The 108,718-nt window shown below is 69.2% G+C and carries 110 protein-coding genes and 3 pseudogenes (1 of these 113 cut by a window edge); 69 read left to right on the top strand and 44 right to left on the bottom strand.

Annotation, left to right across the window (positions count from 1 at the left end):
• Positions 1-290 precede the first annotated feature (290 nt).
• Positions 291-959: a TetR/AcrR family transcriptional regulator C-terminal domain-containing protein gene (locus HMPREF9336_RS16985; protein ID WP_007469031.1), complete on the top strand. Its 669-nt coding sequence runs from the start codon at positions 291-293 to the stop codon at positions 957-959.
• On the opposite strand, the gene HMPREF9336_RS16980 is transcribed toward HMPREF9336_RS16985, so the two are convergent.
• From HMPREF9336_RS16980 to HMPREF9336_RS16970, 3 genes are all read right to left on the bottom strand, one after another.
• Positions 945-1,655, bottom strand: a complete 711-nt coding sequence (locus HMPREF9336_RS16980) for a YoaK family protein (RefSeq protein ID WP_021030923.1) — start codon at positions 1,653-1,655, stop codon at positions 945-947. The two genes, HMPREF9336_RS16985 and HMPREF9336_RS16980, sit on opposite strands and share 15 nt — an antisense overlap.
• A gap of 130 nt (positions 1,656-1,785) precedes the next feature.
• The gene (locus HMPREF9336_RS16975) at positions 1,786-2,628 is read right to left on the bottom strand and encodes an LLM class F420-dependent oxidoreductase (protein WP_007469029.1); all 843 of its coding nucleotides are present in this window, start codon (positions 2,626-2,628) and stop codon (positions 1,786-1,788) included.
• Positions 2,629-2,661: 33 nt separating this feature from the next.
• The gene (locus HMPREF9336_RS16970; RefSeq protein WP_007469028.1) at positions 2,662-3,129 is read right to left on the bottom strand and encodes a carboxymuconolactone decarboxylase family protein; all 468 of its coding nucleotides are present in this window, start codon (positions 3,127-3,129) and stop codon (positions 2,662-2,664) included.
• Positions 3,130-3,206: 77 nt separating this feature from the next.
• Here HMPREF9336_RS16970 and HMPREF9336_RS17710 point away from each other — a divergent pair, with 77 nt between their 5' ends.
• Together HMPREF9336_RS17710 and HMPREF9336_RS16960 are read left to right on the top strand one after the other, a co-directional pair.
• Positions 3,207-4,316 (top strand): hypothetical protein, encoded by a 1,110-nt coding sequence (locus HMPREF9336_RS17710; protein ID WP_021030922.1) that lies wholly within the window; start codon positions 3,207-3,209, stop codon positions 4,314-4,316.
• Positions 4,317-4,370: 54 nt separating this feature from the next.
• Positions 4,371-5,711 carry an aspartate aminotransferase family protein gene (locus tag HMPREF9336_RS16960; protein WP_007469026.1) on the top strand — a complete coding sequence of 447 codons (1,341 nt, stop codon included), beginning with the start codon at positions 4,371-4,373 and terminating at the stop codon, positions 5,709-5,711.
• On the opposite strand, the gene HMPREF9336_RS16955 is transcribed toward HMPREF9336_RS16960, so the two are convergent.
• Both HMPREF9336_RS16955 and HMPREF9336_RS16950 read right to left on the bottom strand, forming a co-directional pair.
• Entirely contained in the window at positions 5,689-6,093 is a 405-nt protein-coding gene (locus tag HMPREF9336_RS16955; protein WP_007469025.1) for a DUF5313 family protein, read from the bottom strand. The genes HMPREF9336_RS16960 and HMPREF9336_RS16955 overlap by 23 nt on opposite strands.
• Entirely contained in the window at positions 6,090-6,551 is a 462-nt protein-coding gene (locus tag HMPREF9336_RS16950; protein ID WP_007469024.1) for a MarR family winged helix-turn-helix transcriptional regulator, read from the bottom strand. Before HMPREF9336_RS16950 ends, HMPREF9336_RS16955 begins: the two co-directional genes overlap by 4 nt.
• Positions 6,552-6,721: 170 nt before the next feature.
• Here HMPREF9336_RS16950 and HMPREF9336_RS16945 point away from each other — a divergent pair, with 170 nt between their 5' ends.
• Together HMPREF9336_RS16945 and HMPREF9336_RS16940 are read left to right on the top strand one after the other, a co-directional pair.
• Positions 6,722-7,750: an aldo/keto reductase gene (locus tag HMPREF9336_RS16945; RefSeq protein ID WP_051357398.1), complete on the top strand. Its 1,029-nt coding sequence runs from the start codon at positions 6,722-6,724 to the stop codon at positions 7,748-7,750.
• 51 nt (positions 7,751-7,801) lie between these two features.
• Complete coding sequence (locus HMPREF9336_RS16940) at positions 7,802-8,686, top strand: MBL fold metallo-hydrolase (RefSeq protein ID WP_007469022.1); 885 nt, start codon at positions 7,802-7,804, stop codon at positions 8,684-8,686.
• Between the two features lie 43 nt (positions 8,687-8,729).
• Here HMPREF9336_RS16940 and dapD read toward each other — a convergent pair whose 3' ends face one another.
• Positions 8,730-9,707 (bottom strand): 2,3,4,5-tetrahydropyridine-2,6-dicarboxylate N-succinyltransferase, encoded by a 978-nt coding sequence (gene dapD, locus HMPREF9336_RS16935; protein WP_007469021.1) that lies wholly within the window; start codon positions 9,705-9,707, stop codon positions 8,730-8,732.
• Between the two features lie 102 nt (positions 9,708-9,809).
• Here dapD and dapE point away from each other — a divergent pair, with 102 nt between their 5' ends.
• The 5 genes from dapE to HMPREF9336_RS18140 are packed head-to-tail and all read left to right on the top strand — an operon-like array spanning position 9,810 to position 13,064.
• Entirely contained in the window at positions 9,810-10,904 is a 1,095-nt protein-coding gene (gene dapE, locus HMPREF9336_RS16930; protein ID WP_021030921.1) for a succinyl-diaminopimelate desuccinylase, read from the top strand.
• A 37-nt stretch (positions 10,905-10,941) separates the two neighbouring features.
• Positions 10,942-11,865, top strand: coding sequence for a glucosyl-3-phosphoglycerate synthase (locus tag HMPREF9336_RS16925; RefSeq protein WP_007469019.1), 924 nt, complete (start codon positions 10,942-10,944; stop codon positions 11,863-11,865).
• A gap of 60 nt (positions 11,866-11,925) precedes the next feature.
• A complete protein-coding gene (locus HMPREF9336_RS16920) occupies positions 11,926-12,225 on the top strand; it encodes a DivIVA domain-containing protein (RefSeq protein WP_007469018.1) in 300 nt (99 codons plus the stop codon).
• Positions 12,218-12,853 (top strand): DNA-3-methyladenine glycosylase I, encoded by a 636-nt coding sequence (locus HMPREF9336_RS16915; RefSeq protein ID WP_007469017.1) that lies wholly within the window; start codon positions 12,218-12,220, stop codon positions 12,851-12,853. Before HMPREF9336_RS16920 ends, HMPREF9336_RS16915 begins: the two co-directional genes overlap by 8 nt.
• Positions 12,854-12,881: 28 nt before the next feature.
• Complete coding sequence (locus HMPREF9336_RS18140) at positions 12,882-13,064, top strand: DUF3117 domain-containing protein (RefSeq protein WP_007469016.1); 183 nt, start codon at positions 12,882-12,884, stop codon at positions 13,062-13,064.
• A gap of 30 nt (positions 13,065-13,094) precedes the next feature.
• Here HMPREF9336_RS18140 and glgA read toward each other — a convergent pair whose 3' ends face one another.
• A complete protein-coding gene (gene glgA / locus HMPREF9336_RS16910) occupies positions 13,095-14,252 on the bottom strand; it encodes a glycogen synthase (RefSeq protein ID WP_007469015.1) in 1,158 nt (385 codons plus the stop codon).
• A gap of 359 nt (positions 14,253-14,611) precedes the next feature.
• On the opposite strand from glgA, the gene glgC reads away from it, so the two are divergent.
• Complete coding sequence (gene glgC / locus HMPREF9336_RS16905; protein ID WP_007469014.1) at positions 14,612-15,826, top strand: glucose-1-phosphate adenylyltransferase; 1,215 nt, start codon at positions 14,612-14,614, stop codon at positions 15,824-15,826.
• 280 nt (positions 15,827-16,106) lie between these two features.
• Positions 16,107-17,161, top strand: a pseudogene (locus HMPREF9336_RS16900) (zinc-binding metallopeptidase family protein).
• A 10-nt stretch (positions 17,162-17,171) separates the two neighbouring features.
• Here HMPREF9336_RS16900 and HMPREF9336_RS16895 read toward each other — a convergent pair.
• Positions 17,172-17,603: a hypothetical protein gene (locus tag HMPREF9336_RS16895; protein ID WP_007469012.1), complete on the bottom strand. Its 432-nt coding sequence runs from the start codon at positions 17,601-17,603 to the stop codon at positions 17,172-17,174.
• 221 nt (positions 17,604-17,824) lie between these two features.
• Here HMPREF9336_RS16895 and HMPREF9336_RS18830 point away from each other — a divergent pair, with 221 nt between their 5' ends.
• Positions 17,825-18,589, top strand: a complete 765-nt coding sequence (locus HMPREF9336_RS18830) for a hypothetical protein (RefSeq protein WP_211235470.1) — start codon at positions 17,825-17,827, stop codon at positions 18,587-18,589.
• Positions 18,590-18,614: 25 nt separating this feature from the next.
• Positions 18,615-20,111: a depupylase/deamidase Dop gene (gene dop, locus HMPREF9336_RS16885; protein WP_007469010.1), complete on the top strand. Its 1,497-nt coding sequence runs from the start codon at positions 18,615-18,617 to the stop codon at positions 20,109-20,111.
• 75 nt (positions 20,112-20,186) lie between these two features.
• Here the strand turns inward: dop and HMPREF9336_RS18595 are convergent, their stop codons facing one another.
• Entirely contained in the window at positions 20,187-20,840 is a 654-nt protein-coding gene (locus HMPREF9336_RS18595) for a hypothetical protein (RefSeq protein WP_021030916.1), read from the bottom strand.
• Between the two features lie 164 nt (positions 20,841-21,004).
• On the opposite strand from HMPREF9336_RS18595, the gene HMPREF9336_RS16875 reads away from it, so the two are divergent.
• The 5 genes from HMPREF9336_RS16875 to HMPREF9336_RS16855 all read left to right on the top strand — a co-directional run bounded on the left by HMPREF9336_RS16875 (position 21,005) and on the right by HMPREF9336_RS16855 (position 25,352).
• Positions 21,005-21,202 carry a ubiquitin-like protein Pup gene (locus HMPREF9336_RS16875; RefSeq protein ID WP_007469008.1) on the top strand — a complete coding sequence of 66 codons (198 nt, stop codon included), beginning with the start codon at positions 21,005-21,007 and terminating at the stop codon, positions 21,200-21,202.
• Positions 21,199-22,038: a proteasome subunit beta gene (prcB, locus tag HMPREF9336_RS16870; RefSeq protein ID WP_007469007.1), complete on the top strand. Its 840-nt coding sequence runs from the start codon at positions 21,199-21,201 to the stop codon at positions 22,036-22,038. The genes HMPREF9336_RS16875 and prcB overlap by 4 nt, the downstream gene beginning before the upstream one ends.
• Positions 22,039-22,194: 156 nt before the next feature.
• Positions 22,195-22,959: a proteasome subunit alpha gene (gene prcA, locus HMPREF9336_RS16865; RefSeq protein WP_007469006.1), complete on the top strand. Its 765-nt coding sequence runs from the start codon at positions 22,195-22,197 to the stop codon at positions 22,957-22,959.
• A gap of 45 nt (positions 22,960-23,004) precedes the next feature.
• Positions 23,005-24,378, top strand: a complete 1,374-nt coding sequence (pafA, locus tag HMPREF9336_RS16860; protein ID WP_007469005.1) for a Pup--protein ligase — start codon at positions 23,005-23,007, stop codon at positions 24,376-24,378.
• Between the two features lie 116 nt (positions 24,379-24,494).
• On the top strand, positions 24,495-25,352 hold the full coding sequence (locus tag HMPREF9336_RS16855) for a hypothetical protein (RefSeq protein WP_040585717.1): 858 nt from the start codon (positions 24,495-24,497) through the stop codon (positions 25,350-25,352).
• An 18-nt stretch (positions 25,353-25,370) separates the two neighbouring features.
• Here the strand turns inward: HMPREF9336_RS16855 and HMPREF9336_RS16850 are convergent, their stop codons facing one another.
• The 3 genes from HMPREF9336_RS16850 to HMPREF9336_RS16840 form a co-directional block, all read right to left on the bottom strand.
• Positions 25,371-25,820: a MarR family winged helix-turn-helix transcriptional regulator gene (locus tag HMPREF9336_RS16850; RefSeq protein WP_007469003.1), complete on the bottom strand. Its 450-nt coding sequence runs from the start codon at positions 25,818-25,820 to the stop codon at positions 25,371-25,373.
• A 230-nt stretch (positions 25,821-26,050) separates the two neighbouring features.
• Positions 26,051-26,554, bottom strand: a complete 504-nt coding sequence (locus HMPREF9336_RS16845; RefSeq protein WP_007469002.1) for a hypothetical protein — start codon at positions 26,552-26,554, stop codon at positions 26,051-26,053.
• A gap of 704 nt (positions 26,555-27,258) precedes the next feature.
• Positions 27,259-28,383, bottom strand: a complete 1,125-nt coding sequence (locus tag HMPREF9336_RS16840) for an FAD-binding oxidoreductase (protein ID WP_007469001.1) — start codon at positions 28,381-28,383, stop codon at positions 27,259-27,261.
• 172 nt (positions 28,384-28,555) lie between these two features.
• Between HMPREF9336_RS16840 and clpB the strand changes: the two genes are divergently transcribed.
• The 5 genes from clpB to HMPREF9336_RS16815 all read left to right on the top strand — a co-directional run bounded on the left by clpB (position 28,556) and on the right by HMPREF9336_RS16815 (position 34,400).
• The gene (gene clpB / locus HMPREF9336_RS16835; RefSeq protein ID WP_007469000.1) at positions 28,556-31,105 is read left to right on the top strand and encodes an ATP-dependent chaperone ClpB; all 2,550 of its coding nucleotides are present in this window, start codon (positions 28,556-28,558) and stop codon (positions 31,103-31,105) included.
• Between the two features lie 137 nt (positions 31,106-31,242).
• Positions 31,243-32,442, top strand: a complete 1,200-nt coding sequence (locus HMPREF9336_RS16830; RefSeq protein WP_021030914.1) for a type III secretion system chaperone family protein — start codon at positions 31,243-31,245, stop codon at positions 32,440-32,442.
• On the top strand, positions 32,439-33,209 hold the full coding sequence (locus HMPREF9336_RS16825) for an SDR family NAD(P)-dependent oxidoreductase (protein WP_007468998.1): 771 nt from the start codon (positions 32,439-32,441) through the stop codon (positions 33,207-33,209). The genes HMPREF9336_RS16830 and HMPREF9336_RS16825 overlap by 4 nt, the downstream gene beginning before the upstream one ends.
• On the top strand, positions 33,196-33,741 hold the full coding sequence (pyrE, locus tag HMPREF9336_RS16820) for an orotate phosphoribosyltransferase (protein WP_007468997.1): 546 nt from the start codon (positions 33,196-33,198) through the stop codon (positions 33,739-33,741). The genes HMPREF9336_RS16825 and pyrE overlap by 14 nt, the downstream gene beginning before the upstream one ends.
• On the top strand, positions 33,738-34,400 hold the full coding sequence (locus tag HMPREF9336_RS16815) for a TrmH family RNA methyltransferase (protein ID WP_007468996.1): 663 nt from the start codon (positions 33,738-33,740) through the stop codon (positions 34,398-34,400). Before pyrE ends, HMPREF9336_RS16815 begins: the two co-directional genes overlap by 4 nt.
• Before the next feature lies 1 nt (position 34,401).
• Here the strand turns inward: HMPREF9336_RS16815 and HMPREF9336_RS16810 are convergent, their stop codons facing one another.
• Together HMPREF9336_RS16810 and HMPREF9336_RS16805 are read right to left on the bottom strand one after the other, a co-directional pair.
• Positions 34,402-36,339, bottom strand: coding sequence for an ArnT family glycosyltransferase (locus HMPREF9336_RS16810; protein ID WP_007468995.1), 1,938 nt, complete (start codon positions 36,337-36,339; stop codon positions 34,402-34,404).
• 88 nt (positions 36,340-36,427) lie between these two features.
• Complete coding sequence (locus HMPREF9336_RS16805) at positions 36,428-37,183, bottom strand: DedA family protein (protein WP_007468994.1); 756 nt, start codon at positions 37,181-37,183, stop codon at positions 36,428-36,430.
• A 144-nt stretch (positions 37,184-37,327) separates the two neighbouring features.
• On the opposite strand from HMPREF9336_RS16805, the gene fbaA reads away from it, so the two are divergent.
• Positions 37,328-38,365, top strand: coding sequence for a class II fructose-bisphosphate aldolase (gene fbaA, locus HMPREF9336_RS16800; protein ID WP_007468993.1), 1,038 nt, complete (start codon positions 37,328-37,330; stop codon positions 38,363-38,365).
• Between the two features lie 23 nt (positions 38,366-38,388).
• On the opposite strand, the gene HMPREF9336_RS16795 is transcribed toward fbaA, so the two are convergent.
• On the bottom strand, positions 38,389-38,892 hold the full coding sequence (locus tag HMPREF9336_RS16795) for an Rv0361 family membrane protein (protein WP_007468992.1): 504 nt from the start codon (positions 38,890-38,892) through the stop codon (positions 38,389-38,391).
• A gap of 19 nt (positions 38,893-38,911) precedes the next feature.
• Here HMPREF9336_RS16795 and HMPREF9336_RS16790 point away from each other — a divergent pair, with 19 nt between their 5' ends.
• Positions 38,912-39,328 carry a DUF3151 domain-containing protein gene (locus HMPREF9336_RS16790; RefSeq protein WP_021030913.1) on the top strand — a complete coding sequence of 139 codons (417 nt, stop codon included), beginning with the start codon at positions 38,912-38,914 and terminating at the stop codon, positions 39,326-39,328.
• 7 nt (positions 39,329-39,335) lie between these two features.
• Here HMPREF9336_RS16790 and HMPREF9336_RS16785 read toward each other — a convergent pair whose 3' ends face one another.
• The 4 genes from HMPREF9336_RS16785 to HMPREF9336_RS16770 form a co-directional block, all read right to left on the bottom strand.
• Complete coding sequence (locus HMPREF9336_RS16785; protein ID WP_007468990.1) at positions 39,336-39,926, bottom strand: hypothetical protein; 591 nt, start codon at positions 39,924-39,926, stop codon at positions 39,336-39,338.
• Positions 39,927-39,964: 38 nt separating this feature from the next.
• A complete protein-coding gene (locus HMPREF9336_RS16780; RefSeq protein WP_007468989.1) occupies positions 39,965-40,558 on the bottom strand; it encodes a hypothetical protein in 594 nt (197 codons plus the stop codon).
• A 139-nt stretch (positions 40,559-40,697) separates the two neighbouring features.
• The gene (locus HMPREF9336_RS16775; RefSeq protein WP_007468988.1) at positions 40,698-41,306 is read right to left on the bottom strand and encodes a hypothetical protein; all 609 of its coding nucleotides are present in this window, start codon (positions 41,304-41,306) and stop codon (positions 40,698-40,700) included.
• Between the two features lie 129 nt (positions 41,307-41,435).
• A complete protein-coding gene (locus HMPREF9336_RS16770) occupies positions 41,436-42,125 on the bottom strand; it encodes a hypothetical protein (protein ID WP_021030912.1) in 690 nt (229 codons plus the stop codon).
• Between the two features lie 87 nt (positions 42,126-42,212).
• Between HMPREF9336_RS16770 and HMPREF9336_RS16765 the strand changes: the two genes are divergently transcribed.
• The 12 genes and pseudogenes from HMPREF9336_RS16765 (at position 42,213) to HMPREF9336_RS19375 (ending at position 53,811) form a co-directional block, all read left to right on the top strand.
• Positions 42,213-43,502 (top strand): adenylosuccinate synthase, encoded by a 1,290-nt coding sequence (locus tag HMPREF9336_RS16765; RefSeq protein ID WP_007468986.1) that lies wholly within the window; start codon positions 42,213-42,215, stop codon positions 43,500-43,502.
• Complete coding sequence (locus HMPREF9336_RS16760; protein ID WP_007468985.1) at positions 43,486-44,565, top strand: ADP-ribosylglycohydrolase family protein; 1,080 nt, start codon at positions 43,486-43,488, stop codon at positions 44,563-44,565. Before HMPREF9336_RS16765 ends, HMPREF9336_RS16760 begins: the two co-directional genes overlap by 17 nt.
• A 91-nt stretch (positions 44,566-44,656) precedes the next feature.
• Positions 44,657-45,130, top strand: coding sequence for a VOC family protein (locus HMPREF9336_RS16755; RefSeq protein WP_007468984.1), 474 nt, complete (start codon positions 44,657-44,659; stop codon positions 45,128-45,130).
• 25 nt (positions 45,131-45,155) lie between these two features.
• Complete coding sequence (locus HMPREF9336_RS16750; RefSeq protein WP_021030911.1) at positions 45,156-45,992, top strand: ABC transporter substrate-binding protein; 837 nt, start codon at positions 45,156-45,158, stop codon at positions 45,990-45,992.
• On the top strand, positions 45,989-46,864 hold the full coding sequence (locus HMPREF9336_RS16745) for an amino acid ABC transporter permease (RefSeq protein WP_007468982.1): 876 nt from the start codon (positions 45,989-45,991) through the stop codon (positions 46,862-46,864). The genes HMPREF9336_RS16750 and HMPREF9336_RS16745 overlap by 4 nt, the downstream gene beginning before the upstream one ends.
• Positions 46,861-47,598, top strand: a complete 738-nt coding sequence (locus tag HMPREF9336_RS16740; protein WP_007468981.1) for an amino acid ABC transporter ATP-binding protein — start codon at positions 46,861-46,863, stop codon at positions 47,596-47,598. Before HMPREF9336_RS16745 ends, HMPREF9336_RS16740 begins: the two co-directional genes overlap by 4 nt.
• Positions 47,599-47,605: 7 nt before the next feature.
• Positions 47,606-48,310, top strand: coding sequence for a sensor domain-containing protein (locus HMPREF9336_RS16735; protein WP_021030910.1), 705 nt, complete (start codon positions 47,606-47,608; stop codon positions 48,308-48,310).
• 127 nt (positions 48,311-48,437) lie between these two features.
• The gene (locus HMPREF9336_RS16730; RefSeq protein ID WP_021030909.1) at positions 48,438-49,493 is read left to right on the top strand and encodes an ABC transporter substrate-binding protein; all 1,056 of its coding nucleotides are present in this window, start codon (positions 48,438-48,440) and stop codon (positions 49,491-49,493) included.
• Entirely contained in the window at positions 49,490-50,290 is an 801-nt protein-coding gene (locus HMPREF9336_RS16725) for an ABC transporter ATP-binding protein (RefSeq protein ID WP_007468978.1), read from the top strand. Before HMPREF9336_RS16730 ends, HMPREF9336_RS16725 begins: the two co-directional genes overlap by 4 nt.
• Before the next feature lie 25 nt (positions 50,291-50,315).
• Complete coding sequence (locus HMPREF9336_RS16720) at positions 50,316-51,149, top strand: ABC transporter permease (RefSeq protein WP_156920444.1); 834 nt, start codon at positions 50,316-50,318, stop codon at positions 51,147-51,149.
• A gap of 70 nt (positions 51,150-51,219) precedes the next feature.
• Positions 51,220-52,173, top strand: coding sequence for a TauD/TfdA dioxygenase family protein (locus HMPREF9336_RS16715; RefSeq protein ID WP_007468976.1), 954 nt, complete (start codon positions 51,220-51,222; stop codon positions 52,171-52,173).
• A gap of 205 nt (positions 52,174-52,378) precedes the next feature.
• Positions 52,379-53,811 (top strand): annotated as a pseudogene (locus HMPREF9336_RS19375) (sulfatase family protein).
• Positions 53,812-54,179: 368 nt separating this feature from the next.
• On the opposite strand, the gene HMPREF9336_RS16705 reads toward HMPREF9336_RS19375, so the two are convergent.
• Together HMPREF9336_RS16705 and HMPREF9336_RS16700 are read right to left on the bottom strand one after the other, a co-directional pair.
• Complete coding sequence (locus tag HMPREF9336_RS16705) at positions 54,180-55,562, bottom strand: FAD-dependent oxidoreductase (RefSeq protein WP_007468974.1); 1,383 nt, start codon at positions 55,560-55,562, stop codon at positions 54,180-54,182.
• Positions 55,563-55,611: 49 nt separating this feature from the next.
• Positions 55,612-57,048, bottom strand: coding sequence for an aminotransferase-like domain-containing protein (locus HMPREF9336_RS16700; RefSeq protein WP_021030906.1), 1,437 nt, complete (start codon positions 57,046-57,048; stop codon positions 55,612-55,614).
• A 124-nt stretch (positions 57,049-57,172) separates the two neighbouring features.
• Between HMPREF9336_RS16700 and HMPREF9336_RS16695 the strand changes: the two genes are divergently transcribed.
• The 4 genes from HMPREF9336_RS16695 (at position 57,173) to HMPREF9336_RS16680 (ending at position 60,983) form a co-directional block, all read left to right on the top strand.
• The gene (locus tag HMPREF9336_RS16695) at positions 57,173-58,063 is read left to right on the top strand and encodes a DMT family transporter (protein ID WP_007468971.1); all 891 of its coding nucleotides are present in this window, start codon (positions 57,173-57,175) and stop codon (positions 58,061-58,063) included.
• A gap of 55 nt (positions 58,064-58,118) precedes the next feature.
• A complete protein-coding gene (locus HMPREF9336_RS16690) occupies positions 58,119-58,532 on the top strand; it encodes a rhodanese-like domain-containing protein (protein WP_021030905.1) in 414 nt (137 codons plus the stop codon).
• Between the two features lie 24 nt (positions 58,533-58,556).
• Positions 58,557-59,771, top strand: a complete 1,215-nt coding sequence (locus HMPREF9336_RS16685; protein ID WP_007468969.1) for an O-succinylhomoserine sulfhydrylase — start codon at positions 58,557-58,559, stop codon at positions 59,769-59,771.
• A 72-nt stretch (positions 59,772-59,843) separates the two neighbouring features.
• Positions 59,844-60,983 (top strand): LLM class flavin-dependent oxidoreductase, encoded by a 1,140-nt coding sequence (locus tag HMPREF9336_RS16680; RefSeq protein WP_007468968.1) that lies wholly within the window; start codon positions 59,844-59,846, stop codon positions 60,981-60,983.
• Between the two features lie 27 nt (positions 60,984-61,010).
• Here the strand turns inward: HMPREF9336_RS16680 and HMPREF9336_RS16675 are convergent, their stop codons facing one another.
• Complete coding sequence (locus HMPREF9336_RS16675; RefSeq protein ID WP_007468967.1) at positions 61,011-61,961, bottom strand: mechanosensitive ion channel family protein; 951 nt, start codon at positions 61,959-61,961, stop codon at positions 61,011-61,013.
• Positions 61,962-62,125: 164 nt separating this feature from the next.
• On the opposite strand from HMPREF9336_RS16675, the gene HMPREF9336_RS16670 reads away from it, so the two are divergent.
• From HMPREF9336_RS16670 to HMPREF9336_RS18130, 8 genes and pseudogenes are all read left to right on the top strand, one after another.
• On the top strand, positions 62,126-63,337 hold the full coding sequence (locus HMPREF9336_RS16670; RefSeq protein ID WP_007468966.1) for a sensor histidine kinase: 1,212 nt from the start codon (positions 62,126-62,128) through the stop codon (positions 63,335-63,337).
• 15 nt (positions 63,338-63,352) lie between these two features.
• Entirely contained in the window at positions 63,353-64,039 is a 687-nt protein-coding gene (locus HMPREF9336_RS16665) for a response regulator transcription factor (protein WP_007468965.1), read from the top strand.
• Between the two features lie 191 nt (positions 64,040-64,230).
• Positions 64,231-65,204, top strand: a pseudogene (locus tag HMPREF9336_RS16660) (Ppx/GppA family phosphatase).
• 124 nt (positions 65,205-65,328) lie between these two features.
• Positions 65,329-66,471: an ICP22 family protein gene (locus HMPREF9336_RS16655; protein ID WP_007468963.1), complete on the top strand. Its 1,143-nt coding sequence runs from the start codon at positions 65,329-65,331 to the stop codon at positions 66,469-66,471.
• Positions 66,472-66,487: 16 nt separating this feature from the next.
• Positions 66,488-67,387, top strand: coding sequence for a sugar phosphate isomerase/epimerase family protein (locus HMPREF9336_RS16650; RefSeq protein ID WP_007468962.1), 900 nt, complete (start codon positions 66,488-66,490; stop codon positions 67,385-67,387).
• Positions 67,384-68,205, top strand: a complete 822-nt coding sequence (gene proC / locus HMPREF9336_RS16645) for a pyrroline-5-carboxylate reductase (RefSeq protein WP_007468961.1) — start codon at positions 67,384-67,386, stop codon at positions 68,203-68,205. Before HMPREF9336_RS16650 ends, proC begins: the two co-directional genes overlap by 4 nt.
• Before the next feature lie 130 nt (positions 68,206-68,335).
• The gene (locus HMPREF9336_RS16640; protein WP_007468960.1) at positions 68,336-68,590 is read left to right on the top strand and encodes a helix-turn-helix domain-containing protein; all 255 of its coding nucleotides are present in this window, start codon (positions 68,336-68,338) and stop codon (positions 68,588-68,590) included.
• Between the two features lie 275 nt (positions 68,591-68,865).
• Positions 68,866-68,967, top strand: a complete 102-nt coding sequence (locus HMPREF9336_RS18130) for a 30S ribosomal protein bS22 (protein WP_013138554.1) — start codon at positions 68,866-68,868, stop codon at positions 68,965-68,967.
• A gap of 150 nt (positions 68,968-69,117) precedes the next feature.
• On the opposite strand, the gene HMPREF9336_RS16635 is transcribed toward HMPREF9336_RS18130, so the two are convergent.
• Positions 69,118-70,083: an HAD family hydrolase gene (locus HMPREF9336_RS16635; RefSeq protein ID WP_007468959.1), complete on the bottom strand. Its 966-nt coding sequence runs from the start codon at positions 70,081-70,083 to the stop codon at positions 69,118-69,120.
• 253 nt (positions 70,084-70,336) lie between these two features.
• On the opposite strand from HMPREF9336_RS16635, the gene HMPREF9336_RS16630 reads away from it, so the two are divergent.
• From HMPREF9336_RS16630 to hemB, 4 genes are read left to right on the top strand one after another with little or no spacing between them, the layout of a single operon-like run.
• Positions 70,337-71,692 (top strand): glutamyl-tRNA reductase, encoded by a 1,356-nt coding sequence (locus tag HMPREF9336_RS16630; RefSeq protein WP_007468958.1) that lies wholly within the window; start codon positions 70,337-70,339, stop codon positions 71,690-71,692.
• Positions 71,689-72,618, top strand: a complete 930-nt coding sequence (gene hemC / locus HMPREF9336_RS16625; RefSeq protein WP_007468957.1) for a hydroxymethylbilane synthase — start codon at positions 71,689-71,691, stop codon at positions 72,616-72,618. Before HMPREF9336_RS16630 ends, hemC begins: the two co-directional genes overlap by 4 nt.
• Positions 72,619-72,632: 14 nt before the next feature.
• Positions 72,633-74,213 carry a bifunctional uroporphyrinogen-III C-methyltransferase/uroporphyrinogen-III synthase gene (locus HMPREF9336_RS16620; RefSeq protein ID WP_021030901.1) on the top strand — a complete coding sequence of 527 codons (1,581 nt, stop codon included), beginning with the start codon at positions 72,633-72,635 and terminating at the stop codon, positions 74,211-74,213.
• Positions 74,210-75,208 (top strand): porphobilinogen synthase, encoded by a 999-nt coding sequence (hemB, locus tag HMPREF9336_RS16615; RefSeq protein ID WP_021030900.1) that lies wholly within the window; start codon positions 74,210-74,212, stop codon positions 75,206-75,208. The genes HMPREF9336_RS16620 and hemB overlap by 4 nt, the downstream gene beginning before the upstream one ends.
• Here hemB and HMPREF9336_RS16610 read toward each other — a convergent pair.
• Positions 75,168-75,632, bottom strand: coding sequence for a VOC family protein (locus tag HMPREF9336_RS16610; protein ID WP_007468953.1), 465 nt, complete (start codon positions 75,630-75,632; stop codon positions 75,168-75,170). The genes hemB and HMPREF9336_RS16610 overlap by 41 nt on opposite strands.
• Between HMPREF9336_RS16610 and HMPREF9336_RS16605 the strand changes: the two genes are divergently transcribed.
• Together HMPREF9336_RS16605 and HMPREF9336_RS16600 are read left to right on the top strand one after the other, a co-directional pair.
• Complete coding sequence (locus HMPREF9336_RS16605) at positions 75,631-75,849, top strand: hypothetical protein (RefSeq protein WP_007468952.1); 219 nt, start codon at positions 75,631-75,633, stop codon at positions 75,847-75,849. The genes HMPREF9336_RS16610 and HMPREF9336_RS16605 overlap by 2 nt on opposite strands.
• Before the next feature lie 9 nt (positions 75,850-75,858).
• Positions 75,859-76,689 carry a shikimate dehydrogenase gene (locus tag HMPREF9336_RS16600; RefSeq protein ID WP_021030899.1) on the top strand — a complete coding sequence of 277 codons (831 nt, stop codon included), beginning with the start codon at positions 75,859-75,861 and terminating at the stop codon, positions 76,687-76,689.
• Between the two features lies 1 nt (position 76,690).
• Here the strand turns inward: HMPREF9336_RS16600 and HMPREF9336_RS17695 are convergent, their stop codons facing one another.
• From HMPREF9336_RS17695 to HMPREF9336_RS16575, 5 genes are all read right to left on the bottom strand, one after another.
• Positions 76,691-77,263: a hypothetical protein gene (locus tag HMPREF9336_RS17695; protein WP_007468950.1), complete on the bottom strand. Its 573-nt coding sequence runs from the start codon at positions 77,261-77,263 to the stop codon at positions 76,691-76,693.
• Positions 77,264-77,322: 59 nt separating this feature from the next.
• Positions 77,323-77,805 (bottom strand): peptide-methionine (R)-S-oxide reductase MsrB, encoded by a 483-nt coding sequence (msrB, locus tag HMPREF9336_RS16590; RefSeq protein WP_007468949.1) that lies wholly within the window; start codon positions 77,803-77,805, stop codon positions 77,323-77,325.
• Positions 77,806-77,857: 52 nt separating this feature from the next.
• Complete coding sequence (locus HMPREF9336_RS16585; RefSeq protein WP_040586193.1) at positions 77,858-78,256, bottom strand: PaaI family thioesterase; 399 nt, start codon at positions 78,254-78,256, stop codon at positions 77,858-77,860.
• Positions 78,257-78,384: 128 nt separating this feature from the next.
• A complete protein-coding gene (locus HMPREF9336_RS16580) occupies positions 78,385-79,689 on the bottom strand; it encodes a glycosyltransferase family 87 protein (protein ID WP_007468947.1) in 1,305 nt (434 codons plus the stop codon).
• A 48-nt stretch (positions 79,690-79,737) separates the two neighbouring features.
• Positions 79,738-81,285, bottom strand: coding sequence for an alpha/beta fold hydrolase (locus HMPREF9336_RS16575; RefSeq protein ID WP_007468946.1), 1,548 nt, complete (start codon positions 81,283-81,285; stop codon positions 79,738-79,740).
• Positions 81,286-81,383: 98 nt separating this feature from the next.
• Here HMPREF9336_RS16575 and zapE point away from each other — a divergent pair, with 98 nt between their 5' ends.
• Positions 81,384-82,412 carry a cell division protein ZapE gene (gene zapE / locus HMPREF9336_RS16570; protein ID WP_425277275.1) on the top strand — a complete coding sequence of 343 codons (1,029 nt, stop codon included), beginning with the start codon at positions 81,384-81,386 and terminating at the stop codon, positions 82,410-82,412.
• A gap of 10 nt (positions 82,413-82,422) precedes the next feature.
• Here the strand turns inward: zapE and HMPREF9336_RS16565 are convergent, their stop codons facing one another.
• Positions 82,423-82,860: a hypothetical protein gene (locus HMPREF9336_RS16565; RefSeq protein ID WP_007468944.1), complete on the bottom strand. Its 438-nt coding sequence runs from the start codon at positions 82,858-82,860 to the stop codon at positions 82,423-82,425.
• A gap of 207 nt (positions 82,861-83,067) precedes the next feature.
• A complete protein-coding gene (locus HMPREF9336_RS16560; RefSeq protein WP_007468943.1) occupies positions 83,068-84,627 on the bottom strand; it encodes a family 20 glycosylhydrolase in 1,560 nt (519 codons plus the stop codon).
• 90 nt (positions 84,628-84,717) lie between these two features.
• Here HMPREF9336_RS16560 and HMPREF9336_RS16555 point away from each other — a divergent pair, with 90 nt between their 5' ends.
• The 5 genes from HMPREF9336_RS16555 (at position 84,718) to HMPREF9336_RS16535 (ending at position 88,516) form a co-directional block, all read left to right on the top strand.
• Positions 84,718-85,176, top strand: a complete 459-nt coding sequence (locus HMPREF9336_RS16555) for an META domain-containing protein (protein ID WP_021030896.1) — start codon at positions 84,718-84,720, stop codon at positions 85,174-85,176.
• Positions 85,169-85,708, top strand: coding sequence for an META domain-containing protein (locus tag HMPREF9336_RS16550; RefSeq protein ID WP_007468941.1), 540 nt, complete (start codon positions 85,169-85,171; stop codon positions 85,706-85,708). The genes HMPREF9336_RS16555 and HMPREF9336_RS16550 overlap by 8 nt, the downstream gene beginning before the upstream one ends.
• A 7-nt stretch (positions 85,709-85,715) precedes the next feature.
• Positions 85,716-86,927 (top strand): threonine ammonia-lyase, encoded by a 1,212-nt coding sequence (ilvA, locus tag HMPREF9336_RS16545; RefSeq protein WP_021030895.1) that lies wholly within the window; start codon positions 85,716-85,718, stop codon positions 86,925-86,927.
• A gap of 234 nt (positions 86,928-87,161) precedes the next feature.
• Positions 87,162-87,527: a hypothetical protein gene (locus tag HMPREF9336_RS16540; RefSeq protein ID WP_007468937.1), complete on the top strand. Its 366-nt coding sequence runs from the start codon at positions 87,162-87,164 to the stop codon at positions 87,525-87,527.
• Positions 87,528-87,556: 29 nt separating this feature from the next.
• Positions 87,557-88,516 carry an alpha/beta hydrolase gene (locus HMPREF9336_RS16535; protein ID WP_007468936.1) on the top strand — a complete coding sequence of 320 codons (960 nt, stop codon included), beginning with the start codon at positions 87,557-87,559 and terminating at the stop codon, positions 88,514-88,516.
• Here the strand turns inward: HMPREF9336_RS16535 and HMPREF9336_RS16530 are convergent.
• The 5 genes from HMPREF9336_RS16530 to HMPREF9336_RS16510 all read right to left on the bottom strand — a co-directional run bounded on the left by HMPREF9336_RS16530 (position 88,513) and on the right by HMPREF9336_RS16510 (position 92,610).
• A complete protein-coding gene (locus HMPREF9336_RS16530) occupies positions 88,513-89,115 on the bottom strand; it encodes a methylated-DNA--[protein]-cysteine S-methyltransferase (protein ID WP_007468935.1) in 603 nt (200 codons plus the stop codon). The two genes, HMPREF9336_RS16535 and HMPREF9336_RS16530, sit on opposite strands and share 4 nt — an antisense overlap.
• Positions 89,112-89,624, bottom strand: a complete 513-nt coding sequence (locus HMPREF9336_RS16525; protein WP_021030894.1) for an RNA polymerase sigma factor — start codon at positions 89,622-89,624, stop codon at positions 89,112-89,114. Before HMPREF9336_RS16525 ends, HMPREF9336_RS16530 begins: the two co-directional genes overlap by 4 nt.
• Complete coding sequence (locus HMPREF9336_RS16520; protein ID WP_341871972.1) at positions 89,618-90,199, bottom strand: methylated-DNA--[protein]-cysteine S-methyltransferase; 582 nt, start codon at positions 90,197-90,199, stop codon at positions 89,618-89,620. The genes HMPREF9336_RS16525 and HMPREF9336_RS16520 overlap by 7 nt, the downstream gene beginning before the upstream one ends.
• A gap of 71 nt (positions 90,200-90,270) precedes the next feature.
• Positions 90,271-91,191 (bottom strand): LysR family transcriptional regulator, encoded by a 921-nt coding sequence (locus tag HMPREF9336_RS16515; protein ID WP_007468933.1) that lies wholly within the window; start codon positions 91,189-91,191, stop codon positions 90,271-90,273.
• Positions 91,192-91,287: 96 nt separating this feature from the next.
• Positions 91,288-92,610, bottom strand: coding sequence for an MFS transporter (locus HMPREF9336_RS16510; protein WP_007468932.1), 1,323 nt, complete (start codon positions 92,608-92,610; stop codon positions 91,288-91,290).
• 74 nt (positions 92,611-92,684) lie between these two features.
• On the opposite strand from HMPREF9336_RS16510, the gene HMPREF9336_RS16505 reads away from it, so the two are divergent.
• Together HMPREF9336_RS16505 and HMPREF9336_RS16500 are read left to right on the top strand one after the other, a co-directional pair.
• Complete coding sequence (locus tag HMPREF9336_RS16505) at positions 92,685-93,143, top strand: VOC family protein (protein ID WP_007468931.1); 459 nt, start codon at positions 92,685-92,687, stop codon at positions 93,141-93,143.
• A gap of 49 nt (positions 93,144-93,192) precedes the next feature.
• Positions 93,193-94,014: a DUF3097 domain-containing protein gene (locus HMPREF9336_RS16500; protein WP_007468930.1), complete on the top strand. Its 822-nt coding sequence runs from the start codon at positions 93,193-93,195 to the stop codon at positions 94,012-94,014.
• On the opposite strand, the gene HMPREF9336_RS16495 is transcribed toward HMPREF9336_RS16500, so the two are convergent.
• Positions 94,004-94,384 (bottom strand): DoxX family protein, encoded by a 381-nt coding sequence (locus HMPREF9336_RS16495; protein WP_007468929.1) that lies wholly within the window; start codon positions 94,382-94,384, stop codon positions 94,004-94,006. The genes HMPREF9336_RS16500 and HMPREF9336_RS16495 overlap by 11 nt on opposite strands.
• Before the next feature lie 153 nt (positions 94,385-94,537).
• Between HMPREF9336_RS16495 and poxB the strand changes: the two genes are divergently transcribed.
• Positions 94,538-96,274 (top strand): ubiquinone-dependent pyruvate dehydrogenase, encoded by a 1,737-nt coding sequence (poxB, locus tag HMPREF9336_RS16490; protein WP_007468928.1) that lies wholly within the window; start codon positions 94,538-94,540, stop codon positions 96,272-96,274.
• Here the strand turns inward: poxB and HMPREF9336_RS16485 are convergent.
• The 4 genes from HMPREF9336_RS16485 to HMPREF9336_RS16470 form a co-directional block, all read right to left on the bottom strand.
• Positions 96,271-97,374 carry a M48 family metallopeptidase gene (locus HMPREF9336_RS16485; RefSeq protein WP_007468927.1) on the bottom strand — a complete coding sequence of 368 codons (1,104 nt, stop codon included), beginning with the start codon at positions 97,372-97,374 and terminating at the stop codon, positions 96,271-96,273. The genes poxB and HMPREF9336_RS16485 overlap by 4 nt on opposite strands.
• Positions 97,375-97,400: 26 nt before the next feature.
• Entirely contained in the window at positions 97,401-99,350 is a 1,950-nt protein-coding gene (locus tag HMPREF9336_RS16480; RefSeq protein WP_021030891.1) for a potassium transporter Kup, read from the bottom strand.
• Between the two features lie 148 nt (positions 99,351-99,498).
• Positions 99,499-100,404, bottom strand: coding sequence for an SGNH/GDSL hydrolase family protein (locus tag HMPREF9336_RS16475; RefSeq protein ID WP_007468925.1), 906 nt, complete (start codon positions 100,402-100,404; stop codon positions 99,499-99,501).
• A 167-nt stretch (positions 100,405-100,571) separates the two neighbouring features.
• A complete protein-coding gene (locus HMPREF9336_RS16470) occupies positions 100,572-101,216 on the bottom strand; it encodes a pyridoxine/pyridoxamine 5'-phosphate oxidase (protein ID WP_021030890.1) in 645 nt (214 codons plus the stop codon).
• A gap of 638 nt (positions 101,217-101,854) precedes the next feature.
• On the opposite strand from HMPREF9336_RS16470, the gene HMPREF9336_RS16465 reads away from it, so the two are divergent.
• From HMPREF9336_RS16465 to HMPREF9336_RS16450, 4 genes are read left to right on the top strand one after another with little or no spacing between them, the layout of a single operon-like run.
• Entirely contained in the window at positions 101,855-102,610 is a 756-nt protein-coding gene (locus HMPREF9336_RS16465; RefSeq protein WP_021030889.1) for a TnsA-like heteromeric transposase endonuclease subunit, read from the top strand.
• Positions 102,607-104,685, top strand: coding sequence for a Mu transposase C-terminal domain-containing protein (locus HMPREF9336_RS16460; protein ID WP_007468922.1), 2,079 nt, complete (start codon positions 102,607-102,609; stop codon positions 104,683-104,685). Before HMPREF9336_RS16465 ends, HMPREF9336_RS16460 begins: the two co-directional genes overlap by 4 nt.
• A 7-nt stretch (positions 104,686-104,692) precedes the next feature.
• Positions 104,693-105,721 (top strand): TniB family NTP-binding protein, encoded by a 1,029-nt coding sequence (locus HMPREF9336_RS16455; protein WP_007468921.1) that lies wholly within the window; start codon positions 104,693-104,695, stop codon positions 105,719-105,721.
• On the top strand, positions 105,718-106,686 hold the full coding sequence (locus HMPREF9336_RS16450; RefSeq protein ID WP_007468920.1) for a hypothetical protein: 969 nt from the start codon (positions 105,718-105,720) through the stop codon (positions 106,684-106,686). The genes HMPREF9336_RS16455 and HMPREF9336_RS16450 overlap by 4 nt, the downstream gene beginning before the upstream one ends.
• 786 nt (positions 106,687-107,472) lie before the next feature.
• Here the strand turns inward: HMPREF9336_RS16450 and HMPREF9336_RS16445 are convergent.
• The 3 genes from HMPREF9336_RS16445 to HMPREF9336_RS16435 form a co-directional block, all read right to left on the bottom strand.
• On the bottom strand, positions 107,473-108,048 hold the full coding sequence (locus tag HMPREF9336_RS16445; RefSeq protein ID WP_244431687.1) for an HXXEE domain-containing protein: 576 nt from the start codon (positions 108,046-108,048) through the stop codon (positions 107,473-107,475).
• Between the two features lie 162 nt (positions 108,049-108,210).
• Entirely contained in the window at positions 108,211-108,636 is a 426-nt protein-coding gene (locus HMPREF9336_RS16440) for a hypothetical protein (RefSeq protein ID WP_007468918.1), read from the bottom strand.
• Positions 108,637-108,650: 14 nt separating this feature from the next.
• A protein-coding gene (locus tag HMPREF9336_RS16435; protein WP_040586184.1) for a TetR/AcrR family transcriptional regulator crosses the window boundary here: on the bottom strand, positions 108,651-108,718 show its final stretch. It continues 718 nt past the right edge of the window; only the last 68 of its 786 coding nucleotides appear in the window; its start codon lies beyond the right edge, outside the window; its stop codon occupies positions 108,651-108,653.

Here is a 108,718-nt window from a genome sequence, read left to right as displayed (position 1 = left end):
CCACTGCGTCGACTCCGGGGACCAGCGGATAGATGCCTTCGCTGCTGTAATGCTTCCCCTCGGCCCTTGCCAGCACGAGCTGGTGGACCCCCGCCGCGACGAGCTCGACGATCCGCTGGCCGGGGGCCGGGGCCGGATCGGGGAAGTCGGTGTACTCGGGCGAGCTGTCCGGGGTGCGGACGACCGCTGCTTTCATGCCTGCCTCCTTCGTCCGCGCCCCGCTCTCGCCGCGCGCGGCTAACCTAACATGTGTAGTTTGGACACTAATCTACGCATGTTAGATTGTCAAGATGGCACGGGACCTCAGCATGGAGAAAATCGTCAAGGCCGGCTTCGAAGTGTTGGACGAGGTCGGCCTCGACGGTTTGACCGTGCGAGCGGTCGCGGCCAAGCTGGGGGTCAAGGCTCCCTCGTTGTACTGGCACGTGCGCGACAAACAGCAGCTGCTCGACGAGATGGCGACACAGATGTGGCGGCTGCTCTGGGCGCAGCTCGGCGGGCTCGAAACCGACACGCTGGTGCGGGACGGCTTCCGGATCTACGCGAACGCTCTGCGCCGGACGATGCTCGCGCACCGGGACGGCGCACGGGTCTTCGCGGGCACCTACCTCACCGACGCCGAGGTGCTGCGCGCGCAGCAGGCCCCGCTGGCGAGCTTCGCGGACCGGGGCTACGAGGTCGCCGTGGTCGCCCGCGCGTTATGGCTGGTCTACTGCTTCACCGTGGGATTCTGCGTGGAGGAGCAGGCCGTCAGTCAGGCTCCCGACGACCGCTACTCGCTCAAAGCGCGGGACGAGCGCATCGGCGAGGGGGCCGAGCTGGTCAGGCGGACGGGCCCGGAGATCCTCGGCACAGGAGCCCCCGGAGATTCGGACCGGCGTTTCGCGGAGCTGATCGACGCGCTGGCGGACACCGCCGACCGCATGCTCGGGCGGGCGGGCCGGTCAGCTGGCCGCTGACGGCTCGGGCGGGTTGTTGCGCTCGTGCACGAACGTGTAGACGCTCGTGGCCAGGCACACCCCCGCCGCGATCATGAGCATGCTCCACCCCGTCTCGACCAGGCTGAGTAGCCCGCCGATCAGCGCCCCCGACGCGAAGGAGACCAGCACGAGGAAATAGCCGAGCCAATCGGCGTAGTCCCCGCCGCTGATGTGGCGCTCGATGCCTTGCCCCATCTTCACCCAGGTGCCGGTGACGTAGCTCAGCGGCACGGACACCTCGCCGTTCTTGGTGAACGACGTGTTCAGCGAGCCGATGCCGAAGGCGACGAAGAGCACCGTGAGCAAGTCGATGTCGTCCCCGCCCCAGTCGACGACCGCGTCGAAGGCCGCAGCGAGTATGAGGGCGACGGTGGTGAGCATCGTCGGGCCGTGCGGATGCCCGGACCAGAAATGCCTGCGGCACAGCGAGGCGACGATCACGCCGGACAGGAACGAGAGGATGATCAGCCCCGCCGCGACACCGAACATGGTCTGGCCCCGGAACGAGCTCAGCACCGCGCGCTCGGTGTTCCCGGTCATGAAGGTGACGAAATAGCCTTCGGTGTGGATGAACGCCGACGCGCCGAGCAGCCCGGCCAATGACGCGAGCACCCAGGAGAGACGGGCCTCGATGCCGAACAACGCCGCTCGTCGCTCGTCGCTGGGTCGTTTCACGCGCGCAGTCCTCCTTGGCCGGGTCGGACGGTCCTCCTCATCACTCACACAGCATAACCAGGAACCGTGAGGAAGAGGGTGTGATCGTCACCCTATGCGGCGGCGTTCATCCGCGCATCCGCGCGGACGTTCAGCGGTTGATCTGCGCCAACGCCGCCGCGAGCGGTTCGAGCACGGCGGGGGTGTGCGGCGTCGGGAGGTAAATGATGGCCAAATCGAGCCCCGCCGCCTTGAACTCCTCGGCCTCCGCCGCCGTCTTCGCGTAATCGTGGTCCTCGCCGAGCCGGATGTGCGTGGACGTGGTGATCTCGGACGGGTCGCGCCCGATCGCGGCGCAGTGCTCGCGCAGGATGCCCAGCTTGCGGGTGAAGTCCTCGGTGGTCCCGCCCGGCACATTCCAATGCTGGGCGTACTGGGCGACGAAGCGCAGGGTCTTCTTCTCGCCCCCGCCGCCGATGAGGATCGGCGGATGCGGGCGCTGCACGCCCTTCGGCTCGTTCCGCGCCTCTTTGAGCTGGTAGTACTTGCCCTCGAACGTGGTGCTCTCCTGGGTGAGGAGGCTGATCAAGATCTGGGTGGCCTCCTCGAAGCGCTCGAAGCGCTCTTTGACCGTGCCAAGCTCGATGCCGTACGCCTCGGACTCCTCCTCGTTCCAGCCCGCGCCGATGCCGAGCTCCAAACGCCCGTCCGAAATGATGTCGAGGGCGGCGGCCATGTTCGCGAGCACCGCGGGGTGCCGGTAGTGGATCCCGGTCACCAAGACCCCGACCCGCAGCCGTTTGGTCGCCTGCGCGAGGGCGGCGAGGGTGGTCCAGCCCTCCAGGCAGGGCCCGGTGGGATCGGAGAAGATGGGGTAGAAGTGGTCGAAGTTCCACGCGGACTCGAAAAGCTCGATGTCGTCGGCGGCCTGCCAGACGGCGAGCATGTCCGACCACGTGGTGTTCTGCGGGGAGGTTTTGATGGCGAAGCGCATGAGCCCACTCTAGGACCTAGAGCGCTCTCCAGGTCAAGAGTTCCGCGACGTTTTTGTCACTGACTCGGGGACGGCGCGGAAACTGATGGCCAGCCGGTTCCACGCGTTGATCAAACCGACGGCGATGGTGAGGTCGGCGATCTCCTTCTCCGTGAAATGCTCGGAGACCGCCGCGAACGCCGCGTCGGGCACGTGGGTCTCGGCGACATTGGTCACCGTCTCCGCCCAGGCGAGCGCCGCTTGTTCGCGCGCGGAGAAGAGCGAGCCCGCTTCCTCCCAGACCGAGACGAGGGTGATCTTCTCCTCGGCGGCCCCGAGCTTGCGCAGCTCAGAGGTGTGCATGTCGAGGCAATACGCGCAGCCGTTGATGAGCGAGACGCGCAGGTTCACGAGTTCGACGAGTTCGGCGGGCAGCCCGGACTGCGCGATGTAGGCGTGCACGCCCATGAGGGTTTTCACGCCGCCGGGAGCGGACCGGTAGTAGTCGAGTCGTGCGGGCATGGCGGGCTCCGTTCATCGTTGTGCTGATGGCTCTGAGCGCTTCGAGGGCGGCGAGGCGTGCTTGCGATACTAACCACATGAGGTTTTCGGCAAAGGTCGCGGCGGTGTGCTGCGCTGTCTCGTTGCTCGGCGCGTGCGCCCGCCCGCCCGTCCCCGGCGAGGACGGGGCGGAGAAACAGGCTCCCGCTGTTTCTCCGGGTCTCCCCGCTGCGGCCAAGCCGTACGCCGCGCCCGCGCGGCCGCCGCTGGAGGAGGCCCCGCTCGTCGTCCAGGCGAGCGCCGACGCCGAGGACCGGTTGGGGAAGGCGGCGCGGGGCGCGCTGGTCGACTCCGGCGGCTACCACGGCTACAAGATGGCGCGCGAAGCGCCCGATTGGTCGGAAGACGGCGTGTTCGTCGACTTCATGAGCCCGGACGGGTCGCTCGCCTGCACCGGCGGCGTCCATGGCGTGATGTGCCAGTCCGCGAGCCCTGCTTTCCCCAAGCCGCCCCGCCCGACGAACAGCCCGGCTCCCGTCGCGTGGCAGCCGTTGATCTCCTTGACCACGAAGGATCTCTCCTTCGGCGTGTTCGGCGGCGGCGTCAACGTGTTCCCCTTCAGCAAGCCGCTGCCGGCCGGCTCGACCATCCGGCTCGGGGAGATCGAATGCGCAGGGGAGACGGACGGGATCACGTGCGTCAACTACCGCAACAGCACCGGCTTCGAAGCGACGAGGGACGCGCTCACGCCGCTGCGGTCCCCGGACCCGCTCCCCGCCGACTCGCGGGCCGAGCCGCGCACGCCGGGGAGCAAATACTGCGGCGCGCTGGTCACCGAGCGCGCGGTCGAGCAGGCCGCGGAGCAAAGCTGGCCGACCACGGGGAAGCTCGGCCATTGGCGACTGGATGTCGCGAACCCGTACACCTGCGCCGATGTGCAGCCGGCGATGGCGCGGCGCGAGCAGTACCAGGGCCAGACGCTGTGGAGCGTCGGCGTGCTGATCTTCGACAAGGGCAGGTTCGTCGGCCCGGCGACCGACCGGCCTTACGACAACCTGTCCGCGGAGCCCGACCCGGACGACCCGACGCTGGTCCGCCTGCGCTTCGCGCTCAAGCAGGGCGGGTCGGGGAGCGCGCGGGCGCAATGCCGGGACGGCAAGGTCGTGCTGCTCGACTCCATCCCGGACGGAGCGCAGCAGGCGCCCTGACGCGGGGCGCATAGAATCGACGCGAGACCCCACCAATTCGAGAAGCAGGATCCGATGACGCAAACCCAAGCCTCCCTCGCCGAAGCCGAAACCGGGGCGCGTGTCCGCGCCGACGACCGCGCGCACGTCTTCCACTCCTGGAGCGCGCAGGCGAAGATCAGCCCGTTGCCGATCGCGGGCGGCGAGGGCTCGTGGTTCTGGGACTTCGACGGGAACCGGTACTTGGACTACAGCTCCCAGCTGATCAACCTGAACATCGGCCACAAGCACCCCAAGGTGGTCGAGGCGATCGTGGCGCAGGCCAACAAGCTGCCGACGATCCAGCCCGCTTTCGCCAACGAGGCCACGGCCACGCTCGCCCGGCTGATCGCCGAGCGCTCCCCGGACCCCGCGAGCAAGGTCTTCTTCACCACCGGCGGCCAGGAGGCCAACGAGCACGCGATCCGCATCGCGCGCCGGTTCACCGGGCGGGACAAGATCCTCGCAGCGTACCGCTCGTACCACGGCGCGGGCGGGCAGACCATCGGCCTGACCGGCGAGGCGCGGCGGTGGGCGAACGAGCCGACCGGCGTCAACGTCTCCCGGTTCTTCGGCCCGTACCTGTACCGCTCCGTTTTCGGCGCGACGACCGAGGCGGAGGAGTCCGAGCGGGCTTTGGCGCACCTTCGGCAGGTGATCGAGCTCGAAGGGCCGCAGACCATCGCCGCGGTGCTCCTCGAGCCGGTGACGGGCTCGCCAGGCGTGCTCGTCCCGCCGCCCGGCTACCTCGCCGGGGTCGCCGAGCTGTGCCGCAAGCACGGGATCGTCTTCATCGCCGACGAGGTCATGGTGGGCTTCGGCAGGGTCGGGGAGTGGTTCGCCTCCCACGGGGCCTTCGGGGCCGAGCCGGACCTGATCACCTTCGCGAAGGGCGTGAACTCCGGGTACGTCCCGCTCGGCGGCGTCGTCATCTCGGACCGGGTCGCCTCGCACTTCGACGAGACCCCCTACCCCGGCGGGCTCACGTACGCGGGGCACCCTCTCGCGTGCGCGGCGGGCGTCGCCTCCATCGGGGTCTTCGAGGAGGAGCAGCTGCTGCCCAAGGCCCGCGATCTCGGCGAGAACGTCCTCGGCGCGGGCCTGCGCGCCCTTGCCGAGAAGCACCCGCTCATCGGCGAGGTGCGCGGGCGCGGCTTCTTCTGGGCGGTGGAGTTCGTCGCGGACCGAGCCACCCGCGAGCCGCTCGGGGCCGACAAGGTCGGCGGGATCGTCGCGGGCCTCAAGGCGCGCGGCGTGTGGGCGTTCGCCCCGGCCAACCGGATCCACATCGCCCCGCCGCTCACCGCGACCGTCGAGGAGCTCCAGCTCGGCCTGACGGCCCTGGACGAGGCGCTCAGCGAGACTGCTCGGGGTTGACCCCGTAGATCTCCAGGTAGCGCGCGCGGGACTCCTCGCGCGCGCGGACCTTCTTCGGGTTCTCCAGGTCGGCGGGCAGGCCGTGCTTGATGAGCCGGGACACCTTGTTCTGCTTCATGTACGCGCCGGAGAAGATCAGCGCCAGGATGACCATGAGCAGCACCATCGCGCCGCGCAGCCACAGCTGCCCCGGCACGAGCACGAGGATCAGGGCGAAGATGGGCAAAAACGGCACCATGCTGCGCCACAGGTGCCTCGGGCCGGCCCAATCGCCGGTCAGGTCGTTCTTGACCCACTCCTGCATCGAGTCGGGCAGCTTGCGCCCGTGGGCGTAGGCCATCCACTGGAAGAAGTTGGGCTTGGTCCTTGCCGGCTTCGTCATATCTGCAGCGCTCCTGCCTTGATCGCCTTCTGATTGATTTTCGTCAGGATCTGGTGGAGCTCGCCGAGCTCTTCCCAGTCCGAGTCCAGTTGCTCCACCACTCGCCCTGGGACGCCGAGCGCCCGCTCGCGCAGCGCCACGCCCTCCGGGGTGAGCCCGATGTCGAGCTGGCGCTCGTCGTTCGCGTTGCGGGCCCTGGTGATGAGCCCCGCCGTCTCCAGCCGCTTGAGCAGCGGGGAGATCGTCGCGGAGTCGAGCTGCAACGCCTCGCCGAGGTTCTTCACCGACTGCGGCGACTGGCCCCAGAGGGCGAGCATGACGAGGTATTGGGGATGGGTCAGGCCGAGCGGGGCGAGGATCGGCCGGTACACCGAGAGGATCGCGCGGTTCGCGACCGCGAGCGCGAAGCAGACCTGTCGCTCAAGGGCCAGGGGGTCGTCGACGGCTGTGTTCTTCATGGAATAGATCGTACCATAATAGTTAATGCAATAAATGATTGCTCATTAACTAAATGTGGCGCGGTCGCCGCACCCGCTCTCACGAGGCGGAGGGACTGCATTCCTCCTGCGGCCCATCCGCTTCCGTTGGCGACGTGCCGGGGAGCGGATTGTCCATTACGCTTCATCTTATGGATGAGACGTCCCCTACAACTGTTTGCGGCCAAGTCCGACTGGGGAGCACCGGGCCTGTTGTGAGCAGGGTCGGCCTCGGCACGATGCGGATCTCCTCAGCCCTTCCAGCGCGCACGAGCGCGGAACGGGAGGAAGAGGGCCTGCGGACGATCCGGGCTGCGACGGACTCAGGGATCACTCTTATCGACACAGGCGATTTCTACAGCGGCGGGCACAACGAGCTCCTCGTGGGCAGAGCGCTCAAAGAGCTCGACCGGGACAGCATGGTGCTCAGCGTGAAATTCGGGATGCTGCAGCTGCCGGGCGGGGGCATGCCAGGAGTGGACGGCAGGCCGGAGTCGGTGAAGAACTTCCTCACGTACTCGCTGACCCGGCTCGGGGTGGACCATATCGACATCTACCGGCTCGCGCGGATCGACCAAACCGTGCCGGTCGAAGACACGGTCGGCGCGCTCGCCGAGCTGGTCGAGCAAGGGTACATCCGGTACATCGGCTTGTCCGAGATCGGGGCCACGGCGTTGCGCAGAGCCGCCGCCGTGCATCCGATCTCGGACCTGCAGATCGAGTACTCGCTCATCGAACGCGAGAGGGAGAAAGAAGTCATCCCCGCCGCGCGAGAGCTGGGGATCGGGATCACCGCGTACGGGATCCTCTCGCACGGCCTTCTATCGGAGGCGTTCCTCAGCGGCAGGACCGCGCACGAGCCGGGGCAGTTCATGCACCCCCGGTTCCAAGGCGAGGCGGGGGCGCGCAACCTCGTCATCGCGCAAGCTCTCGCCAGAGTCGCCGAACAGCACGGCGCGACCCTCGCGCAGGCGGCAACGGCATGGGTCCTCGCCCAAGGCGAGGACATCGTGCCGATTGTCGGATCGACGCGTGTGGCGAGCCTGCGCGAGAGCTTGAAGGCGCTCGACCTCGTTTTCACAAAAGCGGACCTCGCGGCCATCGAGAGCGCGGTGCCGCCCGAGGGGCTGGCGGGGGACCGGCACATCCCGCAGCAAATGCAGTTCTTCGACCGGGGCTAGCGCGCCGTGCCCCGGCGTTCGGCGCGAAGGGCTGTGCGATACATTCGCACGATGGCATTCGTCCTCGGCTCCGCGACCGTCACGCAGCTCACCGAACTCGACCCCTGGTTCGTGGACCCGAGGGAGTGGTTCCCCGCGATCACCGACGAGCAGCTCGTCGCCGCCCACGCCAAATACCCGTTCTCCTTGCGGCGCGGCGGCCAGTGGGAGATGGTCACCGTCGTGCACAACTACGTGGTGTCGCTGGGCGACAAGCTCATCGTCCTCGACACCTGCATCGGCAACCACAAGCCCCGGCCGGGCCTTCCCGACATGCACATGCTGAACACCGACTACCTCGAGCGGTTCGTCGCGGCGGGGTTCGACCCGGACCGGGTCGACGTGGTGGCCAGCACGCATCTGCACCCCGACCACTGCGGGTGGAACACGAGGCTCGTGGACGGGGCGTGGCGGCCGACCTTCCCCAACGCGCTGCACCTCTTTCATTCGGTGGAGTTCGATTACTTGCGCGGTCTCGCGGCGGATTCGGAGCTGTACGCGCAGTTGTACGCGGACAGCGTCGAGCCGATCCTCGAATCGGGCAAGTGGGAGCTGATCGAGGCGGGCCAGATCGTCGCCGAGGCCGGGGGGACGAGAATTATGGCGGTCGCGGCGCCGGGGCACACGCCTGGCCACCTCGTTTTTGAGATCGCCGACGGAAACGAAAGCCTTCTGGTGATCGGCGACGCCTTCCACCATCCGTTCCAGATCGAATACCGCGACCTGCCCATGTTCTCCGACGCGGATTCGCCTCAGGCGATGCGGACCCGGTCGGAGCTGCTGGAACGGTGCGCGAACGAGGGGGCCCGGCTGCTCACCGCGCATTTCCCGGCCAAGTCCCCGGTCGGGGTGCGGCGGGACGCGGCGGGCGAGTTCCAGTGGACGGGCTTGTCCTAGCGGTCCGCCTCGGACGGCTGGCGGCAGACCGGCGCTCGAGGGGCTACGGGTTGTTCGAGTGCAGCACCGAGTTCAGGGTGACGCCGCTGCCCGCGCGGGGCAGCACTTCGACGGCTCCGGTGAGCGAGTTTCGCCGCCAGAGCAGGTTCGCGACGCCGGAGAGCGCGCGGGCCGCGACGACTTCGCCCTCTGGCGTGGTGACTTTCGTGCCCGCCGTGATGTACAGGCCCGCCTCGACGACCGAGTCGTCCCCGAGGCTGATCCCGATCCCGGCGTTCGCGCCGATGAGGCTGCGCTTGCCGACCGAGACCACCTCTTTGCCGCCGCCGGAGAGCGTGCCCATGATCGAGGCCCCGCCGCCGACGTCGGAGCCGTCGCCGATCACCACGCCCGCCGAGATCCGGCCCTCCACCATGGAAGCCCCGAGCGTGCCCGCGTTGAAGTTCACGAAGCCCTCGTGCATGACGGTGGTGCCGTCGGCGAGGTGCGCGCCGAGCCGCACGCGGTCGGCGTCGGCGATCCGGACCCCGGTCGGCACGACGTAGTCGACCATCCTCGGGAACTTGTCCACGCCGAGCACCTGCACCGGGCCCCGTGCGCGCAGCCGCAGCCGCGTCGCCTCGAAACCGGCGGGGGAGCAGGGGCCGTGGTTGGTCCACACCACGTTCGAGAGCAGGCCGAAGACTCCGGCGAGGTTCGCCTCGTGCGGCCGGACGAGGCGGTGGCTGAGCAGATGCAGGCGCAGATAGACGTCGTAGGCGTCGGCAGGCGGCTCCGCGAGGCTCGCGATCCGCGTGCGGACCACGGACAACACGACATCGCGCTCGGGATCGGGGCCAGCGAGCGCGAGCAGCTCGTCGGAGGCGGGCGGGCCTTCGATGGCGAAAGTCCCGGTCTCCTGGAACTCCCCGAGCAGCGGCTCGGGGAACCAGACGTCGAGCACTGCGCCCGAGGGGGTCAGCGTGGCAAGGCCCACGCCGCTCGCGCCGGTCTGACGGTAAGTGCTTGCGGTGTCGCTCATGGACGGCAGTTTACCCGGACGGGTCCGGGCAAGGACACATCGGCGAGGGCACGCCTCGGCGGTCGGATCGCGGGGGCCCGAACCGGCGGTTAGTCTGTGACGATGACGTTGCGGCTGAACTCGGATCCGGTGGAACTCACGCAGGCGTTGGTCGACGTGCCGAGCGAGTCGGGGCAAGAGGCCGCGCTGGCCGACGCTGTGGAGGAGGCGCTGCGCGAGCAGACGAGCGGCTTCGCGATCGAGCGCCGGGGCAACTGCGTGCTGGCGCGGACGAACGCCGGGCGCTCCCGCCGGGTGCTGCTCGCGGGCCACCTGGACACCGTCCCCTCGGCGGGGAACCTCCCGGCCAGACGTTTCGTCGACCCGGAGCACGGCCCGGCGCTCGCGGGGCTCGGCACCGTGGACATGAAATCCGGCTGCGCGGTCTTCCTGCACGTCGCGGCGACGATCGCCGACCTCGGGCCAGACCTCACGCTGATTTTCTACGACAACGAGGAGGTCGCCGCCGACCGCAACGGGCTCGGCCATCTCGCGAGGGACGTGCCGCAGTGGCTCGAAGCGGACGTCGCGATCCTCGGCGAGCCCACGGCCGGCCTGATCGAAGCAGGCTGCCAGGGCACGCTGCGGGCGCGGGTGGCCACGTCCGGCAGACGGGCGCATTCGGCGCGCTCCTGGCTCGGGGACGACGCGATCCACCGGCTCGCGCCGGTGCTCGCGATCCTCTCCGAGCACCAGGCGCGCGAGGTCGACATCGACGGCTGCGTCTACCGGGAGGGCCTCTCCGCGACCCGGATCGGCGGCGGGGTTGCGGGCAACGTCATCCCGGACGAGGCCTGGGTGGAGGTGAACTTCCGCTTCGCCCCCGACCGGGACGTCGACCAGGCCGTCGCCTACGTGCGCGGGCTCTTCGACCAGCTGCCGCAGACGCGGTTCGAGGTGGTGGACGCCGCGCCTGGCGCGCTCCCCGGCCTGGCCCATCCGGCCGCCGCAGAACTCGTCGAAGCCGCCTCGGGCAAGTTCCGGGCCAAATACGGATGGACGGACGTCTCACGGTTCGCGGCGCTGGGGATCCCCTCGGTGAACTTCGGGCCGGGCGATCCGAACCTCGCCCACACCAAAGAGGAATGGGCTCCGGAGAGCCAGATCCACGAGGTGGCCGACGTGCTGTCCCGGTATTTGGCCGCGCCTGGCGTGTGACCGGGCGCGATTGTTCGAGAGAAGGGAAGGCGCCAGCATGACGAGCGCGACAGGGCCGCAGGAATCCGTGCCGACGTACGCCGACCCTGGGTGGAGCCTCGACGAGCTGGTCGCGGCGAAGGCCGGGCGCAAGGTGGCCGCCGTGCTGCCCGCGCTCAACGAGGAGCGGACCATCGCCCACGTGATCGCGAGCCTCGACTGGCTGCGCCAGCCGCTCTCGGGCTCCGCGCTGCTGGACGACGTGCTCGTGGTGGACGGCGGCTCCACGGACAACACGGTCGCGATCGCCAAGGAGTCCGGGGCCAGGGTCACCACCACCGAAGCGGCGTTGCCCGGCGTGCCCTTGTCGGGCGGGAAAGGGGAGGCGCTGTGGCGTTCGCTCGGCATGGTGGACAGCGACTTCGTGGTGTTCATCGACACCGACCTCATCGACCCCGACCCGACCTTCGCCTCGAAGCTCCTCGGGCCGCTCTTGACCGATCGCTCCACGCATTTGGTCAAGGGCTACTACCGCAGGCCGCTCGGCAGCGCCGACCCTTCCGGCGGAGGGCGGGTGACCGAGCTGGTGGCCCGGCCGATGCTCGCGGCCCTGCGCCCCGGCCTTCGGACGCTGCTGCAACCGCTGGCTGGGGAGTACGCGGCGCGCACCGCGACACTGCGCTCGTTGGAGTTCGCCCCTGGGTACGGGGTGGAGATCGGCATGGTCATGGACGTGTACGACCGGTTCGGGGCGAAGGGCCTCGCGCAGGTGAACCTGGGCTCGCGCGCGCATCGCAACCAGCCGCTGACCGAGTTGGCGGCGATGAGCAGGCAGATCATCCACACCATGTTGACGCGCAGCGGCGTGGCAGACTCCAAGGAGCCGCTTCTGGTCGCCAAAGCGGGGCCCGAGGGAGTGGAGCTGGTGCCGCGCCAACTGCGCCTGGAGGGCCATCCGCCCATGGACGAGATGCGGCCCTGACCTTCCGGCGGCGCGGCGGATCGCCGCCTGGGCTTCGGCGGGCAATGGCATGATGAGAGCGTGGTGCTAGTCCTCGAATACATACTGGTCGCTGTCCTGGTGGGAGCCGGGCTGTTCGGGCTTTCGATCTTCGTCTTCGGACGGGGCGAGGAGCTCGGGCCGCTCCCGAGGCAGGCGAGCCCGACCAAGCTGCCCGAAACCGGCGTGCTCGGCGACGACGTCCGCAAGCTCAAATTCCAGGTGCGCCTGCGCGGGTACGATATGCGGGAGGTGGACTGGGCGCTCGCCAGGCTGGCCGAGGAGCTAGAGGAGCTGCGGGCGCAGTCCGCCGGGCACGAGCTGGAGACGGCGGATGAATGAGGCGGCGGAGCCGGTCGTCAGATGCGCGTGGGCGGAGTCGCCCAAAGACCCGGCCGTCCGCGAGCTTTACACCCGGTACCACGACGAGGAGTGGGGCAAGCCGATCACCAACGGGAACGCGCTGTACGAGCGGTTTTGCTTGGAGGCTTTCCAAGCCGGGCTCTCGTGGATCACGATCCTGCGCAAGCGCGAGGCGTTCCGCGCCGCGTTCGCGGGTTTCGACCCCGCAGTCGTCGCCGCGTTCGGCGAGCCGGACGTGGCGCGGCTGATGGCGGACGCGGGGATCGTCCGCAGCCGCCCCAAGATCCTCGCCGCGATCAATGCGGCGCGTTTGGTGCAGGAGATCGGCGAAGCCGAGTTCGCGGAGCTGCTTTGGTCCTTCGCCCCGGAGCCGAGGCCGCGCCCCGAACTGCTCGAAGCGGTCCCCGCCCAGACCCCGGAGTCGGCGGCGATGGCGAAAGAGCTGCGCAAACGCGGTTTCAGCTTCTGCGGTCCGACGACGTGCTACGCGATGATGCAGGCCACTGGGATGGTGGACGACCACCTGGCGTCCTGCTGGGTGGCTGAGCTATGGGACAATAGAACCCACATTTGTTCACGAGTTAATAGCCTTGTCGACCAGCGCTAGGCGGCCTTGGCGTGATTTGGAGGAACCGATGGCGGCACTCAAGCCACGTACCGGTGATGGCCCGCTCGAAGTAGCGAAAGAAGGGCGAGGGATCATTTTGCGGATGCCGGTGGACGGTGGCGGTCGTCTGGTGGTCGAGTTGTCGGTGCAGGAAGCGACAGCGCTTTCCGAGGCTTTGGCGGGCGTTCCCTTGGGGACTGCGAAGAAATAACGCGGGAGGACCGCCCTTCGGGGGCCGGGGTCAGCGGGCCACGTGCTCGTAGATTTTCAACGTGTCCGCCGCGACTTTGGTCCACGAGAACTCGCGCACCACCTTGGCCCGCCCGGCCCGCCCCATCCTGATCGCGAGGTCGGTGTCGTTGACCAGCGCGTTCACCGCGTCGGCGAGCCCATGCTCGAACCCTTGGGGGTCGCTCGGCTCGTACGAGACCAGCAGGCCCGTCTCGCCGTGGTCCACGACCTCGGGGATTCCGCCCACCGAGGAGCCGACCACGGCGGTCGCCGTCGCCATCGCCTCAAGGTTGACGATGCCGAGCGGCTCGTAGATGGAGGGGCAGACGAAGACCGTGGCCGCCGAGACGAGTTCGCGGATTTTCGCCGAGGAGAGCATCTCCTGTGCCCAGACCACGCCGTCGCGCGCCTCTTGGAGTTCGGCCACCGCAGCGCGGGTCTGCGCGGCGATCTCGGGGGTGTCCGGAGCGCCCGCGCAGAGGAGGAGCTGCGCCTCGGGCACGAAGCGGTGCGCGGCGGCGATGAGGTGGTTCAGCCCCTTCTGGTGGGTGATCCTGCCGACGAACGCGACAATCGGCCTCGCCGGGTCGAGGCCGAGCTCGCGGACGGCGGCTTCGGCGTTCGGGTCCGGGTACCAGGCGCTCACGTCGATCCCGTTGCGGACCACGTGCACGCGGGCAGGGTCGATGAGCGGGTACGTCGCGAGCACGTCGGTGGCCATGGCCTGGCTCACCGCGATGACGGCGGCCGCGGCGGGCAGCGAGGCGGCCTCCGCCCAGCTGGAGATCCGGTAGCCGCCGCCGAGCTGTTCCGCTTTCCACGGGCGCAACGGCTCAAGGGAGTGCGAGGTCACCACATGGGGGATTCCGTGCAAGAGGCTCGCCATGTGCCCGGCCAGGTTGGCGTACCACGTGTGCGAGTGGACCACGTCGACTCCGGTCGCCGCAGCGGCGATCCGCAAGTCCGCCGAGAGCGTGCGCAGCGCGGCGTTCGCGCCGAGCAGCGCGGGGTCGGGCTGATGCGCGACGGCTCCGGGGCGGGGTTCGCCGATGCAGTGCACGTCGACTTCGCAGAGTTCGCGCAGATTGGCCACGAGCTCTGTGACGTGCACACCGGCGCCCCCGTATACCTCAGGAGGGTACTCACGCGTCAGCATCGCGACATGCATACCGGCCACGTTAGCATCGCGGTTGCGGGGGGTTTTGCCGAGCGGGGGATGCTGACGCGGAGCACCCTGGGGGACTGTGCTGGTCTGGTCGCTTCGGCCTCGTGCCTCGGCCTGCGCTCCGGGCACGCGTCAGCGCCGCGACATGCATGCCGGTCAGGTGAGCATCGCGGTTGCGGGGGGTTTTGCCGAGCGGGGGATGCTGACGCGGAGCACCCTGGGGGACTGTGCTGGTCTGGTCGCTTCGGCCTCGTGCCTCGGCCTGCGCTCCGGGCACGCGTCAGCGCCGCGGCGCTCGGACGCGGCGATGAATCTGCCGACACTGTCGCACCAAAACCAAACGGAGAGGGTAGGTTGAACCTGTGAGGAGTCAACCCCATGTGCTCGGCATCGTGCTCGCAGGCGGCGAAGGCAAACGCCTCTATCCGCTCACAGCTGATCGGGCGAAGCCCGCAGTGCCGTTCGGCGGCGCGTACCGGCTGATCGACTTCGTGCTGTCGAATCTCGTCAACGCGGGCTTCTTGAAGATTTGCGTGCTCACGCAGTACAAATCGCATTCGCTCGACCGGCACATCTCCCAGAACTGGCGGCTCTCGGGCATTTCCGGCGAGTACATCACGCCGGTGCCCGCGCAGCAGCGAGTCGGCAAGCGCTGGTACACCGGCAGCGCCGACGCGATCTTCCAGTCGTTGAACCTCGTCTACGACGAGGACCCGGACTACATCGTCGTGTTCGGGGCGGACCACGTGTACCGGATGGACCCGGAGCAGATGGTCGCACGGCACATCGAGTCCAAAGCAGGGGTCACCGTGGCGGGGATCCGGGTGCCGCGCCTGGACGCGAAGGCGTTCGGCGTGATCGACGCGGACGCCGACGGCAAGATCACGAGTTTTCTGGAGAAGCCCGCAGACCCGCCGGGCATCCCCGGTGCCCCCGAGTACGCCTACGCGTCCATGGGCAACTACGTCTTCACGACCAAGACGCTCGTCGAGGCGTTGCGGGCGGACGCCGAGGACCAGGGCTCCGACCACGACATGGGCGGGAACATCATCCCCGCGCTGGTGGACCAGGGCGAGGCGCGGGTGTACGACTTCACCGAGAACCACGTGCCCGGAGCCTCCGAGCGCGACCACGGGTACTGGCGGGACGTCGGGACGCTCGACTCCTATTACCAGGCGCACATGGACCTGGTGTCGGTGCATCCGGTTTTCAACCTCTACAACCGGCGCTGGCCGATCAACGGCGGCAACGACGCGATGCCGCCCGCGAAGTTCGTCAACGGCGGCATGGCGGTGGAGTCGATGGTCGGCGCGGGCAGCATCATCTCCTCTGCCGTCGTGAGCTCCTCGGTGGTGAGCAGCAACGTCATCGTCAGCGACGGAGCCTCGGTCGAGGGCAGCGTGCTGATGCCGGGGGTGCGCATCGGGGAGGGCGCCGTGGTGCGCAACGCGATCTTGGACAAGAACGTCGTGGTCGGCCCCGGCGAGCAGATCGGGGTCGATTTGGAGCGCGAGCGCGAGCGGTTCACCGTGAGCGCCGAGGGGATCGTGGCCGTCGGCAAGGGCTTCTGGATCTGATCTCGGCCCCGCCCGAGGTCATCGGTCTGAGGAGGCTCGGGGCCGCAGGGACACGATCTCGCGTCGGCCGCGAACAGGGCGTAGCCGCCGATCTGCTCGACCTGTGCTCGCCTTGATGAAGCGGTGGGTCGCGGCGAACGGTCGGTCTGCGAACGCTTCGATGGTGGTGAGAGGGGCCCGCATGCCCCTGTTGTAGCGTTTGCGCCGGGCCTGTTCCAGAACCAGTCCGCCGGGACTGGTGTTTTGTCTCGGCTCCACCTCCGTGGGCTAGTGTTGTCTGGTGCGCGACTTTGCCTGTGCTCGCTGCGGCCAACGGCTTTCCTTCGAGAACTCGCTCTGCCTGGGGTGCGACAGCCAGCTCGGCTTCCTCTTCGCCCGACGCGATCTCGTCGTGCTCGTCCACGGCGAGGACCACGACGGCTTCACGGTCGACGCGCGCGACTACAAGCTCTGCGACAACCTGCATCTCGCCCGGTGCAACTGGTCGTGGCGGTGGACGACGAAGACGGGCTGTGCGAGTCCTGCGCCCTCACCCGCACCCGGCCGAGCGACGACGACCTCGAGGCGCTGGAGGCGTTCGCCGAGGCGGAGGACGCGAAGCGCAGGCTGATCCTGGAGCTCTCCGTGCTGGGCCTGCCGATCGTGGGCAGAAAAGCGGACCCGGAGGGCGGCCTCGCCTTCGACCTGTTGTCGAGCCGTTCGCAGCAGATCCTCACCGGGCACGCGAACGGCGTGATCACACTCGACCTCGCGGAGGGCGACGACGTGCACCGCGAGCAGATGCGCGTCGAGCTGGCCGAGCCGTACCGGACCCTCCTCGGCCACTTCCGCCACGAGATCGGGCACTACTACTTCCCGGTCCTGGTCGGCACGGGGGAGCACCGCCGGGAATTCGAGGAGTTCTTCGGCGATCCGGACCTGGACTACCAGGAGGCGCTGGACCGGCACTACAGCGAAGGAGCCCCGGCGGGCTGGGAGGACGAGTTCGTCTCCTCGTACGCGACGATGCACCCGGCGGAGGACTGGGCCGAGACGTTCGCGCACTATCTGCACATCCGCGACACGTTGGACACGGCGGCCTCGTTCGGATTCGCCCCCGCCGGGGTCACGCTCGACAAGGCGAGGCCGGGCCGGATCGGGTTCAATGCGATTGTCGACGAGTGGCTGCCCTTGGTCTGGTCGCTCAATATGATCAACCGTTCGATGGGGCATCCGGACCTGTACCCGTTCGTCCTCGCCCCGAAAGTGCTCGACAAGCTGGCTTTCGTCCATCAGCTGGTGACGGCGCAGCAGCAGGCCGAGATGAGCGGGAATGGGAGCGGCGCGGCGGGCTGATCGTGCCCGGTCAGCCGCCGATGCCGAGGCCGCACGCTCCGTTCGCGGTGTGCACCGCCGCGTTGTAGGCGTCGACGGTCGAGGTCAAATCGGGGAAGGCGGCTTTGCGGGAGATTTTCTGGCCGAGATCGATGGCAGTGGAACTGTAGTGGCGCAGCGCGTTTTGCGCGGGCCCCGGCTCGGTGTCGGCGAGTTTCGCGTCCACGTCCCGCCCCGCCTGGGCGAGCCCGGCGGAGGCTTTCTGGATCGCCTCGGCCATGCCGGGGTCGTTATAGCTCCAGCCTTCTTTGCGGGCGAAGCCGAGGAAAGGGGTGAGGTCCGTGTTGACCAAGGCGGTGGCTTGGGAGAACGCGGCGCACGCCGCCTCCGTGTCCGCGGCGGCGGCAGGGGCCGCGCAAAAGGCGAGGGAGAGGGCGAGGAAGAGCCTCCATTGCCTGCGCATGCCGTTCCGTCTCTCTTCCCTTGCCGAGTGCCTTGATGTCCTCCTCAGACATTGATTAAGAATACGGACTCGCCGGGGTGTCCGTCATCGAAATGCAGGGTTTTGGACGATACTCACAGCAACTCCCCAGTTGTGTGAGCGAACGGAGAAACGCGGTGGCTGAACACGGTGCCCTGTCGAGAGTTTTCGATAGAAGGCGCGATGTCCCATGGCGGCCCGCGTTGAGCGCGGCTGTCGTCTTCGCGCTCGCTTTCGCAGTCCCTGCCGCCGCGGAGCCTGCCCCGGAAGATCCCCCCGCGCCGTCGGCCCCTGCTGCGCCAGCCGAGCCCGCTCCGGCTCCGGCTCCGGCTGAACCTCCGGCGGCTCCCGCTCCGGCAGAGCCGCCAGCCCCCGCCCCTGCGGAACCAGCACTGCCCGCCCCGCCGCCAGTCTCGGCGGAATCGACCGCTCCCGCCGAGCCCGCGCCGGCAGAGCCAGCGGTTCCCGTCGCTCCGGCTCCGGCTGCGCCAGCCGAGCCCGCGCCGGCTCCGGCTGAACCTCCGGCGGCTCCCGCTCCGGCAGAACCCGCCCCGCCAGCGGCTCCGACTGCTTCTGCCGAGCCGCCTCCGCCGCCTGCCGAGCCGTGGGCCGAGTCGTGCAGTCTGTTCCAGGAGGCGGTCACGACGGTCGACGGGGCGCTCGGCCCGTTGCGGGAGCTGCCGCACGACGCGTCGTGGAACTACGACGGCGGCGCGGTCTCGCGCGCGGTGAACCAGGCGAACAGCGGTCTTTCCTCCGCGAAGGAGAAAGCAGCCTCGGCGGCTGGGGCCTCGGGCCTGCCGCCCCAGCTGCACACGTTGCTCGACAATTACGGGTACAGCGTCGACTATCTGCTGCGGGCGCTCGCCGGGCGTAAAGACTCCGCTGTCGTCCAGGTCTATCTCGGCGGATACGACAAGGCCGTCCGGGAAGCCTCGGCCTTTTGCGCGCCGCCCCCGCCCGCCTGACGGCGAGGAGGTAGAGTGGGTTTCCGTGCGTCGCATCATGGGAACCGAGATCGAATACGGGATTTCGGCGCCGAACGATCCCAACACCAACCCCATCGCAACTTCCACGCAGGCGGTGCTCGCCTACGCGGCCGCTGAGGGGCTGCCGTCCCGCCGCCCTCGGTGGGATTACGAGGTCGAGTCCCCGCTGCGGGACGCCAGGGGTTTCGACCTCGGCAGGCCGAGCGCGGTCCTGCCGATCTTCGACGAGGAAGAGGTCGGGGCGGCGAACATGATCCTCACCAACGGGGCGCGGCTGTACGTCGACCACGCGCACCCCGAGTACTCCACGCCCGAGGTGACCGACCCGCTCGACATCGTGCTGTGGGACAAGGCGGGGGAGCGGGTCATGGAGACCGCCGCCCGGCACGTCGCGAGCGTGCCAGGGGCGCCGGTGCTGCGGCTGTACAAGAACAACGTCGACGGCAAAGGCGCCTCGTACGGCAGCCACGAGAACTACCTCATGAACCGCAGCACGCCGTTCGTCGCGATCGTGGACGGGCTGACCCCGTTCTTCGTCTCCCGGCAAGTGATCTGCGGGCTGGGGCGCGTCGGGCTCGGCCAGAACGGGGACGAGGCTGGCTTCCAGCTCGCCCAGCGCTCGGACTACATCGAGGTCGAAGTCGGCCTGGAGACCACGCTCAAGCGCGGGATCATCAACACCCGCGACGAACCGCACGCCGACGCGGACAAATACCGCCGCCTGCACGTCATCATCGGCGACGCGAACCTCGCCGAGACCGCCACCTACCTCAAGGTCGGCACGACCGCGCTGGTCTTGGACCTGATCGAAGCGGGCGTGGACTTCTCCGACCTCAAGCTGCACCGCCCGGTGCAGGCGGTGCGGACGATCAGCCGGGACCCGTCGCTGCGCGCCGTGGTGGCCTTGGCGGACGGGCGCGAGCTCACCGGCCTCGCGCTGCAGCGGGAGTACCTCGACCGGGTTGTCGCCTTCCGCGAGCAGCGCGCGGAGCCGGACGAGCGGGCCGACGACGTGATCCGAGTCTGGGCCGAAGTCCTCGACCTCCTCGAGCGCGACCCCATGCTGTGCGCCGACCGGCTGGACTGGCCCGCGAAGCTGCGGCTGCTCGAAGGCTTCAAGGAGCGCGAGGGCCTCGCCTGGGCCTCGCCCCGGCTCCAGCTCGTCGATCTGCAGTACTCGGACGTGCGTCTGGACAAGGGCCTGTACAACCGGCTCGTCTCGCGCGGCTCGATGCGCCGCCTTGTGGCCGAGGCGGACGTGCTCGCCGCGATGCGCACCCCGCCGGCCAACACGCGGGCCTACTTCCGGGGCGAATGCCTGCGCAAGTTCGGCCCCCAGGTCGCCGCCGCGAGCTGGGACTCGGTGATCTTCGACATCGGCGCGGAGTCTTTGGTGCGCATTCCGACCTTGGAGCCGCTGCGTGGCAGCAAAGCCCACGTGGGCGCGCTGTTGGACTCGGTCGAGTCGGCCGCGGAGCTGGTCGACAAGCTCACCAGCTAACGGGGGAGCTGAGGCGATTTTCCCACGGATGCGAGACACAGTGGCGGAGTCGTGTCCTCGGTTTCGGGAGCTATGTCATGTTTTGGCGCAGAAAACCTGTTCCGCCTGTTCGGAGGTCATACCGAGTTCGGTGAGATCAGGTTCGCCGAGGAGTTCGCAGCGGCCGTCCCCAACTTGCTCTTTCGTGTTGACGAGTAATGCCAGCACGGGTTTGAAATCTGGTTCTTCCACTTTGTAAAAGGCTATGGCCACGTGAACATAGGACACAATGCTTTCGAGGACAACGTAGCCGTCCGGATCATGCCACAGGAGAATTCCGTCCATTTCGGGTTGGCGGCGAAACACTGCGGCTTCGCCAGTAGCGCGCCAGAGCGCCCACCGGAATCTCGATCCATGAGGAACGCCTTGGATCGGCACGAGGATCTCGTCACGTCCGTCTTCGTCCACATCCACAAGCGTCGGCCAACCTCCGGCATCTTTTTCGAGCGGCTCGACAATGGTTTGGGCATGCGCCCCTGCTCGGTCGAAAACCTCGATAGTGACATTGGCAGGCTGGTCGCGTCCTGCGGTCGAGGCAGGCGCGTAGCGCACATCGAAGCGCAGTCCCAACTGGTCGTTTGATCGCATCGTGCAGTCGAAATGGCGGATCGGCGGATTTTCCGCTGCCGCTGGCGGGCAGTCGGGCAGCGGGTCCGCGCGGGCGTTGTCGGCGTTCAGCCCGCCTGCCATGAGCGCAACTGCGGTCGCCCCGATTGCGCACTGCGCTCCCCGCCCTCGCATGCGCCCATTCTACCAGGGGGCCGTTCTGTCCTCGTCCGGCGAGGCCGACAAGCGCCTCGCAGGAACCTTCGCTAGGGTTGAGTGCAGCACAACACAAAACTAAGGAGGCGGCAATGGCCCAAGAGCAGGTGACTCGCACCGGTGGCGGCGACGAGGACGACGAGCTCGCGCAGTCAGGCTCGGGCGGCGGCCAAGAGCGCCTTGAGAAGGCGATCGAGGACACCGACGACCTCCTCGACGACATCGACGGCGTGCTTGAGGAGAATGCCGAGGACTTCGTCCGCGCGTACGTGCAAAAGGGCGGGCAGTGAGCAGGCGACTTCCTGAGACTGAAGCGTTCTCGGTCTTCTCCCAGCCCCAGCTCTCCTCCTCGTTCACCGAGCATCTGCGGGCGAACGCCCCGCATTTGCTCCCGTTCCGGGAGGACAGGGCTGTGGAATTCCCCGTGGCCGGCGCGGGCAGTTTGCCGCATGGGACGACCATCGTCGCGCTCACCTACGCGGGCGGCGTGCTCATCGCGGGAGACCGCAGGGCCACGTCGGGCAATTTGATCTCCCACGACGAGATGCAGAAGGTGTACCTCACCGACGAGTACAGCGCGGCGGGCATCGCGGGCACCGTGGCCATCGCGTTCGAGCTGGTGCGGCTGTTCGCGGTCGAGCTGGAGCATTACGAGAAGGTCGAGGGCGTCGCGCTCACGTTCTCGGGCAAGGCGAACCGGCTGGCCGCGATGGTGCGCGGCAACTTGGAGGCTGCGATGCAGGGCCTGGCGGCGGTGCCGCTGCTGGTGGGCCTCGACCCCGACGACGCGGAGCCGAAAGGCCGGATCGTGTCCTACGACGCGGCGGGCGGGCGCTTCGAGGAGCAGTCCGGCTATCACTCCATCGGCTCCGGCGGGCTCTTCGCCCGTTCCACGCTCAAACGTCTGCACGATCCCCAGGCGGACCGCACGGCCGCGCTGCGCGCCGCCGTCGAGGCGCTGGCGGACGCGGGCGAGGAGGACTCGGCGACGGCGGGGCCGAACTTCGTGAAGCGGGTGTGGCCGACCGCGATCAGGATCGAGGCCTCCGGCGGCGAAGAGGTGCCCGAGGCGGAGATCGGCGAGGTCGCCGAAGCGGTGCTCGAAGCAAGGAGGCGCCAGTCATGACGTTCCCGTTTTACGCCCCCGCGCCCGTCGGCACGGAGACACAGCGCAGCTTTCGGAACTGCGGGAGGATTGAGAAGTGACGTTCCCGTTTTACGCCCCCGCGCCCGTCGGCACGGAGACACAGCGCAGCTTTCGGAACTGCGGGAGGATTGAGAAGTGACGTTCCCGTTTTATGCCCCCGCAGAGCAGATCATGCGGGACCGCGCAGAGCTTGCCCGCAAAGGCATCGGCAGGGGCCGGTCGGTCATCGTGCTCACGTACGCGGGCGGCGTCCTGCTCGTGGCGGAGAACCCTTCCTCCACGCTGCGCAAGATCTCCGAGCTCTACGACCGGATCGGCTTCGCCGCGGTCGGCAAGTACAGCGAGTTCGAGCAGCTGCGCCGCGCGGGCATCCGTCTCGCGGACACCCAGGGCTACCAGTACGACCGCCGCGACGTGACGGGCCGCTCCCTCGCGAACGCCTACGCCCAGGCGCTCGCGGGCGCCTTCACCGAGCAGCCCAAGCCGTTCGAAGTGGAGCTGGCCGTGGCCGAGGTCGGGCTGCCCGACTCCGCCGGACGCTCCCAGCTCTACCGGATCAGCTACGACGGCTCGATCACCGACGAGCGCGAGTTCATCGTGATGGGCGGCACCGCGGACGCGATCTCCACCGCGATGAAGGAGAGCTACGCGCCCGAGGCCGGTCTGCGCGAGGCGCTGGGCTTCGCGGTGGACGCGCTGCGCCAGCCCGCGCCGACCGGGAACGGCAAAGCTCCTGAGCCGCGCGAGCTCGAAGCATCGGACCTCGAGGTCGCCGTCCTCGAACGGGCCCGGCCCAGGCGCGCGTTCCGCAGGCTGGGCCAAGCGGCGTTGGCCGAGCTGCTGCCGCGTCCTGCCGACCCGCAACCGGCGGAGCCGGAGCAACCGGACGCGGAGCAATAGGGGAGAGCCCGGCTCTCGGACAAAGAATGTAGGTAAACTAAGACAATGCGCCGCCGGATCATGGGCATCGAAACCGAGTACGGGGTCACCTGCATGTTCAAGGGCCACCGACGCCTCAGCCCGGACGAGGTGGCCCGCTACCTGTTCCGCAAAGTGGTGTGCTGGGGCCGCAGCTCGAACGTGTTCCTGCCCAACGGCTCCCGGCTGTATCTCGACGTGGGCTCGCACCCCGAGTACGCGACCGCCGAATGCGACAGCCTGCGCCAGCTCGTCGCGCACGACCGGTCGGGAGAGCGGATCCTCGAGGGGCTTTTGCTCGAAGCGGAGGCCTCGCTCGCGGAGGAGGGCATCGGCGGGGACGTGTACCTGTTCAAGAACAACACCGACTCCACCGGCAACTCGTACGGCTGCCACGAGAACTACCTCGTCGTGCGCGCCGGGGAGTTCTCCCGAGTTTCCGACGTGCTGTTGCCGTTCCTGGTGACCAGGCAGCTCATCTGCGGCGCGGGCAAGGTGCTCTCCACCCCGAAGGAGGCGCGCTACTGCCTCTCGCAGCGCGCCGAGCACATCTGGGAGGGCGTGTCTTCCGCGACCACCCGGTCGCGCCCGATCATCAACACCCGCGACGAGCCGCACGCCGACGCGGAGCTGTATCGGCGCCTGCACGTCATCGTCGGCGACTCGAACATGGCCGAGCCGACGACCCTGCTCAAAGTCGGCTCCACCGCTCTCATCCTGGAGATGATCGAGGCGGGCGTCGCGTTCCGCGACTACGCGCTCGACAACCCGATCCGGGCGATCCGCGAAGTCAGCCACGACACCACGGGGATGCGGCAGGTGCGTCTGGTCGGCGGCAGGCACGCGTCCGCGCTGGAGATCCAACGCGAATACCACAACAAGGCCGTGGAGTACTTGAACTCGACCGAGTCGTCCAGCGAGCTCTCCTCCGTCGTCGACCTGTGGGGCCGAGTGCTCGACGCGGTGGAGTCGCAGGACTTCGCCAAGGTGGACACCGAGATTGATTGGATCATCAAGCGCAAGCTTTTCCAGCGCTACGAGGAGAAGCACGGCTTCGACCTCACCCATCCGAAGATCGCCCAGCTCGACCTCGCCTATCACGACATCAAGCGCGGGCGAGGCGTGTTCGACATCTTGCGCAAACGCGGGCTGGTGTCGACGGTCGTGGACGACGACGAGGTCGAGACGGCGAAAGAGGTCGCCCCGCAGACCACGCGCGCGCGGCTGCGGGGCGAGTTCATCACCGCCGCGACCGAGGCGGGCCGGGACTTCACCGTGGACTGGGTGCATCTCAAGCTCAACGACCAGGCGCAGCGCACCGTGCTGTGCAAGGATCCGTTCAAGGCCGTTGACGAGCGGGTGGACCGGCTGATCGCCTCGTTGGGCAACGGCTCGAAGTAATTCCGCAGGAGGGGAAGCGTGTTCGCGAGAGCGTTGCTGTCCGTCGGCTGCTCGCCTCGTTGCTTTCGCCCGGACAAGACGACGTGTCGGCCCAGCGGTGTGAGCAAGCGCGCGGGGTGTTGGCGGAGGTGTCGGAGATCGGCGAGCCGGTCGCGGAGCTTGTGCCGAAGGCGGTGCGGAACTTGCAGGAGGCGGAATCGATGACGGAACCATGGGCGCAGATCCGGGCGGAGCTTTCGGGACTGGGCGAGAGCCTCGCCGGGTCGGCCAGTCGCGCCGATACGGCGAGCGTCCTGGTCGAGACGTGGAGCGAGGAGAAGGGTTTCCACAAAGCGCCGATGCGCACGAGCCCGTTCTTGCCCGTGGAAAAGGATCTTCCAGGATGTTGGATCGATGCGGAGCCGCCGGTGTGCGCGTCTGCGCGCTACGCGGGCGACAGCCCCGCTGCGGTCGCCTACGGCCTTGAGTTCAACCTCACCGAGCGATGGTGTCCGACCGGTCTGCCTGACCATAGTCTTTTCTTGGGCGAGGCGTGGTTCCAGAGGAGCCATCCGCGCCCGTGCGACGGATCGTTCGTCGCGGAGAACGCGGTAGCGGTGCTCTACCAGGAGCTGCCCGGCGAGGACGTGGTGGCCGAGCGTGCCTGGCAGGTGCGCTCCGCGCTCGCCGCGCACTTGGAGGACCCTGGCGTGCGGGTGCGCGAGATCCCCTTGCGCGGCACGGGGCCGTGCCCCTCGCTCGGCTACACCCGCACAAAGTCGGCCCGGTTCCTCGATTCGCGCACTTCGCAGTGGCAGAGCGTCCGCGACCGCTCCTTCGAGTCCTACACCAGGGTCGGCGGCCTGCTCCTCGTCGTGTCGGTGACCAGCCACGAGCGCAACCAACCGGCCGGGGCGATGTCCAATAAAGACATGAACTGCCTGATGGAATGCCTGACCGCGATCACTGTGGCGCGGATCGAGGGCAGGTACTGACGGCCGCGCCGGTTTTGTCTATTCCGCTGGCGAGACGCAGGGCGAGTCGGCCGGGTCGATGGCGATGGAGAGCAGCCGTTTGAGCTCGTGGCGCTCTTCTTGGGTGAGCGCGGCGAGCACCTCGTCCTCCGCCGCCCAGACCTGCGGCAGCGCTTCGTCGAGGAGCGCTTCCCCTCGCTCGGTGAGCCGGGCGGGCAGGATCCGCCCGGAGACAGCCGTCGCCGGACGGGCGACCAATTCCGCTTTCTCAAGATCGTGCAGCACGGCGTTCATCGCCTGTCGGGTCACGAACGACTCCCGCGCGAGCTGGGCGTTGGACATGCCAGGGTTGTGGCGCAAAATTTGCATGCAGATGTACTGCGGCATGGTGAGCCCGAGCGGGCGGAGTTTGGCTCCGGTCCGGGCGCGCGTCGTCAGCATCGCCCGAGTCAGGAAGTAGCCGAACGGAAGCTCCGAGGGTTGGGTCATCCCTTTATCATGCGGGAAGTCAACTGTTTTGACAACAACCCGGCTGCCGCAGGCTCCGCGTCCGGGCCTGTGCTCGTGCAGTCGGGAAACACGGTGGCGGCTGGCCGCCGCATGCCCGAGACCGCCCTGTTCGGTCCGGAGTGACCCCACCGCGAAAGGCCAGATTTCGAGCAGTTTGACAGAAAGCCACGCCGCACGGGAAACATTTGTGGAGATTGGCAAACGAAGCGTTACACTCGCCGCGCCTGGCGGTAGACCGCCTGGAAAGCGGCGAAACGAGCGGGGAAGTCGGCGCGCTTGGCGACGACCTCCGCATAGCGTTGCTCCCTCTCTAGCCGTTCCGCATTGAGCGCCCGCGACCGAGCCGCCCGCTCGTCCGCCGCGCGCGCGTTGCGCTCCTCGTCACGTTGGATCTCGTCTTCCATTTGCACTGCGAGGACGTCCGCGCGCAACGACAGGGGCAGGGCTTCGACCATCTGTATCGCCTTCTGCTCCGCGAGCAGGGCGACCGCGAAACGGCTCGTGTGCTCTTCGCCCGAGGCGAAGCTGAGGTCGAGCATGCTTTGGAAGTCCCACGGGAGAGGCGGGACTCGGTCGTGGGGCAGCTTGGAGATGACCGCGTGGGTCGCGACGTCGAGAATCGCCCGCATCGCGTTGCGCGCGACTTCGCGCCTGCGATCACCGTCGAGACCTTCTGGAATGAGGTCCGCCCGTTCGGAAGGATGTTCCTGCATAGAAAAATATTACGCGTCTGAGCGCATGAAGTTAGCCCTCCGCCCCGTTCCCCGTCTCCTTGTATCGCCCGTCCAAGTCTGCGCGGTTGTTGGTCTATGCGGCGGCGGTGCTGGGTGCCCGTCGCCCGGTGTTCGGGCGGTGACAGTGCTGGTCGGTCCACCGCCCGGAGCCACTGGAATTCGCCCAGAGGCCGCCCGGTGTTCGGGCGGTGACAGTGCTGGTCGGTCCACCGCCCGGAGCTGCTGGAACTCGCCCAGAGGCCGCCCGGTGTTCGGGCGGTGGACATGGCATCGGCAGCAGGAGCGAGACGTTAGCTCGTCCGTCGGCCGGGCTGCGTGTCCACCGCCCGTAGCGTGAAGCGGCCAGTGACCAAGCGTGCTTCGTGTCGGCCATGGGGTTAGGCCTCGGCGGTTGGCTCGTGCCGATCTGACTTTCCCGGGGCGTCCCTCCGGGTCGCCGTCCGCCCCTAACCCAGGGGCTTCCGGCTGTCCTATCCTCGAGTTCCGCAGGCCCACGGCGCTTTTGCCCTTGTCGCGGCGTGCTCCGCGTGGGTGCTGGCTCTTCACGCAGGACGCTCGTTCCGGGGGTCGGCTCCTTCTCTTCCGGATCCGGCTTTGCCTTTCGAGCTCCTGCATCTGTTGTAATACATGATCTAGATCACAGCAAGTGTTCCGAAATGCTCGTTACCGATATGTGATTCACCTCACGCAATGGGGTCGTGCCGGACCTTGTCGAGGGGCACGCCCGAGGATCGGAACGCGTCGAGGCTCGTTGCGATCATTGTCGGCGGGCCGCTGAGCAGGATGAGCTCGGAGCGCGCGGCGTATTCGGCGGCGGTCCGGGCGAGCGCCGCCCATGGCCAGGGGTCGAGCACCGGCACCACGTTGAACCAGACGTTGCTTCGGGCGAGGTCGCGCAGGTTCGGCAAGTCGTACAGCTCGGAGCGTTTGCGCGCCCCGACGAGCAGGGTGATCCGGGGATTCGCGCTCCGCAGGGCGAGCGCGAGGACGATCGAGCGCAACGGGGCGAGCCCGGTGTCGCCCGCGACCATGAGGACCGCCTGGTCGGCGGGGACGTCGGCCGCCCCAGCCCCGAGGCTGCCGTAGCTGGCCCCGAAGCGCCAGCGGTCGCCGGGCCGGGCGTGCTTGAGGACGGAGCCGCTCACCGCGCCGCCGGGGACGGCCCGGATGTGGAACTCCAGCTCGCCGTTCTGGTTCGGCGGAGCGGCGGGGGAGAAATACCGCCAGTGCCCAGGGCACTGCGGGATTTGCGTGGCGAGATACTGGCTGACGGCGAACGGGGCGGGGCGCGCGGCGGCTTCCGCGACGAGGCGGACGACGACGGTGGGGCCGGGGTGGTCGATGCGTTCGACGACTTCCGCCTCCCAGGTTTCGGGGGTCTGGTCGCGGCCCGCCTCTTGCTCCATCACCTGGCAGACCAGCGCGGCCGCGCGCGCGGCGAACGCGCCGTCCCCGCTGCCCCTGGCGGTCGCGACGAGGGCTTTGGCGAACGCCGCCTGGGCGAGCCGGTAGTCCCGCTCGTCCAGCCGGTGTTTGCGGTGGTCTCTGCCGAGCTGCCCGAGCAGATCGATGAGGCGGGGCGGGTCGGCACCTTCCGCGAACGTCTCAAGAATGTGTTCGGCCATGCGGACGAAACCGCCCCGGTGCTCGCCGAGGCCGGGCGGGAACCGCGCGGCCAGCTCGGGGGCGGCCCCGAAGAGCTCCAGGTGGAAGCTGCGCACGAACGTGGCCGGATCGTCCCGCAAGGCGGCGAGCAGTCGGGCCGCCGCGCCCTCGCCGCCGTCCGCCGCAGTGTCTTCGCTCGCCACGGCGCTCCTTGCCTTTTGTTCCTGGTTGGGTCGAGACCAGTGTAGACTTGAGCGGAATAGACTCAACTATTGTGGTGTTGACCAAACCGAGGATGCGCGGATCCCTGCGCACTACGATTGCAATCTGACGCCCGCGCTGCGGATCGTCAGCCCGAGGAGGAGTACAGAACACATGGACTTTCAACCGACCACGAGGGCGCAAGCGGCGATCTCTTCCGCGCTGCAGGCGGTGACTGCCGCGGGCAGGCCCGAAGTTCGCCCCGAGGACCTGCTCCTCGCGCTGTTGGAGCAGTCCGACGGCATCGCGGTTCCGCTGCTGCAGGCGAGCGGGGCCGATCCGAAGGCGGTGACCGCCGCCGTGCGCGCAGCAGTCGCGGCTTTGCCGACCGTGCAGGGCGGCGCGTCCGCGCCCAGGCTCTCCAGAGAGCTCGCCTCTGCGCTTGAGACGGCCTCGAAGCTCGCCGCCGAGCTGCGCGACGAGTACGTCTCCACCGAGCATTTGATCGTCGGGCTCGCCACGGGGGACTCCCCGGCGGCGAGGCTGCTCGCCGAGCACGGGGCGACTCCCGCGGCGCTGCGCGAGGCTTTCACCGCGGTGCGCGGCAGCGCCAGGATCACCACCGAGGACCCGGAAGGCTCCTACCAGGCGCTGGAGAAGTATTCGACCGACCTCACCGCGCTGGCGCGGGCGGGCAAGCTCGACCCCGTCATCGGGCGGGACACGGAGATCCGCAGGGTGGTCCAGGTGCTCTCGCGGCGGACCAAGAACAACCCCGTGCTCATCGGCGAGCCGGGCGTGGGCAAGACGGCCATCGTCGAGGGCCTCGCCCAGCGCATCGTCGCGGGCGACGTGCCCGAGAGCCTGCGCGGCAAGACGCTCGTCTCGCTCGACCTCGGCTCGATGGTCGCCGGGGCGAAATACCGGGGCGAGTTCGAGGAGCGCCTTAAGGCCGTGCTCGAAGAGATCAAGGCTTCCGAGGGCCAGGTCATCACGTTCGTGGACGAGCTGCACACCATCGTCGGCGCGGGAGCGACCGGCGAATCCGCCATGGACGCGGGCAACATGATCAAACCGCTGCTCGCCAGGGGCGAGCTGCGCTTGGTCGGAGCCACGACGCTCGACGAGTACCGCCAGTACATCGAGAAAGACGCCGCGCTCGAGCGCAGGTTCCAGCAGGTGCTGGTCGGGGAGCCTTCGGTGGAGGACACCGTCGGCATCCTGCGGGGCCTCAAGGAGCGCTACGAGGTGCACCACGGCGTGCGGATCACCGACTCCGCCCTGGTCGCAGCGGCCACGCTCTCGGACCGCTACATCACCTCGCGGTTCCTGCCGGACAAGGCCATCGACCTGGTGGACGAGGCGGCTTCCCGCTTGCGGATGGAGATCGACTCCCGCCCGGTCGAGGTGGACGAGGTCGAGCGCGTCGTGCGCAGGCTGGAGGTCGAGGAGGTCGCGCTCGCGAAGGAGACGGACGAAGCCTCCATCGCCCGCCTCGCCAAGCTCCGGGGCGAGCTGGCCGACCAGCGCGAGCGCCTCGCCGAGCTCACCGCCCGGTGGCAGCGCGAGAAGCAGGCCATCGACTCGGTCCGGGATGTGAAAGAGCAGCTGGAGGCGCTGCGCGGCGAGGCGGACCGGGCCGAGCGCGACGGCGACCTCGGCAAGGCCGCCGAGCTGCGGTACGGCAGGATCCCCGAGGCCGAGCGCGAGCTGGCGCGGCTCACCGAGGCTTCGGGCGGCGACCAGCAGGTGATGCTCAAAGAAGAGGTCGGCCCGGACGACATCGCCGAAGTGGTCTCCGCGTGGACCGGCGTCCCCGCCGGCCGGATGATGGAGGGCGAGACCGCGAAGCTCTTGCGCATGGAAGAAGAGCTCGGCAAGCGCGTGGTGAGCCAGAAGAAGGCGATCCGGGCGGTGTCCGACGCGGTGCGCCGGGCCAGGGCCGGGGTCGCGGACCCGAACCGGCCCACCGGCAGCTTCCTCTTCCTCGGCCCCACCGGGGTCGGCAAGACCGAGCTGGCCAAGGCGCTGGCCGAGTTCCTGTTCGACGACGAGCGGGCCATCATCCGTATCGACATGAGCGAGTACGCGGAGAAGCATTCCGTGGCGCGGCTGATGGGCGCGCCCCCCGGCTACGTGGGGTACGACCAGGGCGGCCAGCTCACCGAGGCGGTGCGCAGGCGGCCTTACTCCATCGTCCTGTTCGACGAGGTCGAGAAGGCGCACCCGGATGTGTTCGACGTGCTGCTGCAAGTGCTCGACGAGGGCAGGCTCACCGACGGCCAAGGCCGCACGGTGGACTTCCGCAACACCATCCTCATCCTCACGTCCAACCTCGGCGCGGGCGGCTCCGAGGAGGAGACGATGCTGGCGGTGCGGATGGCGTTCAAACCGGAGTTCATCAACCGGCTCGACGACATCGTCATCTTCGACGGGCTCAACCCGGAGGAGCTGGTCGGGATCGTGGACATCCAGCTGCGCCAGCTGCAGCAGCGGCTCGGCCAGCGCAGGCTGTCGCTCGAAGTGACCGACAAGGCCAAGCACTGGCTGGCGAGCCGGGGCTTCGATCCGGTCTACGGGGCCAGGCCGCTGCGCAGGCTCATCCAGCACGCCATCGGCGACGAGCTCGCCAAACTGCTCCTCGCGGGCTCGGTCCGCGACGGCGACGAGGTGACTGTGGACGTCGGGGAAGACCCGGACAAACTGGTGATCGGGACTCGCTGAAGACTGCCCGCGCCGCCCGTGCGGCGAAGAAGTTCGCCGCACGGGCGGCGCGGACGCGTCTGAGGGGGATCCGGGATCGGGACCGCGCGGGATGAGCGCGCACGTCCGCGAGGGTTGTTCTGCTACGCTCGCACAGCGTGACGTTGTTGTGGTTCAGCCTCGCCGTGGTGACGGCGCTCCTCGGTGTCGGCTTGGTCGTTTTGGACAAGCGGATCTATCCGAGCGCGGCGCAGGGTTCGCAGAACTCGGAGAAAGTCGCAGCGGGGGCGGGGAAGGTCCATGTGAGCCCCGCCCGCGCTTCGGCCTGGGGCGAGCCCGCCCGCGAGCGGCAGGAGCCGCCGAGGCCCGCGCAGGTCGCTGCGGCCGAGGCCCCGCCGCAGCCTGCCGTCGCGCCCGCTCCGGTCCAGCAGCAGCCCGCCGTCCCTGCTCCGGCCGAGCAGCAGCCCCCGCCGCCGCTGCCGGTCGAGGCGCAGTCCCCGCAGCCTGCCGTCGCGCCCGCTCCGGTCCAGCAGCAGCCCGCCGCCCCGGCTCTGCCGCAGCTGCCAGCCGAGCTTCCCTCGGCGGGCGCGAGCACGATCCATTACGAGTCGCACGTGCACAACTACAACGCCCCGGTGTACAACGGACCTGTCTACAACGGCCCGGTGTACATCGAGAACGCGCATGTGGAAGAGGCTCCGGCGGAGACTTCGGGGCGGCGCAAGGGCTTCTTCGACCGGCTCGTGAAAGCGGAGCGCCAGAAGCGCCAGCAATGGGCGAGCGAGCGGAACTTCCAGTACGAGTCGAGCGATTCGGCGCTGGTGCACCGGTGGCGGCGCGGGGTGTTCGCCGCGCGGCAGGCGAAAGCAGCCCGCGCGATCGTGCGGGCGGAGACCGACATCGGCATCCTCGAATTCTTCGACGTGGACGACCTGGTGGCGATCGCGGCGCTGCACACCGAGCACCCTTCCTCGGTGCGGATCGAGCTGCGCGCGGGCTGGGCGGGCCCGCCGGTCCTCGCCGATGTGACGCGGGTGGGCGAGCTTGGCGGGTACGAGGTGCACGCCAGCGACGTCGGGGCGGGGCAGAGGTTCCTGTGGGACCCCAGGCTGGAGGGCTTCATCGCGCGGCTGCCGCAGTTCGTCCGGGTGCTGTGGAACGAGGGCCCGTGGGTGCTGGCCGAGCTGCCCCTCGACATCCCGGACTCCGACCTCGACAGCGCGGCCGTCGTCGTCCGCGAGCTGGCGGATTTGCTCCGCGTGCTGCCCCCTGAGCTCGACCCTGAGCCGGTCGACCGGCAGGGATTCGACCCAGGGGCCCCGCAAGGGCAGTTGCCGCGTTGGGCTGGCCAGGCATGACGCGGCCGGTCGCGCTGGTCACCGGACCGACTGCGGGGATCGGCAAGGCGTTCGCGAAGCGCCTCGCCGCCCGAGGCTACGACCTCGTGCTCGTCGCGCGCAACGAGGCGGCCCTCGCGCAGCTCGCGCAGGAGCTTGAGACGGCGCACGGAACGAGGAGCGAAGTGCTCGCCGCCGACCTCGCCGACCCCGCGAGCCGCAAGGCGGTCTCCGCCAGGCTCGGGCGAGGCGTGGACCTTTTGGTCAACAACGCGGGCCTTTCCAGCTCCCAGGAGTTCTGGAAGGTGCCGCAGCAGGAGCTTGTGGACCAAGTCAATGTCAACGTCGTCGCGGTGACGGAGTTCGCGAGGGCCGCGCTCGCCCCCATGGTCGAGGCGGGCAAGGGCGCGGTGATCAACGTCGCGAGCGTCGCCGGGTTCATGCCGGGCCGGGGCTCCACCTATTCCGCCGCGAAGTCTTTCGTCATCACGCTCACCGAAGGGCTCGCGGCTGGCCTCGCGGGGACGGGCGTCGTGGTGCAGGCCTGCTGCCCCGGTTTCGTGCGCACCGAGTTCCACCAGCGCGCGGGGATCGACATGAGCGCCACCCCGGAGAAGGCCTGGCTCACCCCGGACGAGGTGGTGGAGCAAAGCCTGGCCGATTTGGCCGCCGGCAAGCTCGTGAGCGTCGCGAGCTTGCGCTATCGCGCGTTGGTCGCGTTCGCCACGTTCCTGCCCAGGCCGTTGGTGCGCCGCGCGGCTTCGAGGTCCGGCCGTGGCCGCACATAGCCCCGCTGCGCTCGCAGAACTCGCAGCGCTGGTGCGCGACCTCGCGGTCGTGCACGGCGAAGTCGTCTTGTCCTCCGGCGCGACCGCGCAGTACTACGTGGACTTGCGCAGGGTCACGCTGCACCACCGGGGCGCGCCGTTGATCGGCCAGCTGCTGCGCGAGCGCACTGCGGACTGGGATTTCGCCGCGGTCGGCGGCTTGACGCTTGGGGCGGACCCGGTCGCCACGTCCATGCTGCACGCGTCTGGCCGCCCGCTCGACGCGTTCGTGGTCCGCAAGGAGCAGAAGTCCCACGGGATGCGGCGCAGGGTCGAAGGGCCGTCCGTGGAAGGCAGGCGGGTCCTCGTCGTCGAGGACACCACCACCACGGGCAATTCGCCGCTCACCGCGATCCGCGCGCTGCGCGAGGCGGGAGCCGAGGTGGTCGGCGTCGCGACGGTGGTGGACCGGGCGACAGGCGCGGACAAGGTGATCGAGGCGGAGGGCGTGCCGTACCGCGCGCTGCTCGGCCTCGCCGACGTCGGGCTGTGAGCGGTCCCAGCGAGGACGGAGCCGGACCCACCGAATGGGGAGCCGCCGAGGTCGGAGTCGGCCCGTGGGAAGGACCGTGGCCGGCCGACCCCAAGTACGACCCCGAGCTGCTCTCGGGCGGCGACCGGCGCAACGTGGTCGACGCGTACCGGTATTGGCGCCGCGACGCCGTGGTCGCCGACCTCGACCGAAGACGGCACCCGTTCCACGTCGTGATCGAGAACCTCGCCCACGACGCGAACATCGGCACCATAGTCCGCACCGCGAACGCCTTTCTCGCCGAAGCGGTGCATATCGTCGGGCGCAGGCGCTGGAACCGGCGCGGCGCGATGGTCACCGACCGCTATCAGCACGTCCACCACCACGCGACGGCGCAAGCGTTCGCGGACTACGCCGCCGGGCGCGGCCTCGCCGTGATCGCCGTGGACAACACCCCTGGCGCGGAGCCGATGGAGACGTTCGCGCTGCCCCGGCGGTGCGCGCTGCTCTTCGGCCAGGAGGGGACCGGCCTCTCGCCCGAGCTGCGCGGGACGGCGCAGAGCGCGCTGGCCATCGCGCAGTTCGGCTCGACGCGCAGCATCAACGTCGGCGTGGCCGCCGGGATCGCCATGCACGCGTGGGTGCGCCAGCACGCGGACTTGGCGCAACGTTGGCAATGAGTCATTCGGCGAGCTTCGCGAGGTCGTAGACCTCGACATCGCCGAATACGGCGGGGGCGGGCGTATGGGCTTTGACCCACGCCTCGATCTGCGGGCCGGCGGTGTCCTTGCCCTGGGCGCATCGCGCGGGGCCGCCGGGATTCGCGGCGCCGCATTCGCCCGTCTGCTGCGGCGGGCCATTCGTGTCGTCCTTGCCCGGAATCCGGTTGAGGAAGTAGCGGACCTCGCCCGATGCGGCCATGGCGATAAACTCGCCGAGGTCGGGGGTCGGGTCGGAGCCGGTGAAGCCGCCGATCGCGATCACCGGCGCGCCCGAGGCCAGCATCAGGTTCGCCGCGTTCGAGGAGCGCTCGACGGCTGCGGCCCACTTGAGCCGGGCGCTCTGCGCTCCGGCGCGCTGCAACAGCGCGACCAGTTCGGGGGAGGCGGATATCGTCCGCCGGGGCAGGGCGTTTTGGCCGCCGACGTTCGGGCCGGCCGAAGGGCTCCCTCCGGTTTTGGGGCTCGCGACGGTGGCGAGGGCGTAGGAGGCCGTGCCGGTGAGCGACACGAGCAGCGCGAGTCCCGCCGCGATTGATCCCCACCTCGGCGACGCGGCGGCGCGGCGCGGGAGCAGCAGCGCGGCGGCGAGGACCGAGCCGAGAAGGACCGCCCAGCGCAGCGCCGGGTACCAGTCGGGGGAGCGGCGCAAGAGCAGGAAGGCGGTGGTCCCCGCGCTCAGCGTCAACATGGCGAGCCCGGTCCGGCCGGCCCAGCGGTCCCGAGCGCCCCAGAGCTGCCAGAGCGTCGTGGCGATGGTCGCGGCGAGAGCAGGGGCCATCGCCACCACGTAGTAGGTGTGCATGCCGTGGTTCATGAAGGAGAAGAGGAAGAATCCGGTGAGCAGCCAGCCGCCCCACAGGATGTGCGAGGCGCGGACCAGGTCGGTTCGGGGCTCGCGGGCCCGGAGCCACGCGCCGAGGACCAGAGCGAGCAGCGCGGTCGGCAGCAGCCAGTCGATCTGGGCGGCGATGTCGCCGGTGAACAGCCGCCCGAGGCCCGGCTCTCGGCTCATGAGCGCGCCGACGCGCTGTTCTGCTTCGCCGTTCGGGCCCTGCGGGAGCCACCGGTGGTGTTTGTCCCCGCCGAGCACTCGCTGCAACCCGTTGTAGCCGAGGACGAGGTCCATGACGCTGTCGTCGGTGGACCCGCCTACATAGGGCCTGGCGGACGACGGGGTGAGCGTGACGGCGAGCACCCACCAGCCCGAGGAGGCCACGACCGCCCCGGCTCCTGCGAGCAGCGCGCCGAGCCGCGCTTTCACCGAGCCGCGCCCCGCCACAAGGTACGCGAGCCCGAAGGCGGGCAGGACGATGAGCCCTTCGAGCATTTTGGCGAGGAAGGCGAAGCCGAGCGCGCCGCCGCACGCGGCGAGCCACCACGTCGCGGCCTTCCCGCGCTCGGCGGTGAGCGCGCGGACGAGGAAATATCCGCCGAGGGCCATGGAGAACACCATGAGGGCGTCCGGGTTGTTGTAGCGGAAGATCACCGCCGTCGCAGGGGTGAGCGCGAAAATCGCCCCGGCGGCCATCCCCGCCCCGTGGCCTGCCGCCCGGCGCACCGCGAAGTACAGCACGGCGACGGTCGCGACCGCGAGCAGCGCCTCGGGCACGAGCATGGCGGCGCTGGAGAAGCCGAAGACCCGGCAGGAGAGGCCCATGAGCCACAGCGAGGCGGGCGGCTTGTCCACGGTGATGAAGTTCTGCGCGTCGAGGCTGCCGAAGAACCACGCGCGCCAGTCGTGCGAGCCGGCCTGGACCGCGGCGGCGTAGAACGGGTTCGCCCAGCCGTTGATCGAGATGTTCCAGCAGTAGAGCGCCGCCGTGGCGAGCAGCAGGAGGCCGAGCCAGAGGCGTTCCCTTGGCGAGAGCCGCCCAGGGAGGCCAAGCGCAGTGTCCATGGTGTTGCAGCCTGTCAGGGCAAGCCAAGACGAAGCTGAGAAGAAGCCGAAAGTTCCTGCGGGCTTGCTGCCGGTCCGCTGTGCGCGGCTAGTCCTTGGCGGTCGCTTCCTCGATCGCGTGCAGCGCCTCCTCCGGAGTCTCGGCCGGCTCGGCTTCGACGGAGCCGGACAGGCGGGCGCGCAGGGCTCCGACCGCGACGGGCGCGATGGTGACCACGATGACGAGGATGACGATCAGGTCGACGTGGTTCTTGATGAACTCGAACTGCCCGAGCAGGGAGCCGAGCCAGGTCAGCCCGACCGTCCAGAGCACGACGCCGACGACGTCGAAGGGAAGGAACCGGCGGTACGGCATCCCGCTCGCCCCTGCCGACGGCGGGATGAAGGTGCGCACCGCGGGCGCGAAATGGCCGATGAGCAGAGTCTTCTTGCCGTGCTTGGCGAAGAACGCGCTGGTCGTTTCGAGGTACTTCGGCTTCAAGAGCAACGAGTCCGGGTTTTTGAAGAGCGCGGGACCGGTCCGTCTGCCGATCCAATACGAGAGGTTGTCGCCGGTGATCGCGGCCACAGTGGCCACCAGCATCACCTGCCACAGCGCGGGGAAGCGGCCGTGCTCGGCCTGCGTCGTGGCCAGCAGGCCCGCGGTGAAGAGCAGGGAGTCGCCGGGGAGGAAGGGGAAGAACAAGCCGGTCTCGATGAGGACGATGACGGCGATGAGGGGGAGCACGGCCTTCGCGAACTGCGACTCGGTGAGCAGCCACTGCGGGTCGAAGTACTTCGGAAGGGCGAGGTTCGCCGTTTGCGGCAGCGCCAGCGCGGCTTCGGCGAGAGTCTGAGCGATCACGACCGAGAGGGTAGCCGATATTTCTGAACAACATGCGCTCGCGGGCAGCGCGTCGGTGTGGCGAGGCCCGAGGCGCGCAGGACCGGCGGGGCGGGTAGCCTGGACTGGTCAGGACCACGACAGACCACGAGAGGATCGCGCTTCATGCCCATCGCCACTCCTGAGGCTTACGCCGAGATGCTTCGCAAGGCGAAAGAGGGCAGCTACGCCTTCCCCGCCATTAACTGCACCTCTTCGGAGACGATCAACGCGGCGATCAAAGGCTTCGCCGACGCGGGCAGCGACGGGATCATCCAGTTCTCCACCGGCGGCGCGGAGTTCGGCTCCGGCCTCGGCGTGAAGGACATGGTGGTCGGAGCTGTCGCGCTCGCGGAATTCGCCCATGTGGTGGCCGCGAAGTACGACGTCACCGTCGCGCTGCACACCGACCACTGCCCCAAGGACAAGCTCGACACCTACGTCCGCCCGCTCTTGGCCATCTCGCAGGAGCGCGTGAACGCGGGCAAGCCTCCGCTGTTCCAGTCCCACATGTGGGACGGCTCGGCGGTGCCCATCGACGAGAACCTCGCCATCGCCGAGGAGCTGCTCGCCTCGGCGGTCAAAGCCAAGATCATTCTCGAGATCGAGATCGGCGTCGTCGGCGGCGAGGAGGACGGCGTCGAGGCCGAGATCAACGAGAAGCTGTACACAAGCTCCGAGGACTTCGAGAAGACCATCAGCGTCCTCGGCGCGGGCGACAAGGGCCAGTACCTGCTGGCCGCCACCTTCGGCAACGTGCACGGCGTCTACAAGCCCGGCAACGTGAAGCTGCGCCCCGAAGTCCTCGCCGAGGGGCAGCGGGTCGCAGCGGCCAAGCTCGGCCTGGCGGAGGGCTCCAAGCCGTTCGACTTCGTCTTCCACGGCGGCTCGGGCTCGCTGAAGTCCGAGATCGAAGACTCGCTCAAGTACGGGGTCGTCAAGATGAACGTGGACACCGACACGCAGTACGCCTTCACCAGGCCGCTCGCCGGGCACATGTTCACCAACTACGACGGCGTGCTCAAGATCGACGGCGAGGTCGGCAACAAGAAGGTCTACGACCCGCGCAGCTACCTGAAGAAGGCCGAGGCCTCGATGACCGAGCGCGTCGTCCAGGCCGTCGCCGACCTCGGCGCCACCGGCAAGTCCATCTCGGCCCGCTGACGCTCGGTCGGCGGTCTGCGGCGCTATCGGGCGTGCTGGTCCTCCGGTTCGCAGATCTGCCATCGCCCGCCCGACTGGCGCAGCGAGAACAGCAGGCGTCTCGGCCGAGGGTCGGACTGGAAGTGCGCGATGGCCTCCGCCTGCGCGGTCGGCGGCGTGAGCGTCACCGCGCCGACGCTGTCGAGCTGGAGGATGTCGCCCGCCGCCGTCTCGTCCTGGTGGGCCAGCCGGTACTGCTCGGGGTCTACCGTGCTGAAAAAGCCGTCGTGGTAGCCGGAGCAGGTCAACTCCCTCAGCTTCGGGAGGTCGCCGTCCGCGAGCGCGGCCACATAAGCGGCGACCGCGTCGCGCACGGGCGCGTCCGCCGTGCGCTTTGCCTCGGCGTGGCGCGGCCCTGGCCGGACGTGCAGCGCGAAGCCGCACACGACGAGGAGGGCGACGGCCGCGCTCGCGGCGCTGGCCGCCCAGAGCGTTTTGGTCTTCTTGAGCCTCGGTTCTGTCCCGCCCCCTTGGCCAGCCTCGCTCATGGATGACAGAATAAGCGATGTGACTTATGGACGTGACCTTCTCGGCCCCGCGCCGACCCTGCTCCCCGGCAACGAAGCCGCCGAGGATTTGCTCGCGCAAGGCCAGGACGGCTCCGATGTGGCGGCGAGGCATCCGGAGTTCTCCTTGGCCTGGGCGATCCTCGCGGAAGCCGCGCTCGAGCAGAACGCGCCGGTGACCGCGTACGCCTACGCCCGCACCGGTTACCACCGGGGCCTTGACCAGCTGCGTCGCAACGGATGGCGCGGGTTCGGGCCGGTGCCGTGGGAGCACGAGCCGAACCAGGGCTTTCTCCGCGCGGTAGGGGCGCTCGCGAAAGCCGCGAAGGCGATCGGCGAAGAGCCGGAGTACCAACGGTGCCTCGAACTGCTCTTGGACAGCGACCCCCGAGCGGCCAGCGAGCTGGGCCTGGGCTAGCGCGGCGCTAGTTCGCGTCGCCCGAGGAAGAGCCGTCCGAGGAAGAGCCGGGCGGCTCCGGGTCCGCCCTGAGCTGCTCGCAGTCCTGGCGCACCATCGCCCTCGCCGCGTCGAGCACGCCGGGGTCTACCAGCGGTTTGCCCTGGACAGGGCTCGCCGCCGGGGGTCGGCCCCGATCGCCGGACTCGTCGTCTGCGTCGGGATCCTCTTTTCCGCTCTGGTCGGTCATCTGCGGGAGCAAACTGTTCGCAAGGCCGGAGGCTGCGGCCGCCACGTTGCCGAGGTCGCCTGTCTGGGCGGCGCTTATGACCGCGTTGATGGCCGCCCCCGAGGCTCCGCTCGTCAACCCCTCGTTCTGCTGGATCCGGTTGAGAACCTCTTGGGCTTGCTGCGCTTTGACGAGGCTTTGCGCCGGGTCGGGCCGGCCGTCTTCGTCGTCCTGAGCCTCCTGCGGGTCCGCCACGATCGGGGCGACCGCGTCGCAGATCGCTCCCGTCGGGATTTGTGGATCCGCGTGCGCGGTCGCCGTCCCGAGCGCGGGGCCCGCGCACGCGGCGAGGGCGATCACGAGACGAGCCGGAGTCAGGACGAGGGCCATAGCGGAATTTTACGGGGGCAACGCTCCCGGCGCCGACCTTATGCGGCGCAGTCGGCCTTGTCCCGGTAGTCGATGAAGGCGTCGAGGCCGCCCATGAAACCCTTCAGCGCGGGCCCGAGGTCGTCGAAGGCTTCCTCGGGATCGGCTTTCCCGCTCTCCTCCGCGTCGTTGGTCGCGTCCGCCGCTTCGCCGTCCTCGGCGCGCAGCTGGTCGATGAGCGCCAGATAGCCGTCGAGGCCGTCTGCGAGCTTCTCGACCGCCTCGGCGGCTTCGGGGTCCTCGAGCTTGCCGTCCGCGTCGTGCGCGAGCGCGTCGAGGTCGCGCAGATGCTCGAGGAACAGGTCCATGCGGAGCTTCCCCGTGACCGGGTCGGTCTCGAAGAGCCGCTGGGCGACGCCGGCGCTGAACGCCTCCTTGTCGGCTTTGCCGTTCTTGACGGCCTTGTCCACTTCCTTCTGGTCGATCACGTCCTTGATCGCGAGCTGGAACGAGGAGTACAGGGTGCTCAGCTCGGCGCAGTCCGCGGCGGAGGCCTCAGCGGAGGCCGTCGCGGGCAGCGCGAGCGCCCCTGCGGGGACGAGCGCGGCCAGGCACAGCGCGGCTGTCCTTTGAACATCGGAGAAAATCCCCATCGAACATCATCCTCTCTTGTCGTGCTCGAAATCTGCGCGCGCATCACCCCGTGATCAGGGGTTGTCGCGGCAGAAGAGCGGTGGAAGAAACAAACTTGCGGCCCCTGCCCGGTTGCGGGAAGGAGCCGGGAACTTCGCGCTACGCCCTGTCGCAGCCCGATTTGTCCAGATAATCGGTGAACGCGTCGATGCCGCTGTTGAAACTGGCCAAAGCGGCCTCGGCCCCGAAGTCGTCTTTGTCCGAGCCCTCCGCGTCGGCGGGCTCCGGCGAGTCCGTGTCAGAGCCGTCCTGGTCCTCGGCTTCGCCGTGCGCGCTCTTGAGCCGGTCGATCAGGCCCAGATAGTTGTCGAGGCCGTCTGCGAGCTTCTCGACCGCCTCGGCGGCTTCGGGGTCCTCGAGCTTGCCGTCCGCGTCGTGCGCGAGCGCGTCGAGGTCGCGCAGATGCTCGAGGAACAGCTCGATCCGGGGCTTCCCGGTGATGGGATCGACCTCGTCGAGCCGCTTGTCGATGGTGCTGTCCATTTTCTTGTCGTCGAAGCTCCCGCCGTGCTCGAGCGCCTGGACGTCCTTCGGGTCGAACACGTCTTTGACCACGATGATGAACGAGGAGTACAGGGTGCTCAGCTCGGCGCAGTCCGCGGCGGAGGCCTCAGCGGAGGCCGTCGCGGGCAGCGCGAGCGCCCCTGCGGGGACGAGCGCGGCCAGACACGCCACAACGCTCCTGCGGAAATTGGAATACGTCCCCATACAAGACAGTCCTCTCGTGATACATCTCAACTCGAACTCAGCGCGGTGTCCCCCTGAGCGCACATCGACGTGGCTGATCGGCCTTCGACGTTAGCACACCGGACTTCCGGGTTTTCCCGACTCGGCGGGCTAGGGGACGAGCAGCCAGTCCTCGGTGTGCCGGAAAAACGTGATCCGGGTCCGAGAGCGCGGTGCCGCGACGCCGTCCCGGACGACGCGCATCGCCGCCGCGCCGGTCTGCGCGGCCCGCCCCTCGACCCATTTCGGCGGGAGGATCCCCTCGGCCAAGCCGCCGAGCCGGCCGCCGCGCCGCGCGCAGGCCCGCAAACCCGGAGCCGAGCCGGTGGCGCGCACGACGACCGATCCGATCTCGCCGAACCGCAGCTGCGTGTCGTCCACGATGCTCTCGCCGTAGAACGAGCCGCCCTCGGGGCCGGTGATCGCCGCCTCGCCGACGATGGCGAAGCCGTCGTCGTCCCGGAGCAACGGCCGGGGGACCGCGGCTTCGGCCAGCGCCCGGTCCGGGTCGAGCGAGAGCGCGTGTGCCTTCGCGCACGGCGTGCGTTCAGCCGGCAGATACGCGACGGGCAGCTCCAGCTGCTCGCGCCGCATCAGCCGCGTCAGCACGGCGGCCAGATCGGCGTCGGCCCCCGAGCCCTCGGCGGGCAGCACGATCAGGCGCCGCGCCGTTTTCGCCCCCCGCAACGCCTGGTCCAAGGCTTTGCGGTCCGCGAAGGAAGACAGCCGGTGGATCTGCGGCAGTGCCGCCAAACTCTCGGGGAGCTGGCGGCTCGCATGGGCGAGCACGAGCGCGGACATCGTGCCAACAGTAGCGCCAGGCTCGGCGGACGGTACACTGTGACCTCGGCGCCTGATGCTCTGGCGCGGTGAGATGAGGAGTGTTGCATGCCAGCGATTGTTCTGATCGGGGCGCAGTGGGGAGACGAGGGCAAGGGGAAAGCCACCGACCTTCTCGGCGGCCGGATCAACTGGGTCGTGCGCTACCAAGGCGGCAGCAACGCCGGGCACACCGTGGTCTTGCCCAACGGCGAGAAGTTCGCGCTGCGCCTTTTGCCGTCGGGGATCTTGAACTCTGGGACGCGCAACGTGATCGGCAACGGCGTCGTGGTCGAGCCGGGCGTCCTCCTCTCGGAGCTGGCCGGGCTGGAGGAGCGCGGCATCGACACCTCGCGCCTGGTGGTCTCCTCGGACGCGCATCTGGTCATGCCCTACCACGTCGCGATCGACAAAGTCACCGAGCGCTACCTCGGAGCCCGCAAGATCGGCACAACGGGCAAGGGCATCGGCCCCGCCTACCAGGACAAAGTCGCCCGGATCGGAGTCCGAGTCGCCGACGTGCTGGACGAGAAGGTCCTCTACGAGAAGGTCGAGGCCGCCCTCGCCTTCAAGAACCAGGTGCTCACCAAGATCTACAACCGCAAGGGCCTTGACCCCAAGCAGGTGGTGGACGAGCTGCTGGGCCAGGCCGAGCAGTTCGCGCACCGGATCGCGAACACCAAGCTGCTGCTGAACGAGGCGCTGGAGCGCGGCGAGTGGCTGCTGCTCGAAGGCTCGCAAGGCACGCTGCTCGACGTGGACCACGGGACCTACCCGTACGTCACCTCCTCGAACCCGACCGCGGGCTACGCCGCGACCGGCGCGGGCATCGGCCCGACGAAGATCCGCACGGTGTTCGGCATCCTCAAGGCGTACACGACGCGGGTGGGCTCCGGGCCTTTCCCCACCGAGCTGCACGACGAGATGGGCGAGTTCCTGCGCAAGACCGGCGGGGAGCAGGGCGTGGTGACCGGGCGGGACCGGCGCTGCGGCTGGTTCGACGCGGCGATCGCGCGCTACGCGACCAGGGTCAACGGTGTCACCGACTTCTTCCTCACCAAGCTCGACGTGCTCACCGGACTGGAGAAAGTCCCCGTCGCGGTCGGCTACACGGTGAACGGCAAGCGGGTGGACGAGCTGCCGACCACGCAGAGCGAGTTCGCCGTCGCCGAGCCGGTCTACGAGGAGCTGCCCGGCTGGTGGGAGGACATCTCCGAGATCAAGGAGTTCGACGACCTGCCCGCGAACGCGCGGGCGTACGTGGAGCGCCTCGAAGAGCTCTCCGGCGCGCAGATCTCCTGCGTCGGCGTCGGCCCCCGGCAGGACCAGACCATCGTGAGGCATGACGTCCTACGCTGACCGGGTCAGGGGCTGTCTCGTCTACGGGGCGGTCGGGGACGCGATCGGCGCGCAGGTCGAGCTGCTGGGCTGGCCACAGATCCAGGAGCGGTTCGGCCCGAAGGGGGTGGTCGGGCTCGCCCCTGACTCGCCCTTCACCGACGACACCCAGATGACGCTGTTCACCGTGGAGGGGCTGATCCGCCACAGCACGCGGGGACGGCCCCTCGGCTCCGGAGCGCTCGCGGCGACTGTGCGCAACGCGTACCTCCGTTGGTGGTGGACGCAAACCGGGCAGACGCTGACGCGCCCGGCCTCCTCCTTGGACGGCTGGCTGGCGCACGACCGCCGCCTGCACGTCCGTCGGGGGCCGGGGAAGACCTGCCTGAGCGCGCTCGCCTCAGGCGCTTTCGGCTCCGTCGAAGAGCCGATCAACAACTCCAAGGGCTGCGGAGCGGTGATGCGGGCGGCCCCGGTGGGGCTGTACGCGCGCAACCCGGAGCGACTGCGCGAGACATACCGGGCGGGCTGCGCCATCGGGGCGCTCACGCATGGCCATCCCGACGGCTGGGGTCCGGCAGGAGCCCTCGCCTGCATGACCGCGTTGTTGACGCACGACGCTCCGATCCTCGACGCGGCGCGCACGACGCTCGAACTCGTCTCCGGGAACACCGCCGCGCTCCTCGGACGCGCGGTGAGCCTCGCGGCGAGCCGAACGGTCACGAGGGAGAGCGTCGAGAAAGAGCTCGGCGGCGGTTGGACCGGGGACGAGGCGCTCGCGATCGCTGTGGCGTGCGCGGGAGCGTTCGACGATCCCAAGGAAGCGATCCTCGCGGCGGCGAATCATTCGGGGGACAGCGACTCCACCGGCGCGATCTGCGGCAACCTGATCGGCGCGCTGCACGGCTTCGGCGAAAACGGCGCGGGCGTCCTGCCCTGCGAATGGCTCGACGCGCTCCGGGACCGCGACCTGGTGCGCCAAGTCGCGGAGGACTTCGTGTTCGATTTGACCGAGAACCCGTGGAACGACTTCACCGGGGACGAAGTCCCCCGCTGGTGGCGGCTGCGGTATCCGGGCAGCTGAGTCCGAAAAGGGCGGTATTTTGTCAGCCACCTCTTGTAGGCTGCTGAACGACCGGCAGAACTGCTGGCCACGACGAACAAAGGAGCACGTCATGCCCGATGAAAAGCCTGTCACCGAACCTGCGGTGATCCCGCATTTGGTCGTGTCCGACTCGAAGGCCGCCATCTCGTTCTACGAGAAGGCGTTCGGAGCGGAGAGCCTCGGCGTCGTGGCCACGCCCGACGGGAAGGTCATGCACGCGGCGGTGTCCATCAACGGCGCGCGGATCTTCCTCAACGACGACTTCCCCGAATTCTGCGAGGGCAAACAGAGCACCCCGCTCGCGCTCGGCGGCAGCCCGGTGACGATCCACCTCTACGTCCCCGACGCGGACGCCGCGTTCGCGCGCGCCGTCGAGGCGGGCGCGGAGGTCGCCATGCCGCTGGAGGACCAGTTCTGGGGCGACCGGTACGGCGTTGTGAAGGACCCGTTCGGGCACCAATGGTCCATCGCCCACCATGTGCGCGAAGTGTCGCCCGAGGCGCTCGCGGAGGCCATGGAGACGTTCGGGAGCTCCGCTGGCTAGGACCGCCCGCGCGCTCGGGGCCGTCGTGCTCGGGCTCGGCCTCGTCGGCTGCGCTCCCGAGGACGACGGCCCGGTGCGCCCCGCAGACTGCCGGAACATCGCGGCGCTGCCCTTGCGCGCTCCGGGCAAGCTGACGGTCGCCACCGACCAGCCCGCGTACGCGCCATGGTTCCGAAGCGACGACCCCGCGAACGGGCAAGGATACGAGTCCGCGCTCGCGTACGCCGTCGCAGGGGAGATGGGCTTCTCGAAAGAGCAAGTGGTCTGGACGCGGGTGCCGTTCGCCAACGCCTTCGCCCCGGGGGAGAAGGCGTTCGACTTCGACGTGAACCAGGTTTCGATCACCGAGGCCCGCCGCCGCGTGGTGGACTTCTCGACCGGCTATTACCGGGTGAAGCAGGTGGTGCTGGAGATCCGAGGCGTCCTGCCGGGCCCAGCGGCTCCGTCGGCTCCGAGCCTCGCCGAGGTGGCGGGGGAGAAGATCGGCGTGGTCGTCGGCACCACAAGCGCCCAGTCGGTCGAGCAGGTGGTCAAGCCGAAGGAGCCAGTCGCGTACTACGACACGAACGACCTGGCGGCGCAGGCGCTCCTTTCGGGCCAAGTGGGCGCGCTGGTCGTGGACTTGCCCACCGGATTCGAGATCAACAGCAGCTCCCGGACCCGGATCTCCGACGGGGAGGTCGCGGTGGTCGGCACGATTCCCTCAGTCGCCGACGAACAGTTCGGCCTTGTGCTGGGCAAGGGCAGCCCGCTCACCTCGTGCGTGGACGAGGCGCTCGGCCGTCTGCGGCAGAACGGTTCGCTCGCCGAACTCGAACGCCGCTGGCTGGGCGAGGGCGCAGGAGTCCCGACGCTGCGATGAGCGCGAACAGAGCCAACGCCTCGACCGCGCACCGGCCTTCTGCGGTCCAGCAGGAACGCGACCGGATCCGCCGCCGCATGGCCTACCGGTCGTGGCTCGTCGCGGGGGCGAGCACCCTCGTCGTCCTGGCGGCGCTCGTCCTCGCAGTCGGCTCGGCTCCGGGCTGGCCGAGGGTGCGCGCGAGCTTTTTCGACCCGGCCAAGGCGCAGGCCGCGCTCCCGAAAGTGCTCGACGGGCTGTGGCTGAACATCCGCGTCACGGTGCTGTGCGCCGCGCTCATCTTCCTGCTGGGCCTCGGGCTGGCGCTGCTGCGGACCTCGCGCGGGCCGGTCCTCTTCCCGCTGCGCGCGTTGGCGACCGGCTATGTGGATCTCTTCCGAGGCCTGCCGGTGCTCCTGGTGATCTTCCTGCTCGGCTTCGGCGCGCCCGCGCTGCGGCTGAAAGGACTGCCGAAAGAGGCGCTGTTCTGGGGCGCGGCCGCGCTCGTCCTCACGTACTCGGCCTATGTCGCTGAGGTGTTCCGCGCGGGCGTCGAGTCCGTCCCGCAGACCCAGCGCCTCGCCGCCCGCGCGCTCGGCCTGCGGGGCGGGGCGACGATGCGGTTCGTCGTGCTGCCCCAGGCGATCAGGGCGGTCGCCCCCGCGCTGCTCAACGACCTGGTGAGCCTGCAGAAGGACTCCGGGCTGATCGCGGTCCTGGGCGTGGTGGACGCGATCCGAGCCGCGCAGATCCAGACCGCGAGCGACTTCAACTTCACCCCGTACGTTGTGGCGGGCGCGCTGTTCGTGGCGCTGACGATCCCGCTCGCCCGGTTCACGGACTGGTACGCGCGGCGGAAGAGCTGGCACGAGGCGGGGAGGCCGGGGTTATGACGCCCGTGCTCAGCGCCAGGGAGGTGCGGAAAGCCTATCGGGGACAGACGGTGCTGGACGGCCTTGATGTCGATCTGGCCCCTGGCCAGTGCGTTGCGCTCATCGGCGGCTCGGGCTCGGGGAAATCCACGCTGCTGCGCTGCCTCTCTTTGCTCGAGACGGTGGACGACGGGGTGATCCTCTTCGAGGGGGAGGACATCTGCGACCCCAGGGTCGCGGCCGACGCGGTGCGCGCCCGAATGGGCGTGGTGTTCCAGTCGTACAACCTCTTCCCGCATCTCACCGTGCTCGACAATCTGACCCTCGCGCCGATCCGTGTGCACGGCAAGCGCAAAAGCGAAGCGCGCGAGCAGGCGCTGGCGATGCTGGACCGGGTGGGGCTCGCGGACAAGGCGCGCGCGAAGCCCGGCGAGCTCTCCGGCGGGCAGCAACAGCGCGTCGCCATCGCGCGGGCCCTCGTGACAAGTCCGAGGCTCCTCCTGCTCGACGAGGTCACCGCTGCGTTGGACCCCGAACTCACCGGAGAGGTTTTGGACTTGTTGCGCCAAGTCCGGGCGGACGGGGCGACTATGCTCCTGGCCACCCACGAGCTCGGCTTCGCCCGCGAGGTCGCGGATGAGATCTGTTTCCTGTACGAGGGCAAAGTCGCCGAGCGGGGGAGCCCGGCGGATATGCTGGACCGCCCGCAGAGCGAGCGGCTTGCGGCCTTCCTCGCCCGGTCGCGTCGGTTATGATCGGCGCATGGGATTTCGAGGGGTCGTCGGCGCGCTGGGCGTGCTGGGGCTGGCCTGGGGGGCTGTCGGCGAGGCGCACGCCTTCCCCGCCGCGCAGATCGACTCCTTGCTGCTCGGCGCAGAGGAAGGAAACGCGCTTGTGCGCGGAGAAGGCGGACGGGCCTCGTTCACCGCGCTCCAGCCCTCGGGCAAGATCGTCTCCGAATGGGAAGGCACGCGCTTCGACCCGCCGCAATGCACGCCGTGGTACAGCGCGCAACAGCTGTTCGGGGAGGATTTCGCGAGCGCGAGGAGCGCGAGCCTGTCCGACGGCGGGCTGGGCGTGCCGAGTATCGAGCAGGCTGTCGCCGTGTATCCGGACGCGGAAGCCGCGCGGGAGGCGTTCGCACGCCTCGGGCAGAGCGCGCAGGTCTGCGCGGCGGGTTTCTCGGTCGTCGCGCCCTGCGTGCCGCCGCCCGACGTGGCCTCGGTGATCCGAAAGTGCGAAGAGCATCCGATGAATCCGCCGGATCCGGTTGACCTCGCCATCGTCCGCGACGACGGGACGACCGAGGTGTACGAGGCGCGGGTGCCGACGCTCTACCGCAAGGACTTCGTCGCCGTCCGCGTCGCGGGCAACGTGCTGATCCGTGTGAAGACCTACGCCGACTCCCCGTACCGGGGCGCGGCGGTCAAAGCGCTCGACCGGATCGCCGACAAGATCCGCCCGTAGCGGGGGGGGCGAACTTCCGCGCCCATGTGATTCCAACTCGGAAAGGGCGGGAGAGCTGCGACGACGCCCGTCGCCAGCCGAACAAGCCCAGCCTGTGGGCAAGGGTTCGGAACTATACCTGGATGGCATGACCGCCAGCCCCCGACGCGCCGCGCTCCGGGCGTTGGCCGGCCTCGCGCTCGTCGCGGCGGCTCCGCTGGCGGCGAGCTGCGCGATCCCGACCTCGGCGGTGCGAGACGCGGAGGGGAAAGCGGTCATCCGCTATCAAGGCTGGCCCGGCACGGTGCTGTGGCAGGAGCTCGCCGAGGACCTCGGCTATTTCCACAAGGTCAAGCTGCAATGGGTCGGATCGACCACCTCGGGCCCGCAGGACATCCAATCCGTCGCCACCGACCAGGTCGACGTCGGCCAGGCGTTCGACGGCGCGGTGGTCAAACTCGTCGCGGCCAAGGCGAAGGTGCAGAGCGTCATCACGTACTACGGGGCCGACCAGGTGGAGCCGAACACGGCGTACGTCGTCCTCGACGACAGCCCGATCCGGGACTCCAAGGATCTGATCGGCAAGTCGGTCGCGCTCAACACGATGGGCGCGCACTCCGAGATGGTGCTGCGGGAATGGCTGTTCCGGCAGGGCGTGCCGGAACAAGAGGCGGGCAAGCTGACCGAGGTCGTGGTGCCGCCGGTGAGCCAGGAGACGGCGCTGCGCAATCGCCAAGTCGACGCGGCGGCGCTCTCCGGCGGCTTCCTCATCGCCGCGGAGCGGCGGGGCGGGCTGCGCCGGGTGTTCTCCGACCAGTCGCTGTTCGGGCCGTTCGGCTACGGCAGCCAGGTTTTCCGCAAGGGCTACATCCAGGCGAACCCGGACGTGCTCAAAGACTACGTGCAGGGCGTGGCCCGCGCGCTGGTCTGGGCGCAGAGCCGCGCGCCAGAGGAGGTCCGCGCGAAATTCCTCGACATCATCCGCCGCCGCCACCGCGCCGAGTCCGTCGAGGCGGTGCAGTACTACATGACCTCCACCGTTCCGGCCAAAGGCGGGGTGATGCGGGACGCGGAGTTCCAAGTCTGGATCGACCGGCTGGTGCGCACCGGCAAACTCTCGCCCGGCCAAGTGCGGGCCGAGGACGCGTACACCAATGAGTTCAATCCGTACCTCGCAGGCGAGGAGCAGGGAGCGGCAGCATGACGGAGATCCCGACACCGGCGAAAATCATCGTGTCGTCGGTGAGCAAGCGCTTCGGGGCGCTCCCTGGGGCGGACGGTCTCGCGCTCGACCGGATCTCGTTCGAGGTGGCCTCGGGGGAGTTCTTCGTCCTCGTCGGCCCCTCGGGCTGCGGGAAGTCCACCTTGCTCGACCTCTTGACCGGCCTCGACCAGCCCACGCAGGGCGTCATCTCGCTCGACGGGAAGCGGATCACCGGGCCCGGCCTGGACCGGGGCGTCGCCTTCCAGCAGTACGCCCTGCTCCCGTGGCGGACCGCCCAGGCGAACGTGGAGCTGGGCCTGGAGGCCAAGGGGCTCTCCCGCGCTCAGCGCAAGCAGACGGCCCGGCACTATCTGGACCTGGTCGGGCTCGCCGACTTCGCGAACCGCTATCCCGCGCAGCTCTCCGGAGGGATGCGCCAACGCGTCGCCATCGCGCGCAGCCTCGCGTTCGACCCCGAAGTGCTCCTGATGGACGAGCCGTTCGGGGCGCTGGACGCGCAGACTCGCGAGGGACTGCAAGACCAACTGCTGCAGATCCAGCGCTCCACCGGCAAAACGGTCGTGTTCATCACCCACGACATCGAAGAGGCCGTCTACCTCGGCGACCGCGTCGCGGTGCTCGCGCCGAGGCCGGGCCGGATCAAGCGGATCTTCCAGATCGAGCTGCCGGGCCGCCGGACGGGCGAGGAGGACGTGCGCTCCTCCGCCGTGTTCGGCAGGTACCGCCACGAGATTTGGAGCGAGCTGCGCGAGAGGGCGGAGGCGCGAGTTGCCTGAAGCCGCTGTTCTCGAACGAACGACCGTGCCCGGCGACGAACCGCGCTCAGGCGGGCAGTCCGAGCCGGTCGCGGCCGGGCCCGCTCGGCGGGGCGGTCTGCGCCGGCTGGCGGGCAAAGCCTTCCGCCAGTCCGCGGGCGTTGCGGCGCTCCTTGCGCTGTGGGAGATCGCGCCGAGGGCCGGCCTGGTGGACTCGGTGTTCCTGCCGCCACTGTCCGAAGTGCTCAAAGCCGGATGGACGCTGCTGGGCAACGGCCAGCTCGCCGAACATCTCGGCGCGAGCCTGACAAGGGCCGGGCTCGGCTTCGCGGCAGCCGTGGCGCTCGGAGTGCCCTTGGGCCTGGCCATCGCGTGGTTCCCCCGCGTCGCCGACTATGCGAATCCGGTGCTGGAGCTGTTCCGCAACACCGCGCCGCTCGCCCTGCTCCCGGTGTTCGTGCTCGTCCTGGGCATCGGCGAGACCTCGAAAGTGTCCCTCGTGCTCTACGCCGCGGTCTTCCCCGTCGTCTTGGGGACGATCGCCGGAGTGCGATCTGTCGATCCGCTCCTCGTCAAGGCCGCCCGGTCGATGGGGTTCGGGCATGTGGCGCTGTTCGGCAAGGTGGTGCTGCCCGGCGCGGTCCCTTCCGTCTTCACCGGCGTCCGGCAAGCGGCGGCGGCCAGCATCCTGGTGCTGATCGCGGCGGAGATGGTGGGCGCGCGGGCGGGGCTGGGCTATCTCATCACGGCGGCCCAGTCCAGTTTCGCCATCCCCGACATGTACGTCGGCGTCCTCGCCATCGCGCTGGTCGGCCTGGTCGTCAACGCCGTCCTCACAGCCCTCGAACGGCGCGCCTCCCGCTGGCGCGAGCAGGGCTGAGCGCCAGACCCTCGGCTCCAGGACGAACCAGCGCCGGGCCAGCAGAGCACCGAACAGAAGGAGAAGCCAGATGACCATCGCCCACCCGAACCCCGCCTTGGCCGCCAGCCTCCCGGAGGGAGCCCAGCTGCGCAAGCTCACCTCGGACATCGGAGCCGAGATCACCGGAGTCCGCCTTGGCGCGGACCTCGGAGCCCAGACCGCGCTGGCGATCCGCCAGGCCGTCCTCGACCACAAGGTCGTCGTCTTCCGAGGCCAAGACCACCTCGACGACGCCGGGCAGCGGGCGTTCGCCGAGCAGCTGGGGCCGCTGACCCTGGGGCACCCGACGCTCCGGTCGCGCACCGAGGGAGCCATCTTGGAGGTCAACTCCGAGCACGGACGCTCGGACAGCTGGCACACCGACGTGACGTTCGTGGACAGCCCGCCCGCGTTCTCGGTGCTGCGCCCGGTGGCCCTGCCCGAGTACGGCGGCACCACGGCGTGGGCCAACACCACCTCGGCGTACAACCGGCTCCCCGAGCCGTTGCGCCTTTTGGCGGAGTCGTTGCGCGCGGTGCACACCAACCGCTACGACTACGCCCGCACCCACGAGCGCGACGCGCACGAGGGCCAGGACGAGGAGAAAGGCCGCGCCCAGTACGAGGAGTTCCGCTCCGTCCAGTACGAGACCGAGCACCCCGTGGTGCGCGTGCACCCGGAGACGGGGGAGCGCACCCTCCTGCTCGGCCAGTTCGTCAGCCATATCCTCGACCTCAAGCCCTCGGAGTCCGACGCGGTCTACCGGATCCTCCAGGACCGGATCACCAAGCTGGAGAACACCGTCCGCTGGCATTGGAGCCTCGGCGACGTCGCCGTGTGGGACAACCGAGCCACCCAGCACTATGGAGTGTCGGACTACGACAACCAGTTCCGCAAGCTGCACCGGGTCACCGTCGCGGGCGACGTGCCGGTCGGGGCGGACGGGCGCCCGAGCCGCGCGCTGCTCGGCGACTCGACCGCGTACCAGGGCTTCGCGGGCTAGCGCGCCCGCCTGCGGTTAGCCGCGACGAACGCGTCCTGCTGCTGGGCGAGGCGTCCGATCAGTCCGGAGCGCTCCTCCTCGGCCAAGGAGGAGCGCGTCCCCTCGACGATATTTGCGCGGATCCTCGAGCGTGTCGACGGGGTCTGACGCCCTCGCGTCCCGCGTGGGATACTCGGGTCTCTGATCGATTGAGGGAGGCAGCATTATGGAAATCGACCGCAGAGGCCTGCTCGGCCTGTCCGCCGTCGCGCTCGCGCTGGGGGCGGCGGCCTGCGACACCTCGCGTTCCCCGTCGGGCGCTTCCGGCGCGGGACGGCGCTCGGTCTTGCTCGTCATCGCGGACGACCACGGCTCCGACATGTCCAGCCTCGGCGTTCCGGTGCGGACCCCGGAGCTGGACAAGCTGGCGCAGGAGGGGACGTTCTTCACCGAGGGCTACGCCACAGTCTCCTCGTGCAGCTCGAGCCGCTCCACCATGTTCACCGGGCTGTACTCGCACACCAACGGCATGTACGGCCTCGCGCACGACGTGCACAACTTTTCGCTGCTGGACGGCGTGGAGACGATCTCCGAGATGATGCAGCGATCCGGGTTCGCCACCGCGCTGGTCGGCAAGAAACACGTCAAGCCGATGGCGTTCGGAGCCGAACTCGCCCCGGAGGAGACCGGCAACCGCGATGTGGCCCGACTCGCGCGCGCGGCGGGCGGATGGCTGCGAGAGCAGGCGGGCAAGCCGTTCCTGCTCGTCGTCGGCTTCAGCGACCCGCATCGCGCGCCGGGCGGGTTCGGCAACACACGAGACTGGCCGGAAGTCCCGACGGTCCGCTACGCCCCGTCCGAGGTGCAGATCCCTTCGCATTTGCCGGATCTGCCCCAGGTGCGCGAGGACCTCGCCGACTACTACCAATCGGTGAGCCGGATGGACGCGGGCGTGGGGCTGCTGCTCGACGAGCTCAAAAAGCCGGACGCGAGGACGACACGCTGGTGGTCTACCTCAGCGACAACGGCAGGCCTTTCCCAGGGGCGAAGGACGCGCTCTACGCCGAGGGGATCCATCTGCCGCTGATCATCCGGGCTCCGGGCCTCGGCAAGCCGGGCGTGCGGAACCGGGCGATGGTGAGCTGGATCGACATCGCGCCCACGCTGCTCGACTGGGCCGGGGTCCGCCCGTCGGCGGACTACCGCTACAAGCTGCCGGGGCGCTCGCTCCTGCCGATCCTCGGCCAGGAGGACCCGGCAGGCTGGGACCGGATCTTCGCGACGCACTCGTTCCACGAGGTGAACCAGTATTACCCGATGCGGGCGGTGCGCACTCGGCAGTACAGCTACTACCGCAATCTCGAACCGCACTTGTCGTTCGACATCGCCTCAGACATGGCAGAGGGGCCGAGCTGGAAGGCGATCAGCTCCACGCCGGGGGCGAAGCTCGGCCAACGCAGCGTCGAGAGCTTCTTGCGCCGGCCGCCGGAAGAGCTGTACGACCTCGCCGCCGATCCGCTGGAGCTGACGAACCTCGTGGACCGGCCCGAGCGCGCGGACGCGTTGGCCGATCTGCGCGAGCAGCTCGACACGTGGCGGAAAGAGACTCGCGACCCGTGGATGGCGGGGGTCACCGACCCGTTCGGCCACGCGCATTAAAGCTGGGAGCAGGCCGAGGAGGACAACGCGGCAGCGCGTGGTGTTCGATCCATCCCCATAAGAAGACCGCGCCATATGAGGAATCTGATCACTCTAGAAGGCATGCTCTTCGATCACGAGGCAACCTGTCGAACCAATCATCGCCATATGGATCGAACGGATAAACGAAGAAAATTCTATCGAAAATATATTCGATACTTTGGTCCTGGACGGGGCCGGGAGACCTGAGGCATTCTGGTCGGCAGAAGAAGCGGGACGGGCGCGTCTGGCCTCGGCCTGCGCAGCCCGCCGCGAGCTGATCGGCAGCATCGGCGCCCGGCCGGGCGAACGCCGCCTGGGCCGGGCGCAGGCGGCGCGTTCCCCGGCTCCTACTTCTCCCGCGACGCGTCGAGCATGTGCTCGCGCTCGACCACCTTGACCCGCTCGCGGCCCTGCGGCTCGCCGAGGCCGCGCTCGTGCGCGTCGAGCCGGTACCAACCGTCCCACGTGGTGACCTCGTGCCCCTTGTCCGCGAAGTACTGGTCCACGGATTCGAGGTCCGGACGCTCGGGGGCCCACAGCTTGCCGTCGGCGTGGTCGGCCAGCAAGCAGGCCACGGTCTCGTTCGCGTCGCCCTTCGTGTGCCCGATCAGGCCCACCGGGCCGCGCTTGATCCAGCCGGTGGTGAACACGCCGGGGATGTGCGCGTTATGCTCGCCGACCACGCGGCCCGCCTCGTTCGGGATGACCCCGGCCTCGTCGTCGAACGGGAGGCCCGGCAGGGGGTCGGAGTAGTAGCCGACGGCCCGGTACACCGCTTGCACCGGCCAATCCTTGAACTGGCCGGTGCCTTTGACGTTGCCGTCGCCGGTGAGCGTGGTGCGCTCGGTGCGCAGGCCGACGACCTTGCCGTCCTCGCCGAGCACCTCGACGGGCGACTCGAAGAAGTGCAGGTAGAGCTTGTGCGGACGGTCGCCGGGGTCGCGGATGGCCCAGTCCTGGATGATCGTGGCCACCATGTCGGTGATCTTCGACTCGCGCCGCGCCTGCTCGGAGCCCTCGTCGTAGTCGATGTCCTCGGGGTCCACGATGACCTCGATGGTCTGCGAGTGGTCCAGCTCGCGCAGCTCCAGCGGGGTGAACTTCGCCTGGGCCGGGCCCCGGCGGCCGAAGACGTGGACTTCGACGGCCTGGTTCTGCAGCAGGCCCTCGTGCACGTTCGGCGGGATCTCGGTGGGCAGGAGGTCTTCCGCGGTCTTGGCGAGGACGCGGGCCACGTCGAGGCCGACGTTCCCGACGCCGAGCACGGCGACCTGCCGCGCGGTGAGCGGCCACGTCCTCGGGAAGTCGGGGTTGCCGTCGTACCAGCCGACGAACTCCGCAGCGCCGTAGCTGCCGTCGAGGTCGATGCCGGGAATGCCGAGTTTTCGGTCTTTCACCGCTCCGGTCGAGAAGATGACGGCGTGGTAGTGCTTGGAGAGCATATCGATGTCGATGTCGCGGCCGAACTCGACGTTGCCGATGAGCCGGATCTCCGGCTTGTCCATGACTTTGTGCAGGCTCTGCACGATGCCTTTGATCCGGGGGTGGTCCGGGGCGACGCCGTACCGGATCAGGCCGAAGGGCGCGGGCATCTTCTCGTAGAGGTCGATGGAGACGGGCACATCGGACTTCATGAGCGCGTCTGAGGCATAAATACCGGCAGGACCGGCTCCGACGACGGCGACACGCAAGGGGCCAGTGGTGTTGGACTGGGACGGAGCTTCGGTCATCTCACACTTTCACTTGGTTACAGCGACAAAGGCATGGCGATGCTCCACTTTACGCTGAGCGCGCCGCGCGCCAGCCCTCGGCCAGCCTGCGCACGCCATCGAGGACTCCCGCGACGTTCGAAGCCGCAGCGTAGCTCAGCCGCAGAAAACGGGCGGAGGGCTCGCTCGCGAAGTACGGCCCGCCCGAGGTCACCACGACTCCCGCCTGTCGAGCGGCGGCGACAACGGCGGCTTCTTCCGGGGAATCCTCGGGCAGGCGAAGCCAAAGGTGGTAGCCGCCCTTCGGGATGAGCGTCACCTCGAACTCGGGCAGCCGCTCGGCGAGGGCCGAGACCGAGGCCGCTTGGCGTTGGCCCAGCTCGGCGGCGAGGAACCGCAGGTGCCGGGGCCACGCGGGGGAGCCGACCAGCTCCAGCGCGGTCTCTTGCAGCGGTTTGGGGACGAAGAAATTGTCGATGACCTGAGCGGTCCGCAACCGCTCGAACGCCGCGCCCCGCGCGACGAGCGCGCCGACCCTGAGGTTTGGCGAGGTGGCCTTGGTCAGGGAGTGGATGTGGACCACTCGGCCGTCCGCGTCGTCCTCGACCAGCGGAGCCAGCAGCGGGCCGCCGTGGCCGAGGCGGCGCACGAAGTCGTCCTCCACCACGAACGCCCCCGCCTCCCTCGCGGCGGCGAGGACGAGCGGGCGCCGCTCGGCGGCGAGCGTGGCTCCTGTGGGGTTCTGGAACAGCGGCTGGCAGACGAACACGCCCGCCCCGGAGCTCGCGAAGGCTTTGGCCAAGAGTTCGACCCGCACCCCGTCCGCGTCGACGGGGACCGGGACAGGCCGCAGGCCCGCGGCCCTCGCGGCGGCGAGGACTCCTGGGTAGGTGGGCGATTCCACGAGGACCGCCGCCCCTGGCTGGGCGAGCGAGCGCAGCGCGCAGGCGAGGGCTCCCTGCCCGCCCGCGCACACGAGCACGTCGGAGGGGGAGAGCGCGGCGCTGATGTCCCTGGCGAACCACTCGCGCAGTTCGGCGATGCCTTCCACCGGTGGCCTCGCCCACGCGCCGGGGCGGCGGCCCGCCCTGGCGTGCGCGGCCGCGAGCGCCTGCTCCGGCTGGAGGGAGGCGTGCGGGTAGCCGCTGGCCAGGTCCACGATTTCGGGGGGCTGGACTTGGAGGTAGGAGAGGATGCTCGCGGCGTCGTGCCGGACCGTCGCGGCCAGGCCGCCCGGCTCGGCGTTGAGCGCCACCTCCTGCCAGGAGCAGTCCACCGCGCGCGCCCGGCCGGGGCGCTCTTGCGCGCGGAACACCCCGGACCCCGGCACCGGATCGACCAGTCCCTCGCCCGCGAGCGCGGCGATGGCCCGGCTGACGGTCCCCGCGCTCGCCCGATACCGCTTGACCAGCGCACGGCTCGACGGCAGTTTCGTGCCAGGCGGGTAGCGCTGCACTTCTTCGCGCAGATCCTTCAGGATCTTCTCCGAACTGCTACTATCAAACATGAGAATATATGGTAGCGCTACTCGCAGATCGTCGGTAACGGCTTCGACTGGCTGTGGGACGGCCCTCGCGTGCGACGACTCGCGCGCTTCGCAAGCGCGAGGGCTCCTTGCCTCCGGAGCCGGCGTGGTGGCGTTCTCCTTCAGCTTCCCCGCGACGGCATGGGCGTTGACCGGGTTCGGCCCGTGGACGAGCACCGGCCTGCGCGGTGCGCTCGCCGGCGCGCTCGCGGCGATCTGCCTGGCCTCGGTGCGCGCCCCGTTGCCGCGCCTCGCGGACCTGCGCGGGCTCGCCGCGGTCGCAGCCGGATGCGTCGTCGGCTTCCCGTTGTTGACCAGCCTGGCGCTGACCACCTCGTCCACCTCGCACTCGGCCATCGTGATCGGCGTGCTGCCGCTCGCGACCGCCGCGTTCAGCAGCTGGATCACCGGACGGAACCAGCCTCGGGCGTTCTGGGTCGCGGCGCTCGCCGGGGCCGCGCTGGTCGTTGGGTTCGCGCTGAGCCAAAACCACGGCCTGCCGACCCTCGGCGACGCGTACCTCGCGGCCGCCGTGCTGGTGTGCGGGGCTGGCTACGCCGAAGGCGGGCGGCTGTCCGCGCACATGCCGGGGTGGCAAGTGATCGCCTGGGGGCTGGTGGCAGGGCTGCCGTGCATGGTGGCAGTCTCCGCCGTTGCGCTGGCCGCAGAGCCCGCGCACCCGACGGGGAAGGCGGTCTTCGGCCTCGCCTACGTCACGCTGGTCTCCCAGTTCGGCGGGTTCGTGGTCTGGTACTGGGGCATGGCGCGGGCCGGGGTGGCCCGCGCCAGCCAGCTGCAACTGGCCCAGCCGCTGATGACCCTTGGCTGGTCGGCGACGTTGATGGGGGAGCGCGTGCCGCCGTCGATGCCGGCGGTCGCCGTTTTGGTCCTCGCGTGCGTCGTGGCCACCCAGCACGCGGGCCGGCCGTCCGCCCCCGCCACCGCCGATCCGGCGGGGGAGGCTTGTGGCATGCCGTTGGAAAGTGTGCGAGGCTAAGGCCGAGAGCGCGACGAGCAAGCTTCGTCAGCCGAAGTTCACGAAGGAGACGACTATGGGTTACGCAGGCGACGTCACTCCGCAGCAGGCGTGGGAGATCCTCAAGACCGAGCCTGCCGCCGTGCTGGTCGACGTCCGCACGGACGCGGAGTGGAAGTTCGTCGGCGTGCCGGACGTGTCGAGCATCGGCAAAACCGTGGTGCTCGCGCAGTGGACGACGTACCCCAACGGCGCGCCCAACGCGAACTTCCTCGACGAGCTGCGCGAGGCTGGCGTGCGGGGCGGCGGCCCCGTGGTCTTCCTCTGCCGCTCCGGCCAGCGCTCCATCGCCGCCGCGCAGGCCGCGACCGCAGCTGGCCTCGGCCCCGCGTACAACATCCTCGACGGCTTCGAAGGCGCGCTCGACCAGGAGAAGCACCGGGGCTCGACCGGCTGGCGCGCGGAAGGACTGCCGTGGCGGCAGTCTTAGGGCGGCCAATCGTAAGATAGCCGTGTGACTGAGCAGCCGAAGCGAAACCGTCCCCTGCCCGAAGGCGTCAGCCTCGACACGATTGGCGTGCGCGGGGGCCTGCGCCGCTCGCAGTGGGAAGAGACCTCGGAGTCCATCTACTTCAGCTCCGGCTACGTGTACGACTCGCCCGAGCTGGCCGAAGCCGCGTTCGCGGGCGAGATCAGCCGTTTCCAGTACTCGCGCTTCGCGAACCCGTCGGTGGCGACCTTCGAGGACCGGCTCGCCCTCTTGGAGGGAGCCGAGGCGGCCTTCGCGACCGCCACCGGCATGGCGGCGGTCTTCACCGCGCTCTCGGCCATCCTCAAGGCGGGCGACCGGCTCGTCGCCGCGCGCAGCCTCTTCGGCTCCTGCTTCATCATCTGCAACGAGATCCTGCCCCGGTGGGGCGTCGAGACCGTCTTCGTCGACGGCGAAGACCTCGACCAGTGGGAGAAGGCTCTCTCCGTGCCGACCCAGGCGGTCTTCTTCGAGACCCCGGCGAACCCGATGCAGACCCTGGTCGACGTCGCGAAGGTCTCCGAGCTCGCCCACGCCTCGGGCGCGAAGGTCGTCTTCGACAACGGCTTCACCGGCCCCATCGCGCAGCGCAGCATCCCGCTCGGAGCCGACGTGGTGGTGTATTCGGGCACCAAGCTCATCGACGGCCAGGGCCGGGCGATGGGCGGGGCGATCCTGGGGACCAAGGAGTTCGTCGAAGGCCCGGTGAAGTTCACCATGCGCCACACCGGCCCCAGCCTGTCCCCGTTCAACGCGTGGGTGCTGACCAAGGGCCTTGAGACGCTGAACCTGCGGACCAAGGCGCAGACCGCCTCCGCGCTCGCCATCGCGGAATGGCTGGAGCAGCAGCCGGAGATCGAGTGGGTCCGCTACCCGTTCCTGGAGTCGCACCCGCAGTACGAGCTCGCCAAGGCGCAGATGTTCGGCGGCGGCACCTGCATCACCTTCGCGCTGAAGGCCGACGACGCGAAGGCCAAGGCGTTCGACTTCCTCAACCGGCTGCGGATCGTGGACATCTCGAACAACTTCGGCGACGTGAAGTCCCTCATCACCCATCCGGCCACGACCACGCACCGGGCGATGGGGCCGCAGGGCCGCGCCGCCATCGGGCTCTCCGAAGCCGTCGTGCGGCTGTCGGTCGGCCTCGAGTCCGCCGAAGATCTGCTCGCGGACCTCGAACAGGCGCTCGCGGGCGAGTAGCGGCGGGGCTCGCACCGCGTTGCGCGCAACTCGAGCGGAATACAGCGCGGGCGAAACGGCTTGATCTCAGATATGGCCATCCCTTTGTCCGTGCTCGACCTCGCCCCGACGGTGTCGGGGGCCACGCACGCCGACGCGCTCCGGCGCAGCCTCGCGCTCGCGAAAGCCGCGGAGTCCTTCGGCTACCACCGGCATTGGTTCGCCGAGCATCATTTCGCCGCCGTCGCGAGCACGTCGCCGGACGTGCTCGTCGGTCAGGCGCTCGCCGCGACGGAGCGGATCCGGGTCGGCTCGGCGGCCGTGCTGCTCGGGTACTACCCGGCTCCCCTCGTGGTGGAGCGCTTCGCGATCCTCGCGGCGCTGTATCCCGGCCGGGTGGACCTCGGGGTCGGCAGGTCCGCGCAGCGGTTCTCCTCGCACGGGCACAACAAGCACATGGCGGGAGCCGACGCGCCCGCCCGCGAGCAGGAGCCGTTCGACCCCGACTCGTGGCCGAGGACGGACGGGGTGCTGATCCCCAAGCAGCCGCTGTTTCGGCCCGGCGACCTCTCGGCGCGGTTGGCACGGGAGGCCCAGCTGTTCCTGCCGGGCAGCGCGCCTGCGGACTACGGAGAGCAGGTGGACGAGATCCTCGACCTGCTGGCGGGCTCGCGGACCACGGCGGAGGGGGTCGCCGTGCGCGTGGCGGCGGCCGAGGAGTCCGACCTGGTCCTGTGGGTGTTCGGCAGTTCGCGCGGGCAGAGCGCGAGCACGGCGGCCCGCAAGGGGCTGCCGTTCGTGACGAGCTACCACGTCACTCCCGCCACCGCCTTGGACGGCGCGGCGGCGTACCGCGAGGAGTTCGTCCCGTCGAAGACGCTCGCCGAGCCCTATCTCGTCGTCTCCGCGGACGTGGTCGTCGCGGAGAGCGACAAGAAGGCGCAGGAGCTTGCCGAAGGCTACGGCAGGTGGGTGCACAGCATCCGGGCGAAGGGCGGCGCGGAGCCGTACCCGGCCCCGGGCGAGCACGCGCCCCTCGCCGCGCACGAGCGGCGGGTCGTGGAGGACCGGATCCGGACCCAGTTCGTCGGATCGCCCAAGACCGTGGTCGAAGGGCTCAGCGCGCTCGCGAGGCTCGCGCGGGCGGACGAGCTGGTGGTCACGACCATCACGCACGACCACGCCGACCGGGTCCGCTCGTACGAGCTGCTGGCCGAGGCATGGGGGCGCTGAAGCGCCCGGACGGCTCCTTCGGCCTGGCTAGTCGGCCCTGAAATCGGTGAACGCCGCCTCCGAGGACGGCCGGGGCATGTCGGGGGTCGAATGCGGCGTGGGGACTCCCGCGTCGCGCATCGCCTTGTGCAAGTGCCGGTTGAACTCGCGCCGCACCCGGTTGCTCTCGCCGGGGGCGGCTTTGATGTTCAAGCGGAGCGTGACGTGGAAGGGGTCGACTGTCTCCACGCCGAGCACCTCCGGAGTCTCGATGAGAAAACCCGACATCCGGGCTTGCGCCGCCAGATCGTTCGCGGCGTTGCCCGCGACCTCGAGCGCGTAGCCGAGGTCGGCAGTGCGGGCGATCGGCAGGTCCACGACCACGAGCGAGAAGCTTTGGCTCAGATTCCCCACCGAGGAGATCTCGCCGTTGCGGACATGCCACACGACGCCGTTGGCGTCTTGCAAAGTGGTGATGCGCAGCTGGATCGCGAGCACCGTCCCGACGACGCCGCCGATCTCCACCATGTCCCCGACCTCGAACTGGTCCTCGATGACGATGGCGGCTCCGGAGATGATGTCGCGGACGAGGCTTTGGGCCCCGAAGAGGAGCGCGAAGCCGACAAGGCCCGCCGAGGCGGCGAAGTTGTGCAGGTTGACCCCGAAGAGCGACAGGGATTCGCTCAGACACCAGTCGACCAGCACAATCGTGACGACCACCTTCAAGCCCGAGCCTATCGCCTTGGCGCGTTTTTCCCTGCGGGCTCGGAGCAGCCCCTCGTCTTTCAGGTCGAGGCCCGCCGTGTGCAGCGCGCGGCCCGAGGCCGCGTTGCGGCGCACGGCCCAGTCGATGAGCATGTGCAGCACCAGCCGGAGCAGCAACGCGAGCGCGATGAGCGCGAGCACGAGCAGAATGTTGTCAACGTGGTGCCACTGGAGGAGCGCTCTGGGGTCTTTGGCCAGCGGTGAAGCCGGCGCCGCGAAAGTCGTCGTGCGCATAGCGAAAGGATCGCACACCAGGGATCTTTCGGCGCGGGAAAGCCAAGGCCGCAGATGAACCCCAGGCTGGCTCCATATGAACAGCCGGTGAATCTCCGCCGACCGGAGCCTGCGACCCGCGACAGTGGTTCCCTCGCTGGTCGTGCGGGCTTTACTATGCAAGTGTGGCTTTGAACCAACTGCTGCGTCCAGCGTGGCTGCGCCGCCATCCGGACGCCTCGTCGCCGGGCGGCGACGACGCGGCGATCCGGCAGGACTCCTCGGCTGGACTTTTGTCGGCGGTCCTCACAGCCTCGCCAGGCGGAGTGGTGGTGGTCGGGGAGGACGAGACGGTCCTGGTCGCCAACCCCCGCGCTCGGGAGCTCGGCGTGGTGCAGTCCGGGAAGCTGACCGACCCGCTCGCCGAGGCCGCCTCGGCGGCGATCGAGCGCCACGGCCAGCGGCGGCGCCTGGAGGGCGAAGAGGGCGAGGACCAGCCGTTCGAGCTGGTCGGCAAGGATTTGCGGTTCCCGGCGGCCCGTGGCAGCAAACCGGAGGTCGTCGTCAAGGCCAAAGTGGTGGGGGCCTCGGTCGGCGGGGAGCCCTGCGCGATCCTCTTCGTCGAAGACGTCACCGAGGCGATGCGGATGGAGACCGCGCGGCGGGACTTCGTCGCCAACGTCAGCCACGAGCTCAAAACGCCGGTGGGGGGCCTCTCCCTCCTCTCCGAAGCGCTGCTGGAATCCGCCGACGACCCCGACGCGGTCCGGCATTTCGGCAAGCGCATGCACGCGGAGGCGAACCGGCTGGGCATGATGGTCACCGAGCTCATCGCCCTCTCCCGGCTGCAGGGCGCGGAGAAGCTGCCGCACGTCGAGGTCGTGAAGATCGACGAGGTCGTCCACGAGGCGGTGGACCGGCTCCGGCTCACCGCGGAGGCGACCGGCATCGCGATCACGATGGACTCGCCGAGCGGGCTGGAAGTCATGGGGGACCGAGCGCTCCTGGTCACAGCCCTGTCGAATCTGCTCTCCAACGCGGTGTCGTACTCGCCGAGCGGCACTTCGGTCTCCGTGTCGCGGCGCGTCCAGTCCGGGATGGCGCAGCTCGCCGTCACCGACCGGGGCATCGGCATCGCCCCGGAACACCAAGAACGGGTGTTCGAGCGCTTCTTCCGAGTCGACAAGGCGCGCTCGCGCGCCACCGGCGGCACCGGCTTGGGCTTGGCCATCGTCAAGCACGTGATGGTGAACCACGGCGGGTCCGTGCGGCTGTGGAGCAAGCCGGGGACCGGCTCCACGTTCACCTTGGAGCTTCCGGCGCGCATCTCCCCGCCGGAGCCCGCGCCGCCAGAGCACGACCCCGAACCATCCGCCAACGCCTCGTCCCACCAGTAATCCGAAGGAGCCGCTATGACCCGAGTGCTGATCGTCGAGGACGAAGAGTCCCTCGCCGACCCGCTAGCCTTTTTACTCCGCAAAGAAGGGTTCGAGACCGTCATCGCGGGCGACGGCCCCACCGCGCTGACCGAATTCGACCGGACCGGGGCCGACATCGTCCTGTTGGACCTCATGCTGCCCGGCATGGGCGGCAACGACGTGTGCAAGCAGCTGCGCGCCCGGTCCTCCGTCCCCGTGATCATGGTGACGGCGCGGGACAGCGAGATCGACAAGGTGGTCGGGCTCGAGCTCGGCGCGGACGATTACGTCACCAAGCCCTACTCCGCCCGCGAGCTCACCGCGCGGATCCGCGCGGTGCTGCGCCGGGGGCAGGAGGCCGAGTCGGAGACCAGCCTCGACGGGGCGCTGGAAGCGGGGCCGATCAAGCTCGACGTCGACCGGCATTTGGTGTCGGTGCACGGCAAGCAGGTCACGCTGCCGCTCAAGGAGTTCGACTTGCTCGAATACCTCATGCGCAACCGGGGCCGGGTGCTCACCAGGGGCCAGCTCATCGACCGGGTCTGGGGGGCCGACTACGTCGGCGACACCAAGACGCTCGACGTCCACGTCAAGCGGCTGCGCTCGAAGATCGAAGACGACCCGGCCAAGCCCGAGCGCCTCGTCACCGTGCGCGGCCTCGGATATAAGTTAGAGGCGTAAAGGACATCGCCCAAAGCGACCAGCGCTCGGCCTGACGGTCGGGGTCCCCTCCGGGGCGGCCCTGGAAGGCCAGGAACCGCAGCGCGCAAACAGCGTCGGCTTGCCGGCTCGTTCCTGCCCCGTCGGCGGCGGAGGCGAGGCGAGATAACGGCACGAGCCGAGCACAGCCTGAACGAAAGGACGTAATGCATATTCGGCTCGGCGTGCTCGACGTGGGCAGCAACACCGTGCACCTCCTGATCGTCGACGCGCATCGGGGCGGCAGGCCGACGCCGATGAGCTCGACGAAATCCGTGCTCCGGCTCGCCGAGCAGATGGACTCGCGGCACGCGGTCACCGAGAAGGGGCAGCGCCAGCTGGTCGAGGCGGTCAACCGTTCCGCAGAGCTCGCCAAAGAGGCCGGGTGCGCGGAGCTGCTCGCGTTCGTCACCTCGGCGATCCGCGAGGCGACGAACGCCGACCAGGTCCTCAAACGGGTGTGGGAGGAGACCGGGGTCCAGCTCACGGTGCTCTCCGGGGCGGACGAGGGACGGCTGACGTTCCTCGCGATGCGGCGCTGGCACGGTTGGGGGCTGGGCGCATCCTCGGCCTCGACATCGGCGGCGGGTCTCTCGAGCTGGCCCTCGGCGGAGACGAGGAGCCAGAGGTGGTGGAGTCGCTCCCGCTTGGCGCGGGACGGGTGACCCGGCACTGGGGAGCGGGCGATCCGCCCACGCCCGCGCAAGTCTCCCGGTTGCGGGAGTGGCTCGAGGCGCAGATCGCGCCGACCGCCCGGCGGTTCTCGCAGTTCGATCCGGCGGATCTGGCCGTCGCGAGTTCGAAGACGTTCCGATCCCTCGCCAGGCTCACCGGGGCGGCCCCCTCCTCGGCAGGCCCGCTGGTGCGCCGTTCGTTGAGCCTGCAGGCGCTGCGGCAGCTGACCGCGTTCATCTCCCGGATGAGCTCTTCGGACCTCGCCACGCTCGACGGGGTGAGCTCGGACCGGGCGCATCAGCTCGTCGCGGGCGCGATCGTCGCCGAGACGGCGATGCGGGCGTTCGGGGTCCAATCGCTGGAGATCTGCCCGTGGGCCCTGCGCGAGGGAGTGATCTTGCGCCGCCTCGACGCGGAGATCCACCCGGTGTTCCTGCCCGACCCCGACGCCGCTCCGCTGGTGTCAAAGTAACGTGAAGTGACCGGTGGTTACTCGCCGCCGAAGACGGGCGGTATTCTGAATCCCAACGCCAACGCGTGAGAAATGAGGCGCATGTGACCCGCCTGGGTCCACAGCCGGGTAGAGTGAGCAGACCATGGAAGAACAGGATCAGCCGAGCGTCTCGGTGAAGGACCTCTTGGCCCGGATGGGCAAAGAGGAGTCCGATGTCGTTCTGGGAGGCCGTTCCCGCCGTCGTCGTCCCGGCGCGAACAGCGTCTCGGTCGGCGACCTCACCGGCGAGATTCCCGTCGTGCGGGACGGATCGCCGCGCACGCACCGCGCGGAGCAGCAGAACAACCGGAAGTGGTCCGGGTGGTCCAAGCGCGAAGATCCTGACGCCCACCTCGACCAGCGGGACCGCGAATGGGACTTCCGCGTGCTCTCCGGCGAGATCGAGCGTGTCCAGGACCGCGACGAAGACGCGGACGAACAGGCGCAGGAGCTGGAGGGCGGGCCGTCGGTCTACACGGAGCAGCCCCCCTTCCAGGACTCGTACGAGCAGGACGCCGCAGGCCAGGCCCCTTGGGGCGCTTTGGAGCGGGGCGAGGAGGACGGCGCGTTCGGAGCCGGGGAGGAGCCCTCCCAGCAAGCCGAGGCGGAAGCCGCGAACGGCCCGGAGCCGGTCCACGCCGGATGGGGCGAGACCCAGCATCTGACGGAGGCGGCCGCCGAGGAGCACGAGAGCGCCGAAGCCCGCGCATGGTCCGCCGAGCCGGGGGAGGGCGAGGCCTCCGCCGTCGGCGAAACCGCGTGGCGAGAGGAGGCCGCGTCCGGCCAGGCGGAGCGCGCCGAGCCGGAGCCGGCCGGGCCGGGGCACGAGGAGCAGGGGGCGAAACCGCACAAACGCGTCAGCGCCTTCAAGGCCGACCAGCTCGAGCGGGCGCGCGAAGTGTTCGAAAAGCGCAAGAGCCAGGGCGAGGCGATCCACCGCACCGGCTTCCTCGGGGCGGTGGACAAACTGGCCGCGGTGCAACTTCCGGCCTGGGCTTCGATCACATTGCAGTTCGTGGTCGGCTTCCTCGTGGGAGCCGTGCTGTTCTGGGTGTTCCGCCAGCTGTGGAACGGAGACGGCCTTGCGGTGGTCGCGTCGTCGCTCGCGGTGGTCACCATCGTGGTGCTGGTGCTGGGAGCCCGCTGGGTGCGCCGCAAGAACGACTGGGCGAGCATGGCCGTGGCAGGCTTGGTCGGGGTCTGGGTGTGCTTCGGCCCGCTGGCGATCTCGCTCTTCACGAAATGACGGACCGAGCCGCGCGATGACGGACCGCAGCCGGGGCGGGGCGATTCGCGTCGCCCTTTCCACGTCCTCGGTGTACCCGGAGAACACCAGGGCCGCGTTCCAATACGCGGCCGAGCTTGGATACGACGGCGTCGAGCTCATGGTGTGGATGGAGGCGGTGAGCCAAGACATCGGCGCGGTCGCGGAGATCTCCGGGCAGCACGAGGTCCCCGTGCTGTCTGTGCACGCGCCGTGTTTGCTGCTCTCCCAGGCTGTGTGGGGCACGGACCCGGTGGCGAAGCTCGCCCGTTCGGTCCGCGCGGCGGAGGAGCTTGGCTCCGACGTCGTCGTCGTGCACCCGCCGTTCCGCTGGCAGCGGCGGTACAGCGCGGGATTCGCCGACCAAGTCGCAGAGCTCTCCAAAGGGGACGTGAAAGTCGCGGTGGAGAACATGTTCCCGATCCGGCTGGAGCGGCTGTGGGACACCTGGGCGGGCCGCAAACTACAGAGCCGGGCCAAGACGCCGGAGTCGTTCAGCGCCTTCGAGCCGTCCCCCGACCCGACGGACGTCGGCCACCAGCACTACACCCTCGACCTCTCCCACGCGGCGACCGCGCAAGTGGACGCGCTCGACCTCGCCGACCGGATGGGGGAGGGGCTCGCGCACGTGCACCTCGGCGACGGCACAGGAGCCCCTGTGGACGAGCACCTGCTTCCCGGCAGGGGGAACCAGCCCTGCGCCGAATTGTGCCGCAGGCTCGCGATGAGCGGCTTTTCCGGCCTCGTGGTGCTCGAAGTGAGCACGAAAGCCGCGAAAGACCGCCGCGAGCGCCGGGCGATGCTCGCCGAGGCGCTCGAATTCGCCCGCGAGCACCTCGCGCGGCCGAGGGTCGCCAGCACGACCGAACCGGAACCAGAGAAAAGAGAAAAGCTATGACAGCAGTCGCGATCATCGGCGGCGGGAAACTGGGCGAGGCGCTGCTTTCGGGCCTGGTCGCGGCGGGCCGCCAGCCGAGTTCGCTCCGCTTGTCCGAGTCGGACGAGAAGCGGGCCAAAGCGCTCGGCGAGCAGTTCGGCATCCGCACCGGCTCGGTCCCCGAGGTCGCCGAAGGCTCCGACGTCATCGTCATCGCGGTGAAGCCCTCGGACGTGGACGCGGTGCTGCGCGAACTCGTCGTCCCGTTGCGCGACTCCGCCGTCGACCAGCTCGTCGTCTCCTTCGCCGCGGGCGTGCCGATCGCCCAGTACGAGGCGGGCCTGCCCGCGGGCACCCCGGTCGTGCGGCTGATGTCGAACACCCCGATCCGCGCGCGGCAAGCCATGACGGCGGCGGCCCCCGGACGTCTGGCGCGCGAGGAGCACCTCGCGCTGACCGCCGAGCTGCTCGAACCGCTCGGCGACTTGGTCGTCGTCGACGAGCGGCACCTGAACGCGGTGACCGCGGTCGCGGGCTCGGGGCCCGCCTATGTGTACCTCCTCGCCGAGGCGATGATCGACGCGGCGGTCTCCGTCGGCCTAGAGCACCGCTTGGCGAGGCAGATGGTCCGACAGACCGTCATCGGGGCGGCCGCGCTGCTGAGCGAGGAAGGGGCGGTCGCGCAAGACCTGCGGTCCGAAGTGACCTCGCCGGGCGGGACCACGGCGGCCGCATTGGTCGAGCTTGAACGAAAAGGGCTGCGAGCTGCGGTGATCGACGCGGTGCACGCGGCGACTGCGCGCAGCGCCGAACTCGGGAAGCCCAAGAATCCGAGCTGACGAGACAGCTCGACTAGTCAGAATCCGATGTTACAGTTAAGCTCCTCTGAGCATAACGTGACACGCGGGCACGCCGGAGACTGGCGGACCGAGATGAACACGACACGAGCTTGAGACCTAGGATGGAGCCATGGCAGCGAGAAAGCCCCCACAGGACATCGAGGGCGCTGAGCACAAACTCGTCGCGACTCCCGGCCTGATCGGCGGCGAGAGCCGATTCCTGACCGTCGCCGAAGTCGCCGGGCTCATGCGGGTCTCCAAGATGACGGTGTACCGCCTCGTCCACAGCGGCGAGCTGCCTGCGGTCCGGGTGGGACGCTCGTTCCGAGTGCACTCCAAGGCCGTGCACGACTACCTGGAGACTTCGTACTACTCCGCCGGATAGGCACTGGGGCCGACGCATCGGCCTTCTGCGCCGTTCCCCCTCGCGGGACTCGCGGGCGACGCCTCTGGACGCTCGTTCCCGCCTCTTCTGCGCGCGTCGTGGTCTTCCGCCTTGCGTCCCATCCGCTGAGACGTCCAGGATTTTTCGGTCGAGATCGCTTCTGCGGCTCTCCCGATTTGGGCGCACGCGCGCGAGCGCGTATGCTGAATCGCTGGCCGTGAAACTTGGCGCCGATTTGCGAGCGCCCCTGGACAACACATGAGAGAGGCTCCTGTATGGGCTCAGTGATCAAGAAGCGTCGCAAGCGGATGTCGAAGAAAAAGTACCGCAAGCGGTTGAAGGCGACGCGGGTCCAGCGCAGAAAATTGGGCAAGTGACGGAGCCCGCGCTTCTCCGCTCCAGATGACGAAAAGCTTCAAAATAGAGGCGCCCGGCGATTCTTCGCCGGGCGCCTCTGTTCGTCCATGCCGTCCGCGGCATTGGCCGAAGAACGCCCGGCCCGCTTTGCGGAGGTCCGCCGCCTCGGTCTAGTCGGTGCGCAGCAGCGCGGCGTTCAGCGCGCGCGTGAGCGCCGCGTGCAGTTGCTCCCGGTGCGTGATCACCGCGGTGGCGGCTCCCGCGAGGACGCCGAGCACGAGCGCCGACGGGACGCCGACGCGGGCGGCTTTGCGCGCGGTGCGGTAGTCGCGGACCTCCCAGCCCCGGATGCGCGCGATCTCGCGCAGCTCCGGATCCGGGTTGATCGCGACCGCCGTGCCCACCAGCGAGAGCATCGGCACGTCGTTGCTGCTGTCCGAGTACGCGGTGCACCGTTTGAGGTTCAGCCCCTCCCGCGCCGCGAGCGCGCGCACCGCGTGCGCCTTCCCGAGGCCGTGGAGCAGGTCGCCGACCAGCCGTCCGGTGAAGACGCCGTCCTTGCTCTCCGCGACGGTCCCGAGCGCCCCTGTCAGGCCGAGCCGCTCCGCGATGGTCTGCGCCAGCTCCACCGGAGTCGCGGTGACCAACCACACCTGCTGCCCGGCGTCGAGGTGCATCTGGGCGAGCGCCCTGGTCCCCGGCCAGATCTTCCCTGCGATCAGCTCGTCGTAGATCTCCGCGCCGAGGCGGCGCAGCTCGGCGGTGGAGCGGCCCTCGATGAAGGAGAGGGCGCGCTGCTTGCCGCGCTTGGCGTCCTCGGAGCTCTCCTTCCCGGTGAGCCGGAACTTCAACTGCATGAAGACGAAACCGAGCAGGTCGCGGGTGGTGAAATAGTCCCTCGCGACGAGGCCTCGGGCGAAGTGGATGATCGAAGCCCCCTGCACGAGGGTGTTGTCCACGTCGAAGAACGCCGCCGCCGTGAGGTCGGGCTGGACTTCGTCGTACTCTTTCTCCGCCTCGTCCAGCTCGAGTTCCGGGGCCGCCCGCTCGTCGCCTTCCGAGTGCAGCGCGCGCAGCGCCTCATGCGCCACCTCCGCGGCGGCTTCGCCTGCGAGGCTATGTCGATCTTGGGGCACGTGCGCACCTCCTCTCGGCGTCTAGCCTACTTGTGGCGGGCCGGAAATCGGCAGAGGCGGGCCGCGTGGCATATTTTATAGGTTAGCCTTGCCTAATTTCGCAGGTCGCGGCATTGAACCTCACACCCGAGGAATTGGAGAACTCGCGATGTTGGGATTACCGTAGAGGGAGCTGGCGGCCGCAGACCACCAGATCGCACTCGACAAGGAGGCCGATTTTGATCGCCGAGGGCTGTTGTGCCGGTGAGGTCCTATGAGCTTGCTCGTCCTTGGCGTGTCCCACCGGACCGCCCCCTTGTCGGTGTTGGAGAAAGTGGTCGTCGCCGAGCCTGATCAGCCCAAGCTCCTCGCGAGGATCGCCGGGGGCGGCCAGGTCGCCGAAGCGCTGGTGCTCTCCACCTGCAACCGGATCGAGGTGTGGGCGGTCGTCGAGGCGTTCCACGCGGGCGTCGCGCACATCGGGGAGGCCCTCGCGCGCCACACCGGCGCGGGCGAGCGCGAGCTGACCGAGCACTGCTACGTCCATTACGGCAAGGCCGCCGTCCAGCACGTCTTCTCGGTCGCGGCCAGCCTTGACTCGATGGTGGTGGGGGAGCAGCAGATCCTGGGCCAGGTCCGGGCCGCGTACGCGACCGCGACGTCGGCGGGGACGGTCGGCGCGGGCCTGCACGGCGTGGTCCAGCAGGCGTTGCGGACCGGCAAGGCCGCGCAGAGCCAGACCGCCGTCGCCCACGCGGGCCCGTCCATGGTCTCCCGCGCCCTCGACCAGGTCGCCGCCCACCTGCCCGCAGGCTGGGACGGGGCCAAGGTCGGAATCGTCGGAGCGGGGGCCATCGGCTCGCTGGTGGTCGCCGACCTCAAGGAGCGAGCGCCCGGCCTCGGGGAAGTCGTGACGTTCAGCAAGACGCAGAGGAGCGCCCGCAGGCTCGCGGAAACCGCCGCCTCGGGCGGTCTGACCGCGACGGCGGGCGCGATGACCGAACTCGTGGAGCTGCTCGGGTCGTTCGACGTGCTCGTGACGTGCGCCGGCGCGGTGGGAACGCTGCTGGTGGCCGAGGACTTCGCGATGATCGGCGAAGGCATCGTCGTCTGCGACCTCTCCGTCCCCCGCGACGTGGATCCCTCGGTCGCGGACCTGCCCGGCGTGCGCGTGGTGGACACGCAGTCGCTCGCGGAAGGGGCCGCGCAAACGCTCGACCAAGAGGCGTTGCGCGCCGTGGAGGCGCTCGTGGCCAAGGAGGTCGCGGCCTACCTGCAAGGACAGCTCCAGCAGTCCGTCGTGCCGACCGTGACCGCGCTGCGCCAGCGCGCCGACGAGGTCGTCGCGGAGGAGCTGCTCCGGCTGGAGACGAAACTGCCCGGCCTTGACCAGGCGCAGCGCGCCGAGGTGACCAAGTCGGTGCGCCGCGTGGTGGACAAGCTGCTGCACACCCCGACGACGCGGGTCAAGGAGCTCGCAGGCGGCGGGGACGGCGGCAAATACGCCGAAGCCCTCCGCGAACTGTTCGGGCTCGCGCCCGGATCGGTCGCCGCGGTCACCGGAACCGGCTCCCACGAGCCCGGCGGGCGGGAGAGCGCGCCGGAAGGGGCTCGGGAGCCAGTCCGTTGATCCGGGTCGGCACCCGTGGCAGCCTGCTCGCAACCACCCAAGCCGCGACCGTGCGCGACGCCATACGCGCCCTCGGCGAGCAAGCCGAGCTTGTGATTGTCAACACAATCGGCGACCGCGTCTCCGGCCCGATCGTCGAAATCGGAGTCGGCGTCTTCACCTCGGCGCTGCGCGACGCGCTGCTCGCCGACGAGATCGACGTCGCCGTGCATTCGCTCAAAGACCTCCCCACAGCGCAAGACCCGAGGTTTTCCCTGGTGGCGGTGCCGGAGCGCGCGGATCCGCGCGACGTTCTGGTGAGCCGGTCCGGCTCGCGCCTCGCGGATCTGCCCCCCGGCTCGGCCGTGGGCACGGGAGCTCCTCGGCGCAGCGCGCAACTGCGCCTCGCACGTGCGGACTTGGAAATTCAGCCGATTCGAGGCAATCTAGATAGCAGAATGCGTAAGGTTGCCACAGCAGAGTGCGACGCCATCGTGGTGGCGCGAGCGGGCCTTTTGCGACTCGGTCGAGAGCAGGAGGCGACTGAAATCTTGGATCCAGCGGTCATGCTGCCGGCCCCTGGCCAAGGCGCCCTCGCCGTTGAGTGCCGATCCGAGGCTCCCGTTTCCCTCACCGAGGTTCTCGGGAGACTCGACCACGAGCATAGCCGAGTCACTTCCGCCGCCGAGCGGGCGGTCCTCGCGGAGCTCTCTGCGGGGTGCTCCGGGCCGGTCGGGGCGCTCGCCCGGATCGACGCGCAGACGCTCCGCGTCGAGGCCGCGGTGTGCGCCCTCGACGGCTCGCGCCAGATCCGGGAAGCGCAGAGCGCTCAGTTGTTGAATGAGAGCCACGCCGCCGCATTGGGCCGCCGCGTGGCCGAATCGTTGCGTTCCATGGGCGCCATGGAACTCGTTGGAGCCGTGCAGGACACCCCAGGCCTGTCGTGACTGGAGAAAGCGTGATGGACAAGAAGAAAACCGCGGGACGCGTCGTCTTCGTCGGCACAGGTCCGGGTGATCCGGGACTGTTGGCGTGGCGGGCCCGCGAGACCTTGATCGACGCCTCCGTGGCCTTGGTGGACCCGGCGGTCCCGAAAGAGATCCTGTCGCTGATCGGCACCCGAGGGGCGACGAACGACGAGGGCCAGAAAATCGCGAAAGCAGAACCGCACGTGACCGTGCTGCCGCAGGAGATCGACCCCTCCGACATCGTGAAGATGCTCCTCGGCGAGGCGAAGAACGGCCACGACGTCGTCCGTCTCGTCGCGGGGGACCCCGGCTCGCGCGAGGACGTGGTCGCGGAGCTGCTCGCCATCGCCCGCTCGCAGGCCCCGATGGACGTCATCCCCGGAGTCTCGGCCACCGCCGCCGCCCCGCTCTACGCGGGCATCCCGCTCGGCTCGATCCACACCGAGGCTGACCTGCGCGGCGACGTGGACTGGAGCGCGCTCGCCGGAGCCCCCGGCTCGCTGGTGCTGAGCCTGACCGCCAAGCAGCTGGCCTCCACCGGGGCCGCGCTGATCGACCAGGGCCTGCCGCCGAACACCCCGGTCGCCATCACCTCGGCGGGCACGACCCGCACGCAGAAGACGCTCGAGTCCACCCTCTCCGGGCTGTCCCAGATGGGGGCCGAGCTGCCCGATCCGCTGGTGCTCACCGTCGGGCGGGTCGTCGGCCAGCGCTCGAAGCTCAACTGGTGGGAGAGCCGGGCGCTGTTCAGCTGGTCCGTGCTCGTGCCGCGCACGAAGGACCAGGCGGGCGAGATGTGCGAGCGGCTCGTCTCGCACGGCGCGATCCCGGTCGAGGTGCCGACCATCGCGGTGGAGCCCGCCCGCAGCCCGGCGCAGATGGAGCGCGCGGTGAAGGGCTTGGTCGACGGCAGGTACCAGTGGGTGGTGTTCACCTCCACCAACGCGGTGCGCGCGGTCTGGGAGAAGTTCAACGAGTTCGGACTCGACGCCCGCGCCTTCTCCGGCGTGAAGATCGCCTGCGTCGGCCCCGCGACCGCAAAGCGGGTCCGCGAGTTCGGCATCGAGCCGGAGCTGGTGCCCGAGGGCGAGCAGTCCTCGCTCGGCCTGTTGGAGGAGTTCCCCCCGTACGACGAGATCTTCGACCCGGTGAACCGGGTGCTCCTGCCCCGCGCGGACATCGCCACCGAGACGTTGGCGGCGGGCTTGCGCGACGGCGGCTGGGAAGTCGACGACGTGACCGCGTACCGCACCGTGCGGGCGGCCCCGCCGCCCGCGGACATCCGCGAGATGATCAAGACCGGCGGCTTCGACGCGGTCTGCTTCACCTCCTCCTCCACGGTCCGAAACCTCGTCGGCATCGCGGGCAAGCCGCACGCCCGCACGATCATCGCGTGCATCGGTCCCAAGACGGTGGAGACCGCGCAGGAGTTCGGCCTGCGCGTGGACGTGCAACCGGACGTCGCCTCCGCCCCGGCCCTGGTGGACGCGCTGGCCGAGCACGCCGCCAGGCTGCGGGCGGAGGGCGCTCTGCCGCCGCCGCGCAAGCGGTCGAGGCGCAGCAGCAGCCGATGAGCGGGCAGGGGCAGCCGGTCCGGCCGAGGCGCTCGCGCGCCACCGCGGCCCTGCGCAGGCTCGTGTCCGAGACCCGGCTGAGCCCTGCGCAGCTGGTGCTGCCGATGTTCGTCGCCGACGGCATCGACGAGCCGAAGCCCATCGCCTCGATGCCGGGCGTGGTCCAGCACACCAGGGACAGCTTGCGCAAGGCCGCCGACGAGGCGGTCCGCGCGGGCGTCGGCGGGCTCATGCTCTTCGGCGTGCCCAAACCGGAGGACAAGGACGCCGAGGGGTCCGAGGGCACGGACCCGCACGGGATTTTGAACCACGCGCTCGCCGACCTGAAAGCGGACCTGGGCGACGAGACCGTGCTCATGGCGGACACCTGCCTCGACGAGTTCACCGACCACGGCCACTGCGGCGTGCTCGGGACCGACGGCGCGGGCCGCGCCGTCGTGGACAACGACGCCACCCTCGCGCGGTACGCGGCGATGGCCATAGCCCAGGCCGAGGCGGGCGCGCACGTCGTCTCGCCGAGCGGCATGATGGACGGCCAGGTCGCCGCGATCCGCGCCGCGCTCGACGCGGCGGGCCGGGACGACGTGTTGATCCTCGCGTACGCTGCGAAATACGCCTCGGCGTTCTACGGGCCGTTCCGCGAGGCTGTGGGCAGCTCGCTGGACGGGGACCGCCGGGCCTACCAGCTCGACCCCGGCAATCGCCGCGAGGGCTTGCGGGAGGCCCGTCTGGACGTCGCGGAGGGAGCCGACTTCGTGATGGTCAAACCGGCGATGAGCTACTTGGACGTTTTGCGCGAGGTCGCGGACGCCTCGCCGGTGCCCGTGTTCGCGTACCAGATCTCGGGCGAGTACTCGATGATCCTCGCCGCCGCCGAGCGGGGCTGGATCGACGAACAGGCCGCGGCCCTCGAATCGGTCACCAGCATCGTCCGGGCTGGCGCGGACAACGTGCTCACGTATTTCGCGACAGACCTGGCGCTTCGGCTGCGCTGAGCAGAACGGCCCCGTCCGGCGCGATCCGCCATCCCGGGTTGTGGGCGATTTCCCACACGATCCCGTTGGGGTCTTGCACGTGCGCGTGGTACACGCCGCCGAACTCGCCCTGCTGCGGCGCTTTGCGCACCAGCCCGCCCGCCTCGGCCATCGCGGCAACGGTCGCGCGCACCTCGGCGGGGCTGGCGACATTGTGCGCCAGCGTCACCCCCGACACCGCCGCGCCAGTGTCCGCCTCGCCGAGGTCGCGGTGGAATTTCTCCGCGTCGAAAAAGCCAAGCACAAGGCCGGGGGCGATCTGGAAGAAAAGAATCTCGCCGGGGAAATCGCCAAGCGGAGCCCACCCGAGCGCGTCGGCGTAAAAACGCCGCGCGGCTCCGAGATCCGCCGCTGCGAAGGTCAAGAAGTGCACTTGCTGCTCCATGCCGTTTTCCTACCACGCCGCCCGCCCCGGCCGGAAGACGCCCCGCAGCCCTCGTCCCTTGCTCCGCCTCCCGCCGAGCGCAGATGCGGATGCGGGGGAGCGGCTGTTCTTCGTCGCCGTCGCGCGAGACGGCCGGACCGCGTCCGCCGCCACGAGCGCGGAGCATGAGCAGAACATCGCCCTCGCCCATAAGAACGGCGTGCTCCGATTGGGCTAGGATCTCCGAGTGCCTCGCAAAGCTGGAGTTCTCGGCAGCCCTATCGCGCATTCCCTCTCGCCGGTGCTGCACCTGGCGGCGTATCGCGCGCTCGGCCTCGACGATTGGACCTACGAGCGGATCGAATGCGCCGAGGACCAGTTGCCCGCGCTGGTGGGCGGGCTCGCGCACCAGTGGGTCGGCCTGTCGGTGACCGCGCCGAACAAACTCGCCGCGCTGGCGTTCGCGGACACCCGCACCGAGCTTGCCGAAGCGGTCGGCTCGGCGAACACGCTCGTGCGGACCGAGACGGGCTGGCACGCGGACTGCACCGACGTGGACGGCGCGTTCGGGGCGTTGGCGGAGCTGGGCGCGGGGCAGGGGGACCGGCCCGCCGTCGTGGTGGGCTCGGGCGGCACGAGCCTGCCCGTGGTGGCCGCGTTCGCCCGCGCGGGGCTGCGCGAGGCCGTGGTGGTCTCCCGCGACGAGAAACGCGCGTACCCGGCGCTCCGGCTCGCCAAGAGCCTCGGCCTGAAACCGCGCTGGGTGGACCTGAACAGCCCGTACCTCGCGAGGATCGCCGAAACCTCGGCGGCGCTGGTGAACACCGTCCCCGCCGACGCGGTCGCGCCGTGGGCCCCGGCGCTGGCCCAGGCCCCGGCAGTGCTCGACGTCGTCTACGCCCCGTGGCCGACGACGCTCGCCCGTCTCGCCGAGGAGCGCGGCGCGCGCGTGGTCGGCGGCCAGTCCATGCTGCTGCACCAGGCGTTCCGGCAAGTCGAATGGTTCACCGGGCGGCCAGCCCCGAAGGACGCGATGCGCGAGGCGCTCGAAGCCGCGCTCGCCGGACGCGCAGGCTGAGCTAGGCGGTCGGCTTCGGAGCCGAGGGGGAGGCGGGGGCCGTCGTGGGGGCGGAGCCCACGTCGGGGACGTCCGGGGACACCGGCTGGCCGTTGACGGGCTCGGGGGTCGGGAAGACTTTGGTCTGCTTGTCGTCGAGGACGAAACCTCGGTCCACCTGGTAGCAGGCGGTGACCGGGCCGTCAACGCCGCACGTCGCCCCGCGCCAGGAGATCTTGGTGCGATCGGGCAGGAGGTTCGGCTCGTTCTCCAGCTCCGGCGCGGGCTGGTAGTTCACGATGTTGCCCCGGACGTGGTTCGCCCCTGCGGGCGCGCCGTGCAGCGCGCCCCAGCACTCGAAGCTGTAGGCGTCGATGTTCAGGAAGCAGGTGAGCCCGGTCCGGGTGCGGAACTCCAGATGAACCCCTGCCGCGTCGTCGCCGCCCACGAGGTAGTCGTTCCAGGTCACCGCGTCGAACGCGTCGATGTTCGGGAAATCCGGCGGGGCCGCCTGCGCGGCGGGGGAGCCGACTGCCGCCGAGGCGATCACCGCGAGGGCGGCAGCGGAAAACTGGACGAGGCTGTTCAGACGCACGAGGTCAGCATAGCGGGCCCCGCCGAAGGACGCGCGGCGCGTGCGCCGGCCGTCCGGGCTCATCCCTCCGATGGCTCCAGCCGCAGGCTGAGGGAGTTGATGCAGTAACGCTGGTCGGTCGGCGTGTTGTAGCCTTCGCCCTCGAAGACATGGCCGAGGTGGCCGCCGCAGTTGGCGCAGAGCACCTCGACGCGGCGCATGCCGAGGCTTCGGTCCGCGCGCTCCACGACCGCGTCCTTGGCGAGCGGGGTGAAGAAGGAGGGCCACCCGCAATGCGAGTCGAACTTCGCCTCGCTGCGGAACAACTCCGCCCCGCACGCCCGGCAGGAGTAGACGCCGACCGTCTTGGTGTCGGTGTACTCGCCGAGGAACGGGCGCTCGGTGCCCGCACGCCGCAGCACCTGGTACTCGTCCGGGGAAAGGCGCTCGCGCCACTGCGCGTCGGTGAGCGCGTGTGCCTCGGCCTTCGAGAGCCTGTGGCTCTGCCGGGGCGGGCTATCGGGCTCGGCCTTCGTCGCCGACGGGCCGTCGTTCTCGCTCATGCGTCAATGGTAATGAGATTTCCGGATTGGGGCAGCGCTCGCGGGAGCGGGCTCAGCGCCCGGCGGCCTGTTCGCCCCGCAGGGTCATGACGACGCTGGTGACCGTCGCGGCGGGCTTGCCGTCCGAGCGCAGGATGTCGCACGCGTAATGCGTGATGGTCCGTCCGCTGTGCGAGGGCCTTGCGACGGCGACGAGCGTATCCGACCAGACCGGGCGCAGGAAGGTGGCGCGCAGGTCGATGCTGGTGAAGGACTCGCCGTGCCGCATGAGGGTGGAGTGCGCGGTGCCGATCGCCGCGTCGGCGAGCTCCACGAGGAAGCCGCCGTGCACGGTCCCTTGCTGGTTGCCGTGCCGCGCGGGGTCGACTTCGACCCGCACCGAGGCCGTCCCCTCGCCGACTTCGACGATATGGAAGCCCAAAAGCTGGGAGATCGCCGTCGGATACCGCATATGCGTGGTGTCGCCGGGGCGCAGTTCCCCCGCGAGCTGACGGCGCAGATACTCCAGCACCGGCAGCGACTCGCCCGATTCGCTCATGCGGCGATGCCTCCTGTGGTTTCTCGGTCTGAGGCCCCGGCTCAGGCGGCGGAGGCCGCCTGAGCCGGATCGCTCGGCTCGGGCCGCTCGCCCTCGGTTTCCTCCGCCTCCCCGCGCTCGTCCTTCGTGCCTTTGGCGAGCCACAGCGCCGCGAAGACCCCGACGATCACGAGCGTCCAGCCGAAGGTGAATTTCAGGTACTCCATCGCCCGGCCCTTGGGGTAGAGGAAGACGAGCAAGTCCCGAGGCGGACGCTCGTGGCGCAAGGGCTGGTTGAACTCCCAGAAGTCCAGCGACATGCAGCCGTACAGGCCAAGCCAGGGGACCCAGGAGCGCATGGGCGAGCCCGCCCGGACCACGGAGAGCGCCATCGGAACGAGGAAGAGCGAGTAATAGCCCTGCCCCAACGAGCCGAGCACGAACGTGGCGACCAGCGCGAGCCCCGCGGTCGTCGCGGCCCACAGCACCAAGTCTCGGTGGCGGAACCGCCGGTAGAGCCACCACAGGCTGATCAGGACGAGCGCCCCGAGCACCGCCCGCAGCAGGAGCAGCAGCACGGGGTTGACCCCGTAGTAGGCTCCGACGCCCTCGATGGCGCTGTTGTAGTAGTCCCTCGGCTTGCCGAGGTAGGGGACGACTTGGCGGTAGTACTTCACCGCGTCTTGCGAGTACAGCAGCTCGCCTGGGTCCGCCGAGTACAGCAAGCTCGCGACCAGCAGCGCGGCGGGCACGGCGAAGGCCGCCGCGAAGGTCTTCCACCAGCGCAGCACGAGGGGGATGAGGAGCAGCGGGGCGAGGATCGGCTTCACCGCGAACGTCAGGCCGAGCGCCGACCCGGCGAGCCACGGCCGGTCGTGCTTCACGCACAACAGGAAAATGGCCTCGGCGAGGAAGACGAACCCGTTGACGTTCGTGAAGGTCAGGGTGTTGGTGACCGATTCGGTGAGGAAGACCGCCGCGAGCAGCGCGGGCGTCGCGAAGGAGCGCAACGGCAGGTCGAAGAATTTCAGCAGGAGCAAGCAGGCCGCGATGATCGCCGCCGAGGTCCCCGCGATGAACAGCAGCCGCGCGGTGATCGGGTCGAAATGCGTGATCGGGGAGAGCAGCAGCGTCCCGCTCGGCGGGTACAGGTAGTGCGGCTCGACCTGGTCGAGGTTCTGGGTGTACACCGGCCGGTGGTTCAAGAAGGCGAGCCCGGCCTCGTAGACCGGGTTGAAGTCGTCCGTGATGTGCTCGTTGACGGCGAGGATCATCGTGCGGTGCAGCACGGACATCACTGCGATCGGCCATAAGGCCGCGTTCAGCGCCTTCGCGCCCGCCGAGTTGAACCATTGGGGATATGACACCTGCGAACCATACTCAACCCGAGACCGCGCGAGCAAGGTGGCAGGCCGCTACGCGGGGCAGTGAAGCTCGGGAGCCTCTGGCTGCCCCGAGTTCAGGTACTTCTCCGTCGTGTCCTGCGCGCAGCGCGAGCGCAGCAGCGGCGAGTAGCCGACGCCCTCCCAGCTCACCAGGCCCAGCTTGCCGTTCGCGAGGCCGACGAGCGCTTTGATCGGCCCGGGGTCGGAGGATCCGACGACGGGATTGGTCTTCGTGAACGTCGCGAGGACGGGGATCGCGAACGACTTCGGCGCGTTGAGCGCTTGCCCGGTCGGCCAGCCGGAGCAGTCCAGCAGCGACTTCGCGACCACGTCGCCGACCGTCGGGTACTTTTCTTTCGCGCTCCATTCCTTGGCGAGCTCTTTCGCCCGATCCGCCGTGGGCTGGTTGCGCTGGTCGTTGCACGCGGCGAGGAGCTGGCCGTCGGTGAACCGCTCGGCCATGGTGTCGCCGAGCTGGGCGCTGAGGCCGTCCGGGGCGTTGAGGGCTTCGGCGAGCGAGGCGATCGCCTGCGGCTGGCCCTGCGGGTCGAGCGCGAGCACCGTCGCGATGTGCTCGAGCAGCAGGCTCTTCGAGACCCTGCCGAGCTCGCCCGAGCCCGCCTGGTCGAGGATCTCTTTGACCTTGGCCCCAGGATCCGGGCCGAGCGCGCAGCTCAGCGCTTTGCACTGGGCGGCGAAAGCGCGCAGTGAGGCTTCCAGCCCCGCCGCGCGCTGCTCCCCGATGACTTCGGCCTCGGAGCCGTACGGCGGCGGCGAGTCCAGCACGACGCGCGCGACCTGGTCCGGGTGGTCGTGGGCGTAGGTGAGCACGACGGACGCGCCGTTGCCGACCCCGATCAGCGCGAGCCGGTCCACCTGCCACGCGGCGCGCAGCGCCTCGATGTCCTCCTCAGAATGCCGCAGGTCGAAGAAACCGGGCTCCATCGAGAGGAACTGCGGACAATCGCCGATGTACTGGCGTGCTTTCTCGGCGAGCGGGCCGAACTCGTCCGAGCCCGCGCCCTGGAACTGCATCTGGTCGATGATCGAGCGGCGGGCGGAAGCGCCGAGCGGGCCGCAGTTGGCCGAGGGCGAGCTGTTCAGGCCGCGCCGGTCGACCGCGACGATGGGGTGCTCGGTGAGGGGCGAGGAGGACGCGGCGGAGGCCAGCATGGCGAGGTAGCGGGTGGACGCGATGTCGGAGCCCGTGGTGAGCACGACCGGGGCGGCATCCGGCTTGGTGCTGGGGGTGCGCAGCCGCGCGAGCGAAAGCGCCAGGCTCGTCCCCCTGCGCTCTTTGGCCGGGACGGTCAGCGTCGCGCATTCGAGGACGACGCCTTGGGGCGGATTCTGGAGGTTGTAGTTCGCCAGGAGCTGGCGGGAGCAGTCGCGCCAGCTCAGATCCGTCTTCGGCGGGGTGAACTCGGGGAGCCGGGGGCCGCCCTGGCCCTTCTGGTCACCGGCCTTGGGCTCGCCGTACACCGGCAGCGCCGGCCCTCCGAACGGGTCGAAGCCGCATCCGACGCACGCGAGGGCGAGCGCCAAGGCGGCCATGGCCACCACGAGTCGTTTCCACATGACATTCGAGCTTACCCGCGCGAACTGTTGTGAACTCGACCTCATACCTGCTCGGCCGAGTCGAAATCAGGAGCCGAGCAGCGCTACTGTGCATAGCTGTGGTGTTGCATCTGACTGATCGCCGGCCTGTGGTCGCCCCAGACGAGCTCGTGGCGAGCCTTGTCCCGCCGCCGACCTTCGCCGATGTCAGCTTCGCGAGCTACCGGCCCAACCCCGGGGAGCCCAGCCAGGCGGCGGCGGTCGTCGCAGGCGAGGCGTTCGCGCAGAAGATCGCCGAAGTGCGGTCGAGCAAATCGGGGTGGTTCCGCAAACAGCAGCGCGGCGCCGGCCTCTACCTCGACGGCGGCTTCGGCGTCGGCAAAACGCATCTGCTGGCCTCGATCTACCACGCGGCTAAAGCCCCGAAGCTCTTCGGCAGCTTCGTGGAGATCACGAACATGGTCGGGGCCATCGGCATGGCGGGCACGGTGGAACGTCTGGCGCAGCACAGCGTGGTGTGCATCGACGAGTTCGAGCTCGACGACCCTGGGGACACCATGCTCCTCTCCCGTTTGCTCGGCGAGCTCTTCGACCGCTCGGTGTCCGTCGCCGCCACCTCCAACACCTTGCCGGGGCAGCTCGGCGAAGGCAGGTTCGCCGCGCAGGACTTCCTGCGGGAGATCCGCCAGATCGCGGACGGATTCCAAGTGTTGCGCGTGGACGGGCCGGACTACCGGCACCGGGATCTGCCCGCGCCGCCCGCGCCGCTCCCCGACGCGGAGCTGCGTGAGCGGGCAGACCGCCTCGCCAATGCGAGCTTGGACGACTTCGGCGCGTTGGCCAAGCATCTTGCGACCCTGCACCCCTCGTGCTACCGCGAACTCGTCAAGGACCTCGCGGCGGTGTGCCTCTCCGGAGTCGGCCCCGCGTCCGACCAAGCCGTCGCGCTTCGGCTCGTGGCGTTCATCGACCGGCTCTACGACGCCGGCATCCCGGTGCTTCTGTCGGGACAGCCGGGGAACGCCCTGTTCACCGATGAGATGCTAGCGGGCGGATACCGCAAGAAGTATTTGCGGGCGATCTCCCGCATCACCGCGCTCGCGCGGGCAGGGGAGCCACTCGGGTCGAACTCCGCCTCGGTCGCCTAGCTTCGGAGCGTCAGCGGGCGAGAAGGGCCAGGATCTGGTCCGCCTTGGCCCCAAGATTGTCCAGTCTGGTTTCGAGGCGGTCGAGCCCGATCTCGATCTGGCCGACCCTGGTTTCCAGGCGGTCGAGCCCGATCTCGATCTGGCCGACCCTGGTTTCCAGGCGGTCGAGCCCGATCTCGATCTGGCCGACCCTGGTTTCCAGGCCGTCGAGCTTGGCCTCGATCTGGCCGACTCTGGTTTCCAGGCGGTCGAGCTTGGCCTCGATCTGGCCGACCCTGGTTTCCAGGCCGTCCATCTTCGACTCGATGCTGCGCAGCTGGGTCTTATGGTCGAGGTGGTACCGGCTGTGGATCTTCTGCACGGACTGAATCCCGCCGATGGCCGCGAAGATGTCCGTCACGTCATTGCCGAGCCTTCTGATCTTTCGTTTTTCCTCCGGTGTCGTCATAGCGCCACTCTAGTCGGGGAGTCCGACAATGTCAGCCACTCACGCGCCCGGAGGAGAGCCCACCGCCTCGCTGATCCCGACACAGCGCCAATCGGTCCGTCGGAGTCTCAGCCCCTCACGCCCTCACACGCCCGGAGGAGAGCTGACCGCCTCGCTGATCCCGACACAGCGCCAATCGGTCCGTCGGAGTCTCAGCCCCTCACGCCCTCACACGCCCGGAGGAGAGCCCACCGCCTCGCTGATCCCGACGAACTCCGCATAATCCTCCGCGATTTTCGGACTGCCCCAGAGGACCTGGGCGAGGGCGCGGAGCATCGGGGTGAGCGTCGCGGCGATCTCGCCTTCGTCCGGGCCGTGCCCGCCCTCCCACAAGCAGAGTTCCGCGCCAAGCGCCTTCGGGTCGCCTTGGGCCAGGACGCTTGTCGCCGATGCGGCCAGCGGATAGGCGTTGGGGTCGAAGTCGCCGTAGATCTTGGCGGGATCGGGAGTCCTCCGATTGATCACGTAGTACAGCTGGCGAGAGGTGGAGTTGAGGAGCTCATGGCCCGCCTCGGCCTCCTCCTGCGCCGAGAGCCCCGCGCCCGACCAGTGGTCGATGCTGACGTCCGGGGCGACGGGCACCGTCGAATCGAGGATCAGCGCGCTGTTCCAGATCCGCATGGACTTGCCCGCCGCCTTCACCACCTCGTTCATCCGATTGATGAAGCCGTGGAAGAGGTCGATGGGGTCCGCGCCAGCGCCGTAGCGCTCCTCGGCGGCCTTCGCGAGCTCGGGGTGTTGGCCGAACTGGTCGATCGACATCCATTCGTCCGCGCCGAGGAACCACACTTTCGCGGGGAAAAGCGGCAGATACTCCTTGATCACGTCCTCTGCGAGCGCCCACGTCTCCGGTTTCGCGAGGTTGAGCACGGTGAGGCCCCATTCGCCCTTGACCCCGAGGTCGGGGCGGCGCGCGAGCAACGCGCTGGCGTGGCCGGGCAGGTCGAACTCGGGGACGACGGTGATATGGCGGCGGGCGGCGTAGGCGACGAGGCCCGCGATCTCGGCCTTGCTGTAGTGCTCGGGGGCCACCGCGTCGGGGACCGTGTCGCTCTCCACCCGGAACGCCTGCGAGTCGGTGAGATGCAGGTGGATGGTGTTGTATTTGAGGTAGGAAAGCTCCCGGATCCGGTCTCGCAGCCAGTCGAGGGTGTAGAACTTCCGCGCGACGTCCACCATGAACGCCCGCTCGCGCCAGGCCGGCCAGTCCCGCGCCGTGCCGCCCGGCAGCGCCGGGGACTGGCGCAGCCACTGCACCGCGGTGCGCGTGCCGAGGAACGCCCCCGCCTCGTCCGGCGCGGAGACGACCAGGCGCCCTGCCACGGCGATCTCGTAGCCCTCGGACCCTAGCTGGGGGTCGGGCCCGCGCTGGCGCAGCTCGATGTCGCCGTCGTCCGCTCCGTCCGAGGCGACGGCGAACGTGCGCCCGAGCACCGCGCCGAGGTCTTCGGCGAGCACGTCGGCGGTGCCGCGCCACGACTGCGGGGCGACGATCTTCGCAGTCGGGCCGAGGCGGAAGGAGCCGTCGCCAGGGATCCACCGCTGCACGGAGGGGATGAGCGGCGGCAGGACCGCGCTGGTCGGTCCGGGGCCAGACGGGCCCGGCGGCTGCGCGGAGCGAGTCCGCCCGACCTCGGGGCTCTGCTGCCCGCATGAGAGAAGGGTCAAGGCCGTCGCGGCGACGGCGAGGGCGCGACGGATCGGCGAGAAGCGGTGGACCGGCGGCACGCTGGACCATCATGCCAGACCGGGACGGTTTCTCCCAGCCGCCGAACGGCTTCCCAGCCCGCGCGCAGCGGCGGTGAGTACGCTTACGCCATGCGACGTGTCCTGCTCGGCTTTTCGCTCATCGCGCCCGCGCTGCTCGGCGGCGTTGCCGCTGGCCCTGCGGCCGCCTCCCCGAACGACCCGCCGGACGCGCTCTACGGCGCGTGGGCGGTCGCTTCCGCCGCCGGGCCGGGCTCCCAGGCCGCCATGGCGGCTCCGTCCCTGCGGGTGCGGTTCGGCCCCGACAAGGTCGGCCTGCGCGTCGGAGTCTCCGGCGGTTGCAACGGCATCGGCGGCGCGGGCTCGTTCGACGGGGACCAGGCGGCCTTCCGCCCGCTCATCTCCACCATGATGGCGTGCGAGCCGCCGTTGATGGAGGCGGACTCGTTCGTCTCCAAAGTCCTCGAGGGCCCCGTCCGGTTCGAACTGCGCGGCGACACGCTGCTGCTCCGGAACGGAGCGCGCACGTTGGAGCTGGCGCGAGATCCCGAGGACGGCGAGGATGGCTAGCGCCCTCAGGACGAGCTTCCCCCTTCGGGCGGCCCGGCTTTCCTTCCTCCTGGCCTTGGCGGCGCTCTTGGCCGGGACCGGCCGCGCGACCGCCGACCCGGTCCACGCCGCGCCGGACGCTCTGCTCGGCAGGTGGACGCTGGTCTCGGCGGCGGGCCCGGGGTCAGAGCCGCTCACGCGGATCAAGCCTGGCCCGATCCTCTTCGAGGAGAAAGCCGGGTATTTGTGGGCCTCGGTCAGGGGCGGCTGCAACTCGTTGCGCGCAGCGGGGCCGATCGACGGCAACACCATCGCGCTCGGCCAAATCGTCTCCACACGCATGGCCTGCCCGCAGCCGCAGATGCGGGTGGACGACTTCCTGGTCAACGTCTTCAAAGGGCCAGGCAGCTACACGATCCGGCCCGACGGGCAGCTCGTGCTCGTCAGCGGCCAGCGCACACTCGCCCTGCGACGGGCCGAGGACCGTTCCGACGACGGGGCGGAACCGGAAGCCGGGCCCGAGTCGGGCGGAACGACCGACGAACCGGCATGATGCGCCTATGGCTTTGTTGACTTTGGACGAGGTGCGGGCGGCGGCGGCGCTGCTCGCGCCTGTCGTGCACCGCACCCCGATCGTCGCCTCCCGCGCGCTCGCCGAGCGCTGCGGCCTCCCGGTCTGGCTCAAATGCGAGAACCTCCAGCGCACGGGCTCCTTCAAGCCGCGCGGCGCGTACGCGCGGATCGCGCGGCTCGGCCCCGAGGAGCGCGCTCGCGGCGTGGTCGCGGCCAGCGCGGGCAACCACGCGCAGGGCGTGGCGTGGGCGGCGAGCGAGATGGACGTCGCCTCGACGGTGTTCATGCCCGTGAGCGCTTCGCTGCCGAAAGTCACCGCGACCAAGGCGTACGGGGCCGAAGTCCGCCTCCTCGGGTCGTCGGTGGACGAGGCGCTCGGGCACGCGCGGCGGTTCGCCGACGAGACCGGGGCGGTGCTCATCCACCCCTTCGACCACCCTGACGTGATCCTGGGCCAGGCCACCTGCGGTTTGGAGGTGGCCGAGCAGCTGCCCGAGATTGGCACGCTCGTCGTGCCGCTCGGCGGCGGCGGCTTGCTCGCGGGGATGGCGTTGGCGGTGAAGGCGCTGCTCCCCGGGACGCGCGTCGTCGGGGTCCAGGCGGAGGGAGCGGCGGCGTGGCCGGAGTCGCTGCGCGCGGGCGCTCCGGTGGCGCTGTCCTCGATGGCCACCATCGCCGACGGCATCGCGATCGGCCTGCCGGGCGCGGCGCCGTTCGAGCATGTCTCCGCGCTGGTGGACGAGGTGGTGACGGTGAGCGAGGAGGCGCTGTCGCGCGCGGTGCTGCTGTGCTTGGAGCGGCTCAAGCTCGTGGTGGAGCCCGCCGGTGCAGCCGCGGTCGCCGCTCTGATGACCGTCCCCGGCCAGGAGCTGGGGCTCACCGGCCAGGTCTGCGGCGTGCTGACCGGCGGCAACGTGGACCCGCTCCTGCTCACCAGGGTGATCGCCCACGGCTTGCGCGCGGCGGGGCGGTATCTCACCGTGCGGGTGCGGGTGCGCGACCAACCCGGCGGGCTGGCTGGCGTGCTCGCGGTGTTCCAGCGGGTCGGCGCGAGCGTGGTGGACGTGACGCACTCGCGGATCGCGGAGGGGCTGAGCTTCGGCGACGTCGAGATCAACGCCACTGTGGAGACCCGGGGATCCGAGCACCAGAACGCGGTGCTCGCCGCCCTCGCGGAGGCCGGTCTCGTGCTCGCATGAGCGCGACCGGAAGGCTTGCGCCCCGGAGGACGCGCTCGGGATGAAGGAGAAAGCCGCCTTCGCCGCTCTGGCTTCTGCGGGGTCTGCCGAGGCAAGCGGCTGGCAGGTCGAAGCCGAGGAAAGCGACGTCGCCTGCCAGCCGAACGCGGTACTCGCCGCCATTCGCGACGGACGGGCCCGTGCTAGCATGGCGGCAATATCCCGCTGGCCGTTTTTCGGAGGAGGACTCCCGCTATGCATCGCTTCGCGCTCGGATCTCTAGCAGCCGTCGGCCTCGCGCTCGTGCCGCAGGCTTCGGCGCTCGCGGACGAGTCGAGCGGCGTCACCTCGCCTTCGGGCAAGATCAGCTGCCGCGTGTTCAGCGAGTCGGTCACGTGCTACGCCCCGTTCTCCTCCGGCAGTTCGCTGATGGTCTACCAGCTCGGCTCCGGCTCGGTCTCATGGCACCCGACCGGCCAGCCCGCCGACGGCCAGACGCTCTCGTACGGGTCGCCGGTCGCGGTCAACGGCTGGCAGGTCGAAGCCGAGGAGAGCGGCGTCACCTTCAAGAAGGACGGCAAAGGCGTCTTCGTGAGCGTCCAGGACGTGCACGCGCTCTAGGCGCGCCGTCCCGAGCAGACACTGACGCGATGCCCCTCCCTCGCGACCCGATCGTCGCCGCCGCCGTCAAAGCCGCCTTCGCCGGAGCCGGCGTCACCGGCGCGCCGCCCGCGCGCGGCGACGTCGCGGCCAGGCGCGCCAATGTCGCGCGCGTCTTCCGGCATCTGAGCGCGAGCTGGCCCAGCCAGGCGGGGGTCCGCGCGGACCGCTTCGCGCTCCGCGCCCCGGACGGGGCCGAGCTTCCGCTGCTCTGGTACCGGCCGGACTCCGCCCATGCGCGCAGCGCGGTCCTCTACCTGCACGGCGGCGGCATGATCATGGATTGGGGCGTGACCGGCCCGCTGTACGAAGCCGTCGTCCGCAGCTACGTCGCGCGCTCCGGGGTCCCGATGCTCGTCGTGCCCTACCGCACAGCCCCCGAGCACCCGCACCCGACTCCGGTGCAGGACTGCTACGCCGCGCTGGTGTGGCTGGCCGAGCACGCGGCCGAGCTCGGCGTGGACGCGGACCGGATCGGGGTCATGGGCGACAGCGCGGGCGGGGGGCTCGCCGCCGGGGTCTGCCTGCTCGCCAGGGACCGGGGCGGCCCTGCCGTCGCGCAGCAGATCCTGGTCTACCCGATGCTCGACGACCGCACCCCGGACCCGGACCCCGAGCTTCTGCCCGGCCTCGTCTGGAGCTACGACGACAACGCCACCGGCTGGGCGGCCCTGCTCGGCGACGCGGACCACGGGGCCTCCCTCGGGTACGCCGCGCCCGCGCGGGCCGAGGACCTGTCCGGGCTTCCGCCCGCGTACATCGACGTCGGCGGGCTCGACTTCTTCCTCGCCGAAGACCTCGCGTTCGCGGGCAGGCTCGCGGCGGCCCACGTCGAGGTCGAGCTCCACGTGCATCCTGGCTGCCCGCACGGCTTCGAGACGTTCGCCCCGCAGGCCCCGGTGTCGCTCCGGGCGTTCGACGACCGGTTGCGGCGGATCGCCTCGCTCTAGGCCGCGCCCTCCAGGTCGAGCAAGAGCCGCTTGGCCTCCGGGCCGCCCCGGTAGCCGCCCGCCGTGCCGTCGGACCGGACGACCCGGTGGCAGGGGACCACGAGCGGGATCGGGTTCGTCGCGCAGGCGGTGCCCACCGCCCGGACCGCGCCCGGACTGCCGGAGAGCCGAGCGAGGTCCGCGTAGGTCGCAGTGGCCCCGTAGCCGACGTCGGCGGCGAGGTGCTCGAGGACCGCGCGGCGGAACCCCTTCGACAGCCGCCAGTCCAGCGCGAGGTCGAAGCGGCGCAGCCGCCCGGAGAAGTACGCGTCGAGCTGCCGGACGACCGCGTCGAGCCGCGCGGGCGCCTCCAGCACGCGCGGGCTGATCTGGTCCGCGAGGCTCTGCAGCACCGCGTCGTGGCCTTCTCGGGCGAACGCAACACGGACCAGCCCCGCCTCCGTCGCCGCGGCCAGCAGCGGCCCGAGCGGGGAGTCCACGACGCGGTAAGCGACGTCGAGGAGCCCTTCTTGCGCCGCGAGGGCGGCGAGGCGGGCGCGCAGACGGTCCACCTCCGCGTGCCCGACCGGGCACAATTCGGTTGGTTCCACGGGTTTCATCGGTCTTCCTGCTCTGTGAAGGGACTCTTTGGGTAGGCGCGCCGCAGCGCCGCCACGCCGTCCGCCGCGGCCCGGCGCGCGGCGGCAGCGGTGCCGCCGACGATGTCGGCGACCTCCTGGTAGGGCAGCCCGGCGAGATAGTGGTACGCGACGGCCTGGCGCTGTTTCGCCGTGAGCGACGCGAGCGCGTCGTCCAGGTCGAGGTCGCGCCCGTCGGCCCGGTCCGGGGCGGGGCGGTCGAAGACCTCGGCGACCGGGACGGCACGCCGCCTCGCCGCGCGGATGATGTCGAGCGACTTGCGGTGCGCGATCGTCACCAACCACGCCTCGACGTTGGCCCCCTCAGGGAGGTCCGGGTACGCGCGCATCGCGGCGAGGAACGTCTCCGACCACGCGTCGTCCGCGTCCACCGGCCCGACGACCGCGCGGGCGACGCGCAGCACGAGCGCTCCGTGCCGCGCGACCACGGCCGCGAAGGGCGCTTTGCCCGCGCGGGCGGCCGTCACCACAATGTGGGCTCGGCGGCGGGGATCGCCCGTTCGAGCTCCAAAAGCCGCCGTTTGCGGTCCAGCCCGCCGGCATAGCCGGTGAGGCTTCCGGTCGAGCCGACGACCCGGTGGCAGGGGATGATGATCGAGATCGGGTTGTGGCCGACGAAGCCGCCGATGGCTCTGGGGCTGATGCCGCCGCCGACCTCTCTCGCGAGCGCCCCGTAGGTCGTGGTCTCGCCGTACGGGATCGCCGCGAGCAGCCGCCACACCTGCCGCGCGCGCTCGGTGCCGCGCGGGTTCAAGTCCAGCTCGAACGCGCGGCGCTCGCCCGCGAAGTACTCGCGCAGCTGCGCGATCTCGGCCGCGAAGCCGCCGTCTTTTGCCGCGTCGGCCCTCGGGCCGAAGCCTGCGACGTCGGGCCGGGTCCAATGGCCGGGGAAATAGATCCCGGACAGGCCGCCTTCGTCGCGCACGAGCGTCAACGGGCCGATGGGGAACTCGACGACGACGTGTCGGGCGGTGTGCGTTGCGGTGGACATCGGAGCCTCCTCGAAATGCTCTGCCGGCTCGTCCGTTCCGGCTGTTCTGCTCATCTCACGATCGTTGTTCACTGGGAAGACGCCCCGGCGGGGAGTTTTGTGAGGACGGCTCGGAATGCCATAGCTCACATCTTCGCGCCCGCAGGCCGCCGGGCCGCCAGCGCGACAAGATCGCCCGCCGGGCCGCGCAGCCTGGCCCCGACCGGCCAGACCGCGCGCAGCACCCTCGGCATGCGCAGCCCTTCCACCTCGATCCGCACCAGCCTGCCCTCGGCCAGCTCGCCCGCGACCGAAAGGCTCGACAGCACCGCGGGGGCCTCGGCGGTCGCCGCCGCCGTTTTCAGGGCGGTCACCGAGCTCAATTCCAAAAGCGGCGGCGCGAGCGGCCGCTCGACCCGGCCCGCGAGCGCTTCCTCGAAAACGTCCCGCGTCCCGGAGCCGGGCTCTCGCTGCACGAGCGGCGTGCTCGCCAGCGTCGAGGGGGACACCCGCCCGGAGCGGGCCCACGGATGGCTCCGGGGCACCACCACCAGCAGCTCGTCGCGGCCGATGGGCCGGGAGTCAAGGCCCGCGCCGGTCTCGGCGCATTCCACGAAACCGATGTCTGCCTCCCCGGCGAGGACGGCGGCCATGGCGGACGCGGAGTTCATCGGACTCACCCGGATCTGGCCGTCCGGGTGCAGATTGCGCAACGCCACCACCCAGGACGGCACGAGGCACTCGGCGACCGTCATCGACGCGGCGACGCGCACCGAGGAGCTCTGCCCGCGCAGCGCTTCGACCCCGGCGGCGAATTTCTCCGCGCTGTCCAAAATCGCGCCGGCCCATTCCAGCACCGCCGAGCCGGACCCGGTCAGGGCGGTCCCGCCGGGGGAGCGGCGGAACAAGCGCAGCCCGAGCTCGCGCTCCACCGCGCGGACCCTGGCGCTCACCGCCTGCTGGCTCAGGCCGAGCTCGCGCGCGGCGGCCCCCATGCTGCCCCGCCGGGCGACCGAGGCGACGACGTCGAGGGCGGCCAGTTCCGGCACGCGGGCGGGGAGCACCATAGGACCACTGTATCGCGCAGGCCACAAACCAGGTTTGTGGTGGACAACGACAAGGCCTCGCTGCGCCAGCCGCGGCGAGGCTGGCGCGGGCCGAGCTTAGCGCGCGTGGCGGACCAGCTGCTCTTCGATTTCGATCTGCGCAGCTCGCCGCCGCAGCTCCGCGTGCACCGCGTCCCGGTCTCGCGGGTACGTCCAATAGAGCGCCGTGGTGAGCACGACCTCGACGAAGACCAGCCCCACGACGAGCAGCGACGCGGCGGCTTTGAGGCCGAAGCGCTCGCCGAGGCCGGTGAGCAGTAAGCTCAGCGCCGCGACCGCCACCAGCTGGACGCTGATCCGGACCGCGTTCGCCGTGCCGCGCAGCTCGGGCGGCGTCACGTCGATGACGATGAGCTGGGTCACCACCGGCCAGGCCCCGTACACCAGCCCGTACAGGAAATAGCACACGCAGAACGCGATGATCGAACCCCAGCCGATCTGCGTGCACAGCGCCACGGCGACCAGGCAGAGCGCCCCGACGATCTGGAAGAGCGCGACGTACCCGAACCTCGGGCTGCGCCTGCGGGCCTGGTCCGCGAGCATCCCGCCGCAGAACGTGCCGATCATGCCGCCGACCCCGCCGGGGAGCGCGACGAGGGAAGCCGTCTCGTTGTCGAAGCCGTAGACCTCGACGAGGTAGACGACGGCCACGCCGAGCAGGAGGAACTGCCCGCAGAACACCGACTGCACGACGTGGATCGTGAACGTCCGGATCTTGAAGAGCGCGAGCATCGCGGGCCAGCTGACCTTGGAGTGCTCTTCGCGCTCCGCCTTGCTGAACTGGGCGAGCTCGGCCTCCGCCGCGCCGACTCCGGGGTCGCGGAAGAACATCGCGATGAGCAACCCGCACGCCAGGCAGATCGCCCCGGAGGCGAAGAACCCGTACCGCCATCCGCCGGGGACCGTGGAGAGCTGGCCCATGATCGGGCCGAGCGCGGCGATCATCAGCGCGATCAGCCCGTAGAGATAGCCCGCCGCCCTGCCGCGGGACTTGTCGTCGAACAAGTCCGCGAGCAGGGCCGTGACGATCGGCTGGGTGCCCGAGAAGAAGAGCGAGGAGACCACGAACAGGAGCAGGATCTGCAGGTAGTTCTGCGCGAAACCGGTGGCGATGCACCAGGCCCCGCCGATCCCGGCGCAGCACACGAGCACCGCTTTGCGGTTGGTGCGCTCCGCGAGCTGCGCCCAGAGCGGCCCGGTCGCCGCGCTGAGCAGCTTCGGGGCCGCTTGCAACGCGCCGAGCGCGGAGAGGGGCAGGCCCAAGGAGGCCTGGATCGCCGGGAACAGCATGCTCACCACGCTGCCTTCCGAAGTCTCGGTGGTGAGCGTCCCGCCGAGCAGGGTGAGCTGGAGCCAGCGGCGGGCGGGAGAGGGAGGCATCGAGTCAAGGGTAGCCGCGCGGCCCTCCACGACGGCTATGCTGGAGATCACAAAACTAAGGAACGAGGAGCGCCATGCCGACCATCACCACGTGTCTTTGGTTCCAAACCGACGCCAACGAGCCCGCCGCGTTCTACACCGGCCTCTTCCCAGACTCCCGGATCCTCTCGGCGACCCCGTCCGAACGCAGCGGGGGGACCTCCATCGTTTCTTTCGAGCTGTGGGGACGCCCGTTCCTCGCCCTCGGCGGCGGCGCGGAGGTGGCGTTGAACTACGCGACGAGCCTGCAAGTGCCGTGCGAGACGCAGGAAGAGCTGGACCGGTATTGGGACGTGCTCGCGGCGGGCGGCGCGGAGCAGCAGTGCGGCTGGCTGACCGACAAGTTCGGACTGTCCTGGCAGATCGTGCCGACCATCTTGCCCGGCCTGCTGAGCCACCCGGACCCGGCGCAGGCGGACCGGGTCCTCAAAGCGATGCTCGGCATGGCCAAGCTCGACATCGCGGGGCTGCTGGCCGCGGCCTCGGCGGGGTGACCGGGCGAGTCGGCCTGTTTCTGGGGCCTCGCGGCGGTAGCCTGCTCTGATGCGCAGCCACCAGTACGGCGACATCCTCGCCCCCCGTCCTCGTCGGCAGCCCGCCCCCGAAGTCGTCGCGGAGATCGACATGGTCGTCGAAACCGTGCCCAACGGCCTGGTCTCGGACTTCTGCGGCGCGATCGTCGCCGTGGACACCGACCGCAAAGGGCACGTGACGCTGGAGGACGCCGACGGCAACCGCCGCCTCTTCGAGATGAAACCCGGCGCGTTCCTGCTCGAAGGCAAGCCTGTGACGCTCGTCCGCCCGAAAGTCGGCTCCCTGTCCGGGCCGCTGCGCACCGCGTCCGGCTCCACCGCCGTGCCCGGCGCGCCCGCCCGCGTGGCCCGCGCGAGCCGGATCTGGGTCGAGGGCGTCCACGACGCGCAGCTCGTCGAGCAGATCTGGGGCGACGACCTGCGGATCGAAGGCGTGGTGGTGGAGCCGTTGCACGGGGTGGACGAGCTCGCGGAGCGGATCGCCGAGTTCGCGCCCGCCGAAGGGCGGCGGGTCGGCGTCCTCGTGGACCACCTGGTCCCCGGCAGCAAGGAGTCCCGGATCGTCGCGCAGGTCGCGCATCCGCACGTGCTCGTGACCGGGCACCCCTACGTGGACGTCTGGCAGGCGGTCAAGCCCACCGCCGTCGGCATCCCCAAATGGCCGAACGTGCCCAAGGGCGTGCCGTGGAAAGAGGGCGTCTGCCGCGCCCTGGGCGTGAAGGACACCGCCGCGATGTGGGGGCGGGTGCGCAAAGGCGCGAAGGACTACACGATGATCGAGCAGCCGCTGTTGCGGGCGGTGGAGGAGCTGATCGACTTCGTCACCGCGTGACGGGCGCCGCCTCGTCCTTCGCCACGAAGCTCTGCGCGGCGAGGTAGCCGTACGTCCCGAGGAGCACGGCCGCGGCGGCCGAGTTCGGGATGGAGTCGCGCACCCGCACGTGCGAGCCCACCGCCGCGACGAAGTACACCGTCAAGAGGGCGAGGGTGAGCCGGGCGACGGGCGGGAACTTGGCGCCCAGCGCGAGGCCCGCCGCAGAGGCGCCTTTGACCACCGGGAAGAGCCAGCGGTACTTGACCGGCACCTCGACCCGGTCAAACGCCTCGGCGATGGCTTTGACCGGGATTGCGCAGGCCACGGCATCCGCCGCCTGCAGCGCCGCGAACGCCGCGAGGGTTTTGGGGGACGGTTTTCTACTCATGGCGCAAGTCTACTCACGCCTGAAGAAGCGACCCAGGCCACTTCTCGTCGCGGCGCATCTCACAAACGTGGGGAGGGGGAATTTCACTAGACTGAAGATCGCGTCGCGGGCTCCATCTCGCCCGTACTGCCGCATCCGCAGGAAGGAACCCGCATGGCAACGGTCGCCGATCACATCATCGCCGCGTTGAGCATGAGCGGGGTCAGCAGGGTGTACGGCTTGCCTGGGGACAGCCTCAACGGGTTCACCGACGCGATCCGCCGCGCCGACGGAATCACCTGGGAGCACGTCCGGCACGAGGAGACCGCCGCGTTCGCCGCGGCCTCCGAGGCCGCGCTGACCGGACAGCTGGCGGTCTGCGCGGGCAGTTGCGGCCCTGGCAACCTGCACCTGATCAACGGGCTCTTCGACGCCCAGCGCAGCGGCGTGCCGGTGCTGGCCGTCGCCGCGCACATCCCGCTCGCCGAAGTCGGCTCGGGCTACTTCCAAGAGACGCGCCCGCAGGAGCTCTTCAAGGAGTGCAGCGTCTACGCCGAACTCGTCAGCTCCCCCGAGACGGCTCCGCGCATCGTCGAAATGGCGATGCGGGCCGCCGTCGAGGAGCGCGGGGTCGCGGTGGTCGTGATCCCCGGCGAAGTGTTCCTCAGCCGAAGCGAGGACCGAGGCTGGCTCTCCCGGCCCATCGTCGCCACCCGCTCCGTCCTGCGCCCGGACGACGAGTCGTTGCGCGCGGCCGCCGAAATCCTCGGCCGGTCGAGCCGGATCACCATCCTCGGCGGGGCCGGCTGCGCGGGAGCGCACGACGAGCTGATCCGCCTCGCCGAGACGCTGCAAGCGCCCGTCGTGCACGCCCTGCGCGGCAAGGAGCACATCGAATACGACAACCCCTACGACGTGGGCATGACGGGCCTTTTGGGGTTCGCCTCCGGCTACAAGGCGATCCGGGAAGCCGAGGTGCTCCTGATGCTCGGCACCGACTTCCCCTACCGGCAGTTCTACCCCGAGGACGCGACCATCGTCCAGGTCGACGTCCGGGGCCGCCAGCTGGGCCGCCGCGTCCCCATCGACCTCGGGCTGGTCGGCACGGTCAAAGACACCGTCGCCGCGCTGCTGCCGCTGCTGCGCCGCAACGAAAGCTCCGAACACCTCGACCGCGCGGTCAAGCACTACCGCAAGACCCGCAAGTCCCTCGACGCCCTCGCAGTCAACGACCGCGACCACACCCCGATCCGCCCGGAATACGTGGCGGGGCTGGTGGACCGGCTCGCCGCCGACGACGCGGTGTTCACCGTCGACGTCGGGTCGCCGGTGGTCTGGGCTTCGCGGTATCTGACGATGAACGGGCGGCGGCGGCTGGTCGGGTCGTTCACGCACGGCACGATGGCCTGCGCGCTGCCGCACGCCATCGGCGCGCAGACCGCGGACCGGGGCAGGCAGGTCGTCGCGCTGGCGGGGGACGGCGGGCTGACGATGCTCTTCGGCGACCTGATCACCCTGACCCAGAACAAGCTGCCGGTGAAGATCGTGGTGTTCAACAACTCCTCCCTCAACTTCGTGGAGCTGGAGATGAAAGCCGCTGGGATCGTCAATTTCGGCACCGAGCTGCACAACCCGGACTTCGCGGCGGTCGCCCGCGCGCTTGGCATCCACGGCAGGCGCGTCGAGCGGCCCGCCGAGCTGGAGGAGGCGCTCGCCGAAGCCTTCGCCCACGACGGCCCGGCCTTGGTGGACGTCGTGGTCGCCCGCCAGGAGCTGTCGATCCCGCCCGCGATCTCCGCAGAGCAGACGAAGGGCTTCGCCCTCTACGCGATCCGCACGATCCTCGCGGGCCGGGCGGACGAGCTGCTGGACCTGGTCACCACGAACGTGGCCCGCCGCATCCTGGACTAGCGCCGCCCGGCGGGCGCTTCGCCCTTCGGCGGGTCCTCCTCGTCCGAGGCCACGTCCTTGCGCCAGTCCGCGAAGCGTTTCCCGATGTCGCTCGCGATGTCGCCGACGTTGCGTCCGACCGCTCCGACCGCGGAGCCGACGCCGCCGCCGATGTCGCGCAGGGTCCTCACGAGCGGGTCCTCGGACTGGTCGAAGCTCTCTTTGTAGTTCTTCGCCGCCGCGCCGAAGTCCTCGCTGAACGTGGGGCCCGCCGAGTCCGTCCGCTTGGGGTAGTTCCCGGCCAAGACGGCCCCGTACTCGCCCCGGTCGATCCACTTGTTGAGCTCGGCGGCGCGCAGCACCGAGAACGGATGGGACTGCAGCTCCAAGTTCAGCAGCTTGAGCACCCCGTCGCGCAGGTCGCCGGTGCGCTCGTAGTCCTTCGCCTGGGCGAGGAAGCGCTGGGTGTCCATCTCGTCCAGCCGCGAGCCGCCCGCGAGTTTCATCTGCACCCGCAGCGCGACCTCCACGTCCTGGACGCAGAGCAGCCCGGCCCGGTCTCCGGACAGCTCGGACTTGCGCTGCCACTCCATGAGCGCGGCCACGATGGCGCGCAGCGCCCAGCCGCCGATCGGCATCCACCCGAAGTTGTCCGCCAGCCGCAGCAGATGCATGAGCATCGTCCGGTACACGGCGTGCCCGGAGAGCGCGTGGCCCAGCTCGTGCCCGATGACGAACCGAAGCTCGTCCTCGTCCATCAAGTCCAGCAGCGCGGAGCTGACCACGATGAACGGGGTGTCCATGCCGATGGTCATCGCGCTCGGCCACGGGCTCTGCATGACGAAAAGCTCGGGGGTCGAGGAGGAGTCCAAGATGCGGACGCAGTCGGCGCGGATGGCATCCACCGTGCGGAACTGGCGGTCGTCCACACGGATGGCGGTGGACAGGTACAAGAGCCGGTGCTGGCGTTCGCGCAGCAGCGAGGCCAGCGCCTTCAGGAGCGTGTCGAAGCCGGTCAGGGCGCGCAGCGTGCCCAACGCCGCCCGGTCAACCGGATGTTCCCACGCGCGACTGCTGATCCCCGGAAAAACGACGCGGGATCTTGCTGGAAGATCGGCCATGCAGGGACCATAGCAGAGCCGAGGGCTCACACCTCCAGCCGCGCCCCCATGATCACGGTGCGGTCAAGCGGGAGGCCGAAATACGCCGCCGCGTCCGAGGTGATGTGCGAGGTCCCGATGAACAGGCGCTTGCGCCAGACCGGCATCGTCGGCTCCGGGCCGCGCACCAATTGGAGCTTCGAGAGGAAGAACGAGGCATGGCCGATGGTGATCGGGCCTTCGGTGCGCGCCGGGTCGAGCAGGCTGAGCACGTGCGGCACGTCCGGGCGCTCCATGTATCCGAACCGCGCGCTGACGAAGATGACGCCGTCGTCGCTGTAGCCCAAGTCGTCGATCCCGACGCGCTCGGAGTCGGGCACCCTCGGCGCGGGGGAGGTCTCGATGGACAGAATCACCACGTGCTGGTGCAGGGCATGGTTGTGCTGGACGCTGGAGAGCATGGAGAGCGGCGTGGTCTCCTTGCCCCGGTTGAGGAACACCGCGGTGCCGGGCGGGCGCAGCAGCGGGGGGTCCAGCGCCGAGAGCCCGTCGACGAACTCCTGCAGCGAGCCCTCCATCTCCTCCCGTTTGCGGGTGACGATCGAGCGGCCGCGCGCCCACGTGGTCATCACCGCGAACGCCGCGAAGCCGATCAAGATCGGCAGCCACGCCCCGTGCACGAACTTCGTCAGGTTCGCGGCGAAGAAGAGCAGGTCGACCACGAGGAGGGCTCCGCCGCCGAGCGCCACCGCCCACAGCGGAGCGCCCCAGCGCTGGCGGGCGAGGTAGAGGAACAGCAGGGTGGTGATGGTGATCGTCGCGGTCACCGCCATGCCGAACGCGTACGCCAGCGCCGCCGAGCTGCGGAACGCGAAGACCAGGATCAGGACCGCCGCCGCCAGCACGTTGCTGACCAGGGGGACGTAGATCTGGCCCATGGCCGACTCGGAGGTGTGCTCGACCCGCAGCCTCGGCAGGTAGCCGAGATGCGCGGCCTGCGAGGCCAGCGAGAACGCGCCGGTGACGACCGCCTGGGAGGCGATCACCGTCGCTGCGGTGGCCAGCAGCACCATCGGCAGCCGCGCCCACTCCGGGGTCAGCAGGAAGAACGGGGCTCCGCTGGTCTTCTCGTCGCCGAGCAGCAGCGCGCCCTGGCCGAAGTAGTTCAGCGTGCAGGCGGGCAGCACCAGCAGGAGCCAGCCCCTGGTGATCGCGCGTCGGCCGAAATGGCCCATGTCCGCGTAGAGCGCCTCCGCGCCGGTGACCGAGAGGACGACGGCCGCCAGCGCGAAGAAGGCGATCTCGAAATGTCCTGCGACGAAGCCGAGCGCGTACGCGGGGGAGAGCGCCTTGAGGATCTCCGGGTGGCCGAGCACGCCGCCCACCCCGCACGCCCCGATCGAGACGAACCAGGCGATCATCACCGGCCCGAAGACGCGCCCCACCGCAGCGGAGCCTCGGCGCTGCACCGAGAACAGCGCCACGATGATGACCGCCGTGATCGGCACGACCCACTCGCCGAAACCGGGATCGACGACCTTGAGCCCTTCCACGGCGGAGAGGACCGAGATCGCCGGGGTGATCATGCCGTCGCCGAAGAACAGCGCGGCCCCGAAGACCCCGAGCCCGGCGAGCGCGAGCGCGGTGCGGCGGCCCTTCCCGGCCCAGCGCCGCAGCAGGGTAATCAACGCCATGATGCCGCCCTCCCCGTCGTTGTCCGCGCGCATCACGAGGGTCACGTAGGTCAGCGTCACGATGACCATCACCGACCAGAAGATCAGCGACACCACGCCGTAGATATTGTCCGGGCTGATCGGCACCGGATGCGGATCCTCGGGGTTGAAGACGGTCTGGACGGTGTAGATCGGGCTGGTGCCGATGTCGCCGAACACCACGCCGAGCGCGCCGACGACGACCCCGAGACGGACCGAGTCCACACCGCTCCGGTGGTGCTGCGACGGCGCGGCCTCGATTTTCACGCTCACAGCATCCCTCATCTTCCTGTCCGGTGGGCGGCGGGCGCTCTGATCGTAGCCGCAAGAGGCGGTCGGCGCGGCCGCCTTAACGGTTTTGTTTCCTTCCCCCGTATTCGCCCAGACGTGGCTGTCGGCGGCGCGCGGCGCAGGCTTGGCCTCGGCTCTGCGGTCAGACTTTGCTGAGCACGATCTTCGCGATCTCCCGCGCGCCCAACGGGGTCAGGTGCAGCGGCTCGCTCTCCAGCCAGTTCGTCGTGAGGAACCCGGACTCCCAGGACGGCCCGGCGGAACAGAGGCCCTTGCCGACGGACGGGCCATAGGTGTCCACGTAGATCTGCCCGGTCTCCTTCGCCACCTGCTGGATGGTCGCGTTGATGCCCTGGATCTTCTCGTTGATCCACGCCATGTCCCTCGGAGTCATCGGGGTCGTCGCGTCGCAGGTCTTGCCGACGGGGAAGACCTGCGGGTAGCCCACCAGCGCGACCCTGCTGCGCGGAGCCTTGGCCTTGATCGCGTCCACCGCGCCCCGCAAGTCGCGGTGGATGTTATCGCGGACCCCGGCGTAGCCCTGGTCGGTCAGCAGCGGCTGCTCCTCGGCGGCCTGCTGGCGGCACGAGGCCCCGTCCGGGTCGGTGAGGCCGATCATCAGGCAGGTGGTGACGATCTTGACCATGAAGTCCTGGTCGTTCGGCCCGAAGCTCATCGTCACCAAGTCGGTGTCCTCGTCCACCGCGTCCAGCTGCGGCGGGACGATGACCCCGAGGGCGCTCTCCTGCTCGCCCGCCAGCGCGCTGGTCTTGGCCCCCGCGCAGCTCACGTCGACGAACCCGTTGCCGGGGCTGAGCCCGAGCCCCTCCGCGACGAAGGCGGGGTAGTTCTCATCGGTCCGCGCGCAGTTCGGCCCGCCGGGGTCCAGCCCCTTGGCTCCGGGCTTGCTCACGTACGAGTCGCCCATGGCCACGTAATGGCGCACCGGCTCCTTCTCCGGCTCGGCTCCCGCAACGCCGGAGAAACCAGGGAAGGGGAGAAAGAGGGCGAGGGCCAGGCCGAAGGACAGTCGTTCTCTTGTTTTCATCAAACCAGCTCTCTACCTCTCGATCGTCCATGCCTCGTTGCCGACGATCACTGCGACCGAGTCTATCCGAGCGCCGTGGCCGGGGACACACCTGTTCGCAGCTGCCGACTCCGCCGGCCAAGGGCAGTGGGCCGGCCCCGAACGAGGGAGCCTCATAGCCAGAGCAATCACGGCCAGAGCAACGCGCGCGACCAGCCGTCCGCCTCGCGCGCGTACCGGACGCGGGCGTGCTGCCGGTCCTTGTCCGCCTGCCAGAACTCCACCGAACGCGCCGCGACCGCGTACACCCGCCAGCCCTCCGCCACCAGCGTCGGATCCGCAGAGAGCCATTGCCGCGCCGCCGCGACCGCCTCCTCGCACGCCGCCCGGTCCGCGAGGGGCTGGCTTTCCCGGCTCGCCAGCGCCACCGCCCGAGCGGCGGAGCCGCGCGAGCGGAAGTCCGCAGCGCCGCGCTCCGCAGAGCCCTCGACCACCGGGCCTCGCACCCGCACCTGACGGCCCACCTCCGGCCAGTAAAACGTCAGCGCCGCGACCGGGCAATCCGCCAGCTGCCTTCCCTTCGCGCTCGTCGCGCTGGTCGCGAACCACCAACCCCCATCGTCCAGATCCTTCAAAATCAACACACGCGCGTCCGGGGAGCCGTCCGCGTCCACCGTCGAAAGCGTCATCGCATGCGGCTCCGCAGCTCCGTGCTCGACCGCGTCCCGCAGCCACGCCGCGAACAGAGCCTCTGGATCATCGGGAACGTCCGCGACGTCGAAATCGCGGACGACACCGGCGAACACGGGCAAAGAACGCAAGAGGTCTCGCATCCGGCCAGCCTAGTCGCCCCGATCCGCAAGCCCCAGCCGGAAAACAGCGCATCCGCCGAGAAAACTCCTGGCGCAGGCGCATCATCACGGCCCTGAACAGGCAAAACGCTCTCATTTCGCCGTAGAGCGATTTTCAGCCCGAAAACGCCTCCGTATACCAGGGCAACACGCCAGAGCAGAAGCCCTCAGGGCTTATCGCGGACCAGGGGAGAACATTATGTCATTTCCAGGCCGCAGTCGCCGTCCTCGGCCAACGCCCGGACCACAGCGCCCTGGCGGCCGGCTCCGCCCGAACACGACAAAACGCGCCCCGACGGTCGCGCTGCCCGGCAACGGCCCGAAGGATCGCAGAGCTTCCCGCCAGCAGATAGGGCACAACGCGAACCAACAGTTCGCTAGCTCCGGGGATTCGAGGGGAGCCGCCCTTTGTAGTAAGTGACATAATGTTGATTATCGGCGTTTAACTATGGGCGAATCCTCATGATCCAGGCGTTTGGCCTTGGCATGATTGTCCTTGCTCAATGAACTTGGCCATTGCTCATTAAAGTTGGCCAACGTGGCGCTCTGTCTCACTGAAGTTGGCCACTGGTTCGGAGCGTCGGCGCTAGGCAGGCGTATTCCGCGCGTAATTTGAGCGTATGCCTAATGTGGCTGCGCTCACACTTAGCCCTGCTGGTCGTCACTCGGAGATCAGGTATCGGCTGCCTGGTGAGCTTGCCGTGTCGGCGGATGCCTTTGAATGCGCTGCTGTGCCCTTTGAGCAGGCCAGTCCGATGCGTAACGTTCGTCCCCGCCGAGGTCAGCGTAATTTCTGTGGCGACTGGTGGATGGCGACCGGCCATCGGCATGTGGCGTTTGAGTCCTGGGTTGAGCGAGATTTTCTGATCTCGGCCGATTTCGCCCCTGAGATCGTCGCCGTCAGCTCGCAGCCCTTCACCTTCGACCGCTCCTCGAAAACTGCTCCACGGCGATCTCACACGCCTGATTTCTTCCTGCGCCTGGCTGACGGTAGCGCATGTGTGGTCGATGTGCGTCCTGAGGCTCTTGTCAAGCCACCGGATCAGGAGCAGTTCGACGCGACCGAGCAGCTGTGCGACGAGTTAGGATGGTCGTACCGGCGAGTCGGTGAACAGCCAGCGGTGCTGTCCGCCAATTTGCGATGGCTGACCGGGTATCGGTTCCCGCGTGCTTGCGACAGAGGCACAGCCGAGATCGTGGAAGCTCAGATGCTCCGTTCCGGGAGTCTTACGCTGCGCGAGCTTGCCCGAGCGGTAGGAGACCCAGTGGTGGCGCTGCCGACGATTTACCACCTTATCTGGAACCAAACCCTGCGCTTGGATCTTCGTTCACGGCTGCTCCATGAGCACGCCGAGGTGACGGTGAGCAGCGCATGAGCCTTTCGAAGCCCCTGCATGTTGGCAGTCTCCTTTCTCTGAACGGGGTTGTCTACGAACTCGTGGCGCTGGACGGCCCCAGAGTTTTATTGAGTGACCAGCAGCGCGGGCATATGACGATCACGCTGGCCGCGCTGCTGGCAGACAAGACTTTCCAAATCGTCGGCGCTGAGCAGAGCCGCCGACCTCTGCGCCCGGCGTACTTCAACTCGCTCAGCGAGGAAGCCTGTGACCGGGCGTTGCGGTTCGAGCGGCATGTCAGCGAGGCGGCTGACGGCTTGCCGGTGGACGCCGAGCCGGGGTCGGCCCCGAGGCCCAAGTACGACCCGATGACCACCTCGCAAAGCGAACGGGACGCGGCGAAGGTGGCCGAACTCGCCGCACTGGGCGAACCGTTGAGTTTGCGCAGCTTCCGACGATTCCGCCGCCAGTACGAGATCTCCGGCATCGAGGCGTTGATCGACAAACGCCCTGTCCGCAAGACCTCGGTCGCTAGCCGGGTGGACAACCGATACGTGGAGGTTCTGCGCCGGGTTCTGGCCGAGAGCCGCGATGATTCGACCGGGACCAGGGGCAAGTTGATGCGTCTGACGACCAATGCTGTCGAGGCAGAATACGGCCCAGATCAGGTGCCGCTGCCGTCGCGGGCGACGTTCAACCGGCTGCTCGCGCGAATGGCCGAAGCCCGCCACGCCACCGGCTCTGCTCGCACGAGGCGGACGTTGGCGAACCAGCCGCAGGGGCCATTCGGAGCGCTCGCCGCCGCGCGTCCTGGCGAATGGATGCAAATCGACTCCTCCCCTTTGGACGTGGCTGTGCGGCTCGACCAGGAACTCACCGGACGGGTGGAGCTGACCGTGCTGGTCGATCTGGCGACCCGGTCCATCGCCGCAGCCGTCCTGCGCCCGACGGCGAAGGCCGTGGACGCGGCGCTGCTGTTGGCCCGCTCCATGACCCCGGAGCCGATGCGCCCCGGTTGGTCGGACGCTGTCAGCATGGCGCGCTCCGCGCTGCCCTACCAGTCGATGCGGTCGGCTGACGAGCGGTTGGAGAACGCGGCAGCGAAGCCGGTGATCGTCCCGGAGAACATCGTGTGCGACAACGGCAGCATCTACGTGTCCTCCACGTTTTTGAACGCATGCCGCAGGCTCGGGATCAGCCGCCAACGGTCCCACCCGTTCACCCCGACGGACAAGCCGGTCGTGGAGCGCACGTTCTCCTCGATCAACACGCTCTTCGCCCAGCATGTTGTCGGATACCTGGGGTCCAGCGTCGAGCACCGGGGTCAGGCCGCCGACCAGAAGGCCGTGTTCTCCCTGGTCGAGCTACAAGACCTGTTGGACGAATGGGTCGTCGTCCACTGGCAGAACCGCCCGCACGAAGGATTGCGCGACCCGCTGAGCCCGTCCAGGGTGCTCACCCCGAACGAGATGTACGCGGCCCTCGTCGCGGTTTCCGGGTACGTCCACCTGCCGCTTTCTCCGGAGGACTACATCGGTTTGCAGCCGTTCAAGGCGAGGGCCATCAACTCTTACGGGATCAAGATCGGACACAGGGTCTACGACTGCGAGGAGCTGAACCCGCTGCGGGGCCAGCCCTCCGGGATCAAGGCGCTCAAAGACCAGTGGGAAGTGCATTACGACCCTCACGACGTCACCCGCGTCTGGGTGCAGAACCCCGAGACCGGGGCGTGGATCACTGCCTACTGGCGGTACCTGCGCACATCGCGACAACCATTCAGCGAGACGGTGTGGGAGCACGCGCGGAAGATCGTCGCAGCGCGCGACAAGGCCACTGAGGAGGCCATCGCGGCGGAGACCGAACGCATCCTGGACGACGCGAGCACCGGGCGCACTGCCGCGTTCACCACGCCAAAACGCAAGAAGAGCCCGAGAGACCGGAGGGTTGCCGCCCGCGCCAACGCTATGGCCGAGGTTTCCAAACCAGACGTGACGCATGCGGAAGAAACGGTCGGACCAGCCCGCTTCGCGGAACCGGCGGACGACGAGCGCCTGGCAGAGGTGATCCCGTTGCCGGTGTTCGACACGGACAAGATGCTGGAGAAATGGTGGTAGGAGCAAGATGCAGCAGGCCCACGTCGAAGACTCCCTAGACCCAAGGCGCATCCCCACCACCACCCTCATCGGGTGGCGGCAATACGTGGACGCTGAACCTGCCGCCCTGAACCTCATCGACCATGGACGCTATGAGGCATTGGCCCCGGACGAGCAAGCGGCCTACGACGATTGCCGCATGGCCTATCACTCCGAGCTGGTCACAATCGAGACTTCGGCGGTGAAGAACATCGTCCGCCAAGGAAAGATCCTCACCCTGGTCAACCAGCGCGAATGCGGGGCTCGCCGGTCGATGATCGTGTCCGGGCCGTGGGCCACCGGGAAGACCACGACGATCAAACTGCTCGGGCGGCTGCACGAGCGGGACGTGCGCCGGAAGTATCCGAACCAGGAGCGCATACCCGTCGTCTATATCACCACTCCCCCCAAGGGCTCGCCTCGCAAGCTCGCAGCCGAGTTCGCCCACTTCCTCGGCATCTCCTACAAGCCGCGAGCGAATGTCGCCGATATCGCGGACTCGGTGTGCCACGTCCTCACTGAAATGCGCACTGACCTCGTGATAGTCGATGAGATCCACAACCTCAATCTCGCCACGAGCGCTGGCGAAGACATGAGCGACCACCTCAAATACTTCACAGAGCACATGCCCGCCACCTTCATCTACGCCGGAATCAACGTGGACCGCAGCGGCTTGTTCACTGGCATCCGGGGCCAGCAGATCAGCGCCCGTTCCGTCCTGATGCGAACCGGGTCGTTCCCAAACAACGACGAGTGGGAAGCCCTCGTCGCAGGTCTGGAAGCCGCGCTACGTCTGTATCGGCATAAACACGGAACGCTGATCAAGAACAGCAAGTACCTGCACCAACGCACCAGCGGCAGTATTAGCGGCCTCTCCTACCTCGTGCGCACTGCGGCCATCAGCGCCATCCTCACCAGGGACGAGGCGATCACCCGCGACCTGCTTCACTCGATCCCCATCGACCACGCCTCCGAGACGCTCACCACCACGGCATCCGGCACACGAGCCAAGCCATGATGACCAGCGCGTTCCGAGTACGGCCCCGCCCTTTCCCGATCCGCGTCAAGCCCTACCCAGCCGAGACGGTCGCTTCCTATGTGAACCGCATCGAAGACGCGCACAAGCTGGACGGGGGAACCTTAGTGGCGAACCAGAAGAGCACGGGGCTCTCATGGTTGGAATACCTGACGTCGGTCACCAACCGCCCTGCCAAATCCTTACAATACGCGCTCCCAGAGCTGCGGGAAGGCTTCAATCATCCAACCCGCCCATACTGGGACCACTTCTCGAAGCTGATCCAAGACAACGGGTACGCCTGCGAGCGCTGCCGAGCGGCACGATGCATCAACCGCCCAGTGCCGATCTGGGCGAGCTACGAGAACGTCCTGTGCTACCGGCACAAAATATGGACCGGTGGGAACCTTTTCCGCGTGAAGACCCTGGTGAGCGTTGCCGATATGCCAGAGATATCCAGGGCACACCACATGCACAAGAAGCTCATCGCCCAACACGGGAAGATCAAGACAAGGAAGGCGTTCTCAGCGGCGGAACTCATGGTTTTCGAATGGGACCGGATCGGCCAGCTGCCCACATGCGCAAAGCGGCTAGAGTCTCTGGCTGAACGTGATCATCACCGTTCGTCCGTTCTTTCGCCGCATATGGACCCAAGGGCGCCGCTGGCGCGTTACCCCGAGCTGCTGGCGATGACCCGTCTCGTCCTCGACCCGCAGTGGTCGGCGGATATGCGCTCCAAGAACGCGCGACATCGCGCCCTATCGGTGAACCGGGTCGTCGCAGAGGTGACCGGGCGCTATCGCCCGACCACTCCCCACGACCCCCTGACCGCATGGGCGGCGGGTGAAAGCTACGGCTCCTACGACTTCATCCACGGCGATGCTTTCTTCGACCGCGAAGCATCGCCTGAACGCCAGAAAAGAGGCTTGCGCAGCGGGTTGTACGTCACTCGCAGACTCAGCCACTAACTAGTACTTGCTAGCGTTCATCCAGGTCAACGGCACGGGCTGATCGACGTTCGCGAGCGGGGTCGTGAGCCCAGCATCGCCCACGGTCACAGCTAGTCCATGCCCGACCCCGGTCATCACAGATCTCCACTGTCACCGTGTACTGCCACATATCAGCAACACGCGGATCCGCCGCGAACCGCAAGGAGAGGTTCGCGCTCGCCACCCAATCATCCGGCATGTGCCGCGCAAGCAGTTGTCTGGAAAGCTGTTCGCCGTACTTTCGCGCCAACATGTCGCCGTGGGCAGCGGCCCGCAGGTCTAGATCGATCCCCGAAGGACCGCGCGTGCGGCACAAAACACCGATCCCCCACCATCCTTCGATGTCGTTGTTCCGACTGCTGAAACTGGTGGCGACCCCTCGGCATGCCTGTCGGAGTTCACGACGGCGTGGCACTCACCCTCCTTCCCTCACTGGCATGGCTGCTCACCACTATCTCATGTTCGCCGTCGATGTTGCGAGCAATTTTGGCCAACTTCATTGAGACAAACACGAAGTTTGGCCAGGTCCACTGAGCCGGGTGCAATCCGATGGCTCATTGAAGTTGGCCAATCCCCAGCTCAGAGCGATGCAGAATTTTCGTCATTGGCCAGGTTCACTGCGCCGGGACAATGATCCAGGCGTTTGGCCTTGGCGTCCCGTCTCGTCGAATCGGTGCCTGACCTCATTGAATCTGTCGTATCTGGTGATTTTGTCTCATTGAATCTGCCGCATATCTCATTTGATCTGTCGTATTCGTCAGCGGGTCAGGCGGCTTCGGCGGATTTCGGGGGCCAGACTCGGTTGGCCGCCCACGGCACGACAAGGAGCAGCAGCGGGTCGACGGTCTGCACTGCGATCGCGACGGAGAGCGGAATGCTCCCGTGTGCGAGTCCGAGCAGCAGCGCGAGGAGAACTCCCTGGGCCAGAACGCTGGACAGAAGGTTGGCGGTCAAAACCGGATAGGACAGTTTGCCTCGGCCGAAGCAGGTCGCGAACACCCACACCGACAACGGAATGAAAATCACAGCGGCTGTGACGGTCCCTGGCGAGTAGCCCATAGGGGTGAAAGCGCCGACGATGTGGCTGAGCGCGTTGGTGAGGAGCAGACCGGCCCCGGCGAGCCCGACCGCGTGGTTGCGCCTACACCACAACGCCGCGAAAGGCAGGACGAGCCAGACGAACGGTATATTCACCGCGACGAAGAACGACGGGGCGAGCGGGCAGGAGGCGACCGAGTCGAAGCCGTATTGCTGGCAGGCTGTGGCCGGGAAATGGAACGGGCGCCCCTTGGCGTCGACGCCGTACTCCTCGAAGTTGTGCAGCATGTAGGCCACCGCCATCAGCCATGCCAACCAGACGGGGTCGCACCAGCGAGGCCTTTCAGGACGGTCGCGGAAAACATCAGTGCAGAAGAGGAACAGAAGGAGGACGACTGCTGCGCCGAGCCCCACCGAGCTCCAATACCGTTCGAACCAGTGCCACACGCTGGGCGTTCCTTTCCGTCAGCTCTCGATCTGTCGCACGCCGATCGTGCTGGCCTTTTCCGCAGGAGGCCTGGTCGCCCACCAGACCAAGGCCGAGACGAGGATCTGCGCAACGCCCCGAACGGGGGCCAACGCTGGCGGGATCCCGGCTTTGCGCAGCGCGTCCGGGTGGTTGATCTGGTCGAACGCGGCGGGGACGGTCGGCACGAGCAGCGCGAGATTGCTCCAGCGCGCCGCAGCCCGAAGCCGAGGGACAAACATCGCCGCGCCGCCGACGATTTGCACGACCGCTGTGACGGCACTGATCGGTTTGCGGTATCGGGATAACGACTCGGGGACGAGCTGTTCGAACCACTGGTGTTTGACGATGTGGGCGATCCCGGCGGCGGTGAACGCGGTCCCCAGCAAGGCTCGGGCTGTACGGGTTCCCTCTTGGGTTGTCATCAGGTCTCCTTCGGTCAGGTTGTGGAAGTGGTGACGGCGCGTAGGAACGCATCGGCGAAGACATCGCAGACGGCTTCGATGT

This window comes from Segniliparus rugosus ATCC BAA-974 (assembly GCF_000185725.2).
Lineage (GTDB): Bacteria > Actinomycetota > Actinomycetes > Mycobacteriales > Mycobacteriaceae > Segniliparus > Segniliparus rugosus.
Note: the sequence above shows the minus strand (reverse complement) of the source record. Positions and strands in the feature narration are given on the sequence as shown.

Excerpts from the sequence above, each read along its gene's own strand:
- HMPREF9336_RS16985 (WP_007469031.1), top strand. The coding sequence starts at position 291 with ATGGCACGGGACCTCAGCATGGAGAAAATCGTCAAGGCCGGCTTCGAA.
- HMPREF9336_RS16975 (WP_007469029.1), bottom strand. The coding sequence starts at position 2,628 with ATGCGCTTCGCCATCAAAACCTCCCCGCAGAACACCACGTGGTCGGAC.
- HMPREF9336_RS16970 (WP_007469028.1), bottom strand. The coding sequence starts at position 3,129 with ATGCCCGCACGACTCGACTACTACCGGTCCGCTCCCGGCGGCGTGAAA.
- HMPREF9336_RS17710 (WP_021030922.1), top strand. The coding sequence starts at position 3,207 with ATGAGGTTTTCGGCAAAGGTCGCGGCGGTGTGCTGCGCTGTCTCGTTG.
- HMPREF9336_RS16960 (WP_007469026.1), top strand. The coding sequence starts at position 4,371 with ATGACGCAAACCCAAGCCTCCCTCGCCGAAGCCGAAACCGGGGCGCGT.
- HMPREF9336_RS16955 (WP_007469025.1), bottom strand. The coding sequence starts at position 6,093 with ATGACGAAGCCGGCAAGGACCAAGCCCAACTTCTTCCAGTGGATGGCC.
- HMPREF9336_RS16950 (WP_007469024.1), bottom strand. The coding sequence starts at position 6,551 with ATGAAGAACACAGCCGTCGACGACCCCCTGGCCCTTGAGCGACAGGTC.
- HMPREF9336_RS16945 (WP_051357398.1), top strand. The coding sequence starts at position 6,722 with ATGGATGAGACGTCCCCTACAACTGTTTGCGGCCAAGTCCGACTGGGG.
- HMPREF9336_RS16940 (WP_007469022.1), top strand. The coding sequence starts at position 7,802 with ATGGCATTCGTCCTCGGCTCCGCGACCGTCACGCAGCTCACCGAACTC.
- dapD (WP_007469021.1), bottom strand. The coding sequence starts at position 9,707 with ATGAGCGACACCGCAAGCACTTACCGTCAGACCGGCGCGAGCGGCGTG.
- dapE (WP_021030921.1), top strand. The coding sequence starts at position 9,810 with ATGACGTTGCGGCTGAACTCGGATCCGGTGGAACTCACGCAGGCGTTG.
- HMPREF9336_RS16925 (WP_007469019.1), top strand. The coding sequence starts at position 10,942 with ATGACGAGCGCGACAGGGCCGCAGGAATCCGTGCCGACGTACGCCGAC.
- HMPREF9336_RS16915 (WP_007469017.1), top strand. The coding sequence starts at position 12,218 with ATGAATGAGGCGGCGGAGCCGGTCGTCAGATGCGCGTGGGCGGAGTCG.
- HMPREF9336_RS18140 (WP_007469016.1), top strand. The coding sequence starts at position 12,882 with ATGGCGGCACTCAAGCCACGTACCGGTGATGGCCCGCTCGAAGTAGCG.
- glgA (WP_007469015.1), bottom strand. The coding sequence starts at position 14,252 with ATGCATGTCGCGATGCTGACGCGTGAGTACCCTCCTGAGGTATACGGG.
- HMPREF9336_RS16895 (WP_007469012.1), bottom strand. The coding sequence starts at position 17,603 with ATGCGCAGGCAATGGAGGCTCTTCCTCGCCCTCTCCCTCGCCTTTTGC.
- HMPREF9336_RS18595 (WP_021030916.1), bottom strand. The coding sequence starts at position 20,840 with ATGGCAGGCGGGCTGAACGCCGACAACGCCCGCGCGGACCCGCTGCCC.
- HMPREF9336_RS16875 (WP_007469008.1), top strand. The coding sequence starts at position 21,005 with ATGGCCCAAGAGCAGGTGACTCGCACCGGTGGCGGCGACGAGGACGAC.
- pafA (WP_007469005.1), top strand. The coding sequence starts at position 23,005 with ATGCGCCGCCGGATCATGGGCATCGAAACCGAGTACGGGGTCACCTGC.
- HMPREF9336_RS16850 (WP_007469003.1), bottom strand. The coding sequence starts at position 25,820 with ATGACCCAACCCTCGGAGCTTCCGTTCGGCTACTTCCTGACTCGGGCG.
- HMPREF9336_RS16845 (WP_007469002.1), bottom strand. The coding sequence starts at position 26,554 with ATGCAGGAACATCCTTCCGAACGGGCGGACCTCATTCCAGAAGGTCTC.
- clpB (WP_007469000.1), top strand. The coding sequence starts at position 28,556 with ATGGACTTTCAACCGACCACGAGGGCGCAAGCGGCGATCTCTTCCGCG.
- HMPREF9336_RS16825 (WP_007468998.1), top strand. The coding sequence starts at position 32,439 with ATGACGCGGCCGGTCGCGCTGGTCACCGGACCGACTGCGGGGATCGGC.
- HMPREF9336_RS16810 (WP_007468995.1), bottom strand. The coding sequence starts at position 36,339 with ATGGACACTGCGCTTGGCCTCCCTGGGCGGCTCTCGCCAAGGGAACGC.
- fbaA (WP_007468993.1), top strand. The coding sequence starts at position 37,328 with ATGCCCATCGCCACTCCTGAGGCTTACGCCGAGATGCTTCGCAAGGCG.
- HMPREF9336_RS16795 (WP_007468992.1), bottom strand. The coding sequence starts at position 38,892 with ATGAGCGAGGCTGGCCAAGGGGGCGGGACAGAACCGAGGCTCAAGAAG.
- HMPREF9336_RS16785 (WP_007468990.1), bottom strand. The coding sequence starts at position 39,926 with ATGGCCCTCGTCCTGACTCCGGCTCGTCTCGTGATCGCCCTCGCCGCG.
- HMPREF9336_RS16780 (WP_007468989.1), bottom strand. The coding sequence starts at position 40,558 with ATGGGGATTTTCTCCGATGTTCAAAGGACAGCCGCGCTGTGCCTGGCC.
- HMPREF9336_RS16775 (WP_007468988.1), bottom strand. The coding sequence starts at position 41,306 with ATGGGGACGTATTCCAATTTCCGCAGGAGCGTTGTGGCGTGTCTGGCC.
- HMPREF9336_RS16770 (WP_021030912.1), bottom strand. The coding sequence starts at position 42,125 with ATGTCCGCGCTCGTGCTCGCCCATGCGAGCCGCCAGCTCCCCGAGAGT.
- HMPREF9336_RS16765 (WP_007468986.1), top strand. The coding sequence starts at position 42,213 with ATGCCAGCGATTGTTCTGATCGGGGCGCAGTGGGGAGACGAGGGCAAG.
- HMPREF9336_RS16760 (WP_007468985.1), top strand. The coding sequence starts at position 43,486 with ATGACGTCCTACGCTGACCGGGTCAGGGGCTGTCTCGTCTACGGGGCG.
- HMPREF9336_RS16755 (WP_007468984.1), top strand. The coding sequence starts at position 44,657 with ATGCCCGATGAAAAGCCTGTCACCGAACCTGCGGTGATCCCGCATTTG.
- HMPREF9336_RS16745 (WP_007468982.1), top strand. The coding sequence starts at position 45,989 with ATGAGCGCGAACAGAGCCAACGCCTCGACCGCGCACCGGCCTTCTGCG.
- HMPREF9336_RS16740 (WP_007468981.1), top strand. The coding sequence starts at position 46,861 with ATGACGCCCGTGCTCAGCGCCAGGGAGGTGCGGAAAGCCTATCGGGGA.
- HMPREF9336_RS16735 (WP_021030910.1), top strand. The coding sequence starts at position 47,606 with ATGGGATTTCGAGGGGTCGTCGGCGCGCTGGGCGTGCTGGGGCTGGCC.
- HMPREF9336_RS16730 (WP_021030909.1), top strand. The coding sequence starts at position 48,438 with ATGACCGCCAGCCCCCGACGCGCCGCGCTCCGGGCGTTGGCCGGCCTC.
- HMPREF9336_RS16725 (WP_007468978.1), top strand. The coding sequence starts at position 49,490 with ATGACGGAGATCCCGACACCGGCGAAAATCATCGTGTCGTCGGTGAGC.
- HMPREF9336_RS16715 (WP_007468976.1), top strand. The coding sequence starts at position 51,220 with ATGACCATCGCCCACCCGAACCCCGCCTTGGCCGCCAGCCTCCCGGAG.
- HMPREF9336_RS16705 (WP_007468974.1), bottom strand. The coding sequence starts at position 55,562 with ATGACCGAAGCTCCGTCCCAGTCCAACACCACTGGCCCCTTGCGTGTC.
- HMPREF9336_RS16700 (WP_021030906.1), bottom strand. The coding sequence starts at position 57,048 with ATGTTTGATAGTAGCAGTTCGGAGAAGATCCTGAAGGATCTGCGCGAA.
- HMPREF9336_RS16690 (WP_021030905.1), top strand. The coding sequence starts at position 58,119 with ATGGGTTACGCAGGCGACGTCACTCCGCAGCAGGCGTGGGAGATCCTC.
- HMPREF9336_RS16680 (WP_007468968.1), top strand. The coding sequence starts at position 59,844 with ATGGCCATCCCTTTGTCCGTGCTCGACCTCGCCCCGACGGTGTCGGGG.
- HMPREF9336_RS16675 (WP_007468967.1), bottom strand. The coding sequence starts at position 61,961 with ATGCGCACGACGACTTTCGCGGCGCCGGCTTCACCGCTGGCCAAAGAC.
- HMPREF9336_RS16665 (WP_007468965.1), top strand. The coding sequence starts at position 63,353 with ATGACCCGAGTGCTGATCGTCGAGGACGAAGAGTCCCTCGCCGACCCG.
- HMPREF9336_RS16655 (WP_007468963.1), top strand. The coding sequence starts at position 65,329 with ATGGAAGAACAGGATCAGCCGAGCGTCTCGGTGAAGGACCTCTTGGCC.
- HMPREF9336_RS16650 (WP_007468962.1), top strand. The coding sequence starts at position 66,488 with ATGACGGACCGCAGCCGGGGCGGGGCGATTCGCGTCGCCCTTTCCACG.
- proC (WP_007468961.1), top strand. The coding sequence starts at position 67,384 with ATGACAGCAGTCGCGATCATCGGCGGCGGGAAACTGGGCGAGGCGCTG.
- HMPREF9336_RS16640 (WP_007468960.1), top strand. The coding sequence starts at position 68,336 with ATGGCAGCGAGAAAGCCCCCACAGGACATCGAGGGCGCTGAGCACAAA.
- HMPREF9336_RS18130 (WP_013138554.1), top strand. The coding sequence starts at position 68,866 with ATGGGCTCAGTGATCAAGAAGCGTCGCAAGCGGATGTCGAAGAAAAAG.
- HMPREF9336_RS16630 (WP_007468958.1), top strand. The coding sequence starts at position 70,337 with ATGAGCTTGCTCGTCCTTGGCGTGTCCCACCGGACCGCCCCCTTGTCG.
- HMPREF9336_RS16620 (WP_021030901.1), top strand. The coding sequence starts at position 72,633 with ATGGACAAGAAGAAAACCGCGGGACGCGTCGTCTTCGTCGGCACAGGT.
- hemB (WP_021030900.1), top strand. The coding sequence starts at position 74,210 with ATGAGCGGGCAGGGGCAGCCGGTCCGGCCGAGGCGCTCGCGCGCCACC.
- HMPREF9336_RS16605 (WP_007468952.1), top strand. The coding sequence starts at position 75,631 with ATGCCGTTTTCCTACCACGCCGCCCGCCCCGGCCGGAAGACGCCCCGC.
- HMPREF9336_RS16610 (WP_007468953.1), bottom strand. The coding sequence starts at position 75,632 with ATGGAGCAGCAAGTGCACTTCTTGACCTTCGCAGCGGCGGATCTCGGA.
- msrB (WP_007468949.1), bottom strand. The coding sequence starts at position 77,805 with ATGAGCGAGAACGACGGCCCGTCGGCGACGAAGGCCGAGCCCGATAGC.
- HMPREF9336_RS16585 (WP_040586193.1), bottom strand. The coding sequence starts at position 78,256 with ATGCGGTATCCGACGGCGATCTCCCAGCTTTTGGGCTTCCATATCGTC.
- HMPREF9336_RS16575 (WP_007468946.1), bottom strand. The coding sequence starts at position 81,285 with ATGTGGAAACGACTCGTGGTGGCCATGGCCGCCTTGGCGCTCGCCCTC.
- HMPREF9336_RS16565 (WP_007468944.1), bottom strand. The coding sequence starts at position 82,860 with ATGACGACACCGGAGGAAAAACGAAAGATCAGAAGGCTCGGCAATGAC.
- HMPREF9336_RS16555 (WP_021030896.1), top strand. The coding sequence starts at position 84,718 with ATGCGACGTGTCCTGCTCGGCTTTTCGCTCATCGCGCCCGCGCTGCTC.
- HMPREF9336_RS16550 (WP_007468941.1), top strand. The coding sequence starts at position 85,169 with ATGGCTAGCGCCCTCAGGACGAGCTTCCCCCTTCGGGCGGCCCGGCTT.
- ilvA (WP_021030895.1), top strand. The coding sequence starts at position 85,716 with ATGGCTTTGTTGACTTTGGACGAGGTGCGGGCGGCGGCGGCGCTGCTC.
- HMPREF9336_RS16540 (WP_007468937.1), top strand. The coding sequence starts at position 87,162 with ATGCATCGCTTCGCGCTCGGATCTCTAGCAGCCGTCGGCCTCGCGCTC.
- HMPREF9336_RS16535 (WP_007468936.1), top strand. The coding sequence starts at position 87,557 with ATGCCCCTCCCTCGCGACCCGATCGTCGCCGCCGCCGTCAAAGCCGCC.
- HMPREF9336_RS16530 (WP_007468935.1), bottom strand. The coding sequence starts at position 89,115 with ATGAAACCCGTGGAACCAACCGAATTGTGCCCGGTCGGGCACGCGGAG.
- HMPREF9336_RS16520 (WP_341871972.1), bottom strand. The coding sequence starts at position 90,199 with ATGAGCAGAACAGCCGGAACGGACGAGCCGGCAGAGCATTTCGAGGAG.
- HMPREF9336_RS16515 (WP_007468933.1), bottom strand. The coding sequence starts at position 91,191 with ATGGTGCTCCCCGCCCGCGTGCCGGAACTGGCCGCCCTCGACGTCGTC.
- HMPREF9336_RS16510 (WP_007468932.1), bottom strand. The coding sequence starts at position 92,610 with ATGCCTCCCTCTCCCGCCCGCCGCTGGCTCCAGCTCACCCTGCTCGGC.
- HMPREF9336_RS16505 (WP_007468931.1), top strand. The coding sequence starts at position 92,685 with ATGCCGACCATCACCACGTGTCTTTGGTTCCAAACCGACGCCAACGAG.
- HMPREF9336_RS16500 (WP_007468930.1), top strand. The coding sequence starts at position 93,193 with ATGCGCAGCCACCAGTACGGCGACATCCTCGCCCCCCGTCCTCGTCGG.
- HMPREF9336_RS16495 (WP_007468929.1), bottom strand. The coding sequence starts at position 94,384 with ATGAGTAGAAAACCGTCCCCCAAAACCCTCGCGGCGTTCGCGGCGCTG.
- poxB (WP_007468928.1), top strand. The coding sequence starts at position 94,538 with ATGGCAACGGTCGCCGATCACATCATCGCCGCGTTGAGCATGAGCGGG.
- HMPREF9336_RS16485 (WP_007468927.1), bottom strand. The coding sequence starts at position 97,374 with ATGGCCGATCTTCCAGCAAGATCCCGCGTCGTTTTTCCGGGGATCAGC.
- HMPREF9336_RS16480 (WP_021030891.1), bottom strand. The coding sequence starts at position 99,350 with ATGAGGGATGCTGTGAGCGTGAAAATCGAGGCCGCGCCGTCGCAGCAC.
- HMPREF9336_RS16475 (WP_007468925.1), bottom strand. The coding sequence starts at position 100,404 with ATGAAAACAAGAGAACGACTGTCCTTCGGCCTGGCCCTCGCCCTCTTT.
- HMPREF9336_RS16470 (WP_021030890.1), bottom strand. The coding sequence starts at position 101,216 with ATGCGAGACCTCTTGCGTTCTTTGCCCGTGTTCGCCGGTGTCGTCCGC.
- HMPREF9336_RS16465 (WP_021030889.1), top strand. The coding sequence starts at position 101,855 with ATGCCTAATGTGGCTGCGCTCACACTTAGCCCTGCTGGTCGTCACTCG.
- HMPREF9336_RS16460 (WP_007468922.1), top strand. The coding sequence starts at position 102,607 with ATGAGCCTTTCGAAGCCCCTGCATGTTGGCAGTCTCCTTTCTCTGAAC.
- HMPREF9336_RS16455 (WP_007468921.1), top strand. The coding sequence starts at position 104,693 with ATGCAGCAGGCCCACGTCGAAGACTCCCTAGACCCAAGGCGCATCCCC.
- HMPREF9336_RS16450 (WP_007468920.1), top strand. The coding sequence starts at position 105,718 with ATGATGACCAGCGCGTTCCGAGTACGGCCCCGCCCTTTCCCGATCCGC.
- HMPREF9336_RS16445 (WP_244431687.1), bottom strand. The coding sequence starts at position 108,048 with ATGGCGGTGGCCTACATGCTGCACAACTTCGAGGAGTACGGCGTCGAC.
- HMPREF9336_RS16440 (WP_007468918.1), bottom strand. The coding sequence starts at position 108,636 with ATGACAACCCAAGAGGGAACCCGTACAGCCCGAGCCTTGCTGGGGACC.